General features: G+C 67.4%; 91 protein-coding genes, 1 tRNA gene and 2 riboswitches. Of the genes, 40 read left to right on the top strand and 52 right to left on the bottom strand.

Translation table 11 applies throughout. The features are described 5' to 3' along the window. On the top strand, positions 1-366 hold a 366-nt coding region (locus AC1DEY_RS11090; protein ID WP_476867980.1), incomplete at its 5' end, for an aldehyde dehydrogenase family protein. Positions 367-387: 21 nt separating this feature from the next. Here the strand turns inward: AC1DEY_RS11090 and AC1DEY_RS11085 are convergent. From AC1DEY_RS11085 to AC1DEY_RS11050, 8 genes are all read right to left on the bottom strand, one after another. Continuing rightward, positions 388-2,562: an elongation factor G-like protein EF-G2 gene (locus AC1DEY_RS11085; RefSeq protein ID WP_476867979.1), complete on the bottom strand. Its 2,175-nt coding sequence runs from the start codon at positions 2,560-2,562 to the stop codon at positions 388-390. A gap of 90 nt (positions 2,563-2,652) precedes the next feature. Beyond that, entirely contained in the window at positions 2,653-2,892 is a 240-nt protein-coding gene (locus tag AC1DEY_RS11080) for a hypothetical protein (protein WP_476867978.1), read from the bottom strand. 623 nt (positions 2,893-3,515) lie between these two features. After that, on the bottom strand, positions 3,516-3,938 hold the full coding sequence (locus AC1DEY_RS11075) for a heat shock protein transcriptional repressor HspR (RefSeq protein ID WP_441409550.1): 423 nt from the start codon (positions 3,936-3,938) through the stop codon (positions 3,516-3,518). A gap of 15 nt (positions 3,939-3,953) precedes the next feature. Beyond that, positions 3,954-4,940 carry a DnaJ C-terminal domain-containing protein gene (locus AC1DEY_RS11070; RefSeq protein ID WP_476867977.1) on the bottom strand — a complete coding sequence of 329 codons (987 nt, stop codon included), beginning with the start codon at positions 4,938-4,940 and terminating at the stop codon, positions 3,954-3,956. Positions 4,941-5,208: 268 nt separating this feature from the next. Continuing rightward, a complete protein-coding gene (locus AC1DEY_RS11065; RefSeq protein WP_476867976.1) occupies positions 5,209-5,880 on the bottom strand; it encodes a nucleotide exchange factor GrpE in 672 nt (223 codons plus the stop codon). A gap of 2 nt (positions 5,881-5,882) precedes the next feature. After that, entirely contained in the window at positions 5,883-7,745 is a 1,863-nt protein-coding gene (gene dnaK, locus AC1DEY_RS11060) for a molecular chaperone DnaK (protein ID WP_441409547.1), read from the bottom strand. 306 nt (positions 7,746-8,051) lie between these two features. After that, complete coding sequence (locus tag AC1DEY_RS11055) at positions 8,052-8,447, bottom strand: hypothetical protein (RefSeq protein ID WP_476867975.1); 396 nt, start codon at positions 8,445-8,447, stop codon at positions 8,052-8,054. A gap of 93 nt (positions 8,448-8,540) precedes the next feature. Continuing rightward, complete coding sequence (locus tag AC1DEY_RS11050; protein ID WP_476867974.1) at positions 8,541-9,341, bottom strand: TetR/AcrR family transcriptional regulator; 801 nt, start codon at positions 9,339-9,341, stop codon at positions 8,541-8,543. Positions 9,342-9,465: 124 nt separating this feature from the next. Here AC1DEY_RS11050 and AC1DEY_RS11045 point away from each other — a divergent pair, with 124 nt between their 5' ends. Further along, complete coding sequence (locus AC1DEY_RS11045) at positions 9,466-10,425, top strand: NAD-dependent epimerase/dehydratase family protein (protein ID WP_476867973.1); 960 nt, start codon at positions 9,466-9,468, stop codon at positions 10,423-10,425. A 30-nt stretch (positions 10,426-10,455) separates the two neighbouring features. Here the strand turns inward: AC1DEY_RS11045 and AC1DEY_RS11040 are convergent, their stop codons facing one another. After that, positions 10,456-12,681, bottom strand: coding sequence for an MMPL family transporter (locus AC1DEY_RS11040; protein ID WP_476867972.1), 2,226 nt, complete (start codon positions 12,679-12,681; stop codon positions 10,456-10,458). Between the two features lie 259 nt (positions 12,682-12,940). On the opposite strand from AC1DEY_RS11040, the gene AC1DEY_RS11035 reads away from it, so the two are divergent. Beyond that, entirely contained in the window at positions 12,941-13,471 is a 531-nt protein-coding gene (locus AC1DEY_RS11035) for a MarR family winged helix-turn-helix transcriptional regulator (RefSeq protein WP_476867971.1), read from the top strand. Between the two features lie 670 nt (positions 13,472-14,141). Then, a complete protein-coding gene (locus tag AC1DEY_RS11030) occupies positions 14,142-15,752 on the top strand; it encodes a hypothetical protein (RefSeq protein WP_476867970.1) in 1,611 nt (536 codons plus the stop codon). Positions 15,753-15,819: 67 nt separating this feature from the next. On the opposite strand, the gene AC1DEY_RS11025 is transcribed toward AC1DEY_RS11030, so the two are convergent. Continuing rightward, positions 15,820-15,966, bottom strand: coding sequence for a hypothetical protein (locus tag AC1DEY_RS11025; RefSeq protein ID WP_476867969.1), 147 nt, complete (start codon positions 15,964-15,966; stop codon positions 15,820-15,822). Positions 15,967-15,995: 29 nt separating this feature from the next. Between AC1DEY_RS11025 and AC1DEY_RS11020 the strand changes: the two genes are divergently transcribed. The 4 genes from AC1DEY_RS11020 to AC1DEY_RS11005 all read left to right on the top strand — a co-directional run bounded on the left by AC1DEY_RS11020 (position 15,996) and on the right by AC1DEY_RS11005 (position 18,773). Then, positions 15,996-16,811: a methyltransferase domain-containing protein gene (locus AC1DEY_RS11020; RefSeq protein ID WP_476867968.1), complete on the top strand. Its 816-nt coding sequence runs from the start codon at positions 15,996-15,998 to the stop codon at positions 16,809-16,811. Positions 16,812-16,944: 133 nt separating this feature from the next. Beyond that, positions 16,945-17,397 (top strand): hypothetical protein, encoded by a 453-nt coding sequence (locus AC1DEY_RS11015; RefSeq protein WP_476867967.1) that lies wholly within the window; start codon positions 16,945-16,947, stop codon positions 17,395-17,397. 138 nt (positions 17,398-17,535) lie between these two features. After that, positions 17,536-18,087 (top strand): dihydrofolate reductase family protein, encoded by a 552-nt coding sequence (locus tag AC1DEY_RS11010; protein WP_476867966.1) that lies wholly within the window; start codon positions 17,536-17,538, stop codon positions 18,085-18,087. A 62-nt stretch (positions 18,088-18,149) separates the two neighbouring features. After that, positions 18,150-18,773 carry a LysE family transporter gene (locus AC1DEY_RS11005; RefSeq protein WP_476867965.1) on the top strand — a complete coding sequence of 208 codons (624 nt, stop codon included), beginning with the start codon at positions 18,150-18,152 and terminating at the stop codon, positions 18,771-18,773. A 77-nt stretch (positions 18,774-18,850) separates the two neighbouring features. On the opposite strand, the gene AC1DEY_RS11000 is transcribed toward AC1DEY_RS11005, so the two are convergent. From AC1DEY_RS11000 to AC1DEY_RS10975, 6 genes are all read right to left on the bottom strand, one after another. Continuing rightward, positions 18,851-20,431: an acyl-CoA synthetase gene (locus tag AC1DEY_RS11000; protein WP_476867964.1), complete on the bottom strand. Its 1,581-nt coding sequence runs from the start codon at positions 20,429-20,431 to the stop codon at positions 18,851-18,853. A gap of 41 nt (positions 20,432-20,472) precedes the next feature. Next, a complete protein-coding gene (locus AC1DEY_RS10995) occupies positions 20,473-21,855 on the bottom strand; it encodes an MFS transporter (protein ID WP_476867963.1) in 1,383 nt (460 codons plus the stop codon). A 54-nt stretch (positions 21,856-21,909) separates the two neighbouring features. Then, a complete protein-coding gene (locus tag AC1DEY_RS10990) occupies positions 21,910-22,365 on the bottom strand; it encodes a MaoC family dehydratase (protein WP_018774069.1) in 456 nt (151 codons plus the stop codon). A gap of 63 nt (positions 22,366-22,428) precedes the next feature. Continuing rightward, positions 22,429-23,628 (bottom strand): acyl-CoA dehydrogenase family protein, encoded by a 1,200-nt coding sequence (locus AC1DEY_RS10985; protein WP_476867982.1) that lies wholly within the window; start codon positions 23,626-23,628, stop codon positions 22,429-22,431. 97 nt (positions 23,629-23,725) lie between these two features. Next, the gene (locus AC1DEY_RS10980; RefSeq protein ID WP_476867962.1) at positions 23,726-24,619 is read right to left on the bottom strand and encodes an amidohydrolase family protein; all 894 of its coding nucleotides are present in this window, start codon (positions 24,617-24,619) and stop codon (positions 23,726-23,728) included. 1 nt (position 24,620) lies between these two features. Beyond that, the gene (locus AC1DEY_RS10975) at positions 24,621-25,556 is read right to left on the bottom strand and encodes an SDR family NAD(P)-dependent oxidoreductase (protein WP_476867961.1); all 936 of its coding nucleotides are present in this window, start codon (positions 25,554-25,556) and stop codon (positions 24,621-24,623) included. 122 nt (positions 25,557-25,678) lie between these two features. Here AC1DEY_RS10975 and AC1DEY_RS10970 point away from each other — a divergent pair, with 122 nt between their 5' ends. The 4 genes from AC1DEY_RS10970 (at position 25,679) to pabB (ending at position 29,474) form a co-directional block, all read left to right on the top strand. Next, positions 25,679-26,158, top strand: a complete 480-nt coding sequence (locus AC1DEY_RS10970) for a MarR family winged helix-turn-helix transcriptional regulator (protein WP_476867960.1) — start codon at positions 25,679-25,681, stop codon at positions 26,156-26,158. 50 nt (positions 26,159-26,208) lie between these two features. Next, on the top strand, positions 26,209-26,754 hold the full coding sequence (locus AC1DEY_RS10965) for an NUDIX hydrolase (RefSeq protein ID WP_476867959.1): 546 nt from the start codon (positions 26,209-26,211) through the stop codon (positions 26,752-26,754). Positions 26,755-26,829: 75 nt separating this feature from the next. After that, positions 26,830-27,390, top strand: coding sequence for a low molecular weight protein-tyrosine-phosphatase (locus AC1DEY_RS10960; RefSeq protein WP_476867958.1), 561 nt, complete (start codon positions 26,830-26,832; stop codon positions 27,388-27,390). Continuing rightward, entirely contained in the window at positions 27,387-29,474 is a 2,088-nt protein-coding gene (gene pabB, locus AC1DEY_RS10955) for an aminodeoxychorismate synthase component I (RefSeq protein WP_476867957.1), read from the top strand. The genes AC1DEY_RS10960 and pabB overlap by 4 nt, the downstream gene beginning before the upstream one ends. A gap of 114 nt (positions 29,475-29,588) precedes the next feature. On the opposite strand, the gene AC1DEY_RS10950 is transcribed toward pabB, so the two are convergent. The 3 genes from AC1DEY_RS10950 to cls all read right to left on the bottom strand — a co-directional run bounded on the left by AC1DEY_RS10950 (position 29,589) and on the right by cls (position 32,059). Further along, complete coding sequence (locus tag AC1DEY_RS10950; protein ID WP_441409534.1) at positions 29,589-29,810, bottom strand: hypothetical protein; 222 nt, start codon at positions 29,808-29,810, stop codon at positions 29,589-29,591. 197 nt (positions 29,811-30,007) lie between these two features. Then, positions 30,008-30,430, bottom strand: coding sequence for a large conductance mechanosensitive channel protein MscL (gene mscL, locus AC1DEY_RS10945; RefSeq protein ID WP_441409533.1), 423 nt, complete (start codon positions 30,428-30,430; stop codon positions 30,008-30,010). A 153-nt stretch (positions 30,431-30,583) separates the two neighbouring features. Continuing rightward, the gene (gene cls, locus AC1DEY_RS10940) at positions 30,584-32,059 is read right to left on the bottom strand and encodes a cardiolipin synthase (protein ID WP_476867956.1); all 1,476 of its coding nucleotides are present in this window, start codon (positions 32,057-32,059) and stop codon (positions 30,584-30,586) included. Between the two features lie 94 nt (positions 32,060-32,153). On the opposite strand from cls, the gene AC1DEY_RS10935 reads away from it, so the two are divergent. Together AC1DEY_RS10935 and AC1DEY_RS10930 are read left to right on the top strand one after the other, a co-directional pair. Continuing rightward, positions 32,154-33,116, top strand: coding sequence for an aminodeoxychorismate lyase (locus AC1DEY_RS10935; RefSeq protein WP_476867955.1), 963 nt, complete (start codon positions 32,154-32,156; stop codon positions 33,114-33,116). 370 nt (positions 33,117-33,486) lie between these two features. After that, positions 33,487-33,735 (top strand): hypothetical protein, encoded by a 249-nt coding sequence (locus AC1DEY_RS10930; protein WP_476867954.1) that lies wholly within the window; start codon positions 33,487-33,489, stop codon positions 33,733-33,735. A 57-nt stretch (positions 33,736-33,792) separates the two neighbouring features. Here AC1DEY_RS10930 and AC1DEY_RS10925 read toward each other — a convergent pair whose 3' ends face one another. Next, positions 33,793-34,749 carry an ATP-grasp domain-containing protein gene (locus tag AC1DEY_RS10925; protein WP_476867953.1) on the bottom strand — a complete coding sequence of 319 codons (957 nt, stop codon included), beginning with the start codon at positions 34,747-34,749 and terminating at the stop codon, positions 33,793-33,795. 363 nt (positions 34,750-35,112) lie between these two features. Further along, a riboswitch (SAM riboswitch) is annotated at positions 35,113-35,227 on the top strand. A 35-nt stretch (positions 35,228-35,262) separates the two neighbouring features. On the opposite strand from AC1DEY_RS10925, the gene AC1DEY_RS10920 reads away from it, so the two are divergent. The 3 genes from AC1DEY_RS10920 to AC1DEY_RS10910 are packed head-to-tail and all read left to right on the top strand — an operon-like array spanning position 35,263 to position 37,199. Next, complete coding sequence (locus tag AC1DEY_RS10920; RefSeq protein ID WP_441409655.1) at positions 35,263-35,574, top strand: DUF1737 domain-containing protein; 312 nt, start codon at positions 35,263-35,265, stop codon at positions 35,572-35,574. Then, entirely contained in the window at positions 35,571-35,990 is a 420-nt protein-coding gene (locus tag AC1DEY_RS10915) for a rhodanese-like domain-containing protein (protein WP_476867952.1), read from the top strand. The genes AC1DEY_RS10920 and AC1DEY_RS10915 overlap by 4 nt, the downstream gene beginning before the upstream one ends. Next, positions 35,991-37,199, top strand: a complete 1,209-nt coding sequence (locus AC1DEY_RS10910; protein WP_476867951.1) for an O-succinylhomoserine sulfhydrylase — start codon at positions 35,991-35,993, stop codon at positions 37,197-37,199. A gap of 14 nt (positions 37,200-37,213) precedes the next feature. On the opposite strand, the gene AC1DEY_RS10905 is transcribed toward AC1DEY_RS10910, so the two are convergent. The 9 genes from AC1DEY_RS10905 to AC1DEY_RS10865 all read right to left on the bottom strand — a co-directional run bounded on the left by AC1DEY_RS10905 (position 37,214) and on the right by AC1DEY_RS10865 (position 48,075). Continuing rightward, positions 37,214-38,305, bottom strand: a complete 1,092-nt coding sequence (locus AC1DEY_RS10905) for a hypothetical protein (RefSeq protein ID WP_476867950.1) — start codon at positions 38,303-38,305, stop codon at positions 37,214-37,216. Beyond that, positions 38,302-39,597, bottom strand: coding sequence for a glycosyltransferase family 2 protein (locus AC1DEY_RS10900; protein ID WP_476867949.1), 1,296 nt, complete (start codon positions 39,595-39,597; stop codon positions 38,302-38,304). Before AC1DEY_RS10900 ends, AC1DEY_RS10905 begins: the two co-directional genes overlap by 4 nt. Further along, positions 39,584-40,528, bottom strand: coding sequence for an ATP-grasp domain-containing protein (locus AC1DEY_RS10895; protein WP_476867948.1), 945 nt, complete (start codon positions 40,526-40,528; stop codon positions 39,584-39,586). Before AC1DEY_RS10895 ends, AC1DEY_RS10900 begins: the two co-directional genes overlap by 14 nt. Then, positions 40,525-41,430, bottom strand: coding sequence for a PIG-L deacetylase family protein (locus AC1DEY_RS10890; RefSeq protein WP_476867947.1), 906 nt, complete (start codon positions 41,428-41,430; stop codon positions 40,525-40,527). Before AC1DEY_RS10890 ends, AC1DEY_RS10895 begins: the two co-directional genes overlap by 4 nt. Before the next feature lie 587 nt (positions 41,431-42,017). Further along, positions 42,018-43,211: a glutamate--cysteine ligase 2 gene (locus AC1DEY_RS10885; RefSeq protein ID WP_476867946.1), complete on the bottom strand. Its 1,194-nt coding sequence runs from the start codon at positions 43,209-43,211 to the stop codon at positions 42,018-42,020. A gap of 54 nt (positions 43,212-43,265) precedes the next feature. After that, positions 43,266-44,789 (bottom strand): UDP-N-acetylglucosamine 1-carboxyvinyltransferase, encoded by a 1,524-nt coding sequence (locus AC1DEY_RS10880; RefSeq protein ID WP_476867945.1) that lies wholly within the window; start codon positions 44,787-44,789, stop codon positions 43,266-43,268. Between the two features lie 148 nt (positions 44,790-44,937). Beyond that, positions 44,938-45,741 (bottom strand): energy-coupling factor transporter transmembrane component T family protein, encoded by an 804-nt coding sequence (locus tag AC1DEY_RS10875; RefSeq protein ID WP_476867944.1) that lies wholly within the window; start codon positions 45,739-45,741, stop codon positions 44,938-44,940. Next, positions 45,738-47,387, bottom strand: coding sequence for an ABC transporter ATP-binding protein (locus tag AC1DEY_RS10870; RefSeq protein WP_476867943.1), 1,650 nt, complete (start codon positions 47,385-47,387; stop codon positions 45,738-45,740). The genes AC1DEY_RS10875 and AC1DEY_RS10870 overlap by 4 nt, the downstream gene beginning before the upstream one ends. Before the next feature lie 40 nt (positions 47,388-47,427). Beyond that, positions 47,428-48,075, bottom strand: a complete 648-nt coding sequence (locus tag AC1DEY_RS10865; protein WP_441409522.1) for an ECF transporter S component — start codon at positions 48,073-48,075, stop codon at positions 47,428-47,430. 65 nt (positions 48,076-48,140) lie between these two features. Continuing rightward, positions 48,141-48,285: riboswitch (TPP riboswitch) on the bottom strand. Between the two features lie 187 nt (positions 48,286-48,472). Here AC1DEY_RS10865 and AC1DEY_RS10860 point away from each other — a divergent pair. Continuing rightward, on the top strand, positions 48,473-49,009 hold the full coding sequence (locus AC1DEY_RS10860; RefSeq protein WP_441409521.1) for a heme-degrading domain-containing protein: 537 nt from the start codon (positions 48,473-48,475) through the stop codon (positions 49,007-49,009). A gap of 41 nt (positions 49,010-49,050) precedes the next feature. Continuing rightward, on the top strand, positions 49,051-49,314 hold the full coding sequence (locus tag AC1DEY_RS10855; protein WP_441409520.1) for a DUF4235 domain-containing protein: 264 nt from the start codon (positions 49,051-49,053) through the stop codon (positions 49,312-49,314). Between the two features lie 109 nt (positions 49,315-49,423). Here AC1DEY_RS10855 and mnhG read toward each other — a convergent pair whose 3' ends face one another. Genes mnhG through AC1DEY_RS10825 form a run of 6 tightly spaced genes read right to left on the bottom strand, consistent with a single transcriptional unit; the run spans position 49,424 to position 55,969 of the window. Then, complete coding sequence (gene mnhG, locus AC1DEY_RS10850; RefSeq protein ID WP_476867942.1) at positions 49,424-49,807, bottom strand: monovalent cation/H(+) antiporter subunit G; 384 nt, start codon at positions 49,805-49,807, stop codon at positions 49,424-49,426. Then, positions 49,797-50,075, bottom strand: coding sequence for an MrpF/PhaF family protein (locus AC1DEY_RS10845; RefSeq protein ID WP_441409518.1), 279 nt, complete (start codon positions 50,073-50,075; stop codon positions 49,797-49,799). The genes mnhG and AC1DEY_RS10845 overlap by 11 nt, the downstream gene beginning before the upstream one ends. Continuing rightward, on the bottom strand, positions 50,072-50,617 hold the full coding sequence (locus tag AC1DEY_RS10840) for a Na+/H+ antiporter subunit E (protein ID WP_476867941.1): 546 nt from the start codon (positions 50,615-50,617) through the stop codon (positions 50,072-50,074). Before AC1DEY_RS10840 ends, AC1DEY_RS10845 begins: the two co-directional genes overlap by 4 nt. Then, positions 50,614-52,275, bottom strand: a complete 1,662-nt coding sequence (locus AC1DEY_RS10835; RefSeq protein WP_476867940.1) for a Na+/H+ antiporter subunit D — start codon at positions 52,273-52,275, stop codon at positions 50,614-50,616. Before AC1DEY_RS10835 ends, AC1DEY_RS10840 begins: the two co-directional genes overlap by 4 nt. After that, positions 52,272-52,895 carry a Na(+)/H(+) antiporter subunit C gene (locus tag AC1DEY_RS10830; protein ID WP_476867939.1) on the bottom strand — a complete coding sequence of 208 codons (624 nt, stop codon included), beginning with the start codon at positions 52,893-52,895 and terminating at the stop codon, positions 52,272-52,274. The genes AC1DEY_RS10835 and AC1DEY_RS10830 overlap by 4 nt, the downstream gene beginning before the upstream one ends. Continuing rightward, positions 52,892-55,969, bottom strand: a complete 3,078-nt coding sequence (locus tag AC1DEY_RS10825) for a Na+/H+ antiporter subunit A (protein WP_476867938.1) — start codon at positions 55,967-55,969, stop codon at positions 52,892-52,894. Before AC1DEY_RS10825 ends, AC1DEY_RS10830 begins: the two co-directional genes overlap by 4 nt. 235 nt (positions 55,970-56,204) lie before the next feature. On the opposite strand from AC1DEY_RS10825, the gene AC1DEY_RS10820 reads away from it, so the two are divergent. Genes AC1DEY_RS10820 through AC1DEY_RS10810 form a run of 3 tightly spaced genes read left to right on the top strand, consistent with a single transcriptional unit; the run spans position 56,205 to position 59,328 of the window. Continuing rightward, entirely contained in the window at positions 56,205-57,605 is a 1,401-nt protein-coding gene (locus AC1DEY_RS10820; RefSeq protein ID WP_476867937.1) for an MFS transporter, read from the top strand. 38 nt (positions 57,606-57,643) lie between these two features. Beyond that, positions 57,644-58,126, top strand: coding sequence for a cation:proton antiporter regulatory subunit (locus AC1DEY_RS10815; protein WP_441409512.1), 483 nt, complete (start codon positions 57,644-57,646; stop codon positions 58,124-58,126). A 5-nt stretch (positions 58,127-58,131) separates the two neighbouring features. Further along, positions 58,132-59,328 carry a cation:proton antiporter gene (locus AC1DEY_RS10810; protein WP_476867936.1) on the top strand — a complete coding sequence of 399 codons (1,197 nt, stop codon included), beginning with the start codon at positions 58,132-58,134 and terminating at the stop codon, positions 59,326-59,328. Between the two features lie 46 nt (positions 59,329-59,374). On the opposite strand, the gene dcd is transcribed toward AC1DEY_RS10810, so the two are convergent. From dcd to AC1DEY_RS10790, 4 genes are all read right to left on the bottom strand, one after another. Then, a complete protein-coding gene (gene dcd, locus AC1DEY_RS10805; RefSeq protein ID WP_441409510.1) occupies positions 59,375-59,950 on the bottom strand; it encodes a dCTP deaminase in 576 nt (191 codons plus the stop codon). Positions 59,951-60,065: 115 nt separating this feature from the next. Next, a complete protein-coding gene (locus tag AC1DEY_RS10800) occupies positions 60,066-60,512 on the bottom strand; it encodes an SRPBCC family protein (protein ID WP_476867935.1) in 447 nt (148 codons plus the stop codon). Positions 60,513-60,669: 157 nt separating this feature from the next. Then, complete coding sequence (locus AC1DEY_RS10795) at positions 60,670-65,982, bottom strand: PKD domain-containing protein (protein ID WP_476867934.1); 5,313 nt, start codon at positions 65,980-65,982, stop codon at positions 60,670-60,672. Continuing rightward, positions 65,979-66,656 carry a hypothetical protein gene (locus AC1DEY_RS10790; protein ID WP_476867933.1) on the bottom strand — a complete coding sequence of 226 codons (678 nt, stop codon included), beginning with the start codon at positions 66,654-66,656 and terminating at the stop codon, positions 65,979-65,981. The genes AC1DEY_RS10795 and AC1DEY_RS10790 overlap by 4 nt, the downstream gene beginning before the upstream one ends. A 714-nt stretch (positions 66,657-67,370) precedes the next feature. Here AC1DEY_RS10790 and AC1DEY_RS10785 point away from each other — a divergent pair. The 3 genes from AC1DEY_RS10785 to AC1DEY_RS10775 all read left to right on the top strand — a co-directional run bounded on the left by AC1DEY_RS10785 (position 67,371) and on the right by AC1DEY_RS10775 (position 68,863). Next, positions 67,371-67,444 (top strand) — tRNA-Gly (locus tag AC1DEY_RS10785). A gap of 112 nt (positions 67,445-67,556) precedes the next feature. Continuing rightward, positions 67,557-67,706 carry a hypothetical protein gene (locus AC1DEY_RS10780; RefSeq protein ID WP_441411222.1) on the top strand — a complete coding sequence of 50 codons (150 nt, stop codon included), beginning with the start codon at positions 67,557-67,559 and terminating at the stop codon, positions 67,704-67,706. Next, positions 67,703-68,863: a N(5)-(carboxyethyl)ornithine synthase gene (locus AC1DEY_RS10775; protein ID WP_476867932.1), complete on the top strand. Its 1,161-nt coding sequence runs from the start codon at positions 67,703-67,705 to the stop codon at positions 68,861-68,863. Before AC1DEY_RS10780 ends, AC1DEY_RS10775 begins: the two co-directional genes overlap by 4 nt. Before the next feature lie 73 nt (positions 68,864-68,936). Here the strand turns inward: AC1DEY_RS10775 and AC1DEY_RS10770 are convergent, their stop codons facing one another. Continuing rightward, on the bottom strand, positions 68,937-70,310 hold the full coding sequence (locus AC1DEY_RS10770; RefSeq protein WP_476867931.1) for an MFS transporter: 1,374 nt from the start codon (positions 70,308-70,310) through the stop codon (positions 68,937-68,939). Between the two features lie 141 nt (positions 70,311-70,451). Here AC1DEY_RS10770 and AC1DEY_RS10765 point away from each other — a divergent pair, with 141 nt between their 5' ends. Both AC1DEY_RS10765 and AC1DEY_RS10760 read left to right on the top strand, forming a co-directional pair. Then, positions 70,452-71,306 (top strand): LysR substrate-binding domain-containing protein, encoded by an 855-nt coding sequence (locus AC1DEY_RS10765; RefSeq protein WP_441411219.1) that lies wholly within the window; start codon positions 70,452-70,454, stop codon positions 71,304-71,306. Between the two features lie 431 nt (positions 71,307-71,737). Continuing rightward, positions 71,738-72,013 carry a hypothetical protein gene (locus tag AC1DEY_RS10760; protein WP_441411218.1) on the top strand — a complete coding sequence of 92 codons (276 nt, stop codon included), beginning with the start codon at positions 71,738-71,740 and terminating at the stop codon, positions 72,011-72,013. Between the two features lie 167 nt (positions 72,014-72,180). On the opposite strand, the gene AC1DEY_RS10755 is transcribed toward AC1DEY_RS10760, so the two are convergent. Continuing rightward, positions 72,181-75,747 carry a bifunctional proline dehydrogenase/L-glutamate gamma-semialdehyde dehydrogenase gene (locus tag AC1DEY_RS10755; RefSeq protein WP_476867930.1) on the bottom strand — a complete coding sequence of 1,189 codons (3,567 nt, stop codon included), beginning with the start codon at positions 75,745-75,747 and terminating at the stop codon, positions 72,181-72,183. A gap of 286 nt (positions 75,748-76,033) precedes the next feature. Beyond that, complete coding sequence (locus AC1DEY_RS10750; RefSeq protein WP_476867929.1) at positions 76,034-77,497, bottom strand: amino acid permease; 1,464 nt, start codon at positions 77,495-77,497, stop codon at positions 76,034-76,036. A 142-nt stretch (positions 77,498-77,639) separates the two neighbouring features. On the opposite strand from AC1DEY_RS10750, the gene AC1DEY_RS10745 reads away from it, so the two are divergent. The 5 genes from AC1DEY_RS10745 to AC1DEY_RS10725 all read left to right on the top strand — a co-directional run bounded on the left by AC1DEY_RS10745 (position 77,640) and on the right by AC1DEY_RS10725 (position 82,610). Next, on the top strand, positions 77,640-78,590 hold the full coding sequence (locus AC1DEY_RS10745) for a LysR family transcriptional regulator (RefSeq protein ID WP_476867928.1): 951 nt from the start codon (positions 77,640-77,642) through the stop codon (positions 78,588-78,590). A gap of 119 nt (positions 78,591-78,709) precedes the next feature. Then, positions 78,710-79,138, top strand: coding sequence for an aspartate 1-decarboxylase (gene panD, locus AC1DEY_RS10740; RefSeq protein WP_476867927.1), 429 nt, complete (start codon positions 78,710-78,712; stop codon positions 79,136-79,138). 117 nt (positions 79,139-79,255) lie between these two features. Beyond that, positions 79,256-80,182 carry an AEC family transporter gene (locus AC1DEY_RS10735; protein WP_476867926.1) on the top strand — a complete coding sequence of 309 codons (927 nt, stop codon included), beginning with the start codon at positions 79,256-79,258 and terminating at the stop codon, positions 80,180-80,182. A 55-nt stretch (positions 80,183-80,237) separates the two neighbouring features. Further along, positions 80,238-81,368: an FAD-dependent oxidoreductase gene (locus AC1DEY_RS10730; protein WP_476867925.1), complete on the top strand. Its 1,131-nt coding sequence runs from the start codon at positions 80,238-80,240 to the stop codon at positions 81,366-81,368. 201 nt (positions 81,369-81,569) lie between these two features. Continuing rightward, entirely contained in the window at positions 81,570-82,610 is a 1,041-nt protein-coding gene (locus tag AC1DEY_RS10725) for a GmrSD restriction endonuclease domain-containing protein (RefSeq protein WP_476867924.1), read from the top strand. A gap of 49 nt (positions 82,611-82,659) precedes the next feature. Here AC1DEY_RS10725 and AC1DEY_RS10720 read toward each other — a convergent pair whose 3' ends face one another. From AC1DEY_RS10720 to AC1DEY_RS10680, 9 genes are all read right to left on the bottom strand, one after another. After that, positions 82,660-85,287: a trehalase-like domain-containing protein gene (locus AC1DEY_RS10720; RefSeq protein WP_476867923.1), complete on the bottom strand. Its 2,628-nt coding sequence runs from the start codon at positions 85,285-85,287 to the stop codon at positions 82,660-82,662. Between the two features lie 182 nt (positions 85,288-85,469). Continuing rightward, complete coding sequence (locus AC1DEY_RS10715) at positions 85,470-86,534, bottom strand: glycoside hydrolase family 130 protein (protein WP_476867922.1); 1,065 nt, start codon at positions 86,532-86,534, stop codon at positions 85,470-85,472. A gap of 67 nt (positions 86,535-86,601) precedes the next feature. After that, on the bottom strand, positions 86,602-88,710 hold the full coding sequence (locus AC1DEY_RS10710) for a hypothetical protein (RefSeq protein WP_476867921.1): 2,109 nt from the start codon (positions 88,708-88,710) through the stop codon (positions 86,602-86,604). A 50-nt stretch (positions 88,711-88,760) separates the two neighbouring features. After that, entirely contained in the window at positions 88,761-89,855 is a 1,095-nt protein-coding gene (locus AC1DEY_RS10705) for a glycoside hydrolase family 130 protein (protein WP_476867920.1), read from the bottom strand. 3 nt (positions 89,856-89,858) lie between these two features. Beyond that, positions 89,859-90,830 carry a carbohydrate ABC transporter permease gene (locus AC1DEY_RS10700; RefSeq protein ID WP_476867919.1) on the bottom strand — a complete coding sequence of 324 codons (972 nt, stop codon included), beginning with the start codon at positions 90,828-90,830 and terminating at the stop codon, positions 89,859-89,861. A gap of 1 nt (position 90,831) precedes the next feature. Then, a complete protein-coding gene (locus AC1DEY_RS10695; protein WP_476867918.1) occupies positions 90,832-91,797 on the bottom strand; it encodes a carbohydrate ABC transporter permease in 966 nt (321 codons plus the stop codon). 13 nt (positions 91,798-91,810) lie between these two features. Then, positions 91,811-93,112, bottom strand: coding sequence for an extracellular solute-binding protein (locus AC1DEY_RS10690; RefSeq protein ID WP_476867917.1), 1,302 nt, complete (start codon positions 93,110-93,112; stop codon positions 91,811-91,813). A 109-nt stretch (positions 93,113-93,221) separates the two neighbouring features. Next, entirely contained in the window at positions 93,222-94,238 is a 1,017-nt protein-coding gene (locus AC1DEY_RS10685; RefSeq protein WP_476867916.1) for a LacI family DNA-binding transcriptional regulator, read from the bottom strand. 156 nt (positions 94,239-94,394) lie between these two features. Next, a complete protein-coding gene (locus tag AC1DEY_RS10680; RefSeq protein ID WP_476867915.1) occupies positions 94,395-95,720 on the bottom strand; it encodes a right-handed parallel beta-helix repeat-containing protein in 1,326 nt (441 codons plus the stop codon). Positions 95,721-95,945: 225 nt separating this feature from the next. Here AC1DEY_RS10680 and AC1DEY_RS10675 point away from each other — a divergent pair, with 225 nt between their 5' ends. From AC1DEY_RS10675 to galK, 8 genes are all read left to right on the top strand, one after another. After that, positions 95,946-97,262 carry an ABC transporter substrate-binding protein gene (locus tag AC1DEY_RS10675; RefSeq protein WP_476867914.1) on the top strand — a complete coding sequence of 439 codons (1,317 nt, stop codon included), beginning with the start codon at positions 95,946-95,948 and terminating at the stop codon, positions 97,260-97,262. Positions 97,263-97,324: 62 nt separating this feature from the next. Next, positions 97,325-98,275, top strand: coding sequence for a carbohydrate ABC transporter permease (locus AC1DEY_RS10670; protein WP_476867913.1), 951 nt, complete (start codon positions 97,325-97,327; stop codon positions 98,273-98,275). Further along, positions 98,272-99,231 carry a carbohydrate ABC transporter permease gene (locus AC1DEY_RS10665; RefSeq protein WP_476867912.1) on the top strand — a complete coding sequence of 320 codons (960 nt, stop codon included), beginning with the start codon at positions 98,272-98,274 and terminating at the stop codon, positions 99,229-99,231. Before AC1DEY_RS10670 ends, AC1DEY_RS10665 begins: the two co-directional genes overlap by 4 nt. Before the next feature lie 2 nt (positions 99,232-99,233). Then, complete coding sequence (locus AC1DEY_RS10660; RefSeq protein WP_476867911.1) at positions 99,234-101,363, top strand: beta-galactosidase; 2,130 nt, start codon at positions 99,234-99,236, stop codon at positions 101,361-101,363. Positions 101,364-101,372: 9 nt separating this feature from the next. Next, positions 101,373-102,203, top strand: coding sequence for a DeoR/GlpR family DNA-binding transcription regulator (locus AC1DEY_RS10655; RefSeq protein WP_476867910.1), 831 nt, complete (start codon positions 101,373-101,375; stop codon positions 102,201-102,203). A 119-nt stretch (positions 102,204-102,322) separates the two neighbouring features. Then, positions 102,323-104,581 (top strand): alpha-galactosidase, encoded by a 2,259-nt coding sequence (locus AC1DEY_RS10650; protein WP_476867981.1) that lies wholly within the window; start codon positions 102,323-102,325, stop codon positions 104,579-104,581. A 2-nt stretch (positions 104,582-104,583) separates the two neighbouring features. Continuing rightward, complete coding sequence (gene galT, locus AC1DEY_RS10645; RefSeq protein WP_476867909.1) at positions 104,584-105,792, top strand: galactose-1-phosphate uridylyltransferase; 1,209 nt, start codon at positions 104,584-104,586, stop codon at positions 105,790-105,792. Continuing rightward, positions 105,789-106,952, top strand: a complete 1,164-nt coding sequence (gene galK / locus AC1DEY_RS10640) for a galactokinase (protein WP_476867908.1) — start codon at positions 105,789-105,791, stop codon at positions 106,950-106,952. The genes galT and galK overlap by 4 nt, the downstream gene beginning before the upstream one ends. Before the next feature lie 76 nt (positions 106,953-107,028). On the opposite strand, the gene AC1DEY_RS10635 is transcribed toward galK, so the two are convergent. After that, complete coding sequence (locus AC1DEY_RS10635; RefSeq protein ID WP_476867907.1) at positions 107,029-108,018, bottom strand: LLM class flavin-dependent oxidoreductase; 990 nt, start codon at positions 108,016-108,018, stop codon at positions 107,029-107,031. Positions 108,019-108,224: the final 206 nt, after the last annotated feature.

Genomic DNA, 108,224 nt, shown 5'->3' with positions numbered 1-108,224 from the left:
GTACTGGACCAGCCCGGCCACTTCTACCCCACCACCCTCGTGGCCGACATTGACAACGACAACCCGCTCGTCGCCGAGGAACAGTTCGGCCCCGCCTTGCCGATCATCCGCTACACCACCGTGGACGAGGCCGTGACAATGGCCAACGCGCTCGACGTCGGACTCGGCGCCTCCGTCTGGTCCGCCGACCCCGAACAAGCCCGCAAGGTCGCGGCCCGCCTCGAAGCCGGGACCGTGTGGATCAACAAACACGGCGCCGTGGACCCCCGCATCCCCTTCGGCGGAGCCAAGCAATCCGGCTACGGCCTCGAATTCGGCACCGAAGGCCTCAAAGCCCTCGGCGTCCCGCAAATCATCAACGGCTGACCCTCCCCCCACCAGGGGTCATCAGTGCAGCGCCTGCGGCACGGGTTCGTGCCGCAGGTAGCTGCGCCGGAACCGGCCGCTGCCSGCGGTCAGGGCCCGCARCTCCACCGAGTACCGCAACAGTTCCTGGTCCGGAACCTCGGCAAGGATCTCGGTCCCCTCAGCCCCGGCGGAGGTGGTTCCGGTCAGGCGCGCCCGCCGGGAGGACAGGTCGCTCATCACGGCGCCCACGTGGTCCTCCGAGACGCTGATGGTCACGGCCGAGACGGGTTCCAGGAACTGGATGCGGGTGGCCGCCGCCGCTTCCCGGAGGGCCAGTGCGCCGGCAGCCTGAAACGCAGCGTCGGAGGAATCCACGCTGTGGGTCTTGCCGCCGATCAGCGTGACCTTGATGTCCACCACCGGGAAACCCGCGGAAACGCCCTTCTGCATCTGGGCCCGCACGCCCTTCTCGACCGAGGTGATGAACGGCCCGGGAATCACTCCGCCCACTGTCTTGTCGACGAACTCGAACCCGGTGCCGCGRTCCAGRGGTTCCACCTCGATGTCGCACACGGCGTACTGGCCATGGCCGCCGGATTGTTTGACATACCGTCCATGTCCGGCCGCCGGCGCGGCAAACGTTTCGCGCAACGGTGTGACCACCGGAACGGTCTGCAGGTTCACGCCCTGGTCGCGCAGCCTGCCCAGGACGACGTCGGCATGGGCCTCGCCCATGCACCACAGGATCAGCTGGTGGGTTTCGCCGTTGCGCTCCACCCGCAACGTCGGGTCTCCGGCGGTAACCTTCCCSAGGTTCCTGGCCAGSGCGTCCTCATCRCCGTGCGTRGCCGCTTCGATGGCAACCGGCATGAGCGGATCCGGCATATCCCAGGGGGCCACCAGCAGCGGGAACTCCTTGGCAGAAATCGTGTCGCCGGTCTCGGCGGWGCCCAGTTTGGTCAGTGCGCAGATATCCCCGGCCACGCAGAACGGCACCGGCCGCAACCCCGATCCYAGCGGCGAGTACAGGTGGGTGACCCGCTCGTCRCTGTCGTGGTCCTCGTGGCCGCGGTCCGCCATTCCGCGGCCRCCCACATGGATCGCGGCGTCCTCACGCACTGCGCCGGAGAAGACGCGGACCAGGCAGACCCTGCCGAGGAACGGGTCGATTGTCGTGCGGACCACCTCGCCGAGCAGCGGGCCSTCGGGGTCGCACTCCAGCGGGCCGGCGGGCACGCCGTCGAGATCCGTCGCCGCCGGGACGTCATGCTCCGCGGGCGTGGGAAAGGCGCGCACCAGGACMTCCAGCAGTTCCGCGAGGCCGAGCCCGGACTCGGCTGAGGTKGGCAGCACCGGGTGGAAKGAGCCGCGCGCCACGGCCGTCTCCAGATCGGCGATMAGGACCTCGGRAGCGATGTCGTCACCCTCGAGGTAGCGGTCCATCAGGCTCTCGTCCTCGCTCTCGGCGATGATCCCYTCGATCAGCGCGCCCCGCGCGGACTCCGCCGCGGCAAGTTCGCCGTCGGTCGCGGCGCGCGTGGACGGCGCCGGTTCGGCCGGGCCGTACTCGGACACCGTCCCGGTCAGCAGCCCCAGCAACCCGGTGATGGCACCGCCAGTGCGGACCGGCAGGTAGAGCGGCAGGATGGCGTCACCGAAAGCCAGATGGCAACGGGCGACGGCGGAGTCGAAATCCGCGCGCGGGTGGTCCAGCCGGCTGATCGCCACGGCCCGCGGCATGCCGAGCCGTTGGCACTCGCTCCAGAGAGCTGTGGTCGCGGCGTCGATGTCGTCGGTGGCCGAGACGACAAACAGCACGGCATCCGCGGCACGCAGCCCGGCACGCAGTTCGCCGATGAAATCCGTGTAGCCCGGAGTGTCCAGCAGGTTGATCTTGATSTCCCCGRCCGTCACCGGCACCACCGCCAGCGCCACGGAACGCTGCTGCGCGATGGCCGAGGGATCCGAGTCGCCCACCGTGGTGCCCTCCGCGATAGAACCTTTGCGCGTGATGGCTCCGGTGGCGGCCAGCAGGGCCTCGGTGAGCATCGTTTTTCCGGAACCGGAATGCCCCACCAGCGCCACGTTGCGGATTTTGTCCGGCTGCTTCGGCGGTGGCGCGCCGTTGGCATCTGGCCTCCGGAGGTCAGAGGTGCCCCGGGCCGGGCCCCTGGACTGGCCCCTTGACGGAGTCTTGGCGTCTTTCGACGGCATGGAAACCTCCTGGCGTCGCATCCACTCGAGCCTTGCAGGGCCCTTTGTAAGGATTGGACACCCTGGGACGCCCGGACAGCAAGGGCTTTTTCACGCCGYKGCCGGAGCARCCATGGACCCGGATGCCGCCCGGTCCCGGAGCCATCGGCCAAGGGCCTTGCCTTTGCCCTTCCACCAGTTGTCTTCGTCGGCCCCATGGTGCCAGCGGAAGATGACGGCAACCAGGATGAAGACCCCGGCGCCGACGTCCTGCCASGAACCGGCAGCGGCATCCATGAGCACACTGAACGCCATGATCAGGATCGACGGCAGCGCCAGTGTGCGGAACATGGTGTTGGCCACGTACCGCCGGTGGGAYCGCGGRACGGACACCGCCCGGAGGAAGTCRAAGCACAGGCAGACGACCACSARKGCCTGCCCCAGGGACATCAGGATGTGCCCCGGCAGGGAGCCGGCAAACAGGACGGCCGCCTGGAKTCCCGGGCTCACAGCGTGCCCGCCAACGTTGCGAGCCGCGAAGAATCGGCAGTGGACGGATCAAACTTGGCTGGATCATGCATGCGATGCCCCCCGGCGTCTACGCTGCTTCGCTGGCTCCGCGCCCGGGCTTCCAAGGGGAGCTGTGAGCGTGTCCTGCCAGCCTTTTCTGACATTCCAATTCAACGCGCGGCACSGGCCTGAAGTCACGCAAATCAGGTACCCGACTATCGGATGGCCGGTTACCTGCCGGSGTTCCGGTGTACTCAGTTTGTTCCGGCGGCTACTTGCCGGGCGATCGGGCTCATCGCGGCCCTCGTCACGCGGGAAACCTGGGGCCGGCGCGAACGCGCCGCCGTCGACAAGGTCATCGCCGCCGGCAAGTAGACACAAAGGCAGCACGCAACCCGCACGCAACAACAACAGTGCCCGGGACCAATTGGTCCCGGGCACAGCCATTTGTCAGGCCGATTGTCCTAGTCGATGCCCCGCGGCCGCCATATGACCAGCGCCTGCGACCTCGCCTGGGGGCGCTTGCCGCGGGCCAGGCTGACGACGTCGCCGGCCGTTCCGGCGGCGAAGATCCGCGAGTCGGCGCCCTGGCGGCGCCGTCCCAGCTCCTCAGTCAGTTCGCCGACCCGGCGCTGCAGCGCGGCCACCTGGTTCTCCAGCTGCAGGATCCGCTTGATGCCCTCCAGCGAGACCCCCTCCTGGGAGAGCCGCTGGACCTCGCGGAGCATGTTCACATCCCGCTGCGAATAGCGCCTCGACTTGCCCGGGGCACGGCTGGGCGAGACGATGCCCATCCGGTCGTACTGGCGCAGGGTCTGCGGGTGCATGTCCGCGAGTTCCGCGGCAACGGAGATGACGAAGATCGGCTGATCGAAGTCGATGGCCATGGCTGGATTCCGTTCCTAGAGCCGGGCCTTGGCTGCCAGGCCCGCGCGGACGTCCTCATCCGCAGTTGCGGTGGCGAAGGCCTTCACGGCCTCCTCCGCTTCCTTGCTCAGCCTCCGGGGAACGGCGACGTCGATTGTCACCAGCAGATCGCCGGTGGCCTTCGTGTGCTTGACGCCGCGGCCCTTGACGCGCAGCGTCCGGCCCGAGGGCGTGCCGGCGGGAACCCTGACTTTGACCTTGTCGCCGTCGATGGTGGGGACCTCGATATCCGCTCCCAGTGCCGCCTCCGGGAAGGAGACCGGAACGTGGATCCGGAGGTTGTCGCCGTCGCGGACGTAGAAATCGTGGGGCTTCACGGAGACGGTGACCATGAGGTCACCGTTGCCGGCGGGGCCGTACTGGCCTTTGCCGCGGACGCGGACCTTTTGCCCGTCCTTGATTCCGGCCGGGATGCGGACGTCGATCACCTCGCCGTCCGGTTCGCGCAGGCCGATCGTGGTGCCGCGGATTGACCCGGCAAAGGAGATCGAGGTGGACGCGGTGCGGTCCGTGCCCTTCTGCGGAGTCCGCTGGAAGGTCTGGCCCCCGCCACCGAATCCGCCGCCGCCGCCGAAGAGATCTGCGAACTCGGGCGGAATGCCGCCGGATGTGCTGTAACCACCGGAGTGGCGACCTCCGCCGCCGGTAAAGAGCCCGCCGAAGAGGTCCTCGAATCCTGCGCCGCCGGCAGTCCCGCCGGCACCGCCGGGGGCAAAGCGTGCGCCGCCGCCCATGGCACGGATGGCGTCGTACTGCTGGCGCTCGTCCGGATCGGAGAGCACCGAATAGGCCTCGGAGATGTCCTTGAACTTCTTCTCCGCCGCCGCGTCACCGGCATTCGTATCCGGGTGGTGCTGCCGAGCAAGCTTCCGGTAAGCCTTCTTGATATCGGCGTCGGAAGCGTCCTTGGCGACACCAAGGATCTTATAGAAGTCCTTGTCCACCCAGTCCTGGCTAGCCAATGGCGTTTCCTTTCTAATTCTGTGTTGCGGGGCTCGAAGCGATACATGGGCCCCCGCCCCTTCGCGTGGTGGCTAGGTCCTGACGGACCAAGCCACCACGCTCCGGCAGGCCCGATGCCACTCCCGGGGCCCATGTATCGCTCCGAGCCTGTAGTCAACTCACCTTAGGCGAGATTCGCAGTCGGCGCGGAGGCCGGATAGGGGGCGGCGGTGTGGAGGGCACCGCGAAGCGGGCACCGCCCCCTATCCGGCGGAGCGCCAACGCAACCTACGCCGGAACAGCCACAATCACCTGGGCCGCGCGGAGGACGCGGTCGCCGGTCTTGTAGCCCGAGCGCAGGACCTGGCTGACCGTGTCGAGCTCGACTTCGCCGGGCTGCTGGATGAGGGCCTCGTGGATGGTCGGATCGAACTCCACGCCGGTCTCATCGATGCGGACCAGTCCATACGTCTTCAGCGCGGCCTCCAGCTTGGCGGCGATCGCGGCGAAGGGGCCGTCCGCGAGGTCGCCGTGCTGGCGGGCGGCGTCGACGTCGTCCAGCACCGGGAGCAGGGAGTTCAGGACGCCGATGACGGCCATCTCCCCTGCCACGGCGCGGTCGCGTTCGACCCGCTTGCGGTAGTTGACGTACTCGGCCTGCAGCCGGCGGAGGTCATTCCTGAGCTCCTCCGCCGCGGCCGCGTCAACGCCCTGCGCCACTGATTCCTCGGCCGGCACCTCGACGCTGTTGAGGATGTCCTCTGCCTGGGACAGGGCGTCCCCGGAACCGGAGTCCCGGGAGCCGGTGTGCTCCTGGTCCGGGTGGCGGGCCTGGCCGGTCTTCGGGTCAACCTTGCGGTTGTCGTGGATGACCGGCTTCTGCGGATCGTTCTCCTGCCCGTCGCCCTGGCTCCGGTCCGCGGAAGAACCGTGCTCTTCTTCGTTACCGTGGTGCGGCATGATTACTTCTTCTCGTCTTCGTCAACGATTTCGGCGTCGACGATGTCCTCGTCGGAGCCGGCTGCCTGCTCGCCTTCGGGGGCACCGTGCGCGCCGGTGGCGCCGTCGGGCGATCCGGCGTGGGCGTAGATGGCCTCGCCGAGCTTGGACTGGGACGCCTGCAGCTTCTCGAACGCGGTCTTCACGGCCGCGTCATCGGTGCCTTCGAGCGCCTTCTTGAGGGCGTCGACGTCGGCCTTGACCTCGGTCTTGACCTCTTCGGGCAGCTTGTCGGCGTTGTCGGCGATCAGCTTGTCCACGGAGTACGCGAGCTGCTCGGCCGTGTTGCGGGTGTCGGCAGCCTCGCGGCGGGCCTTGTCCTCGGCTGCGTGCTCCTCGGCGTCGTGGACCATGCGGTCGATGTCTTCCTTGGACAGCGCGGTGCCGCCGGTGATGGTCATGGACTGTTCCTTGCCGGTGCCCTTGTCCTTCGCCGAGACGTGCACGATGCCGTTGGCGTCGATGTCGAAGGTGACCTCGACCTGCGGGACGCCGCGCGGTGCCGGAGCGATGCCGGTCAGTTCGAACGTGCCCAGCGGCTTGTTGTCGCGGGTGAACTCACGCTCGCCCTGGAAGACCTGGATCGCCACGGACGGCTGGTTGTCATCCGCGGTGGTGAAGGTCTCGCTGCGCTTGGTGGGGATGGCGGTGTTGCGTTCGATCAGGTGCGTCATGATGCCGCCCTTGGTTTCGATGCCAAGGGACAACGGGGTGACGTCGATCAGCAGCACGTCCTTGCGTTCGCCCTTGAGGACGCCGGCCTGCAGGGCGGCGCCGACGGCGACGACCTCATCGGGGTTGACGCCCTTGTTGGGCTCCTTGCCGCCGGCCAGTTCCTTGACGAGGTCGTAGACGGCCGGCATGCGGGTGGAACCGCCGACGAGCACGATGTGGTCGATCTCGGAGAGCTTGATGCCGGCTTCCTTGATGACGTCCTGGAACGGCTTCTTGGTGCGGTCCAGCAGGTCCTTGGTGAGGTCCTGGAACTTGGCGCGGGTCAGCTGCTCGTCCAGGTGGACCGGGCCGTCGGGGGTGACGGAGAGGTACTGGAGGGAGACGTTGGTGCTGGAGGAGGAGGAGAGTTCCTTCTTGGCCTGCTCCGCGGCTTCGCGGAGACGCTGCAGGGCGATCTTGTCCTTGGTCAGGTCGATGCCCTTGACCTTGAGCTGGTTCAGCAGGTACTCCACGACGCGCTGGTCCCAGTCGTCGCCGCCGAGGTGGTTGTCACCGGCGGTGGCGCGGACCTGGATGGTGGAGAAGTTGTCCTCGTCCTTGCCGACTTCCAGGAGCGAGACGTCGAAGGTTCCGCCGCCGAGGTCGAAGACCAGGATGAGTTCGTCTTCCTTGCCCTTGTCCAGGCCGTAGGCCAGGGCGGCCGCGGTGGGCTCGTTGACGATGCGCAGGACGTTCAGGCCGGCGATTTCGCCGGCTTCCTTGGTGGCCTGGCGCTGGGCGTCGTTGAAGTAGGCCGGGACGGTGACGACGGCGTCGGTGACCTTTTCGCCCAAGTAGGACTCGGCGTCGTTCTTGAGCTTCATGAGGATACGGGCGGAAATTTCCTGCGCCGTGTACTTCTTGTCGTCGATCGCGACGGACCAGTCAGTGCCCATGTGGCGCTTGACGGAAGCGATGGTGCGGTCAATGTTGTTGACGGCCTGGCGCTTGGCGATCTCGCCGACGAGGACCTCGCCGGACTTGGAGAAGGCAACAACCGACGGCGTGGTGCGGCCACCCTCGGCGTTGGCAATGACGGTGGGCTCGCCACCTTCGAGAACGGAGACGACGGAGTTGGTGGTTCCGAGGTCAATACCTACTGCACGTGACATGGATTGTTTCCTTACTTTCCTTGGAATCTTGCGGAGATGGCCGCGGACCACAGCGGCTCTAGCCGCCGGGCCGACCGTTATTGAGCGATCTACACTCAACTTTACCTAGACCCGGAAATTAGTCAATCCAAGTTGAGCGCACTCGACTCAACTTTGGCCTCAAGTTCAATCCTCGGTCGGCCCAGTCCACGGAAATTCCCCGGATTTCAGCCCCTCCAGCGACTCCCGGGCAGCGTTTCGCCCTGCGCGAACCTGCCACCAGGCCCGTGCAGTTGGGTCCGCGCCGCCATGTCGGCGCCGCGGGGGTTATTCGGGACGGGACGTCCCGGCGGTCCCGTAGTCGCCCTCGGGATACTCGGCCTCCTCGACGACGGCGGCCGGCTCGGCGGCAACTCCCCCCTCGCCGTAGTCACCTTCGGGATAGTCGCCTTCAACCTCTCCGACGGCGGCCGCTCCGGCGAGGCCGGCCTCGCCGTAGTCCCCGGTCGCGTACTCCCCCTCGACGGCCGTGGGCGGGACCTCGCCCGTCTCGCCGGCGGAGCCGTAGTCGCCCTCGACGTACTGCCCCTCAGCCTCACCGGCTTCCGGCTCGCTTTCCGCGGGGACGGCGTCAACGTTCTCGGGCGCCGCGCTTCCGGGCCGGTCCCGGTCGGCCCTGTTTTCCGCAGGGACATTCGCTTCAGGCCTGTTTTCTTCGGACATTGGATGGATCCTTCCTTGGACGCATCGGGTACGCCCGTGCGGGCGCAGGGGCAGTCTATCGAGCGCCACGGCGGGGCGACAGAGGGGCCTGGATCAGGAGGCAGCGCCCGCCGCCGGAAGCCCGGCGACGTCGGCGAGCACCGCGAGGTGGTGGGCAAAGAGCTCCTCGCGCGCAGTGAACGTTTCGGCGCCGTACTGGCCGAACACTTCGAAACTGATGGCTCCGAACAGCGAGGTCCAGGCCAGCGTGCCGCGGGCCAACAGGTCATCCGGTACCGCCAGGCCGAACTCCGCCCGGATTTTCGCCAGGTCCCCGGCCAGGCCGGCGGCGACGGTGGGACCCGGCCGTCCGGCCGCGGAAAGCTTGCCTGCCCGGAAGGCGCCGTCGAGGATTCCTATCAGCTTGGTGATCACCCTGGTCCCGGGGCCGGTGGTCCGCTCGGCCGGGGCCTGGTAGCCGGGCACCGGGCTGCCGAACAGCAGGGCGTAGCGGGCGGGTTCGCGCAGCGCCCAGTCCCGCACGGCGCGGCCCAGCGCCGCGAAGCGGCCAGCGAAGTCGGCTTCCGGCAGCGCCCCGACGGTGGCATCCACCTCGTCGCCTAGCTCGTTGTAGGCGTCGATCAGCAGAAGGGTCAGCAGCTCCTCGCGGCTCTCCACGTAGCGGTAGACCGCGGAGGAGACGACGCCGAGATCGCGTGCCACGGCACGGAGCGACAGGGCGGCGGCCCCGTGGACCGCCAGGTGTTGCCGGCCCAGCCGGAGGATGTCAGCAACGGTCTGGGCCCGGGCACGCTCGCGCGGGGTGCGGGGCCGGTGGGCACCGCGGCTGGCTCCCGCCGTCGCCCCGCCTGCACCGCCGGCGTCTACGTCGGGTTCGATCCTGTCCTCTGGCATGGGTCCAGCATTTCACAATCAAGAGCACTGTCAACAAATGTGAGCACTGCTCTTGACAATCTCCGGCCTCGGTTGCATCCTGAATTGGAGAGCACTGCTCTCGCAATCTGACAAGGAGATCGAAATGTCCGAACCTGTGGCCCCTGGGCCCGAATCATCCCGGCTCTACGTCGTCACGGGTGCCGGCCCGGTGGGCTGGACCGTCGCGGAACAGCTTGCAGCGGCGGGCCACCGCGTGCGTATCCTCACGAGGTCCGGGAGCGGACCGGACCACCCGCTGGTCGAGAAAATATCCATCGACGTTTCGGACCCCACCCGGCTGGGCAATGCCTTCCGCGGCGCCACCGCGGTCTTCCACTGCATCCACGGCTCGCGGTACAACGCCGACGTCTGGGCAAGGGAACTTCCCGCCGCCGAGCAGAATGTGCTGGCCGCGGCGGGCACTGCCGGCGCCGTCGTTATCTTTCCCGAAAGCTTGTATTCCTACAGCGCGCCGGAACGGCCAATGACCGAGGAGGGGCCGCGGGAGGCGCACGGCGGCAAACGTGGCGTCCGGACAGCACTGCTCGCAGCCCGCGCGGCCTCCGCTACGGCCACAGTCAGCGTGGTGGCCGGCGATTTCTTCGGGCCCCGGGTCCGGACTTCGCACGCCGGCGAGCGCATGCTCCGCCCCGTCACGGCGGGCAGGCCAATGCAGGTAGTCGGACGGGCCGACCAGCCGCATTCCTTTACCTACGTTCCGGACCTCGCGGCCGCCATGATCGCGGCCGCAGACAGGCCGCAGCTGTGGAACAGGGTGTGGCACGCACCCACCGGGCCGGCCCCGACCCAGCGCGAGCTCGCCGGGGCTTTCGCCACGGCAGCCGGCGCCCGGGCCCCGCGTGTCACGGCTGTACCCGGCTGGGCGCTGAAGGCGATGGGGGTGTTTTCCCCCGACATGCGCGAAATCGCCGAAACGCTGTACCAGTTCCAGCGCCCGTTCGTGATGGAGTCCGCAGCAAGTCAGGCCGCCCTGGGGCTGACGCCGACCCCGCTGCACGAAGCAGCCGCCGCCACCGTCGCCTGGTGGGGGGACCAGGGATGAGGTGACGGCGGCTGCCGCCTTTGGTTCCGCCTAGCGGACGCCGGCATCCTCATTTTCCGCCGGCCGGGAGGACGGCAAGCGGGCCGCGGCGTCGTTCTCTGGACGGCCGGCCTTGCCGGGCCACCAGAGCCGCGGGCCAAGGTCGTAGGCCAGCGCGGGCACCAGCAACGAGCGGACCAGCACGGTGTCCAGCAGGACACCGAAGGCGACGATGAAGGCCAGCTGCACCAGGAACATAATCGGAATGACTCCCAGGGCCGCGAAAGTGGCGGCGAGGACCACCCCGGCGGAGGTAATGACCCCGCCCGTCACGCTCAGGCCGCGCAGGATGCCGGGCCGCGTGCCGTGCTTGAGGGATTCCTCCCGGACCCGGCTCATGAGGAAGATGTTGTAGTCAACGCCCAGGGCAACAAGGAAGACGAAGCCGAACAGCGGCACGGTTGCGTCCGCTCCGGGGAAGCCGAAAATGTTGTTGAACACGACGGCGGAGACACCCATCGCCGCCCCGTAGGACAGGACCACCGAGGCGACCAGCAGGACCGGCGCGAGGACCGAGCGCAGCAGCAGCATGAGGATCACCAGGATCACCCCCAGGACCACCGGGATGATGGTGACCAGGTCGCGCTGGGCGGTGGTGTTGGTATCCAGCGCCGTTGCCGTGACGCCGCCGACGAGTGCGCCGTCGTCAATCTTCTTCAGTTCCTGCCGGAGGGCAACCACGACGTTTTCGGCTTCACCGGAGTCCGCGGCGTAGTCCAGCGTCGCGTTGATCAGGACTTTCCCGTCCCGGACGGCGGGGCCGGCCGCCGGAGCGGCAGGGGCGCCAGGGTTGGCCGCGGCGCCGGCCCTGATTGGGACGCCGCCGTCGGCCAGCAGGTAGGCGTCCCCGACGCCGCTGCCCGCCTTGACCCGCTCCAGCACCTCTTCGGCCTTTGCCGCGCTGGCCACGATCACTGCCGGGCTGCCGGAGCCGGCATCGAAGTGCCGGCCCAGGGCATCCTGGCCGTCGACGGCGTTGGAGGCGGTGAGGATGACATCCGTCTGGGCAACACCGTTGGCCCTGAGCTGCAGGATGCCGGAACCGGCCACTAGGAGCAGCAGGACCGAGGCGACCCAGACGGTCCGCGGCCGGCGGGCAACGAGGGAACCGGTGGCCCGCCACAGTCCCTTCTGGCCTTCCAGCCCGGTCATCAGCTCCGGTTCCCGCTGGGATTCCGGGAGCAGCCTGGGCCGGAACGGCCAGAACGCCGCCCGGCCCAGCAGCGCCATCAGGGCAGGCAGCAGGGTCAGTGCCGCGAAGAGCGCGCAGAGGATGCCCGCTGCCGCAACGGGGCCGAGGGCCTTGTTGGAGTTCAGATCGGAGAAGAGCAGGCAAAGCAGCGCGATGATCACGGTGGCGCCGGAGGCCAGGATCGGTTCCCAGGCCGCCTTCCACGCAGTGAGCGCGGCGGCCGTCCGGTCGGTGGTGTGGGTCAGGGCTTCGCGGAAACGGGCCACGTAAAGCAGGGCGTAGTCGGTGGCGGCGCCGATCACCAGGATGGACAGGATGCCCTGGCTTTGGCCGTTCAGCTGGATCCAGCCGGCCTTGGCCATGCCGAAGACCAGCAGGATCGCGGCGCACAGCGCGAACACGGAGGTGAACAGGACCATGACGGGCAGCAGCAGGGAACGGTAGACGATCAGCAGGATCAGGAACACGGCGCCGAGGGCCACAAGCAGCAGGATGCCATCAATTCCCGCAAAGGCACCTGCCAGGTCCGCTGCCAGCCCGGCCGGTCCGGTCACGAAGGTCCGCATCCCCGCCGGCGCAGACGCCTGGACCTCGCTGCGCAGTTCCTTGACTACCTCTTTCACCTCCGCCGAGGAAGGAATGGGCACCACGAACTGGACTGCCTTCGCGTCCTGGGAGGGGGTGGGGCCAATCACGGTGACCCCGGCCTGCAGGGCCTCCAGCTTGGCCTTGAGGGCCGCGGCCTCGCCGAGCTGGACCGGCGTGAAGGCGGAGTCGCTCTCCACCACGATCACGGCGGGGATCTCCCTGGAGTCCCGGAACTTGGCCTGCCAGTCCTGGACCTTGGTGGCCTCCGCCCCGGCGGGAAGGAACGATGCCTGGTCGTTGGATGACACCTCACCCAAGCGGCCGAATGTCGGACCGCCGACGCCGGCGATCGCCAGCCAGGCCACGACAAGTACCGCGGGAATCAGCCAACGCAGCCAGAACGGTACGCGCGTCGTCGGGGGCGAAGTCGTTTTCATGTGTCCTTCTAGGGTGCGATTCGGAGGGGGCGAGGAATCAACTCCATAGTAGACTATCTCTATGATGGAGATAAATCCACAACGCCCAGTGCCGGTGGAGAATGGAAGGGCAGCCGTCGCCGTGCCGCTGCGGTAAGCACTGCAGTATGCTCCGGAAGGCGCCGTCGACGACGCCGACCGGCCGAGGTCAGACCGCCGCGGCCGCATTCAGGGACGCCACGCCAATGGACGCCACATCAAGAGACAGAGGAGGTCCGCCGTGCCAGTCGAATCCCGGGGCCCATCCGAAGACGCAGGGCCGCCCGAAACAGCCGGGCCGCCGCCGCTCGTCCGGCTCCTGCAGGAATTCAACCTCGAAGCCAACCGCTACGTGGACTCCGCCAGCGACCGCAACGACATGCACAGGACTGATCTGAACGCCCTGGCCGTCATCATGCAGCACACGGCACGGGACCAGATCGTTACCCCGGGCGTGCTCCGGAAGGAGCTGAACCTCAGCTCGCCCGCCACCACCGCACTGATCGACCGGCTCCACAGCTCCGGCCATGTGGTCCGCGAACGCGAGGGCGCGGACCGTCGGCAGGTGCAGCTGCGCATGACGCCCAAGGCCTACCGGGACGGCGGCGCCATGTTCCTTCCGCTGGCCCGCCACATGGGCGCGGCGATCGAAAACTTCACGCCGGAGGAACTGGAGATTGTCACCCGGTTCATGAACTCCATGATCGAGGCCACCGTCCGGGCCGGCGAAGAAGCGGCGCGTGGCCCCGCGCCGGACGGCAGCCCGGGCTGACTTACAGCCCCTGCTCATCCGCAGCCCGCGCCGCCCTACCCCCAGTGCCAGGAGCTCATCCGACGCAAGGGTGAGATCGAGTGGGCAGAGCCTTCTTGAAGTGGGCTTCGGCAGCATCCACCTGAGCTGCGGGTGCACTGGGCGAGAAGACTCGCAGGATGCTGAATTGGAAGTGATGTCGATGATTGAAATCGATGCTATCCAATTCGCGGAGGGCGGAGTTGCCGCCACGCCATTCTCTGCGCAGGCGCTCCATCGTGCGAGAAAGCACTCGGGTCTCGACGGGAAATCCAAGAAAAGGTACAGGTTAAAAACCTACCGTTGCGTCGTGGCAAGCAGCGCATCCAACGGCATGCCACGACGTCATTTCTCCCCAAGAATAGCGATGCCCGACCCCAGAAGAGCTAGGTCCCCGCACACACCTAGCCAACAAGCCGTGCCTCAAGCGCCTTGACAAATTCCGTTTCGACTCGACGAGGCCGGTCAGTTAGAACAATTCTGCTTGACACTTCGGGGGCTTTCATTATCTTGGGCCAACATTTTTCACGTACTTTGTCGACTGCACCAGAGCGAACAAACAATTCAGGGGGACTAATTGGCATCAAATAGGGTCGGCGCCATACGTTGGATTTTCAGTCCGGCACGCACAGCACTCATAGCACTCTTTGCGGTGCTTCTATCACTTCTAACCGCTGCGCCCTCCCTGGCTGCGACGGCGGAGGCTGAGCCCAACGGCACCATGGCGACGGCGACGGTGGTGCCGCTGGGGTCCACGGTTTCGGGTTCGGCGTTGAGTGCAGGCTCGGAGGATTACGACTACTACGCTGTCGATCTGCCCAAGGCGGGCCGGGTCGGCCTGAATTTCAAGTTTCCCGTCGGGCTTGGAGCGGGATTCACCTACAGGGTCAACATTTATGGTGCCAATGGCACCAACCTCTACAGCTTCGACCTGGATGGCTCTCATGCTGACGGCAGCTGGCTGGCCGGCCAGGGCACGTTTCTGCCCGCAGGACGGGCTTACATCCGGATCTACGGCTATGACGGCGCAGCAAGCTGGGGCAAGACTTACACCCTGAACACCACGCTGAGCGCGGGGACCGTGGAGCTCGAGCCCAATGACAGCACCGCGACGGCGACGGTGGTGCCGCTGGGGTCCACGGTTTCGGGTTCGGCGTTGAGTGCAGGCTCGGAGGATTACGACTACTACGCTGTCGATCTGCCCAAGGCGGGCCGGGTCGGCCTGAATTTCAAGTTTCCCGTCGGGCTTGGAGCGGGATTCACCTACAGGGTCAACATTTATGGTGCCAATGGCACCAACCTCTACAGCTTCGACCTGGATGGCTCTCATGCTGACGGCAGCTGGCTGGCCGGCCAACAAATCAACCTCCCCGCAGGCCGCGCCTACATCCGGATCTACGGCTATGACGGCGCAGCAAGCTGGGGCAAGACCTACACCCTCAACATTGGCTGGATTTGGGCCGCAACTCCTGTGCCAGGCATCTCCGGGACTCCCCAGGTGGGTCGGACCCTGACGGCTGTGACGGGAACCTGGTCGCCCACGCCGGACGTGCTCGGATACCAGTGGTTCCGCTCCGGAACCGCCATTACCGGGGCAACGGGCAAAACCTACACGCTGGTTGCCGCCGACCTTGGCAAGACCATCACCCTGAAAGTAACCGGCAGCAAGGCGGGGTACCCCAGCGCGACAAGGACCTCCGCCGCCACGACAGCGGTCACCCCAGGTACCCTGGCCGCTCCGGTACCGACCATCTCAGGCACCGCGAAAGTTGGATCGACCCTGACCGCGGTCCCGGGCACCTGGGGACCGTCACCCGTCACCCTGGCATATCAGTGGAAAGCCGGCGGCGTCGCCATCACCGGCGCGACCGCCGCGACCTACAAGGTCGCCGCGGCCGATACCGGCAAGACCATCACCATCACCGTCACCGGAACCAAGACCGGCTACACCACAACCGCGAAGACCTCCGCCGCCACAGCAGTAGTCGCGAAAGGCTCCCTGACGGCGCCGCTGCCGACCATCACCGGCACGGCTAAGGTCGGCTCGACCCTGACCGCCGTACCGGGCACCTGGGGACCGTCACCGGTGGCCCTGTCGTATCAGTGGAAGGCCAACGGCGTCGCCATCGTCGGCGCGACCGCCGCGACCTACAAAGTAGCCGCGGCCCAAGCTGGCAAGACCCTCACCGTCACCGTCACCGGAACCAAGACCGGCTACACCACCACCGCGAAGACCTCCGCCGCCACAGCAGTAGTCGTTTGACTGTCGAAGATCGATCCGTCCGGCCTATATGAACGGTCAGTTCCTCCCTGATACCCACAGGCGCAGACTAAGGCGAAGTAGCCAACACGATTTGCGGCTCCTTCGTCTTGACCACAGCGGCAGCCGGCGGCGGATCGTCCACGGTGACCGGATCCCGAAAGGGACCGGTCACCGTGAGGTCCCAGGTGCTGAGCAGTTCGGCGGGTCCGCCCATTTCTCATCCCGGGAGGGTAGCGTTCCATTATGAGTGCGCAGCAGCCTGACGATGTGTACACGCACGGCCACCACGAGTCGGTGGTCCGTGCCCATGCCTCCCGCACGGCGGAGAACTCGGCAGCGTTCGTGATCCCCCATCTCAAGCCCGGGGCGTCCGTCCTCGACGTCGGCTGCGGACCCGGCAGCATCACGTGCGATTTCGCAGAGATGGTGGCGCCGGGCAGGGTCACGGGCCTGGACCGCTCCCCCGACATCATCGCCCAGGCAACGGCCCTCGCCGCCGAGCGCGGCGTGGACAACGTCGACTTCGCCACCGGAATCGTCTATGACCTCGACTTTCCGGACGAGTCGTTCGACGTCGTCCACGCCCATCAGGTCCTCCAGCACCTCACGGATCCCGTCGCAGCCCTCCGGGAGATGCGGCGCGTGTCCAGGGCCGGCGGGATCGTGGCGGTGCGCGACGCCGATTTCCACGGCATGAGCTGGTACCCGGCCATCCCCGAGCTCGACGACTGGATGGAGCTGTACCAGCGGATCGCCCGCCGCAACGGTGCCGAGCCGGATGCCGGACGCCGGCTGGTGTCCTGGGCGCAGGCAGCCGGGTTCACGGACGTGGCGCCGTCCAGCAGCAACTGGCTCTACGCCACCGGACAGCAGCGGCGGTGGCAGGCGCGGGTGTGGGGCGAGCGGGTGGTGCATTCATCCTTCGCCGACCAGGCGCTCGAGTACGGCTTTGCCAACGAGGCGGACCTGGCCCGGATCTCCGCCGGCTGGCACCGGTGGGGCTCGACCGAAGACGGCTGGTTCCTGATTCCCAACGGCGAGGTCATCGCCCGGGCGTGAGGCCCTCCGCCTGGGCCGCGGTCACAGCGCCGGCACAGCCGCCCGAAAGTGCAGCCATAACTCCGCGTCAGAGGCTGGTTCCAGGCCGAACCTTCGGCCGGCCCAATCCGGGCCCCAGCAAAGGAGTTTCACAATGGCAAAGATCAACAAGGCTACGGCGGGCATCATGCTCGCCGCGGTGATCGGCGGCGGCGCCATCGGCGCGACGGCCATCCCCGCGATGGCTGCCGATTCCAGCGGCACTTCATCCTCGACCCAGTCCACCGACGGCTACGTCATGGGCGGCCAGCGCGGCCCGCACCAAGCCAACGGGAAGACCGAGGAGATCCTCACCGGCGACACCGCCACAAAGGTCGAGGCGGCGGTGAAGGCCGCCCAGCCGGATGCGACGATCGAACGGATGGAGACCGACGCCGACGGCGCCACCTACGAAGCCCACATCACCAAGGCGGACGGAACGCGCGCCACCGTCCTGCTGGATGCGAACTTCACGGTGACCGGAACCCAGGACGGCCAGGGCGGATCGGGCGGCGGTCGCGGCGGCCCGGGCGACGCGGCCGCGGACGGCTACACCTCCAACGGCTAACCCCGAGCGGGCCTTGGGCATGCCCGGCGCGCCCAAGGCCCGCGAACCAGGGTCGCTCCCGAATTTTCATCAGGCATTCCCTGCCTCCCGATCTCCCGATAGGGTGCACGCAGGACACCCTTGAGTAAGGAGAACCCCATGCGCAAAGTGACGGCCGGCCTGTTCTGCTCCGTGGACGGCGTAGTTGAAGATCCGTTCCTGTGGCAGTTCGACAGCTTCGACGACGAGCTGGGCGCCGGGATGGGCGAGATGATGGGCCGGATCGACACCGGGCTCCTGGGCCGCGTCGGATACCAGCAGTGGGCGGAATACTGGCCCAACGCCGATGCCGACGCTGACTTCGGCGGGTTCATCAACCCGCTGCCCAAGTTCGTGGCGTCCCGGACGCTGGCCGGAACCCTCGAGTGGCAGAATTCGACCCTGATCGAGGGGCCGCTGGAAGACTTCGTSGCGGACCTGAAGAACGGCGACGGCGGCGAAATCGGCGTCTTCAGCAGCATCTCGCTGGTCCGCCAACTGCTGTTCGCGGGCCTGCTCGACTCGCTGATGCTGATTGTCCACCCGGTCATTGCCGGCAGTGGCCGGCGGCTCTTCAACGACGGCGATCCCCAGACGCGGCTGGAGCTGCAGTCCTCCCAGCAGACCAGCAAGGGCAACATGATTCTCAGCTACGGCCTCCGCGGCAGCTGACTCCCGTCAGCTGTTCCGGCGTCCCGCCAGGTTGGCCGCCGCCCTGACAGTAAACTTGGTTCGTGCAACCCTCCCTTTGGCTGGCCCTGGCCGGCGCCGGCGTCCTGATCAGCTTCACTCCCGGCGCGGGCGCCATCAACACCATGAGCAACTCCCTGAACTCGGGATTCCGACGTTCCCTGTGGGGCATCCTGGGCCAGCAGGCCGCCCTGGTGGTGCACATCCTGATCGTGGCCCTGGGCGTCGGGGTGCTGGTGGCAAGCTCGCCGGTAGCTTTTAACGTGATCCGCTACGCAGGGGCCGCCTATCTGGTGTACCTGGGCATCCGGCAGTTCCTGAGCAAACCGGACCTGGACCAGGAGAAGGCCGCCGCCCTGCGCAACGAGCCGGCCCTGTCCATGTTCCGCCGCGGACTCTGGGTCAATCTGCTCAATCCCAAGGCCGTAGTCTTTTTCCTGGCCTTCGTGCCCCAGTTCATTCGGCCGGAGCAGCCGCTGCTCCCGCAGTACGCGGTCCTGTCCGCCACCGTGATCGTGATCGACATCCTGGTCATGTGGTTCTTCTTCGCGGCAGCGGCCCGCTCGTTCCAGCGCTTCACGCGCGACGCCGCCGGGCAGAAGGCCCTGAACCGGACGTTCGGCGGGCTCTTCGTCGGCGTCGGCGTCCTGCTGGCCTCAATCCACTAAGCGCGGCGGCCGGTCGGCCCCCCGGACCGGAGCAGGGACCGGCTCACAGTCCGGGTCCGGCAGCGTCCCGGCTCCGGTCAGACGTGGCCGGGCGTGAGCTTCCTTAGGTCCGCTTTCCGGATCTTGCCGCTGGCTGTCCGGGGCATCTCGTCCACGAAGACCACGGATTTGGGGATCTTGTACCGCGCGAGCCTGCCTTCCAGGTGGGAGCGCAGCTGCTCTTCCGTGAGCCTGACACCTTCCCGCAGCAGCACCACGGCCCGCGGCACCTCGCCCCACTTCTCGTCCGGTACGCCGATCACCGCGACACTGCCGACGGCGTCGAGCTCGGCGATCGCCTGCTCCACCTCGGCCGGGTAGATGTTCTCCCCGCCGGAGATGATCATGTCCTTGAGTCGGTCGGAGATGAACACGAAACCGTCAGAGTCCTTGTAGCCCATGTCACCGGACTTGAACCAGCCGTCAGCGGTGTAGGACTCCGCGGAGGCCTCGGGCCGGTTCCAGTACTGGGGGATGACATTCGGGCCCTTGATCTGGATCTCCCCCACGGTTCCGGGCGCGGCGGGACCGGCCTCCGGGTCCATGGGGTCGGCCACCCTGACATCAGTGAAGAAATGCGGCAGCCCCGAGGATCCTGCTTTGTCCCGGGACCTGGCGGCCGGCAAGGTGGTGGCGCCCGGGGCCGTCTCGGTCATGCCGTAGCCGTTGGAGAAGCGCAACCCCCGCCGTTCGTAGGCTTCCAGGACCCGCATGGGCACGGCGGACCCGCCGCACGTCAGCTTGTTCAGCGAACTGAGGTCAGTGGCGTCCCAGTCGGGATGCTCGCACAGCATCTGGTAGGTGGTGGGCACCCCGCTGATGGTCGTTGCGCGGTGCCGCTCGATCAGCTCCAGCGTCCGACGGGGATCAAATTTGGCTTCCAGGACTACGGTGCCGCCCTTCAGGAGTGTGGGCAGGACGCCCATGTCGAGGGAGGCGACGTGGAACATCGGGGAGATCATGAGGGCAACATCGGCAGAGGAAAAGTCGAAGTCGACCAGCACGTTGACGCAGTTCCACGTGATGTTGCCGTGGGTCAGGAGCGCCCCTTTGGGGTTTCCGGTGGTGCCGGAGGTGTAGAGGATCATGGCGGCGTCGTCCAGGCCCACAGGCTCATCCGGCGGCAGCGCCGCACTGGAGGCGATCACCGCCTCAAACGCCTCCACGGCGGTTCGGCCGGCCCCAACGCCGCCGTCGAGCACCGTTGGCTCGGGCCCCGTTGACTCCTCGACGACGATCCGCCGACCGACCGAGGTCCCCGCTGAGCCGCTTTCCGCGAGCCCGTCGAGCGCCGCCGAGTGGACCAGCAGGACCGCGCCGCTGTCCCGGAGCTGGAACTGGATCTCCGGCGGCGCGAGCCGGGTGTTCAGCGGGACAAAGACGGCGCCGGCCAGGCCTGCGGCGAAGAGGGTCTCCAGGAAGGAGGGATGGTTTTCGCCCAGGTAGGCCACCCTGTCGCCCTTGGCCACGCCGCGGTCCCGGAAAGCGTTAGCGAGCCGGGTGGAACGTTCCGCGAGCTGGACGTAGCTGAGCTCCCGGGCCCCGGCGATGACGGCGGTCTTGGTGCCCGACTTCGGGCGGCGCCGTTGCAGCCACGAGCCGATGCCAAAATTCTCCACGGCAAATCCTTTCTAGTTAGACGGTAGCGCCTGTGGGCCGGTCAGGACCCGACAGTCTGCAGATCGTTGTTCTTGGGCTCGCGCGTCAGCAGGATGAAGACGATCGACACGACGGACATGATGGCCAGGTACCAGACAACGGCGGCGGTGTTCTGTCCGGAGTCCTTGAAGATCTGCGCCACGATGCCCGGGGTGAAGCCCGCGCCGAGGAGCGTGGCGAGCTGGTAGCCCAGCGAGGCGCCGGTGTAGCGCGAGGTGGTGCCGAACTGCTCGGACACAAAAGCCGCGAGCGGGCCGAACAGGGTGGAGTGGATCATGAGGCCGACAGCGAAAGCCACAAAGATCAGCCCGATGTTGTTGGAGGACAGAAGCTGGAACATCGGCGTGAGGTAAAGGATGAAGAGCACCAGGCCGCCGATCATCACGGGCCGCCGTCCCCACTTGTCGGAGAGTCGGCCGCCCATGATCACGAAGGCGATGGACACGAAGGAGGCTGCCGCGAAGGCGTAGAGCACGCCCTGCCTGTCAGCGCCCTTGGACACGGCATAGGTCACGGAGAACGTTGCCAGCACCACTTGGAGCGCAAACCCCGCTGCGCCGGCCAGCATGGTGAAGATGAGGGTCTTGGGCCTGCGCAAGACCTGCAGGAGGGGAATCTCGCGGCGCACCGGCGCGCCGCCTGGCGCTGCCTGCCGCCGGACGTTGTCCTGCTCGGCTTTCTCCTGTTCGGCCTTCTCCTGTTCCAGCGCCGCCTTGAAGATCGGGCTTTCGGAGACCTTGAGCCGGACAAACATGCCGACGACCAGCAGGACGAAGGACAGCAGGAACGGCACGCGCCAGCCCCAGGCCAGGAATTGCTCGTTGGGCAGGGCCGCGAAGGCGCCCATGACCAGAGTGCCCAGCACCGCGCCGGTGGGGGCGCCGGCGTTGACGAACGAGGCCGCGAAACCGCGCTTGCCCGATTCCGAGTGCTCAAGCGCCATGAGGGCGGCGCCGCCCCACTCCCCACCGACGGCAATGCCCTGGCAGACGCGGAGGACCACGAGCATCACAGCACCCCATGCTCCGGCCACCGCGGCGCCGGGTACGAGCCCGATCAGGGTGGAGGCGATGCCCATGACCAGCATCGAGACAATCAGCATGTTCTTGCGACCGAGCCTGTCGCCGAAGTGGCCGAAAATGATTCCGCCGAGGGGCCGCGCCACGTAGCCGGCGGCAAACGTCCCGTAGGCGGCCACCACCCCCACCCATTCGTCCATGCCGGAGAAGAACACTTTGGGAAAGACCACGGCGGCGGCCGTGGCATAGAGCAGGAAATCGTAGTACTCGATGGTGCTGCCGAGATAGCTGGAGGCAATGACGGTCCGTGCTTCACGGCGACGCGTACCCGCGTCCATGGCCTGCAACTGCGAAATTTGGGACATCGTTGTTCCTTATGGCAGAGGGGTGTGGGCTAAGGGATGGGTGGCCGGCGCGGCTTACTTGTAGAAGCGGGCGAGGAACTCGGCGACGACGGCGGGGCGCTCCTGTCCTTCGATCTCGATCGTGTTGGCCACCTTGATCTGGGCGCCGCCCTTGACCTCGGTGACCTCGGCGATGGTGGCCCGCATGCGGATGCGTGAACCCACCTTGACCGGGGAGGTGAAGCGGACCTTGTCGAGGCCGTAGTTGACCTTGGTGGTGACGCCGTCGACGTCGAACAGCTCGCCCCAGAACGGGATGATGAGCGAGAGGGTGAGGAAGCCGTGGGCGATCGGGGCGCCGAACGGGCCGTCCTTGGCGCGTTCCGGGTCAACGTGGATCCACTGGTCATCGCCCGTGGCGTCGGCGAATTTGTTGATTTGTTCCTGGGTGATTTCGCGGTAGTCGGTGACACCGAGGTCGGTACCGGCGAGGGTGAGCAGTTTGTCGAAGTCGACGACGAGGTTGGGCATCTTTGGCTCCTGTGATGGTTTGGATGGGTTGGAGGACGACGGCGGGACGCGCCGGCGGCGGAGTCAGCGGGTGAAGGCGCTTTCGCCGGTCAGGGCGCGGCCGACGATCAGGGCATTGATCTCGTGGGTTCCCTCGTAGGAATAGACGGCCTCGGCATCGGCATGGAAACGCGCCACGTCGGTCGCGAGCGTGATGCCGTTGCCGCCCACCACTTCGCGGGCCAGCGCCACGGTCTCGCGCATCAGCAGGGACGTCTGCATCTTGGCCAGGGCGGAGTCCTGGTCCCGGTAGATGCCCTTGGCCTGCTGCTCGGTCAGCCGGACCACGAGGGACAGCGACGAGGTCACATTGCCGAGCATTCGGGCGAGCTTTTCTTGGACCAGCTGGAAGGACGCGAGCGGGCGGCCGAACTGCTGCCGCTCCGTCACATACTTCAGCGCGGCTTCGAAGGCCCCGGCCTGGATGCCCGTCGCGATCCACGCGACGTCCGAGCGCATTGCCCGGAGCATCGCGGCCACATCCCGGAAGGAGTTCACGTTGTGTAGCCGCCTGGCCTCGGGAACCCGGACGCCGTCGAGGGTGATGTTGGCGTTCTGCATCATCCGCAGCGATGTCTTGCCGCGGATCTTCTCCAGGGTCACGCCCGCGGCCTCGCGGTCCACGAGGAAGGCCTTGACCTGCCCGTCGGCCACGTCGCGGGCGAAGACGGCCAGGACGTCGGCCGTGGCGGCGCCGCCGATCCAGCGCTTGGCGCCGTCGAGGATCCAGGTGTCGCCGTCTGGACCCGACTCACTCCCCCTTTCCTTGCGGGCTGTGGTCGCCAGGCCGCCGGCGATGTCCGAGCCGGACTCCGGTTCGGTCAGCGAGAAGACGCCCTTGAGCGAGAAGTCAATGACCTTGGGCATCCACTCTGCCTGCTGTTCCGCGGAGGCACCGACCCGGATGGCGGTCCGGAACAGCCCGGCCTGGGCCGTGTAGAAGGTGGCCAGCGAGGCATCAGTGCGGGCGAGTTCGAAGATCCTGAAACCTTGGTAGATTCCCCGGGCGGGAACTCGCTCGGCACCGGCGGCGCCGGTCAGTTCCGCCGGTTCCATGAGGTCCAGGTCGATCAGCGGCTGGGCCAGCTGGTCCGGGAACTCGCCGCGCTCCCAGTAGTCGGCCAGGAGTGGGCGGGCCTGCGTGTCCAGGAACTCCCGCAGCCGGCCCAGCACCCTCCGCTCCTCCTCCGTGAGGAGCGACTCGGCATCGTAGTAATCGCACACGCTGTAGAGGCGCTCCTGCTCGGCAGTGTCCGCTGTGTCAGAGGCGGTGTCAGTGGCGGGGGATGTTCCCGCGGCCGGGGCTGCGCTAACTCTCACCTCAACCACCCAGCCCGAGCAGGCGGACGGCGTTGTCCTTGAGGATCTTGGGCCGGACCTCGGCCTTGAGCGGCAGGTCCGCGAAGGCGCCCAGCCATTTCTGCGGGGTGATCAGGGGGAAGTCGGTGCCGAACAGGACCTTGTCCTGCAGGACCGAGTTGGCCATGCGGACCAAGGACTCCGGGAAGTACTTCGGGGACCAGCCGGAGAGGTCGATGAACACGTTGGATTTGTGCGTGGCGATCGAGTTGGCCTCGTCCTGCCACGGCACCGAGGGATGGGCCATGATGATCTGCAGTTCCGGGAAGTCGGCGGCCACGGCGTCGAGCAGGAGCGGGTTGGAATAGGCTAGCTTGATGCCGTACCCGCCGGGGAGACCGGCGCCCATGCCGTTCTGGCCCGTGTGGAAGATGGCCGGCAGTCCCAGCTCCTGGAGGGTTTCCCAGAGCGGGTAGAACTGCTCACTCGAGGGGTCGAAGCCCTGCAGGCTCGGATGGAACTTGAACCCGCGCGCGCCGAGGTCAATGGCCTGGTGCTTGGCGCCCTGGATGGCTTCGGTGCCGGTGCGCGGGTCCACGCTGCCGAAGGGGATCAAGACGTCGTTGTTGCGGGCGGCGCCGGCGATGAGTTCGGGGATGCTGTTGGGCTCGTGCTTGAGCTGGGTCCGGGCGTCGACGGTGAAGACGACGGCGGCCATGTTCAGTTCGCGGTAGACCTCGGCGATCCGGTCGAGCGACGGTGTCCGGTCCTCGGCCTTGAAGTACTTGGCCGAGGCTTCAGTGAGGGCCGCGGGCAAGGACCCATGGCCGTGACCGTCCACTTCGAGGTGGACGTGCATGTCGATAGCATCCAGTGCGGCGGCGTCGATGCCGAGTTCATAGCGCTGGGAGACCATGTCAGCGGACCTCCGCCGGTTCGGGCTTCAGTTCTTCCGGGAGGGGCAGGAAGTCCTCGCCGACGCTCTGCAGCTTGTCGCCGAACAACCGGCCGAAGTTCTCCGCCAGGTCCTGGTAGCCCCAGCCGCCCTCGCGGTATTCGGTGGCGGCTGCCTCGGGGTGGGTCCAGAGCTGCAGCCGGTCGCCGCCGGCGCCGATCGCCTGGCCTGTGATCCCGGCGGCCGCGTCGGAGGCGAGGAAGGCGACCAGCCCGGCGACGTCGTCGGCGGTGCCGAAGCCCAGCTCGTGGCGGAAGAAGGCCGGCATGGCCTCGCCGCGCGCGTCCGCTTCAACGGCCTTCTGGAAGTAGGGGACGGTCTTGGTCATGGCGGTGGCGGCCACCGGGATGACGGCGTTGGCGGTGACGCCGGCCTTCTTCATTTCCAGTGCCCATGTGCGGACCATGCCCACGATTCCGGCCTTGGCGGCGGCGTAGTTGGTCTGGCCGAAGTTGCCGCGCTGGCCGGTCGGGGAGCCGATGGTGATGATGCGCCCGGCGATGCCGTTCTCCTTGAAGTAGGCAAACGCTTCGCGGACACAGGTGAAGGTGCCCTTCAGGTGGACGTTGATGACCAGGTCGAAGTCCTCATCCGTCATCTTCAGCAGGGACTTGTCCCGCAGGATGCCGGCGTTGGTGACCAGGATGTCCAGCTGGCCGAACTCCGTGACGGCCGCCTGCACCAGCTGCCGGGCGACCTCGGAGCTGCCCACCGGGGCAACGACGGCGGCGGCCCGGCCACCGTCGGACTCGATGATCCGGACCGCTTCGGCGGCGACGCCGGCGTCCACGTCGTTGACGACCACGGCGGCGCCCTGGCGGGCCAGTTCCCGGGCGTAGGCCAGGCCGAGGCCCCGGCCGCTTCCGGTGACGATCGCTACTTTTCCTGACAGGCTCATTGCCGCTCCTTTGCTAGCTGCCGTGCATCCGGCCCTGCGGCATGGGATGCTGTTCTGCATCCATGAAAATATGGATAGTTGAAAAAGTCAATGATTTATTTTTTGGACTATTGGAGTTGGGCATGGCGACCGAAGCAGACGAACAGCTGGACACCGAGCCGGCAGAAAAGCTAAAGGCGGCGACCATCAGCCAGGACGCGGGCTTCCTGCTCGCTAAACTCCATGCCGCCGGCTCGGTCCTGAACAACCGCGCCTTGGCCGGATTCGGCCTTAAGGAGCGCTCCTATTCGGTGCTGGCCCTGGCCAACAGCGAGCTGGAACCCACCCAGCGGGAGATGGCCGAATTCCTTAGCCTGGATCCCAGCCAGATCGTCGCCTTGATTGACGAGCTCGAAAAGCGCGGGCTGGTGATCCGGGCGCCCGGGAAGCAGGACCGGCGCGCCAAGATCGTCTCAGCCACCGCGGAAGGGGAAGCCATCTTCCGGCAGGCCGAGGCCGCGGCGCGAGAGGCGGAATCCGTGGCCCTGGCAGGTCTCAGCGGCGCCGAGATCGCGGCGCTCAAGGGGCTGCTCCGCAAAGCACTGTGGCGGCAGGCGGCCTGACCACGGGGCCGGTTCCGGGCCGGAGGAATACCCTAAGGTCAGGAGGAGCCATGACCGTTCGGAGCGCCGGCATCCTGCTGTACCGGCTAAGGAATGCATCCCCGCCCAGCGGCGCGCCGCCCCAATCCGGCAGCGCACCCCAACTGGAAGTCTGGATAGCCCACATGGGCGGACCCTTCTGGGCCCGCAAGGAAAATCAGTCCTGGTCCATCCCCAAGGGTGAATACGTGTCCGACGAAGACCCGCTGGTTGCCGCGCATCGCGAGTTTGCGGAGGAAATCGGCACGCCGGCACCTGAGGGCGACTACCACCGGCTTGGCGACTTCAGGCAGCCCTCCGGCAAGGTCATCACGGTCTTCACCGCGGAATCGGACTTCCAGCCCGACCAGGTAGTGAGCAACACCTTCACGATGGAGTGGCCGAGGGGATCCGGCACCGTCAGCAGCTTCCCGGAGATCGACCGTGCCGAATGGACCACGGAGCAAGATGCCCGGTCCAGGCTGGTCAAGGGCCAACTGCCGGTCCTCGACGCGCTGGTCCGGCACCTTGGTCCCGGCCCGGCCGCACAGGACGAAACCGGCCATGACAATGAGTAAATATCGGTTGACAGGTTTTGTAACACTTGGCGGACGTCCGCTAGCCAAGACGTCCAGGATCGTTCATGCTTAGCTATGACCTCAATGTCGAGCCAGTACCGGATCATCGCGGTCTGCACCGGAAACATCTGCCGGTCTCCGATGGCCGAACTCATGCTGGCGGAGGCATTCCGGGCCGAGCACCTTGCCGAGGTCGTCATCGATTCCGCCGGCACCACCGCGTATGAGGCCGGCCGGCCCATCGACCCCCGGGCCGCACGCAAACTCACAGCCCAGAACATCGCTTCGGACCGCCACATGGCACGCGAATGGCGCCACGAATGGTTCGCCAGCCGGGACCTGATCCTGGCCCTCGACGTCGACCACTACGGCTGGCTCCGTCAGGCGGCACCGGACCGGGACGCCCTGGCCAAAATCCGCATGCTCCGCAGCTTCGACCCCGCCGTGGCGGACAAGGACCCGCTGGAGCAGGGCATAGAGGACCCCTGGTATGGCGGCCACGCCGACTTCGAGGCCACCTGGGACCTCATCCGGGCCTCCGTTCCGGGGATTGTGCAGCACGTCCGCACCCAACTTGAACGGCGGGACGGGCGACATCACGGCAATGAAGGGCAGCGGGTACGCTCTATTTCATGAGCCCAGCACCCGTCATCATCGCAATCGACGGGCGGTCCGGCTCCGGCAAGACCACGCTGGCCATCGAACTGGCGGCGCGGCTCAGGGAACACCACAAGGTCTCCCTCTTCCACCTGGAGGACATCTATCCCGGCTGGAACGGGCTTGCGGCCGGAATCGAACGCTACGTCACCACCGTGCTCGCGCCCCTGCGGCGCGGGGAGAACGCGGAATGGGTCAGCTGGGACTGGGAGCGGCACTACGACGGCGAGGCCCACACCACGCGACCGGCAGAAATTGTCCTCGTGGAGGGCGTCGGCGCYGCCGCGGCGGCGGCGCACCCGATGCTGGACGCCGTGATCTGGGCGGATTCCTCCGACTCCGAACGCCGGGCCCGGGCACTGGCCAGGGACGGCGACACCTATGAACCGTACTGGGACCAATGGGCCGCCCAGGAAGCCGAGTGGCTGGCCGGCGACGACGTCCCGGCCCGCGCGGATGTGCACGTGCTCAACCTTGCTGACGGCACCGCCCCGGACGACGTCCTGCAGGCCCTGCAGTACCTTCCCGCCGTCGCCCCCGCCCTGCTGCCCGAGCTCGCCGCCCGGCGCGGCCTGCAGTTGCGCGCAGAACGGATCGACGCCGAACCGGAGGCCGCGCAGCTGTTTGCGGCGCTCTTCGGCGGATCGCCCAACGCCGTGTGGCTCGACTCCTCGCTGGACCCGGCAGGCCTCGCCCCGGAGGCCGCGGAGCGCAGCCGCTTCAGCATCCTGGCCGACGACGGCGGCCGCTTCGGCCAGGCCGTCCGGCACAGTACCGGACAGACCCGCATCAGTACGGGCCAGGCCACCGTGACCACCGACGGCCCGTTCTTCCGCTGGTTGGACGGCGCGTGGGGGCGCCGTGCGCTCCGTGCGCCGGAGGCGTACCCGTGCGAATTCGCCCTGGGCTGGCTCGGGTACCTAGGCTATGAGCTCAAGCGCGAAACCGGCGGCACTGACGTGGCTGCCGCCACTCCGGACGCGTGCCTGATCTTCGCCGGCCGCGCCGTGGTCCTTGACCATGCCGAGTGCACGGCCTGGCTGCTGACCCTGGACGCTCCCGACGCCGACGGCTGGCTCGAGAGCGCCCGCGCGGCCGTCGCCGCGGCCGCCCCGGCGTCCCGGGCGCAGGCCTCCCCCGCACCGGACTCCTTGGCGCCGGACGCCACCGGCTGCCACGCCGCACCGCCGGCCTCCCCTCTCTTCACCGCCCGGGACACGGAAACCGGCTACAAGGCCAAAGTCACCGAGGCCCAGCGTGAGATTGCCGAAGGCAACACGTATGAGGTCTGCCTGACCACGGCGCTCACCGCGGCCTCACCCGAAGGCTCACAGGGTACGGAGCCGTGGCAGACCTACCTGGACCTGCGGCGCCGCAACCCGGCCCCTTTCGCCAGCTACCTGCGGTTCGGCGGGCTCGCCGTGGCGAGCACATCACCGGAGCGCTTCCTGCAGATTGCCGCGGACGGCAGGATGCGTGCCGAACCAATCAAAGGCACCCGCCGCCGGGATCCGGACCAGAACACAGATGCTGCCCTGCGCCGGGAACTGGAGTCTTCGGCCAAGGACCGCGCGGAAAACATCATGATCGTGGACCTGCTGCGCAACGACCTCAGCCACTTCGCCGTCCCGGGTTCGGTGTCCGTCAGCCGGCTGTGTGCGATCGAGAGCTACGCCACCGTGCACCAGATGGTGAGCACCATCGATGCCCAGTTGCGGCCCGGAATGCCGCGGGCCGAGGCCGTCGCCGCCTGCTTCCCCGCCGGTTCCATGACCGGCGCCCCGAAGGTCAGCACCATGGCCATCCTGGACCGGCTGGAGGCCGCGCCGCGGGGCGTGTACTCCGGCGCGATCGGCTACTTCTCCCTCAGCGGCGCCGCGGACCTTTCCGTGGCGATCCGGACCCTGGTGATCACCGCGCGCGGCGACGGCACGGCGGAGCTGAGTCTCGGCGTCGGCGGCGCCGTCACCGCCGACTCCTCCCCGCAGGAGGAGTATGAGGAAGTCCGGACCAAGGCCTTCGGCGTGCTCTCGGCGCTGGGCGCTGAGTTCCCCCGAGGCTGAGTGCCGCGTTTGCTGTGTAGAGCCCGACCGGATCGGCGCGGGCAAGGAAAAGGTCCCACCGGTTCGGACCGGTGGGACCTTTTTGCGGCGCGCAGGCCGCCTRCCGCGGACGGACTATCCGACCTTGCCGGCCAGGGCCACCAGCACACCGGCGGTTGCGAAATGTTTGTTGCTGCCCAGGTCGCGAACGGTCTTGATTCCCATGCTCGCGAGCATTTCGTCGTGCTTTTCGGTGAGTCCGGCAAGCGCTGAGGGCGGTGCGTCGAGAACTTCATCGAGGGTTGCGTTCTCGTAGGCCTTATCGAGTGCCTTGCCCAATTCTATGGAAACAGCCATGTTGATTTCCTTTCATCGATGCGGAACAACAGCACACCCGAGACGGCCCCCGCATATGCAGGAATGGGCATGCACGGACGCCGAATCCTGCCCGCGCCCTGCCAGATACGCTATCGCAGAGCCACCAACAAAACATCTAAATTCACCATCAGATTTACCGCAAAAAACGGCCAGAATGGGGCTTCGCGTCCCGGGGGCTAGTGGCGCCGCTCCTGTTGCAGGGAGTCGCGCTGCAGGGAGTCGCGGATTTCGGTGAGCAAAGCGATCTGCGGATCTTCCGCCGCCTCTTCCTTGACCTCCGGGTTGATTCCCAGGCGCCTGTTGCGTCGTTCCACCATGTGGTTCATCGGCACAACAATGACGAAGTAGATGGCCGCGGCCACCAGGACGAAGTTGACGATCGCGGTGAGCAGCACACCGAATTTGATGTCGTTTCCGTTCAGGGTCACGACGGCGAAACTGTCGAAGTTGGGCGAGCCGACCAAGGCGGCAATGAACGGCATGAGAACACTCTGGACTAGGGCCGTTACGACGGTGCCGAATGCCGCACCAATCACGACGGCGACGGCAAGGTCTACGACGTTGCCCTTCATTATGAAATTCTTGAATCCGGTCAACATAAGGCTCAAGCTACCCCATGCTGACGCGGCATTGATGGCCTGGAGCTAAATATCCGGTGACGCCGTTATGGCGGGAAATCCTGCACCCCGGATTTTCCCGGGAATCGGTTGCCCGACGGAATCTCGATTACCGGACTCACGTGAACGCCTTGGCTACTGCAGGGTTGCGCTCAGCCGCGCCACATTGTCCACATATTTGACCTTCATGGGCCGTTTCATCCAGTCCTCCAGCAAAAGTTCGTGCGAGATGCTGCGGTAGGTGTCCTCCACGGCGCGGATCCGCTGCACAATGTCCTCGCCGAGGAGCATCACGGAGACCTCGAGGTTCAGCGAGAAGGAACGCATGTCCATGTTGCTGGAGCCGAGCACGGCCACCTCGTTGTCGATGGTGAAGTGCTTGGCGTGCAGAACGAAGGGTGCCTTGTACAGGTAGATCCGCACGCCTGCCTCGAGCAGGGCCTGGTAGTACGACTGCTGCGCGTGGTGGACAAGGAACTGGTCGCCCTTTTCCGAGACGAAAAGCTCCACCTCGACGCCGCGCTGCGCCGCCGTCGTCACTGCATACAGCAGCGAGTCGTCCGGGACGAAGTACGGGCTGCAGAGCGAGACCTTATGCTGAGCCGAGTAGATCAGGGTGTTGAAGAGCCGCAGGTTGTTCTCGGTGATGAAGCCGGGGCCGCTGGGGACCACCTGGGCCGTGATGTTTCCGGGGTGGGACTCCGGCTCGTGCTCGAGCTGCTCCTCAAGGGATTCGTCGGTTTCGCTGAGCCAGTCGGTCGCGAAGACCACGTTCAGGGTGGTGACAATGGGCCCGCGCAGGCACGCCATGAGCTCCACCCATTCGCGACCCACCTTGCGGTGCTTGGGATTGTTGTAGGACGGCTCGATCAGGTTCTGCGATCCGGTGAAGGCAATCTCGCCGTCGATCACCATGATCTTGCGGTGATTGCGCAGATCCGGGCGGCGCCACTGGCCGTGCACCGGGCGCAGCGGCAGCATGGGCCGCCAGCGGATCTTGCTGGCGTTGAGCCGGGCCTTCAGCTGGCGGTAGCCCTTGATCCGGAGCGTGCCGAGGTGGTCGAAGAGGACGCGGACCTCGACGCCGCGCTCCGCCGCCTCCTCCAGTGCGGTGAGCAGGTCGTCGGTGACGTGGTCCGTGCTCATGATGTAGAACTCGGCGTTGACGAAGGACTCGGCGCCGCGGACCGCCTCGGCCATGGCCTTGATCGAGTCGGGGTAGCCGGGCAGCAGCTCCACGCTGTTGCCGTCCACCATGGGCAGGGATCCCAGCGTCTTGTTCAGTTCGGCGGCCGATGCCACCCATTCCGGTCCGCTGTAACGGCTTTCGACAGCCTGCAGTTCCGATGTTCCGGCCCGGATCCGGGTGTTGACCGCATCCTGCTGGGCGCGGCGGCGGCGGGAGAGCCGGAAATTGCCGAACAGCAGGAACAGGATCAGGCCCAGCGTGGGCCAAATGAAGATGCCCAGCAGCCAGGCCATCGCAGTGGTGGGCCGCCGGTTTCCGGGGATGATGCCCAGGGCAAGCACACGGATGGCGACGTCGATCAGGGTCAGGATCACAACCGCCCACGACGGTAAAGTTTCCGCCAGCGGAAATGGCCACAGCACAGGCGAACCCCTCAAAGTACAAAGCCCGCGGAACAGTTCCGGAACGGGCAACGAGCAAATCCTATCCCGGGACCACCGAGACTAAGCTGGAGCCATGACCATTCCCGCCTCTGTTCCCGCGCCCGCGACCGTGCTGGTGTTCCTCGACCCGGCGTTCGACGGCGGCCGTATTGCCGACGCGTCGAAGCCGCAACTGATGGCCACGGACCTGGGCGCCACCCGCGGCGACGGCGTTTTCGAATCGCTGCTGGCCGTGGGCGGCAGGCCCCGCAAGATCCAGGCGCACCTGACCCGGCTGGCGAGCTCGGCCCGGCTGCTTGAGCTGGATATCCCTGCCGGGGACCGCTGGCGGCGGGCGGTGGAAACGGCCATCGGTGAGTTCCGGCGGCAGGATCCCGCCGTGGCTGCCGGAGGTGAAAAGGACGAGGTAGTGGTGAAGCTGATCGTCACCCGCGGCCCGGAGGGCGCTTCGGCCCCCACCTGCTGGGTCCAGGCCTCCGCGCCCGCGGCTGCGGGCCGCCGGCAGCGCGAGACCGGAGTTGACGTCATCCTGCTGGATCGGGGCTACGACAGCGAAGTCGGCGAGCGCGCCCCCTGGCTCCTGCTTGGCGCCAAGACCCTCTCCTACGCCGTAAACATGGCAGCGCTGCGCTACGCCCACCAGCAGGGCGCCGACGACGTCATCTTCACGTCCGCGGACGGCCGGGTCCTGGAGGGGCCGACGTCGACCGTTCTGCTGGCCCACCTCGAAACCGAGGACGACGGCGCTGGTGGCGTCCGCACGATCCGGCGGCTCATCACCCCGCAGCTGGACAGCGGCATCCTGCCGGGCACCTCACAAGGTGCCCTGTTCACCGCCGCCAAGGCCGCCGGCTGGGAGCTGGGCTACGGCCCGCTGGAGCCCAAGGACCTGCTGGACGCCGACGCCGTCTGGCTGATCTCCAGCATCCGGCTGCTGGCGCCGGTGAACCACATCGACGGCCAGGAAATCGGCACCCCGGAACTGCGGCGCCAGCTCACGGCCGAACTCAGCGAGCTGTTCTCCACGATCGAATAGCAACGCGGGGTCAGATACGGGCGCCCCAGCAAGGCCTGAAGACCCTGTCCGGCGCAGGGGGGCAAGTGGGACGATCCATCCATGAGCGTGAGCCAGGAACAGTCCGCGCAGGAGCAACGCCTGCAGGAGACCCGGCTTAGACGCGAACCGTACATTGGGGCGCGCGAGCCGTCACGGTCCTGTCCGTAGGGCACTTGGTAGACGGTCATTAACCCGGCTGAGCTGGTCACATAAAGCGCTTCGGCGCGGGGTTCGGCCTGGCCCAGAGGTGTATGTACTGCGGAAGTGGCCCCGGACCACGTGCCGCACAGCTGCAGAAAGTCATCGGCAGCATTCAGGGAATCGCCCTCTCGCAACGAACGGCAGTCCAATGGATCAGGCAACCCTCGTTGGCTTAGCATTCGGCTATCTGGCAACCTTCATCGTCATTTTCATCTTGTGTTTGCCCTTCACCATCGGATTGGTGCTGCTCATGCTCCTGGCCGGTGCCGTGCGGCTCATCCTCTTCCTGGCGACTGCCCTGACCGTCGGGCTGATCGGGCTGTTCAAGAGCGCCCGCAGCAGCCTGCGCAGGAGCACCCACGGGGCCCGGCACGGTTCCGACCTCATCACGCACTGACCGGAGAATCGGCGACGTGGCGCGCACACTGCCTCCGGGCCGGCGGGCGCGGGCGCCTCAGCCCAGTGCGTCCGCGGGAACAGCCGGGCACCGCCGGAAAGAGGCCGGATTGAACGCCGGGAGCATGAAGGTTGCCAACACGGCGTCGAGCATTTCCGGGGCCCAGGTGCTGTTCTCCCCGAGGGTCGCGCACACGCCCAGGACCACGGGGGTGCCGTCCGCGCGGCGCCGGATCTGGACCTGCACGGGCCCGGTCAGCCCGAGGGTTCGGACGGCGGCCAGCCCCAGCTTCCGCACGTCCCCGGCCTGGCCCGCCGGCACCCTGCGGCTGACCTCGTCGCTGCCGGCTCGTCCATACGGGGTTTTCGTCTTCTCGAGAACCACGGCCACCGGCGCCATCGCGTTGCGCGCCGGAGTACCGAACACCAGGCACACGTAGTCGGCGCCCGGGATGAACTCCTGGACAATTTGCCCGGCCGGCATGTTCCGCCAGCTCACGGTGGCGGTTCCCGCCAGCACATGGACGCCGCGGGAGCCCTTGAAGACCCTCGGCTTGATGACCACGGGGCCGCTGAGGCCGGCGAGCGATGCCGGCGCGGCGGCGAGGTCGCCGGGGACCCCGAACCGGGGCACCGGAATGCCTGCTGCCTGCAGTGCCCAGGTGGTGAACAGCTGATCGTTGGCGAGGGCCACCGCCGCAGGGTCACCCACGATGATCCGCACGTCCTGCGCGAATCCGCCACGGGCCGCGGCCAGGACCGGAAGCTCCACGGTGAGCGTCGGAATGATGAGGTTAATGGCTTCCCGGTCAACCAGCCGGCGCAGGTCCAGGATCATGTCCGGGTCCGTCGCCGGGAGGAGCCTGACCGCCGCGGTGGCGGGAACGTCCCCGTCCTGGCGGGTGTCGGCACGGGCGTCTGAGCCCAGATACGGGAGGCCGCGGGCTTCGAGCTGGGCCGCGACGGTCCGGCCGGCAGCGCTTGCTATCCCGGTAACCAGTATTCGCGGGCCCACGATCGCTCCATTCCGGCGTCCCCGGCAGGGCCGCGACTGCGGCTCCGGCGGTTCCAGCCAACGATTTGCTGACAACTTATAAGTAGAAAGACGGTTCGATTGGGGGACGGCTTGATTCACGGACTGGGCGAATCAGCTGCTCCGGCCGACGCGTCAGACCTGTCCTCCTAGTAGACGGCGAATGGTCCCGGCCAGCACGAGTGGGCAGTACCCGAAACTGGAGCCCGCTACTACTTGTCCGGGTGGTCCGGAGTGCCCCATCTGGTCCACCAGCCGGAGCCGGCCGCCGTGGGCAGGGTCCGGTTACGGAACATGACGACGGCGGCGGTGCGGGCCGGCGTCGTAGGTGTTACGTTTTTGGGGAGTAATGAGAACCGGTGCCAAGCCCTGACTGGCCGGTCGGCAACCCTCCCTTTCGCGGCGGGGTGCCTCAGGTGAATACTCGGCATATCGACCATTCGAGCTGCAAGCGTGAAGAGGAGATCCGTCGTGCCCGACACGTCCACCCCTGCCATACCCAGTACTACCGCTGCCCCCAATGCAGCCCCCAGCGCCCCCAGCGCCGGCGAGGAAAAGCTCGCCTACCGCCTCTTCACAGGGGCCGATGACCGCGCCTTCTGCGAGCGGGTGTCGGCAGCCCTGGCCGAGGGCTATGTCCTGCACGGAAGCCCGGCCGCCAGCTTCAACGGCAGCACCGTGATCGTGGCGCAGGCGGTGGTCCTGCCGGCCGCGATTGCGAGCGCGGACGCCGCCGTGGCCAATGCAGTCGATGAGCTCGACGCCGACGAGTTTGGCGCCGATGAAGCATTCGAGGGCCACGCGTGAGCTACGCCGGAGACCTCAGCCCGCAGGAGGCGTGGGCCAAGCTGGAGGCCGSAGCCATTCTGGTGGATGTCCGGACCGAGGGCGAATGGGCCCACATCGGCATCCCGGACACTGCGTCCGCAGGCGAAAAGCCGAACGATCCGCTCTTCATCCAGTGGAACGTCGCCGGCGGCGCCCCGAACCCGCTCTTCGTGGAGCAGCTAAGGCGGCAGGCACCGGAGGACACCGGCGTCGAACTGGTGTTCCTGTGCCGCTCCGGCGCCCGGTCGATCGCCGCCGCGACGGCCGCGACGGCCGCCGGCTACACCGCGTACAACGTTCTTGAGGGCTTCGAAGGCGAGACCGACCGCTTTGGCGAACGCACCGTCAACGGCTGGAAGAACCGCGGCCTGCCCACCAACCTTGGAAAGATTTAAGTGACTTTCAACCCCGACGCCGCCAGCTGGGCCGCCGACACGCAGGCTGTTCGCGGCGGCCTTGACCGCACCGGATTCCAGGAAACCACCGAGCCGATCTTCCTCAACTCGGGGTTCGTCTACGARTCYGCCGCCGCCGCMGAGCGCGCCTTYACCGGYGARGACGARCGRTTCGTCTACTCCCGCTACGGCAACCCGTCCGTCGCCACCTTCCAGGAGCGGCTCCGGCTGCTCGAGGGAACGGAGGCATGTTTTGCGACGGCATCCGGCATGTCCGCCGTCTTCACCGCACTCGGTGCGCTGTTGGCGGCCGGCGACCGCGTGGTCGCCGCCCGCTCGCTGTTCGGCTCGTGCTTTGTGATCCTCAACGAGATCCTGCCGCGCTGGGGTGTCGAGACGGTCTTCGTGGACGGCCCGGACCTGGAGCAGTGGGAAGCTGCTCTGTCAGAGCCGACGACGGCGGTGTTCTTCGAGTCGCCGTCGAACCCCATGCAGGAACTCGTGGACATCGCCGCCGTGAGCCAGCTGGCGCACGCGGCGGGCGCCACGGTGGTGGTCGACAACGTCTTCGCCACACCGCTGCTGCAGCGTTGCGGGGACCTCGGCGCTGACGTGGTCGTCTACTCGGGCACCAAACACATCGACGGCCAGGGACGCGTGCTCGGCGGGGCGATCCTGGGGACCAAGGAATTCATTGACGGTCCCGTCAAGCAGCTCATGCGGCACACCGGCCCTGCGCTCTCCGCGTTCAACGCCTGGGTGCTCACCAAGGGCCTGGAGACCATGGCCCTGCGCGTCAACCATTCCTCGGCCTCGGCACTGCGGCTGGCCGAATGGCTCGAGGGGCAGCCCGCGGTCAGTTGGGTGAAGTACCCGCTGCTGCGCTCCCACCCGCAGCACGAGCTCGCCGTGAAGCAGATGAAGGCCGGCGGCACAGTGCTCACGCTGGAGCTCTCGCCTTCCCCGGGACGCACCGCGAAAGAGGCAGCCTTTGCGCTGCTGGACGCGCTGCGGATCATCGACATCTCCAACAACCTMGGCGACGCGAAGTCCCTGATCACACACCCGGCCACCACAACGCACCGCGCTATGGGCCCCGAAGGCCGCGCGGCAATCGGGCTCAGCGACGGCGTGGTCAGGCTATCCGTGGGCCTGGAGGACGTGGAGGACCTGATCGGGGACCTCGGACAGGCGCTCAAGCAGGTCTAGTCCAACGCGGGCGCTTACGTCCAGGCCATCTTGAGGGCCCGCCAGGCGTCGTCGTCGAGCATGCTGGACGGTGTGACGGCGACGGCGGCCGCCCCGCCGGAGACGGCGGCCTCCAGCCCGGCCGCCAGGTCCGCGGCCGGGATACGCCCATCTTTGGCCCACATCCCGACCGAGATGGCGAACTTGCCGGGCCGCTTCGCCATGGCTCTGGCCAGCTCGGCGGAGTAGGAGGGTGCGGCGCCGCTGAGCCCGAAGTAGTCCCACAGGACCAGCCGGTCCGCGGCCGCGGCGAGCAGACCGTAGTCATGGCCGCTTTCGGGCCGGTCGCCGGCAGGATCGTGCCAGGGCGCCCGGACATCCATGTCGAGGGTGGCGCCGTTGGCTTGCGCGGCCGCCGCCGCCCTGGCCACGAGGGCTGCCACGGCCTTCGACCGCCAGGCGCCGAGACTGGGGTGTCCGACGTCGATGTCCCCGTTCGCGAGCCGCGGCCAGTCCGTCCCGCCGGTGGCCAGCAGGTAGGAATCCCGGTCGTCGCCGCCATAGGTGTTGTTGTCGAACATCAGCTCCGTCAAGGCCACGGCGTCCGGCTGGTACCGCCTGGTCACCTCGGCCACGAAATCCACCAGCCGTTCCCCCACGGGCCCCGTTGTGAGGGCGGTGACACTGGCGAAGTCCTTGGAGCGGGTGCCGTCGAAGTTGATGCCCGCCAGGCCCGGATTCGTGCTGATCCAGCCCGGAATCAGCAGGTCGATGGTCAGTGTGATCCTGCGCTTCTTCCCATCGCTGCCGGTCCCCAGGGCATTGACCGCGTCAGCCACGTGGTCACGGCCGGGGACGGCTTCAATCCCGGGGTGGGCGTCCCAGGGGAAAGCCGTCCAGTCCAGCCGCCCGACGCTGATGGTGACGCTGTTGGCGTTCACCTCGTCGAGCCGCCTGGCCAGTTCCGGCAGCGTCGAGCCTGCCTCGACCACGGTCTCGTAGCCGACGCCGACTGTGCGCTCCGCGGCGGATGCCGTCGGTTCCCGCGGCCCGCCGCATCCCGTGGCAGCGAGCGCCAGTACCGACAGGAGCGCCAGGGCAGGGACGCCGGCAGGCCTGCGCCTCAAACGCTGACCTCCGCGCGCCCCGCCGAGGCTTTGACGCTGACCACTCCGGTCCGCGCCAGCTTGTTCCAGCGCGCCTCCGTGCCGAGCAGTTCCTGCACCAGCGCGGCCACCATGGTCAGGCTCGTGAATACCGAATAGAGCGGGATGAGCGGAAGTGCCCAGACATGCCGCAGGTCCTTCCACGCCCTGTTCATGGCGAGGGCAAACACCGTGAGCAGCACGGTGATGAACAGCCCCACCCAGCCAAGGACTGCCCAGACGTCGGCGCCGACCGGGCTGCGGCCCAGCGCCATGAGGAAGACCAGATCCAGGAGCACCAGGATCTGGAGCACCGGCAGGACCACCATGGTGATGGTGTTGAAGAGCAGGTACGCGCCGAACGGGCCGTGCCGGGGGTTGCCGATCATGCCCTTGTGGACGCCCATGGTCTGCAGCAGCCCGCGGGCCCAGCGGACCCGCTGGCGCCAGAGCGCACGGACGGTTGACGGTGACTCGGCATAGACCAGCGCGCGGGGAGCGAAGACCACCCGGTAGCCGGCCTTGTGCACCCGCCAGGTGAGTTCCAGGTCCTCGCCCACGGTGTCTTCGCGGAACGGCCCGATTTCCTCCAGCACCCGACGGGGAAACGCCCCGATATTGCCGGAGACGATCGGAAGACAGCGGATCATGGTCAGTGCCCGGCGGACCATCCCGGTGCCGACATGGCTGATGAACGCCAGCATCCGGGTCTGGACCCGGTTCAGGTTCACCGGCCGGTCATCGCCGCACACGGCCCCGGTGCGCGCATCAGCGAAGCCCTGGAGCATCCGCTGGACCGTGCGCTGGGAAAAGATCCCGTCGGCGTCGACAAACATGAGGATGTCGCCGGTGGCCTTCCGGATGCCCAGGTTCAGGGCGGCCCCCTTACCGGCGTTGGCCTGCGTCAGGACCGTGATCCGCGGATCCGCAGCGGCGAGACGGTGCATCAGCTCGGCCGTATTGTCAGTGGAGCCGTCATCGACGAGCACCACCTCGTACCGGTCGTACCGGGTGAGCTGGATCGAGCGGACGCAGTTTTCGATCACGGTCGCCTCGTTGAACGCCGGGACAATGATCGAAACGCTGGGCCACTCATCGAGAAGGGTGGGCGTTTCGCGCCGGCGGCGCCGCGCTGCCCGGAGTTCGAATCCGACGGACAGCGGCAGCACGAGCAGTTTCACGAGCCCGAACACCAGGATTGGCAGGCCGAGAAGGAGCAAGAGGAACTCGGCCCCGGGGACGGCTGATGTGGAGGCTGATTCAAACCAGGACATCGGCGTACGCTCCTGCGCTTTGCCGGAAGGACGCCGGGTTAAAGGCTGGCAGGGCAAACGAGGCCAGGACGGCGTCGAGCAGTTCCGGGGCCCGCTCGCTGTTCGCGCCGAACCGTGCGTTCACTTCAAGAACCACGGGGGTCCCGTCGGCACGCCGGCGGACGTCGACGTCGACGGGGCCGGTGAGGCCCAGCGAGCTGACGGCGGCCATCGCCACGTTGCCGACGTCCACGGACTCGCCGGCTTCGACGCGGCGGGTGGTCACGGCGTTGCCCACGTTGCCCTGAGCCAGTTCGGTTTTCTCGACGACGACGACGAAAGGCGTGGTCCCGTTGCGCGCCGGCGTGCCGAACACCATGGGGCCGTATTCGGCACCAGGGATGAACTCCTGGACAATCTGGCCTTCCGGCAGGTGGTTCCAGTCCACGTCCTTGCTGCCGTCGATGACCATTACGCCGCGCCCGCCGCGGGAGACCCGCGGCTTGACCACCACGGGGCCCCCGAGCGCAGCCATGGCCGCGGCGGCGTTGGCAAAGTCCCCGGGCACGCCGAATCTCGGCACAGGCACACCGGCAGCGTGCAGCTGCCAGGCCGTGAAGAGCTTGTCGTTGGCCAGGGCCACCGGACCGGGGTCGCCGATGATGACGCGCACCTCGGCCCCGAAGGCGGCACGGAACGCCGCAAGCTGCGGGAGTTCCTCACTCACTGTGGGGATGAGAAGGTTGATGCGCTCCTGGACCACCAGTCTGCGCAGGGTTGAGACCATGTCCGGGTCCGAGGCCGGCGGCACCGGGACGACGGTGACTCCTGCCCCGGCGGGCAGCTCGCGGATATCGGTGCCCAGGACGGGAATGCCGCGGGACTTCAGCTGGGCTGCAAGGGCGCGGCCGGCGGGGCCTCCGGCGCCGGTGACCAGCACACGGGGCTTCACAGCTTTTCCATTTCCGTGCTGAGCAGGCGGACCGGTTCGTAGGCTTCGGCGACCCGGCGCCTCGCCTGTCCTCCGCGGAACGAGGCGATGCCGCGGACCCGTTCGGGCGTCATGTACGGCTTGGCGAGCTGGTCGCTGTGCATCTTGACGGCCTGGACTTTGGCGTCGACGTAGTCGTCGATGTCGACGAAGACACTTGGGCTGAAGTCCCGGGTTGCCGACGGGCTTTCGTAGCAGAGGATCGAGTGGTGCTGGCGGGCCGCGCGGAGCGTGGCCATGTGGACGGCCTGATGGTCCTGGTGCTGGTCATGGTTGGAGTGGGTGAGGATGATGTCCGGGTTGTACCGGGCAATGGCCGATTCGATCACGCCCACCATTTCCTGGCTGTGCCGGCCCAGGTCAGTGTCGGTGAAGTTGTGGTGGGTCATGCCGGTCAGGCCCATGAATGCGGCACCGCGTTGCGCGTCGAGCGAGCGTTCCAGGGCATCGCCGCCGCGGTTGCCATCGCTCATGACGAGCCCCTGCACCTCATGTCCGGAGTCGACGAACTTCGCCAGGGTCCCGCCACAGGCAAGTTCAAGATCGTCGGGGTGGGCACCGATGGCCAGCACCCTGCGGGGCTGGCGGGCCGGGACTCCGCCGGTGCGCAGGGCCGCCAGGGTAACGCCCAGGGACGCGAGCCCGCCAAGCGTGGCCGTGAGGCTGGCAGTCCGCCACAGCTCTGGCGCGTCGAAGATAAGGCAGGCTGCATTTGCCGCCAACAGCGTCGAGCCGGCCAGGAGGCATATCCTGCGGAGCAGTTCGGGGCTGCGCAGACGGCGGTGGAACCATGATCTGCCTAGGCCGACGGCGACCACAAAAGTGATCAGTAAAACAATGAGCAAAACATAAATCGAGACCATGTAAATTCAATTCCTATGTAGAAGTTCGGCACCCCAGTGCCGGGCCGGATAATGCGGTTTTGATCTTCACGCCGGACCGCAGAATCGGATCCGGCTTTGGGAAATGAGGTGGGCTGTTTCCCGTGGACGTCGGCCGCACCCTTGGCGGGGCATCTGCCGGCGAAGGGTGCAGCTTAGGCGGGCTGTGCGGACACTACGGGGCATTGACCAGCGCTTATGTGGCTCAGCGCAACCGCCCCCCGGCGAATTACGTGACATTGAGAGACCTTCTGGAAACCTCTTGGAAACCTTGGACTTGCTCCTCCAGTAAAGGCGAGAGGCTTATCGGTGCACCCGAGTAGGCCCTACCTGAAACCTCAGCGAATGGTTTAATGGCCGGCGCAGGTAGTACTCGCATTTCGTGTTCCGACTACCCGGTCTGGGCGTTTCGAAGTCCGGGCGCCGACGTAGAGAGTCGCGCGGCACATTTAGCTGGGAATCAGCTCAGGGGAAATTGATAAACAGCCGCGAGTTGTTCGAATCATCCAGGAAAAATACGGCACCGATTCGGCCATACTTTCTTCACGGGTGTGGGGTTGCCGGCGCCGTCAGCCCCGGCGTGCCGGGCCCAGGGACGAACCCTCGTCTACCCGGGGCTCGGGAGTGGCGCCCTGCGCGGTCATTTCGACGGCCCGTTCGACGACGGCGGGCAGCCCGCCTACCCGGAACGGCCCGCGCTGCAGTTGCGAGCCGGTGCCCTCCGCCAGGATCCGGGCGACCCCGTCCCGGACCAGGTCCAGCTCGCCCTGCTCCTGGAGCACGGGGGCCACAAAGTCCACGAGGGCCCAGACCACGTCCGTTGCCGGGGCCGGGGTGAAGGTGCCGAAGTCCAGCAGCTCCCCGCGGAGCCCGCAGTTGCTGGCCTGCCAGGCGGCCATCCGCAACAGCAGCGTGGGCACCGGGGCGGGATCGACGCCGTCGTTCCATTCCCGCGACGCCGACTCCACGAGGGCGCGCACCAGCACGGCGATCAGCGCCGCGTCCTCGGCCCGCAAGCAGACATCGGCGACCCGGACCTCCACGGTGGGATGCTGGCGGGCCAGCCGCGCGTCGAAATAGACCATCCCCTCGTCCATCAGGACGCCGCTTTCCACCAGCCGGGTCACCACCCGCCGGTAGACCGGCAGGCTCCCGAAAATCATCGTGGGACCGGACCCGGGCCAGCGGTTCCACGCCTGGGTGCGGTAGCTTTCGAATCCTGTCTCGGCGCCGTTCCAGTACGGGGAATTGGCGCTGAGGGCTATCAGCACGGCCAGCTTGTCCCGGATCCGGTCCATCACGGCCACGCCCTCCTCCGGGGATTCCACGAAGGTGTGGACGTGCAGGCCGCAGGTCAGCTGGTTCCGGACTGTGAGCCCGAAGCGTTCCTGCATGGTCATGTAGCGCGGCTTGGGCGTCAGGTGGGTCGCGGCGCCCTGGGGCGAGGTGGCCAGGGCTGCGACGCGGCCGCCGTGGACCCGCGCGGCGCGGTCCGCAAGCGCACGGCCGCGCCTGAGCTGCCGGAGCAGTTCGGTGTAGTCCAGGCACGGATGCGTCTGGGTCTCGATCTGTTCGAGCTTGAGCTCGTAGCTGAAGTCGGCGCCGCCCTCGTATACCGGTCTGTGTGGCGGGAGAACCTTGGCGACCTCCTCATGCGGCAGCTGCGGAAGCAGCGTGGGCAGCATGAGATCGGCCAGTGCGAGCAGCATCCCCGACTCGGGATCCACTATCAGCAGTTCTTCCTCCACGCCGAACGTGCGCATGAATCTATTGTGCGTCAGGATCGGCCGAAACGCCCCTCAACCAACGCGGGGTCACTAGTCCTGGAAGTAGTCGATCTTCGCGCCGATGGTGTTGAGCCGCTCGGCCAGGTCCTCGTAGCCGCGCTCAATGACATAGATGTTCCGCAGCTCCGAGACGCCGCGGGCCGCCAGCATGGCCAGCAGCAGGCAGGCGGCGGGACGGAGGGCCGGTGGGCAGCCCACCTCGGCGGCACGCCACTTGGTGGGCCCGTTGACGTAGATACGGTGGGGATCGAGCAGCTGCACCTGGGCGCCCAGCTTGTTCAGCTCGGTCAGGTAGATGGCCCGGTTCTCGTAGACCCAGTCGTGGATCATGGTCTGGCCGTGGGCGTTGGCGGCGATGACCGCGAAGAAGGGCAGGTTGTCGATGTTCAGGCCGGGGAACGGCATGGGGTGGATCTTGTCCTCCGGTGCCCGCAGCTCCGAGGGCTTGGTGGTGACGTCCACCAGGCGGGTGCGGCCGTTGCGGGCAACGTATTCCCCGGAGACCTCGAGCCGCTGGCCCATCTGTTCGAGCGTCGCGAGTTCGATTTCCATGAACTCGATCGGCACACGGCGGATGGTGACTTCCGAGTTCGTCACGATGCCGGCGGTGATGAGGCTCATCGCCTCGATCGGGTCCTCGGACGGGAAGTATTCGATGTCGGCGTCGATCGACGGCCGGCCGGTGATCTCCAGGGTGGTGGTGCCAACCCCCGCGATTTCCACACCGAGCATCTGCAGGTAGAAGCAGAGATCCTGCACCATGTAGTTGGGGCTGGCGTTGCGGATGACGGTGGTGCCGCGGCGGTGGGCTGCGGCCATGATGGCGTTCTCGGTGACGGTGTCGCCGCGTTCGCTCAGCACGAAGGAGCGGTCATGGCCGTCCGACGGCGGGGCCTGGACCGCGTAGAACCCGGACTTCGCCTCCACGCTCAGGCCGAACTGGCGCAGCGCCTGCATGTGCGGCTGCACGGTGCGGGTGCCAAGGTCGCAGCCGCCGGCGTAGGGCAGCTGGTAGGTTTCGGCCTCGTCCAGCAGCGGGCCCAGGAGCATGATGACGCTGCGGGTCCGGCGGGCCGCCTCCACGTCCATGGATGCCAGGTCCAGGACCGCGGGGCGGCGGATCTGGAGGTCGTTGGCGTTGAGCCAGGTGCATTCGACGCCGATGCTGGTCAGCACCTCCACGATCCGGTTGACTTCCTCAATCCGGGCGAGCCGCCGCAGCGTAGTGGTGCCGCGGTTAATGAGGCTGGCGCACAAAAGCGCGACGCCGGCATTCTTGCTGCTGTTGACGTCCACCGCGCCGGAGAGGGTGCGGCCGCCCTCGACACGCAGGTGCGTCATCTGGGGCCGGCCCACCTTGACGATGCTGTGCCCGACGATCGCCTCCAGGCGCTGGATCATCTTCAGGCTCAGGTTCTGCTTGCCCTGTTCCATCCGGGCAATGGCGCTCTGGCTCGTGCCGAGCTCGGCGGCAAGTTGTCCCTGGGTCCAGCCCTTGGCCCCGCGCGCTTCGCGGAGCAGGAGGCCTACGTGTTCGGCAGTCGGTTGAGTCATTTCCCGAAAATATCACGCATGAGCTACGCCTTGCCGCAATTGCGGCCGGAATGGCGCCAATCTCACACAAATACCCGAACCATGCGATAACCGCCGACCTGCACAGCAAAAACCGCCGGCCTGCGGCGGGCCGTGCCGGCTGGGCCGGCTACTGGCGGGCGAGGAAAACCAGGTTCCAGGTGCCCGCGCCGAGGGCCGCTGCGACGGCGGCTGCCGCGATACCGAGCCCGCCCAGGAGCACCCAGGCGTCGAGCCCGCTGAACGTGGACGGCCTGGCCCAGGTGCGGGCGGCGCCGCCGAACCCGCGCGCCTCCATGGTCACCGCGAGCCGGGACGCGCTCCGGATCGCCTGCACCAGCAGGCCGAAGCTCTGGCCCAGGGCGGCGCGGAACCGCTGGTAGGGGTTCCCGCTCGAGCCCACGCCCCGGGCCCGCCGGGCCATGCCGATAGTCTGCCACTGCTCGGCCATGATCCCGACCAGCCGCATGGCGGCCAGGGTGCCCAGGACGAACCGGTGCGGCAGTTTTGCGTTCTGGGCCAGGGGGTCGGCGAGGTCGGTGGGGTCGGTGCAGCTCATCAGCAGCACCGCCGGCAGTGCGATCGCGAGCCCGCGGAGCATGAAGCCGATCCCCAGCTGCAGGGAGCCGGCGCTGATGGACCAGATCCCGACGTCGACGAGGATGGCCCCTGCGTCGGGCGCCAGGATGGCGGTGCTCCAGCCGCCCAGCGCCGCCGCGAGGATCAGCGGCCAGCCGCGCTGCCACAGCAGGGCCAGGGTGAGGCCGGCCAACGGCAGGAGCAGCAGTTCGAAGGCCAGGGCCACCGACGCCGAGACCCAGTCGATGGACAGCGCCAGGACCAGGGTGATCAGGAAGACCGCTGCGAACTTGGCGAGCGGGTTGGCGCGGGTCAGCATCGCGTGGTTGCCGCGAAGGCTCAGTGTGTCCCTCATGGTGAGGCCCTCTCCGGGAGTTCAAGGTCCGGGCCGGGAGCGTCTGCGGCGGCAGTTTCCCGCGGCCGGAGGCGGAGTTCCGTGCCGCCAAGTACGGCGCTGAATTCGGCGTCGTGCGTCACGGACACGACGGCGGTGCCGGCGTCGAGGAGTTCGGACAGGAATGAGGCGAGTTCGGCCCAGGTGTTGGCGTCCTGGCCGAAGGTGGGCTCGTCCAGGACCAGCACCCGCGGATGCGCCGCGAGCACGGTGGCGACCGACAGGCGCCGCTTCTCGCCGCCGGAGAGCGTGTAGGGGTTGGCGTCGACGAGTTCCGTCAGCCGCAGCCGTTCCAGCAGCTCAGCGACGCGGTCTTCGCCGTAGCCGAGGTGGCGGGGGCCGAACATGAGCTCATCGAGGACCTTGCCGGTGACGAACTGGTGCTCGGGTTCCTGGAACACGGTTCCGATCCTGGCGATCAGCTGCTGGGCCTTCCACCGGTACGGGTCGGTTCCGGCGCCGCCCGCGGCACCCGCGCCGGGGCCGCCGCTGAGGCCCGCGCTGAGACCGCCGCTGAGACCAGGCGCGGCCGTGACCGTCCCCGCAACGGGCCGCAGGAGACCGGCGAGCGTCAGCGCCAGGGTGGACTTCCCCGAGCCGTTCGGCCCCGTGATGGTCAGGGCCTCCCCGGCACGGACCTGGGCAGATACCCCGGACTGGACCGGACGCGGCGCGATCGTGCGGAACCGCTCGCGCAGCCCGGCCCGCCGCGGCCGCTCGCGGGACACCGCGAGGCCTTCCGCCTCCAGCAGGAGCTGACCTGCGCCGGGCGCCTGCCGCCGCGCCCGCGTTGCCGGCACGTGGCCCGGGACCCACACGCCGGCACCGATGAGCATGTCCCGCGCCTGGGCCAGGACCCGGTCCGGCGGCCCGTCGATCAGGACCCCGGAGTCCGTGGCGGAGCCGGGCTGGAGCACCACGATCCGGTCAACCAGGTCCTTCCAGACCGCCACCCGGTGCTCCACGACCACCAGGGTGGCGCCGGTCTTGTCCAGGCAGCGGCCCACGGCGTCGCGGACCTCCAGAACGCCCGCGGGGTCCAGGTTGGCCGTCGGCTCATCAAGCAGCAGCAGCCCTGGCCGCATCGCGAGGATCCCGGCGAGCGCCAACCGCTGCTTTTGTCCCCCGGAGAGCGCCGACGTCGGATGGTCCAGCGGCAGCCTGCCCAGGCCGACGTCCTCGAGCGCCTCGCCCACCCGAGGCCAGATCTCCTCCGCCGGGACGGCGAGGTTCTCAGCCCCGAAGGCGACGTCGTCGCCGAGGCGGGACAGCACCACCTGCGTTTCCGGGTCCTGCTGCACCAGCCCGGCGCGGCCGCGCTGCGCCCGCGGCGGGACCCCGTCGATCAGCAGGCTTCCGGTCTCGTCGGAATCTTCGGAGTCGCCGGAGTCGCCGGAAGGCCCGGCCGGGCCGTCCCCCAGCACGCCGGCCAGGGCGTGGAGCAGCGTCGATTTGCCGGCGCCGGAGGGGCCGAGCAGGAGCACGCGCTCCCCCGGCCGGATGTCCAGGTCAAGGCCGCTGACCGCGGGCCGGGGCCTTCCGGCGTGCCGCCAGCCCCAGCCGCGGGCCGTGACGGCGGCCGGCCTGACTTCCGGTGAAGGTCTCATGAGTCGTCTGCAGGTTTCAGATGTAGGTTCAGCAGTCGACTCAGGAGAAGACGGGCTCCGTGGCGGCCTTGCGGGAGGCAAAGGAGCCCAGCACGCCTGTCTTGGCCAGGCCTCGGGTGGCGAGCCAGGACAGTCCGCCGGCAATCACTGCACCGGAGATGGTGGTGAAGACGATGTAGGCGAGCTTGTCGCCGGCTTCGTAGGCGATGTTCCAGCCCCACGGGAGGAAGGAATCGTTCAGGCCGCAGAAGAGGCCCGCACCCGCCCCGGCCAGCAGAGATACCGGCAGGTTGAACTTCGTGTAGAGGAAGGCCGCGAAGACCAGCTCCGCGCCAAGGCCCTGCAGCACACCGGAGATCAGCACCGTGGTGCCGTACTGGGAACCCATGATGAGCTCGCCCGTGGCCGCCACGCTCTCGCAGAAGAGCGCCGCACCCGGCTTGCGGATGATGAGCATGCCCAATACGGCCGGAATCATCCAGCCGCCGGCGTAGAGTCCGCTGAGCGGCGGGTAGATGGCGTTGACCGGGGTTGAAATCAGGTTCGCGCCCTGGGACCAGGCCCAGAAGATGACGCCGCCGGCAACGGCGATCAAGGCGGCCACCACAATGTCCACCACACGCCAGGTGTAGTTGCGGCGGGCGGCTGGGCGGCTGGTGGAACCATGCTGTGCTGAAATATCTGTCATGTCGTCCTCCTGAGGAACAGGAGGGGAGGATGCTCCGGCCGGTTCGGCTTCCGCCGCCCTCCGCGCACCCTGAGATCTCGACTCCCTTGCGCCGGTACTAACCGGATCAGGTTCGAGGGTCTGCGGCTGTCCGCACTCTCAGCGCCCACCAGCGGTTTTCCCCGGATTTTTCCGGCGATGCCCGACGGCGGCGCTCCCCTGTCGTAAATTATTCTGCCCTTGTGGGCTGGCTCAGTTTACACCCGGACGGCCGGGTTTTCAGTGGCGTGCCGTCACAATCCGCGGCCGGGCAAAGCCGGTCGCCGCGGCCGGGAATTGCCGCTTGGTAGAGTCGACGTGTCGGACACCCGGACCCGCCTGCGGGCGGCCCAGTCACGCACCGGAAAGCTGGACTATTTTGACGCTCACACCAGATCCCTCCGGGGAATACGACCCCGATTCGAGCGAGCCGCAGCCGCAGGGATCCCTCGCGGCGCTCATCGGCCGCGTGCTGGCCGAGATGGAGGCCCTCCAGTTCGCCTCGTTCAGCAAGGACGATGCCCTGGACCTCGGACTCCTCCTCGTAGAGCTGGGCAGGCAACGCTCGCTGCCCATCGCCGTCGACATCACCAAGGGCGAGCAGGTGCTCTTCCACGCCGCGCTGGACGGCGCCACGCCGGACAACGAACGCTGGATCAACGCCAAGAAGCGCACGGCCATGCGTTACGAGGTCCCGTCCCTGCTGGTGGGCCTGCGCGCCCGCGCTGCCGGCGGCAGGATCGAGGACAACGCCTGGTTCGACCAGATGGAGTTCGCCGCCCACGGCGGAGCGTTTCCCATTTACGTCCGCGGCACGGGCGCCGTCGCGGTCGTCACCGTCTCCGGCCTGCCCCAGAAGGCGGACCACGATCTTGTTGTCGAGGCCCTGCGGAACGTCCTCACACCGGAACGCTAGGCTGGGGGTAGCCCCTGTTCCCGCCCCAAGGAGACCGAAGAATGACCATCCTCATCAAGCTGCTCGGCACTGGCGTCAGCCTCGCGGCCGGCTTTGCCGGCACCAAGCTGGTGGACACCATCTGGGAAAAGTCCACGGGCAACAAGCCGCCCAAGGGCCACGACGACGACGTCCCCACCACGCTGCGCACGGCATTGACGTTCGCCCTGATCTCGGCATCGGTCAGCGCCATCATCCAGGTGCTCGCCAACCGCGGCACGCAGCGGGCGATCACCCGCTTCTCCAAAACCCAGGACATCGTCTAAACAGGCATCGTATGGCCGGACATCGTCAGGGCGGCTCGGGCTGCGCGGACCTGGCTGGACGGACCTGGCTGGCCCCCTCCGGATTAGACGCTGCGGTCAGCCGTTTCGGTCAGCCGGCGTCGCCGTCGTCCGCTCCGTGCTTGGCGGCCGCCTGCTGGACCACTGCCTCGAGCTCGTCGGAGGTCAGCAGCTCCGGGTGCAGGTGCTTGGTCCGGTAACCGGCCCGGCCCACCATGTGGGCCGATACGGGGACGGTCAGCAGCTGGAAGAGCCACGCCACCACCAGCACGGGCCACACCCACCAGGTGCGCATCTGCAGGCCAAGGGCCGCCAGCAGCAGGAACAGTCCCAGGACCTGCGGTTTGGTGGCGGCATGCATCCGGCTCATGAGGTCCGGGAAGCGCAACAGCCCGACAGCGGCGCCGAGGGACATGAGGGCGCCGGTCACCATGAACACGGCCGAGACGGAGTCGATCACTGTGTCAGGATTCACGGACGCTCTCCCTCCGGTCGGCCACGAACCGGGCGAAGGTGACCGAGCCGACGAAGCCGATCAGGGAGATCGCCACCAGCAGCATCAGGTTGTTCAGGTGCCGGTTGGCAGCCATGTCGATGCACAGGGCCGCGCCGAAGATGGCCAGCAGCACGTCGGCGGCGAGGACACGGTCCAGCAGTGAGGGGCCCCGCGCGATCCGGATGATCGCCCCCAGCGCGGCAAGGGAAAGTACGACGGCGGTCACCGTCAGGACGATCTGCATCATGCGGTGACCTCCTGGGTAAGGGCGGAGAGTTCGTCTTTGGAGCCCATGATCCTGATCAGCCCCGCCTCGGTGTCCCGGACCTCCTTGCGCAGCTTGGCCGCGTCCTGGGCGTTGCGGACGTTGATGCCGTGGATGTAGAGCGTGGACGTGGACCTGTCCACCTCCACCACAAGGGATCCCGGAATCAGGGAGATCACGTGCCCGGTGGCCGTGACCAGGAGGTCGGAATGGCTCCGCAGCGGCACGGCGACGATTGCGCTGACGACTTTGGGGCCGCGGGCCACGGCGAGGTACAGGACCTGGAAGCTGGCCGCGACGACTTTTCCTAGGAAGATGAGGACGAAGGGGACGGCGCGGAGCACGTTGAAGCGGCCGCCGAGCTCCACCGGGGGCAGGTAGAAAATGCGTGCCACGAGCACGGCGATGAGGGCCCCGAAGAGGAGATTGCCGGGGCTGAAGTTCTGCCACAATGCGCCCCAGACGAAAACCAGCCACACCAGCAGCGGCAGTTCTTGGCGCAGCGAGATCCTTTTCCGGCTCATTTCCCGCCGCCCTGCTCCTGGACCTGGCCGGGCGGGGCCTGCCCTGGCTGGACCTGGCCTAACTGGACCTGACCTGGCACCGGCGGCACAGGTGCGTCCTGGCCCAGCACGGCATGGATGTAGGGGGACCTGTCCAGCATTTCTGCGGCGGACTGGTCTGCCACCCTGAACAGCGGTCCGGCAAAGACCGTCAGGGCCACGCCAAAGACCACCAGGCCCAGGGTGGAGCCCACCATGGTGCGCGGCAGCAGGGTTACGTTCGCCCGGCCGGCCCGGTCCCCGGTGGCGGAGTCCGCCGGGGCCGCCAGGAGCACCGGATCGGGGTGTTCGGCGTCCTCGGGCTTGCGCCAGAACGCCCGGTTCCAGACCCTCGCGATCGCCAGCAGGGTCAGCAGGCTGGTCAGCACGCCGCCGATCACCAGGGCGTAGGCCAGCGGCGTGCCCAGCTCGACGCCCGCCTGAAGGAGCCCCAGCTTGCCCAGGAAGCCCGAGAACGGCGGGATGCCGGCCAGGTTCATGGCGGGGATGAAGAACAGGACTCCCAAAACCGGGGAGAGTTTGGCCAGTCCGGCCACGCGGTCCATGGACGAGCTGCCGCCGCGGCGTTCAATCAGGCCGGTCACCAGGAACAGGCTGGTCTGGATGGTGATGTGGTGGGCCACGTAGAAGACCGCGGCGCCCAGGCCGGCCACCGTGGACATGGCCAGGCCAAAGACCATGTAGCCAATGTGGCTGACCAGGGTGAAGGACAGGAGCCTCTTGATGTCACTTTGGGCCAGGGCGCCGAGGATGCCCACCACCATGGTCAGCAGCGCCGCGACCATGAGCGGGGCGTTGAGCGCGTCGCCCGGGAAGAGCAGCGTCTCCGTACGGACCATCGCGTAGACGCCCACCTTGGTCAGCAGCCCGGCAAACACGGCGGTGACCGGGGCCGGGGCCGTGGGGTAGGAGTCAGGGAGCCAGAAGGACAGCGGGAACACGGCGGCCTTGATGCCGAAGGCCACCAGCAGCATGACGTGCAGCAGCGTCCGGGTGCCCTGGTCCAGGTCCCCGAGCTTGATGGCGAGGTCCGCCATGTTGATGGTTCCGGTGGCGCCGTAGACCATGGCGATCGCGATCAGGAACAAGACCGAGGACACGACCGAGACCACCACGTAGGTCACGCCGGCCCGGATGCGCGGGCCCGTTCCGCCGAGGGTGATGAGCACGTAGCTGGCCGTCAGCAGGATCTCAAAGCCGACGTAGAGGTTGAAGAGGTCTCCGGAGAGGAAGGCGTTGGACACCCCGGCCACCAGGATCAGGTACGTCGGGTGGAAGATCGAGACGGGCGCGTCACGGTCGCCGTCGGCCATGCCCTGTCCCGTGGCGTAGATCAGCACCGCAAGGCTCACGGCCGAGGACACCACGAGCATGAGCGAGGAGAACTGGTCCACCACCAGCACGATGCCCCAGGGCGGCAGCCATCCGCCGATGTTGACGGCGGTTGTCCCGCCGTCCCAGACGGACGCCAGCAGCAGGCATTCCAGCAGCAGGGTCAAAGACAGGAGGGCGATGCTGACCGCACGCTGGGCACGGGGGTAGCGGATCAGCAGGAACGTCAGGGCGGCGCCCAGGATGGGGAGTACGACGGCGAGCGGGGCAAAGCTKGCGATGTTCACTCTCCGCCTCCTTCCTGTCTGGGGTCCGGTCTGGTGCCCGGTCTGGGGTCAACGTTGAGGGAGCCGGGCTGTTCTTCGGAGGCGGCCTTGTCGGCCCGCACGGGGCGGTCGCCGGACATGACCGCGGCGCTGCTCCCTGCCCCGGCACCGGCAGGTGGACCGGCGGCCGTGGCCGCGGAGCCTGCGCCGTCGGAGCCGACCATGGCCAGCGGGAACTCCGAGGTCTCGACCGGGATCACGGAGTCGTCCTCGGCATCGAAGCTCGGCGTCTCCGCGACGCGGCGGTCCTCGGCGTCGTCCTGGATTTCGTCCTGGCGGGCCAGGACCCAGGTCCGGTAGATGATGCCCAGCATGAACGAGGTAACGGCGAAGGAGATCACGATCGAGGTAAGGATCAGGGCCTGCGGCAGGGGATCGTTGTAATCCCCGGCCGGGATACCCTTCTCGAACATCGGTGCCAGCCCGGAGTAGCCGCCGGTGGCGAGGATCAGCAGGTTGGTGGCGTTGGCCAGCAGCATCAGGCCCAGGAGCACCCTTGTGAGGCTGCGTTCAAGGATCAGGTAGATGCCGCAGGCGTAGAGCGCCCCCATGACCGTCAGCAAGGTCAGATTGACGCTCATGATCTCCCCTTGGCAGCAGTTTCGGCGTCGGTATTTTCGGCGACAGCATTTCCCGCATCAGCGTTTTCCGCTTCGGCGGGTTCCGCATCCGCGAGGCCGCCGGCGGCCTCCCGGTCTTCGGACGGTTCGGGCTGTTCCTCGAAGTGTTCATCGATCTCAGCGCCCAGGCTGCGCAGCACGTCCAGGGCAAGTCCCACCACCACGATGTACACGCCGATGTCGAAGATCGTGGAGGTGACGAACTTGATGTCACCAAAGACGGGCAGCCACAGCTCCACGATCGCGCTCTGGAACACCTGGCCGCCCAGCAGCAGCGGCGTCATCCCGGCGGCCGCCGCCGTGGCCAGGCCGATCCCCAGCAGCGTGCCGGCGCCGACGGGGGTGGCTTCGCGGAGTTCGAAGCGGCCGCCGGCGAGGTAGCGGATGGTCAGGGCGAGGCCGGCGGTGAGGCCGCCGGCGAAGCCGCCACCGGGCAAGTTGTGGCCGGCGAGGAGCAGATAGATGGAGAACACGATCATCGAGTGGAAAATGAGGCGGGTGACCACCTCGAAGATGATCGAGCGGCGTTCGGGCGCGAGGGTCCGGCCGGCCACCAGCCAGGCGTCCCGGGTGGCGGCAGCGAACCGCCGGTTCATCGCCAGGGCGGCGTCATCGCGGGTGCTGCCCCTGGCCCCGGCACGCCGGCCAACAGTGCCTTCCGCGACGGACGCGGACGCCCGGATGCGGTCGCCGCGGCCGCGGACGAAGATGAGGCTGGCCACGCCGGTGGCGGCCAGGGCCAGGACCGAGATCTCGCCAAACGTGTCCCAGGCCCGGATGTCCACCAGGGTCACGTTGACGACGTTGAGGCCGCCGCCGCCCTCGTAGGCCAGTTGCGGGAACTGCAGGGAAACCGGCGGCACCACCCGGGCGCCGAGGGCGTGGATGGCCACGAAAATCATGGTGACGCCGAAGGCCAGGCCGATCACCACCCGGATGACCCGGTATTTCCCTCCGGTGCGGTCGCGCAAGCCCGCGGGAAGGCTCCGCATGGCCAGCACGAACGCCACCAGGATGATGGTTTCGACCAGCATCTGGGTCAGCGCGAGGTCCGGTGCGCCCTGCAGCGCGAACATCAGGGCAATGCCGTAGCCGGTGACAGAGACCATCAGGACGGCCAGGAAGCGTTTGTTGGCGCGGACGGCGGCGAGCGCCCCGATCACGATCCCGGCGCCGGCCACCAGCTGCAGCGGCGAGCCGGGATCAATGAAGTACATATTCGGCGGCAGCGGCTTGTTGGCCAGCAGCAGCGCAGTCAGCGGCAGGGCGAACGCCACGGTCAGGATCACGGAGAGGTAGAAGAACAGCGAACCACGCTGGGTCCGTCCGGTGATCCAGACGGCGGTGTCGTCGAGGGCGCCGATCGTTTGCTGGTAAGCACGGTCGGCGTCGATCCAGCCCGGCACCCTCGACTGCACCCTGGACGCGGCGTTGCGTCCGTAGAACATGGCCAGGCCCAGGGCGAACGTCAGCGCGGTCAGGCCCAGGGCCGGGGTGATGCCGTGCCACAGCGCCAGGTGCCCGGGCGAGGACGTGGCGCCGCCGGCAGCGGAGCCGTCCACAAAGAGCGCCGCATAAGGCTGGACCCAGCCATCAACCGGGACGGGCCATAGTCCGTAGAGGACCGTCAGGAAGCTCAGGATGGCCGGCGCGGCCAGGAAGGCCGGTGTGATCGGCTTGAAGGCTGTGGGCTCCACGCCGGGCTTGAGGGCGAAGGCGCCCCACATGAACCGGGCGCTGTAGGCGAAGGTCAGGACGGAACCCACCACCAGGCCTGCCAGCAGCCAGGGCCCGGTTCCGGACTCGGAGCGGTAGTGCACAAAGGCCTCGAACACGGATTCCTTGGCAACGAAGCCGGCCAGCGGGGGGATGCCCGCCATCGAGGCCGTGCCGATCGCCGCCACGATCGCCAGCGCCCGGGCCGAGCCGTAAACGCCGGACAGCTCGCGGATATCCCGGGTCCCGGACTGGTGGTCGATGATGCCCACCACCAGGAAGAGGGTGGCCTTGAACAGCGCGTGCGCCACGAGCAGGGCGAGTCCGGCCAGCGCGGCCTCGGGGGTGCCGAGGCCCATCACCATGGTCAGGAAGCCCAGCTGGCTCACTGTGCCGTAGGCGAGGATGAGCTTGATGTCGGTTTGCCGGAGGGCCCGGTAGCCGCCCACCAGCATGGTGGTCAGGCCCAGGCCGAGCACGATCGGCAGCCACGGCGGGGCGTCGGCGAATCCGGGTGCCAGGCGGGCCACCAGGTAGATCCCGGCCTTCACCATGGCGGCGGCGTGCAGGTAGGCGCTTACGGGTGTGGGCGCGGCCATCGCGCCGGGGAGCCAGAAGTGGAAGGGCACCAGGGCGGATTTGGTGATCGCACCGATCAGAATAAGGATGACGGCGGCGCTCACGGCTCCCCCGGCCGGGCCGGCGAGCAGGGCGGGGGCCTCGTCCAGGATGGCCTGGATCCGGTAGGTGCCGGCGGATGAACCGAGGATGATCAGCCCCACGAGCATGGCCAGCCCGCCGGCGGTGGTCACCACGAGGGCCTGCAGCGCGGAGCGCCGGGCGGAGAGCCGGGTGCGGGCATAGCCGATCAGCAGATAGGACAGCACCGTGGTGAGTTCCCAGAAGATGAACATGAGCAGGAGGTCATCGGCGGTGACCAGGCCGAACATCGCCCCGGCGAAGGCCAGGAGCTGGGCGCCAAACCCGCCGAGGGAGTCGTCCTTGTCACTGAAATACCGGGCGCAGTACACCAGCACCAGCGCGCCCACACCCAGGATCAGCAGGGACATGACCCAGGCCAGGGCATCCATCCTGAACGCGAGATCCAGCTGCAGCCCGGGAATCCAGGGCACCACTTCGGTGATCGCCCCGGTGGGATCGCCTGCGTCTGAATAAATTGCGTCGTGCTGCAGAACCAGCCACACAAAGGAGCCCGCGGGGACCGCGGCGAGGGCGAAGAACGCGTTCCTGCCAAATTTCCGGAACAGCAGCGGGGCCACAGCAGCCACCGCAAACAGCACGGCAAGGACTGTGATCACTGGTGTCTCCGCAACGTCAGAATTTCGATTGTCAGCAAGTTGGAGCAGGCGGTTCATTTGTTAGGTTCGGTGCCGACAGTTTACCAAGCGTGTACAAATTCTTTTGGYCCGGRCGCCGTTCACCGGACAATTCGTAGCAAAAACGAGACCGCAGCCAAACAMTGCGTCGYAAGTCCCGCCGTTGGCCCGCCCTGCCGCCCCTCGGAGGACACCCCGGGCGGCTACCATTCAGGCTATGAACACTGCCGCCGCCCCAGAGGCCACGCGAGAGTCGGAACTGGAATCGGGAAGTCCYGTCTCGCGCAAGGGMCGGATCCTGGCGTGGGCGGCCTGGGACTGGGGTTCTGCCGCCTTCAACGCCGTCATGACGACGTTCGTTTTCACCGTCTACCTGACGTCCAAAGCCTTCGGCGGGGAAGAYCAGGCCTCGGCGGTCCTGGGCGCCGCGCTGGCCGTCGCCGGCGCAGCCGTCGCCCTGCTGGCCCCGGTCACCGGGCAGCGCTCGGACACCGGCGGCCGGCGCAAGCTGTGGCTGGGAGTCAACACGGCCGCCGTCGCGCTCCTGACCGGGCTGTGCTTCTTCGTCTTCCCGCGGCCGGACTTCCTGATCCTCGGCGTCACCCTGATAGCGCTGGGCAACGTCTTCTTCGAATTCGCCGGCGTCAACTACAACGCCATGCTCGCCCAGATCTCCACACCGCGGAACATCGGAAAGGTGAGCGGCTTCGGCTGGGGYATGGGATATCTCGGCGGCATCGTGGCACTGCTGATCGTGCTCCAGCTCTTTGTSCAGCCCAGCTTCGACTGGTTTGGCGCCTCGACCGCTGACAGCCTGAACATCAGGCTCGTRGCMGTGTTCTCGGCCCTGTGGTTCTTYATCTTTGCCTTGCCCGTGCTGTTCGCGGTGCCGGAAGTGCCACGCGCCGAACGGGGCGCCGGYCTGGGGTTCCTCGCCTCCTATGGCCTGCTTKTCCGGCGGATCAAGGCCATCTACCGGACCAGCCCGCACACCATYTACTTCCTTCTCGCCAGCGCGATCTTCCGGGACGGGCTGGCCGCCGTCTTCACCTTTGGCGGGGTGATCGCGGCCGGCAYCTTCGGCTTCGAGCTCAAGGACGTCATCTTCTTCGCSATCTTCGGMAACGTGGTKGCCGCCGTCGGCGCCATCTTCGGCGGCTTCCTGGACGACAGRGTCGGGCCCAAGGCCGTGATCATCGCGTCCCTCGCCGGCCTGCTRGTCGCGGGCACCGCAATCCTGGTSCTCGGCAACGACACCCACGAGKTCCTGGGCATGACCTGGACCGGGACCACCACGTTCTGGATTTTCGGCCTGTTGCTGTGCCTCTTYGTGGGGCCGGCCCAGTCCTCCTCCCGCGCCTACCTCGCCCGGCTCGCCCCGCACGGAGAATCCGGCGAACTCTTCGGCCTCTACGCCACCACGGGCCGGGCCGTGAGCTTCCTGGCCCCGGCCCTGTTCACCCTGTGCATCGCCGTSGCCACGCCGTTCGTGGCCACCGGGGAGGCCCAGCGCTGGGGCATCCTGGGCATCATGGTGGTGCTGCTCRCGGGCCTGCTGGTGCTCCTGCCGGTCAAGGCCCCGGACAAGACCGAAATCGCCGTCGTCCCSGCGGCCTGAGGCGGCCGAAAATCCCGTTCGCACACTAGGCTGATGWTATGAACGTGGATGAGACGGACCTCCCCGGCCTCGGCCGGCGCAAGGACTTCATGACTGCCTCCGGACGCCGGATCGGCGTGGTCGAGTACCGGGAGGGCCAGAGCGAACTCATCGTCTCGACCTGGGACGATCCGGACACATGCCARGCCTCCATCCCGCTGACSGCGGACGAGGCCGCCACCCTGGGCAACCTCCTGGGCGGCCAGCGCATTGCCATGCARCTTTCAGAGGCCCACCGGGAAATCCCGGGCATCGTGACCCGGCAGTTTTCGATCAGCGCCGAGTCACCCTTCCAGAACCAGCCGATGGGCAAGGCGTGYATCCGGACCCGCAGCGGGGTCTCKATCGTGGCCATCATGCGCGAAGGGGAGGTCCTGCCCTCGCCGGGACCCGACGTCGTCCTTCACCCCGGTGACCTCCTCGTTGCGGTGGGAACGCAAGAAGGCCTGGACACGGCGGCCGGCATCCTTCGTAACGGATAAACGGCATGGATCCGCTCGCCCTGACCCTGATCGAGCTGGGGGCTGTCGTCTTCTGTCTCGGYCTGCTGGCCAGACTGGCCGGGCGGATCGGGATGTCCCCCATCCCGCTTTATCTGGTGGGTGGCCTCTTCTTCGGAGCAGGCGGCCTGGTCAAACTTGAAGGCATGCACGAGTTCGCCCATCTKTCTGGCGAGATCGGCGTGATCCTCCTCCTGCTTATGCTTGGCCTGGAATATACGGCAGCCGAGCTTGTCACCGGCCTSCGGAGGTCCTGGCAGGCCGGGGTCCTGGACCTGCTGCTCAATTTCCTGCCCGGCGCRGGGCTCGCGGTGATGCTGGGCTGGGGCGTCGTGGGGGCCATGGTGATGGGCGGCGTSACCTACATTTCATCCTCCGGGATCGCGGCCAAGGTGATYACCGATCTCGGCCGGATCGGCAACCGGGAAACCCCGGTGGTCCTGGCCATCCTSGTSTTCGAGGACCTGGCCATGGCCGTGTACCTGCCGGTTCTGACCGCCACGCTGGCCGGCGTCAGCTTCCTGATGGGCCTGCAGACCGTYGGCATCTCCCTGGCCGTCGTCACCCTGGTCCTGCTGGTGGCCCTGCGGCACGGCCACCACGTGTCCAAGGCCGTGCACAGCGAGAAYTCCGAGGTCTTCCTGCTCAACCTGCTGGGCGCGGCGCTGCTCGTGGCAGGGCTCGCCGCCGCCATGCAGGTCTCCGCCGCAGTSGGYGCGTTCATGCTCGGCATCGCGATTTCCGGCGCCACGGCCCACAGCGCCACCCGCGTCCTGGAGCCGCTCCGGGACCTCTTCGCCGCGATCTTCTTTGTTGTCTTTGGCCTCAACACKGACCCCCGGTCCATCCCGCCGGTCCTGGGCTGGGCGCTGCTGCTGGCCGTGGTGACGGCGGCCACCAAGGTGCTYACCGGGTTCTGGGCGGCGAAAAAGGCAGGGATTGGCATTCCGGGCCGYTTCCGCGCGGGGGCCGCCCTGATCGCCCGCGGCGAGTTCTCGATTGTGATCGCSGGCCTGGCCGTKGCCTCCGGCGTGGTGGCCTCGGAGCTGGCGGCCCTCGCCACCGCCTAYGTCCTGATCATGGCGATYGTGGGGCCGCTGGCCGCCCGCTTCGTGGAGCCGYTCGTCCGGCTCGTGCGCCGTCCCGTGAGACGGCCGGAAGTCCGGACCACCGGGCAGGCATAGGGCTGATTCRGAGGGYCCGAGCCCGCCGRATCAGCGGCCCCGCGCCCTAGATTTTCGTGAGGTGGAAATTCTGGTGGCTGCGGCTCGCAGTGGGGCCGCGCTGGCCCTGGTAGCGGTTGCCGTACTCMCCCGAACCGTAGGGGAACTCCGCCGCAGAGGAAAGCCGGAAGAAGCACAGCTGSCCGATYTTCATGCCSGGCCACAGCTTGATGGGCAGSGTSGCCATGTTGGACAGYTCCAGCGTCACRTGGCCGGAAAATCCGGGGTCGATGAAGCCCGCCGTGGAGTGGGTCAGGAGGCCGAGCCGGCCGAGCGAGGACTTGCCCTCGAGGCGGGCCGCAATGTCGTCCGGMAGCGTCACGGTCTCGTATGTGGAGCCAAGAACGAACTCCCCCGGGTGCAGGATGAACGGCTCGCCGGACTCCACTTCCACCAGGCGGGTCAGCTCGGGCTGCTCCTCGGCGGGGTCRATGTGGGCGTATTTGTGGTTGTCGAACAGCCGGAAGAATTTGTCGATCCTGACGTCCACCGAGGACGGCTGGACCATGGCGGGCTCGAACGGTTCGAGGACAATCCGCTGGGAGTCAATTTCGGTTCGAATGTCGCGGTCGGAGATCAGCACAAGTTCAAAAATACCGCACGGCGCCCGGCAGAGCTTCACGGACGCTGCACGGACGCGCGCGGCCGCCCAGTGTTACTTTCCCGGCGCCRGCGCCTGCCACCCGGCGCCGGCMCTTTTATTCCGCAACGGGCATATCTTCGAGGACGGTTTTGAGCCGCTCGAGCTGGCCCACCTCGGCCTTCATCCGCCGGCGGAACGGGTTGGTCACCCGGACCATRAATCCCTTGGGYTCGTAGTTCAGGGCGAACCGGACCCGGGTGTTGGGACCCTCGGTGCTCAGGTAGTAGCCGCCGTGCGGCCGGGCCGGCCCGACGATGACCTGGTACTGGATCTCGGCCCCCRTCCGGGCCTCGATGATTTCGAAGTCCGCCGCCACGGGGCGCCCGCCGGGCCCGGCAATCGTCTGCCGGTACACGGCACCTTTRGCACCGGCGGCGCCGGACATCAGCTGCACGCTCCGCACGCCTTCGCGCCACAGGGGCAGATGGCCCGGGTCCAGGAGGAAGTTGTACACACTCAGGGCGTCACGGTGGATGATGACGTCGTACTCTGCGAATGCCACGAAAATCCTTGCTCGGCGGAGGGCAAAATGGGCGTAGCCCGCTTCCCCGAACTGCGGCTAACCATTTCAGGATAGACAGCACGGCCGGCCAGTTCCGCAGCGACCCAGGGCCTTTACCGAAGAGTTACGGGGCCGAAGAATCCCCCTCAGATGCCGGCTAACCGAGTTTRGTGACGGCGTACTCGTCAAAKCGCACGATGACGGGWGTGTTCAAGGCTGTGCTCGAAACGTACGTGACGAGGCCCGTGGTGCCAGCTGCCTGCAGCGCCAGTTCCGCATCGGTGGTCGAAATCTGCCATGCGGCTGGCTCGGTTGCGCCCACTTTCCAGACTTTGGCCCTGATCTGCGTCGGAGTGGTTCCCGTGACCTGCACTCTCACCTGCAACTGATCGGCCACCGTATAGGTAAGGCCCGCTATTGCCTTCGATACCAGTGACGAGGTGGCCCCGTTGATCAGTTTGGTGGCCTCGAGGGTCACACCACCGGTTGCCGAGACCTTGACCTTGGCGGCATATTCACCAACAGTTCCTACGTGCCGCCCGACGACGCTGATTGACGTTCCTCCGCCATTCGCCACCTTAGTGAGGGATAGCTTGACGGAAGTCTCGGCGGAGCTTGACGACACACCATTCAGGTAGGCAGCCGGACCAGCGGCTGGCTTTGTCAGCGTCACGCTGCCGAGCCCATTGCCCACCGAGAAGTAGGAGGCCGAACCGTTCAAGGTCCATAGGCCGCCCCGATCGGCGCTGCCCCAACCTGCGGCAACGGACCGCCCAAAACCATCCTGGGCCAGAATTTGGTTTCCGGCAGCGGTGACTGTGACGGGATGGGTTGCCGAGGCACTTGCGCCTCTGTTGTCCGTGACGGTCAGTTTCACCTGRTAGGTCCCGGCCGCCGCGTAGTTGTGCGCCGGCTTAACGCCGGTGCCCGCCGTCGACCCGTCACCGAAATCCCAGCCGTACGAAGCGACCGTGCCATCCGGATCCGAGGACCCMGAGCCGTCGAAGGWCGCCGCCAGGTTCACCGCCGAGGAGGTAAAAGCCGGTGCGGGCGGCTGATTCAAGGATGCCCAGATGCTGGTTATGGGAGTGGCAGACACAGTGTTTCCGTTCGACCCCAGCCCGTAMGCTTCCTGCAGGGTACGCAAGACGTTGTAGTGGTCGGTCCGGTCCGGATACTGTCCCTGCCGGACGCGCTGTCCGCTAAAGATSGTCGCRATTTGRTTCGTGGCATCGCCCTCRTCCCACGTCAGGATCAACAGRCTRTTGTGCTGCCCAGCCCACGTTGCGTAGGCACCCAAATTGCCCTGCAGCCAGGTGTCCGCCTGGGCGATSGTTCCGTCATGCATATCGTTCTGCAGGTTGGGAATGACAAACGACACGGTGGGCAGAGTTGTGTAGTCGGTCGGGATGGCCGTCAGYGGCTGATTGACWGCCGCTGGCAGCGACGGGAAGTTCGTCCAAGGGCTGTGCTTGCGGGCATACGCACCGCTGGTACAACCCATGAAACCGACGCTCGGCAGGGACTCGGAATACCCGACAAAGCTCAGCTGCTTGGCACTTAGCTGGCCGGCCAGGTTGGTCGCCGAATATGTATTAGGGCAACTGTCGTCGGTCAGACCTTGAGTGGCACCCGAGAAAAGCGCGAGATAGTTCGGCTCACTCGGATGCGTCACGCCGAACGACTGTGTCATCAAGGCTCCGTTCGAAGCCAGCGAATTGATGTACGGGGCGTCGGGGTTTCCGATTATTGCCGCCGCGGACTCATTCTCCATGACCACAACCACCACATGGTCGGGGCGGGGAACAGTTCCCGCCGCCGCTATCGCCGCGGGGTTCGTCACCGAGGCCGTGGCGCCTTTGTTATCCGTGACCGTCAGTTTCACCTGGTAGGTCCCGGCCGCGGCATAGGTATGGGACGGCTTCCCCCCGGCACCCGCCGCTGACCCGTCGCCGAAGTCCCAGCTGTACGAAGCAACCGTGCCATCCGGATCCGACGCACCCGAGCCGTCGAACGACGCCACCAGATCGGCAGACGACGTCATGAACGCCGCTGCCGGCGGCTGATTTTGTACGACGATTACCGGATTCGTCACCGARGCCGTGGCGCCCTTGTCGTCCGTSACCGTCAGYTTCACCTGGTAGGTCCCGGCCGCCGCGTAGTTRTGGGCCGGTTTCGTCCCGGCACCCGCCGCTGACCCGTCGCCGAAGTCCCAACTGTACGAAGCAACCGTGCCGTCCGGATCCGAGGACCCCGAGCCGTCGAACGACGCCACCAGGTCAGCGGACGCCGTCGTGAACGCAGCCGCCGGCGGCTGGTTGGGAGCAATCCCGCCGCCGCCGATCGCGTGGTGGTTTGCCACAACGTCTGCGGACAATTCAGTCGGGTAAATGGCGACTTCGTCGATCAGGCCGGAGAAGTACGGCTGGGGACCCCACGTATTGTCGCTTCCGACCCTCCAGTAGCCGTCATAGGCCTGCGCCTGGGTCTGGGGGTTGGTGCCGACGAGGGCACCATCAACGTACAGCTTCATGCCGTCCGTGGCYTGTGTCGCCACCAAGTGGTGCCACCGGCCATCGTTGTAGCCGKTCGGCGAAGTGACCGTGTTTGGGTTTCCGGTCCAGACTCCGAAAGTGAGCCGGCCGTCGTTCTCCATGTAGACGTGCCGGTCGTAGCCGCTGGACAGGCCSGTCGCCGCGTTCCCGAATCCGATCAGCTTGCCGCCRTTGGTCGTCGTGGTGTTGAACCAGAGCTCCTCCGAATATGTTGTGGGATTGCTGAACTGCGCATTGCTGGAGAGAAGGCCGGAGTTCCCGTCGAAGCTGGCCGCGGTATTGGCGGTTCCTGCTACAGCCCCGGGGGCGCCGAGCATTACTCCGCTGACGTAGGTTCCCGAGTTTCCGTTGACGCCGCTGTCGGCCGCGATTGAGCCGCTGGTTTCCCCGAGCCTCCAGTAGAGATCGGGACCTGCGTCGAAGACCGCTTTGCCGTAGGCGTCCGCGGGTGCCACCGGGATGTCCAGAGTCCGTCCCGAGGCCGTGAAGTGGCCCTGGACTTGCTGAAGGGTGAGGACCGAGGGGTAAAGCGACACATCGTCGATGCTTCCCTGGAAGTAATTGCTGGCCGGCCCATTGGGCCAACCGCCCAGGTTGTCCCCTCCAACACGCCAGTACCCCGAGTAGGCCTGTCCCGATGTGACATCGGACCGGTGGCCGACCCGCTTCCCGTCTACGTAGAGAGCCATACCCGTCGTTCCGAGGCTTGCCACGATTTGGTGCCACTGGCCGTCGTTGTAGGTGCCGCTGCTGTTGAGCGTCTGCACGCCTCCGGGGTAGACGCCAAACCAGATATGCCCTGAATTGTCCATGTAGATGTGGCGGTCATAGCTGCCCGAATCCCCCGTGGCGCTTGCCCCGAACCCAACGATCTTGCCGCCGCTGGTGGAAGTTGTATTGATCCACGACTCGACCGTGAAGGTGTCCGGCCCGGGGACAGGAGTCTGSGTYGAGGCGAAGCCGGCGCTGGTTCCATCGAAGGTGGAGGCCTTGTCCGAATCACCAAGGATTGCCCCGCCGGCCCCGCCGCTGATGCCGGTTCCCGGGGCGAGGTCGTTCCAGCCTGCCCAGTCGACCACGCYGCTGCCGCTGGCCTGGTCCAGCCGCCAAAAGTCCAGYGMGCCGTCGTTGAGAACCTTGGTGGCGTAGTTGCTGACGGCACCCGATGCGGCCACCGTGATGCTCACGCTGTCGGACTTGGCGATGTTTCCGAACGGGTCGCYGGCGAATACGCGGTACGTGTGGGTGGATCCGGGCACCAGTCCGGAGTCTATGTATCCCATGCCTGGACGGCTCCAGAAGGTTGACTCCTGCGTTGTCGTATAGATCGGGGCCGCGGTCTTGTTGTCGCGGATCACCTGATAGGTCAGGTGCTCATTGTCCCGGTCCCAGTCGGCCTGCCAGGAGAGCCGGGCGGTCCCWGMTGCTGTCGAGATCACCGAAGGGTTGAGCTTGGCYCCCGTGACCCGMGGCCCCTCCTTGTTCGGGGCTATTTCCTTCACGGCGAACCGCACCAGCCCCTGYTGCGCCGAACTGTTGACGTTCTTGAACTCGCCTCCCATCACCACGTACTGGGAGTTTCCGGTCACGGCCCASGGACCCTGGTTCTGGCCCGTTACCGTTCCCGTGTCGAGGTCGGGAAACCAATTGAGGAGCGACGGCGACGGGTTCCCGGCGAAGTTGTAGTACCCATAGGGATCATCCGTGATGGTCCCTGTCGCGTCCTTGCCAAATGCCAGTCCGCGATGGAACCCCCAGGGGGTTGTCTGGGGGAAGCCGCCGATGTTGCCGCAGTAGTGCGAGTGGCCGACGGCRTARACYGCCGAGGCGGCCGCGTAGACCCCATAAGTGTCCCCRTGGCAGTCATCCACCCATTTGATGGCGCCGTCGCTCCAGTTCGCGGAAAACACGCCTTCCAGGTTTCCTCCGGTGCCGAAGACATAGCCGGAGCCGTAGACGTTGGTGCTGTCCGAGGAAAGGCTAAGGATTGCCGCCTGCGRGCCTCCGTCGCGGATGAGGTTGTTCGCTCCAAACGGGAGCAGTGCGCCGATTGTTGAATCAACCGATCCGAGCCCGTACCCAGGATTGGATGATCCGTTCAGGGTTGTGAACGCGCCCCCGATGACCACCTGCGTCTTGTCCGGAGACAGGACCAGGGCGTTGACTTTTCCGCCGGCGACCGGATGCCACGGGAGCAGCGCGCCGTCAGTGGGGCTGGCCGCCGCCAGGTTCTGCCGCGACGCCTGCCCCACCGCCCCGAACAACCCGCCCATGTACACCGCACTTGAGGTGGCGACGATGGCTCGAACAGAGGAAGCAACCTTCGGCAGGAAGCTGGTAATGAGCTGGCCAGTGACCGCATTGAGGGCGGCCACACGCCACACGGTGGTGCCGTTGACCGCGGTGAAGTCCCCGCCCACATAGATGCGGGACCCATCTGGGGACGCAGCGACGGACAGGGCCTGGGCATTCAGGCTGGGAGCGAAGGAAGTGATCAGTGCGCCGGTGCGGATGTCGTAGGCAAGAATGTTGTTTCGTGGCACGGTGTTGGTGCCTGGGGCGGAACCGGCGGGTCGCGCGGTGCTGAACTTTCCGACCACATAGACCGTGTTGCCCACCACGAGCTGCTGCCACGCCACGCCATCAATCTGGGCGGTGGGCAGCGCATCAGCTGACACGGTCACCGGGGTTGCCGGGCTGGCGGGATCCACGGGAGCCGTATCCGCGGTGGCCGCGGGAACTGGCAGTATTGCGATCGCCACCATCATTGCGGACGACACGATCATCACAAACAATCCCTTGGCGGCCCGCAGCAAGGACGGCCTTGGCCGAGCCTGTGCCCGCTTGGTGGGTTGCCAGTTTCCTTCCTGCCGCGGCTGCTCGGGAAAACTGTGGGACCTCTGCTCGATGCTCATGACTTCCCCTCCGACGTTGTGGCGGCACCGACGAAGGCCAAGATGGGTGACGTCGCCTGGTAGTTCAGATAGATGTGAACCTGGTCGCGCTGATCCGGCGGCACCAGGAAGACGTAAACGGCCGAGACGGTGGCCCCGGCCGCTGCGGACGCGGGAAACTTTGTTGCGCCAGGTCCGCTCAGTTGAAGGGCCGGGAGTTTGTCCGCTCCGGCCTCGACGTTGACAAATGCGTCCGCGAGCGACACGGTCTGGCCGGACTGGTTGCGGACTGAAACTGTAAAGCGAATTGCGGGGCCGGCAATCTCGCCGGGTCCTGTGGCCTCCCCGGTCACCGCTTCAATGCCGGCGACTGTGGCGGTCACGCCCGGCTGCAGTGCTGCTGCGCCGCCAAGGGCAACGGGTGCGGAAACGAGCTGCGGGCTGGCGGCAAGCTCTGCCTCGGACCTGCCCGCCAGGGCTGATGTGGCCGGCCCGGGAGCCGCAGGTTCTCCGGGTGCCGGCCCTGCAATGGCTGGCGCCGGGTCTGTGGCCGGGGGTGTCGCATCCGCCGGCGGACGCGCAGTCGACGGCGGGGGCGCCGGGACGCCGCCGCGCGTCGTGTCCACCACGCTTGCTGGAGCTCCGGAGACGGCCAGGCCGGACCCCCAGACACCTCCGCCGATCAGAATCGCCACCAGGACAAGTCCGATGGCAAACAGCTTCTTCCGTGTTTGCTGCCCGCCCCCGCCGCTCACGAGGTTGATCGACTTTCGTCCGGGATCTGGCCGCGTGCGCCCGCCAAGGCAATGCGCACCGCTGCACACCCAGGAGCTGCCTTCTTCACTTTTACCCCCACGAGCTACCTGCTTCGATGATCGAGACCGTGCTGAGACCATGCTGTTGATCGAGACCGCGAGACCACGCTGAGACCGAGACCGCGAGACCGTGCGGAGACCTTGCTGAGACCTTCCACCGGCTGAGCCGGCTGTGATCTCCCAAGTAAAATCGATGACTGCAGGCCGCACACGAGTGTGCGCTACCCCTCCTTGATTTCCTGACCACTATCACCGGCGGCACGAAGTACGCGGATCTGAGACGTGACTACCTGTTGGACCGCGGATTTGGTCGCGGAACCGTCTATCGGCAAAAGTCCGCGCGGCCGGAGGCGGACACGGCACACAGCGCCCGCGGCCCGGTGTTTAACGAGCGCGCCAGACTGGGGTAATGTAAATCTCGTTGTTTCACCGGGTTGTTTCACCGGGTTGTTTCACCGGGTTGTTTCACCGGGTTGTTTCACCGGGTTGTTTCACCGGGTTGTTTCAGCGGGTTGTTTCACCGGGTTGTTTCACCGGGTTGTTTCACCGGGTTGTTTCACCGGGGCAGAGTCCGGCATTTTGACTGTCCCCACTGCGGCTGTAGCTCAATGGTAGAGCGCTAGCTTCCCAAGCTTGATACGCGGGTTCGATTCCCGTCAGCCGCTCCACATCATCTTCCGCGATCCCCTCGGCCCCTGCACCGCTCCCCGGGCTCCCATTAGGTTGCTACCTGTATGGTCAGAAGTCAGGAACCTCTTCGGTTCCGCTACAGGAGCAAACATGGCTGACAAGTCCCCCCGTCAAGCAGCATCCAAAAAAGCCGGCAAATCCATTAAGGAAAAGCGCGCTGACAAGAGGGCCGCTGCTGCGCCGGCCAGCTCCCTGGACAAGGTGACCGCGGCGAAGACGGCGAGCCCCAAAAAGAAGTGACCGGTTCCTCGAACCACCTCACCCTCGGCATCCTCGCCAGCACACGCAAACCGGACGAGCGACGCCTCCCCATCCATCCCCTGCACCTGGACCGCATCGCGCCGGAAATCCGGGAACAGCTGATCCTCGAGGAAGGCTACGGCGAACGCTTCGGCCTTTCCGATGCCGAGCTTGCGCCGCTCGTGGGGCGCATCGCACCGCGAAAGCAGCTGCTGGCGGCGGCCGATGTCGTCCTCCTGCCCAAACCGCAGCCCGAGGATCTGGCCGAACTCCGGGACGGGCAGGTCCTCTGGGGCTGGCCGCACTGCGTCCAGGACCGGGCCATCACCCAGCTGGCGATCGACAAGAAGCTCACGCTCATCGCCTTCGAGGCCATGAACCACTGGGCCAGCGACGGCGGTTTCGGCCTGCATGTTTTCCACAAGAACAACGAGCTCGCCGGCTACTGCTCCGTGCTGCATGCCCTGGCGCTGACCGGTTCCACCGGAGACTACGGCCGCCGGTTGAGCGCCGTCGTGATCGGCTTCGGGGCCACCGCCCGCGGCGCTGTCACGGCGCTGAATGCCCACGGCGTCCACGACGTGCAGGTGCTCACCAACCGTGGCGTTGCCGCGGTTGGCTCACCGATCCATTCGGTCCGGATCGCGCAGTTCGACCACGACAGCGAGGCGCCGTTCCTGAGCGAGGTCATCACGGAGCGCGGTCGAGTGCCGCTGGCACCGTTCCTCGCCGCGAGCGACATCGTGGTCAACTGCACGCTGCAGGACCCCAACGCACCGCTGACGTATCTGCGCACCGAGGACCTGGCCGCCTTCCGGCCGGGCAGCCTGATCGTGGACGTATCCTGCGACGAGGGCATGGGCTTCAGCTGGGCGAAAACCACCACGTTCGCCGAGCCGATGTTCCAGGTGGGTCACCATATCGACTACTACGCCGTGGACCACAGCCCGTCCTACCTCTGGAATTCCGCCAGCTGGGAAATCAGCGAAGCGTTGCTGCCGTTCCTCGAGACCGTGGTCTCGGGCCCTGAAGCGTGGGACGCAAACGAGACCATCCGCCGCGCCATCGAAATCCGCGACGGCGTGGTCCTGAACCCGGATGTGCTGCAGTTCCAGCAGCGAGGCCCGGAGTTCCCGCACCTCCCCCTGGCGGTCTAGGGGTTTCTGCGCTGGAATAGGACAGCCGCTGCGTGGATCCACGCGGCGGCTGTCCTATTCCGGCGCGAAAAGGCTACGGTGCTGCGGTTGCCTGCCGTCCGTCCGAAGTCCGGACGATCCGCAGCAACCGGCGCCGGTCCTTCAAATCCACCTTGAGCATGAGCTGCCCGCGCCGCGCGAGGACGACGGCGATGGTCGCGGCGGCCAGCAACGGCACGCCCCCGGAGATCAGGACGGCGGTGTGCGGGTTCGTGTGCTCGGCGAGCCAGCCGATCATCGGGCCGCCGATAGCCTGCCCGCCGATCAGCACCATGATGTACAGGCTCATGACGCGCCCGCGGATGGCCAGGTTGGCGCTGACCTGGACCAGCTGATTCGCGGCGGTCAGGAACATAAGGCACCAGAAACCGGCGAGCACCATGACAACGCCGAACCAGGGCATCGACGGCGCCGCGGATGCCAGGCACAGCATGAGCCCGTACATCCCCGCACCCAGCACCACCGAGCGCAGCCGCAGGGCACGCCGCCGGGCCGAGGTGACGGCGCCGGCCAGCGCCCCCAGGGCCACGAGGGTGTTGAGCAGGCCGTAGCCGCCGGCACCGGCGTCGTACACGTGGTCGGCGAACGCCGCCAACAGCACCGGCAGGCTCATCGCGAACACGGCAATGAAACCGGCCATCAGCCACGGCCAGTAAATGGTCGGCTTGCTGAGCGCGTAATCCAGCCCTTCCTTCAGCATGCCCCGGCGCTTGGGGGCCGGGACGCTGACATGCAGCTGGTCCTTGCGCAGGCTCAGGAGCATGGCCACCGTGAAGCAGCAGGCCACGGCGTTGGCGGCAAAGGCCCAGCCGGCACCCACGGCGGTCAGCAGGATACCGGCGATCGCGGGACCGATCAGCCCGCCGAGCTGGAAGATCGTGGAGTTCACGCTGATCGCGTTCCGCAGGTAGCGGGGGCCCACGAGTTCGTTGACGAACACCTGGCGGGCGGGCTGGTCCAGCACGGTGACCAGGCCCAGCAGCAGGGCGATCGCGTAGACGTGCCCCACCTCGATCCGCTGGCTAAGCGCCAGGACGGCGAGGGCCGCGGCCAGGGCGGCGGCCACCGACTGGCACAGCATGAGGATTTTCCGCTTCGCGAACCGGTCCGCCATCATGCCGGCCCACGGGCCCAGGAACAGGGACGGCAGGAACTGCAGGGCCACGGTGATGCCGACGGCGGTGACGGAACCGGAGAGCTGGAGCACCAGCCAGTCCTGGGCGATCCGCTGCATCCAGAGCGCGATCACGGCGATGAAGTGTCCGATCGCGAAAATCCGGAAGTTGCGGACCTTCAGCGAAATAAAGGTGTGGCGCCACGGAAGGCGCTCGTTGACGACGGCGATGGGTTGGGTGATGGTGTCCGGCAGGGAAGCTGCGTTTGCCTCTAGCGGCGGAGGGGGTGCCACGGAAAAGTCCTCTAAAAGAGCGGGTGAGTGGGATGGACTTAACGCTAGGCTGGCCCCAGGAGATTATGGAAGCGTATTCCCCGCATAACTAGCATTACGAAACGCAATGCCGCGTTGGCGGCACCCGATCCGGGAGACCCCATGTTCGAACCCGCCCAGCTGCGCTCCTTCCTGGCCGTGGCCGAAACCCTGAGTTTCACCAAGGCCGCCGAACGCCTCGGCCTGGCCCAGCCCACTGTCAGCCAGCATGTCCGCAAACTCGAGTCCGCCGCCAAGCGGGTGCTGATCGCCCGGGATACCCGGGATGTGCGGCTGACGGACAACGGCGACGCGATGGCCGGATTTGCCCGCAGCATCCTCGCCGCGCACGATGCCGCCAGCCGCTACTTCTCCGGATCCGCCATGCGCGGCCGCCTGCGCTTCGGCACGGCCGACGACCTCGCCATCACCGGGCTGCCCCGCATTCTCCGGGAGTTCCGGCAGATTTATCCGCAGATCAACCTCGAGCTGACGGTGGGCCAGAGCGATCAGCTCTACAAGCGCCTCAACGCGGGGCAACTGGACCTCGTATTTGTGAAATGGGTGGCGGGGGCCAAGGACGGGACCGTGGTCCAGCAGGACGCCTTCGCCTGGGTCGGCCTGGAGCAGACCGTACTGGATCCGGGCGATCATGTCCCGCTGATCGCCTATCCCTCCCCCAGCCTGAGCCGGAAACTGGCCATCGATGCCCTCGAGGCCACCGGCCGCACGTGGCGGATCACCTGCACCACGCGGCAGATCAGCGGCGTCCTGGCCGCTGTCCGGGCCGGGATTGGGGTGGCCGTCATGCCCTCCTCCCTGGTGCCGGAAGACCTGAAAATCATCACCCGCCGCTTCGACCTGCCGCCGGTGGGTGACGTGGACTTCACTCTCATCCGCAACCCGCTGGCCAATACCGAGGTGATCGATGCCCTCACCCAGGCGATCGTGGGCCGGACCCTGAAACGCCCGGCCTGACGCCATGCCTGATCCCGGCCTGACGCCGTGCCTGACGCCAGCCTGGAGTGGGGTTTGCCGAGCGGATTTGCCGCTGGGCGGCCGTGGGGGCGGGGCGCGAATCCGTCCACGGTACCTACGCGGGGGGCTACCCGGGCGGCGGCTGTACTTACTTGACCATTGAACGGTACAGGTACTTCATCTATCCTGACATTACTCAAGATCAACCGTTCGAGGTCAAGCAGAGGCCCACGACAACGATTTCGATTAACGAACGCTGTCCGTCGCTGCCGCATGGCTGGCGCCGCGGCGTTCGGGATAGGCCGACAATGATGCCAGCCATAAACCGCTCACGCCCCGCCGCACCAGTTGCCGCCCGCCCGACACGGACCGGCCACCCGGTAACTGTGCCGGCGCATCCGGCGGCGCCAGTTCACCACCCGGGCACCCCGGTGCAGCATTCCAGCACCGCCCAGCACACGGCCGCGGGCCACCGGGGAATTCGCCCGGCCACCCTGGCGGAATCCGAATATGTGGCCAGCCCGTACTGCGAACGCTGCGGCACGGACGAGTTCATTTACCTGGAGACCTTCGTCCCGGCCACGCACCGCAGGGACGGCTCCGTCAGCAAGCTCGGCGAAGTCACGTACTTCTGCTCGGGCTGCGATGACTTCTCCGCCCACGCGGTCCCGGCCTCGTGGGTTCCGCCGGGCTGGTACTTCGGCTAATACTTCAGCGAGGCCACCCGGCGCTTCAAGCCTGCCCCTAACGCCGCCGCCAACGCCTGCCGCCTATACGCCTTCGCCGCTTAACGACGTCGCCGCCGTGCCGCACCTTACAGTGCCTGCACGGCGGCGATGGCGTTTTAGCACGCCCGGGCTAGGGCAACAGCTCCCTAGATCAGCGCATCCGAGATGTGGTTGGGCGTGCCGAAGCGGTGCGCGGTGATGCTGATGGCCTGCTCGTGCAGGAACGGCAGCAGTTCCACCCGTCCGGATTCGGTGACGGGGTGGACGTACACCGCCAGGTCCGGGCGGCCGCCCGTGGCCTCGGCCAGGGCCTTGGCGTCCCCGCCGATCAGCCGGATCCGGGCGCCGGAGAGCTTGCCGGCCGCGGCGAGCGTGCCGGCGGACGCCAGCCAGTCGGCGTCGTTCTCCACGGTGGCCGCGATGCCCAGGCCGGACAGGATGGCGCTCAGCTGGGCGGGCAGTTCGACGGCGGTGGAAACCGTCAGGACGGACCCGGCCAGGACGCCGGCGGCGAGGGTCCGCACGAGCGCGGCGAGCGGCTCGCCTTCGGAGAGGCGTACCGTGACGGGCAGTGCACGGTAGCGGAAGACGTTGCGCTCGGCGCTCAGGCCGGAGACGTCCTTCGCGGTGCCGAACTCCTCGGCCCAGGCGCGGGCGTCGGAGGCCAGGGCGCGCTGCAGCGGCGCGAGTTCATCCGCGGTCAGGAAGCCCTTGGCGGCGTCCTCGATCCGGCGGACTCCGGCGTGGAGGGGAGCGGCGCCCGGGGTGCCGGCGGCGGTGCTGGGCTTGGACGTCCATTCGCCGAGGCCGACGAGGTAGTTCGGCCCGCCGGCTTTGGTGCCGGCGCCGACGGCGGATTTCTTCCAGCCGCCGAAGGGCTGGCGCTGGACGATCGCACCGGTGATGCCGCGGTTGACGTAGAGGTTGCCGGCCTGGATGGTGTCCAGCCAGATCCCCAGCTCTTCGGTGTTCAGCGAGTGCAGGCCCGCGGTGAGGCCATAGTCGATCTGGTTCTGGATCGCGATGGCCTCCTCGAGGGTCTCCGCGGTCATGACGCCGAGGACCGGGCCGAAGAACTCGGTGAGGTGGAAGTAGGATCCTCGGCGGACGCCCGAGCGGACGCCGGGGCTCCAGAGCTTGCCGGTTTCATCGAGCTTCCGCGGCTCGACGGCCCAGGTCTCGCCCTCGCCGAGCGTGGTGAGGGCGTTGAGGAGCTTGCCGTTGGCGGGCTCGATGATCGGGCCCATCTGGCTTGCCGGGTCCTCCGGGTAGCCGACCTTCAAGGAGGTGACGGCGTCGACCAGCTGGTTGTGGAAACGCTTGGACTTGGCCACGGAGCCCACGAGGATCACCAGCGACGCGGCGGAGCACTTCTGGCCGGCATGGCCGAAGGCGGAGTACGCGACGTCCTTGGCCGCGAGGTCCAGGTCCGCGCTCGGGGTGACGATGATGGCGTTCTTGCCGCTGGTTTCGGCCAGCAGGGGCAGGTCCTTGCGGAAGGAGCGGAACAGCTCGGCGGTCTCGTAGCCGCCGGTCAGGATGATCCGGTCCACGGCCGGGTGGGAGATCAGCTGCTGGCCCAGTTCGCGCTCGCCCAGCTGGACCATGGTGAGGACGTCGCGGGGAACGCCGGCCTCCCAGAGGGCCTCGATCATCACGGCACCGCTGCGGCGGGCCTGCTTGGCGGGCTTGATCACGACGGCGGACCCGGCGGCGAGGGCCGCGAGGGTGGAGCCGGCCGGGATGGCGACCGGGAAGTTCCACGGCGGGGTCACGACGGTGAGCTTGGCCGGGACGAACGTGGCCCCGTCGACGTCGTCGAGCTTGCGGGCAGACTCGGCGTAGTAGTGCGCGAAGTCGACAGCCTCGCTGATCTCGGGATCGCCCTGGTCGATCGTCTTGCCGGTCTCGCTGGCCATGACCTCAAGGAGGTCCGCGCGGCGGGCCTCGAGGACGTCGCCGGCGCGGTGCAGGATCTCGGCGCGCTCGGCGCCGGAGAGTGCGCCCCAGGCCTTGCCCTTCTCGACGGCGGTCTCGATGACCGTGTTCAGGGTCGCGGCATCGTTGATGGTGGCGGCTTCGACGGCGGCATTGCCCAGGGTTGAGGTCGKGACGCGGCCCAGGATGGCGCGGCCCCAGGCGCGGTTCGCGGGCAGCGACGGATCGGTGTCCGGGGTGTTCTCGAAGGAGTCGCGCGGCAGCGGCGCGGCCGGGAGGGCGCGGTTCTGCAGGCGGTTCGGGCCCGGGACCTCGTCGTCGAGCTTGGCAAGGGAGGAGAGGAAGCGCTGCTTCTCACGCTCGAAGAGGGCTTCGTTCTCGCTGAGTTCGAAGACGGCGGACATGAAGTTGTCCTGGCTGGCGCCCTCTTCGAGGCGGCGGATCAGGTAGGCGATCGCGACATCGAACTCGGCCGGGTGGACCACGGGCGTGTAGAGCAGGAGCGAGCCGACGTCCTTCTTGACGGCYTCRGCCTGGCCCTGGGCCATGCCGAGCAGCATCTCGAATTCGATGTTCTGCTCTGCGGTATCCGCGATGCCGCGCTGCTTGGCCAGGAGCCAGGCGAAGGCGATATCGAAGAGGTTGTGCCCGGCGACGCCGATCCGGATGTTGCCAATCCGGTCCGGGTGCAGCGAGTAGTTGATGACGCGCTTGTAGTTGGTGTCCGAGTCCTGCTTGGTGTTCCAGGTGGCCAGCGGCCAGTCGTGCAGGGAGGCTTCGACCTGTTCCATGGGCAGGTTGGCGCCCTTGACGACGCGGACCTTGATGGCGGCGCCGCCCTCGGCGCGGCGGGCGGCGGCCCAGTCCTGCAGGCGGATCATGGCGGAGAGCGCATCCGGGAGGTAGGCCTGGAGCACGATGCCGGCCTCGAGGTTCTTGAACTCGGGCTTGTCCAGGATCCGGGTGAAGACCGCGATGGTCATGTCCAGGTCCTTGTATTCCTCCATGTCCAGGTTGATGAACTTGGCCTTCTGCCCGCCGGTGGCGAAGGAGGCGGCGCGGGTGAAGAGCGGAGTGAGCTTCTCCACGACGTGCTCCACAGCTTCATCGAAGGCCCAGGCGGAGTGCGGGGCCACGGTGGAGGAGACCTTGATCGAGACGTAGTCGACGTCGGGCCGGGACAGCAGGGTGTGGGTGCCTTCGAGCCGGCGGGAGGCCTCGTGCTCGCCGAGTACGGCCTCGCCGAGGAGGTTGACGTTGAGCTTGATGCCGTCCTTGCGGATCTTGGCGATGGCCGGGCCCAGCTTGGCGTCGGTGGCGTCGACAATGAGGTGGCCGACCATCTCGCGGAGCACGCGGCGGGCAACCGGGATGACCACCTGCGGCAGGACCGGGGCCATGGTGCCGCCGAGCTGGACCGCACGGCGCATGTACCAGGGCAGGAACGCGGGGACCTTGGGGGCCAGGGCGGCGAGGTTGCGTGCGGCGACCTGCAGGTCTTCGGGACGGACGACGCCATCGACGAACCCGACCGTGAAGTCCAGGCCGTTGGGGTCCTTCAGCACACCGGCGAGCTGCTCGGCCGAGGCGTCGACGGGCACCTTGGCGGCTTCGGTGAGCCAGTGGCGCACCAGCGCAATGGTGTCCTCGGCCAGGGCTGCGGCCTCAAGGACCGTCGAGCCTTCCGAAACGGCGGCGTGCGTGGCTTCGATGCCTGCGGCGCCGGCTGCTGCGTTTCCGGTGGCTGCGCCGGACTCCGTGGAGATGTTGGTCATGGCTGGAACTCGTTCTTTCTCAAAATGTGGACCTCTTATGAATCAGTATGCGACCGGATTTTCATAAGATAAAGCGATGTTTTCTGAGCAATACCGGTTAGAAATACCGAAGCTTCGAAATCCTGTCCGAACGTTCGGAAACCACCGCGCCGAACGCACCAAGAACCCCCGTTGCCCTGTCACTTATGGTCCCCAAAACCGGCGGATGGGAGCCATAAGTGATAGCGCAACGACGGGCGGGTCGGAAGCGCCGGGGCGGGGCGGGGCGGGGGCAGTGGTGGGCGGGTTACGTCAGGGGGCGGTGCATCTCCACGATCTCCTCGTGCCGCGGGCTGTCCGGGTTCATCAGCGAGTTCTTGCGGCCGTAGGTGAAGTAGATGATCAGGCCGACCACAAGCCAGACGACGAACCGCAGCCAGGTTTCCCAGTGCAGCTGGAACATCAGGAACAGCGAGGCAAACACACCGAACGCCGGAACCAGCGGCATCAGCGGCAGGCGGAAGGTCCGCGGGGCGTCGGGCTTCTTGTAGCGGAACACGATCACCGACACGCACACGACGACGAACGCGGCGAGGATGCCGATGTTGGTCAGGTCTGCCACGGCCTTGATCGGAAGGATGCCGGCCAGCACTGCGGCCCCGGCGCCGGCAATCCAGGTCACGCGCTGCGGTGTGCCGTTCCGGTCCGTCTTCGAGAACCAGCCGGGCAGCAGCCCGTCGCGGCTCATCGAGAACCAGACGCGGGTGACGCCGAGAAGGAAGGTCAGCATCACGGTGAGGATGGACAGGACGGCGAACACGGAGATGATCGTGGCGATCACCGGCAGCCCGACGCTGTTGAAGGCGGAGGCGAAGCCGGCCTTGGGGTCGATCTCCGTGAAGTTCTGCATGCCGGTGAGCACCAGGGTTGCTGCGACATAGAGCAGCATGGCGATGATCAGCGAGAGGATGATCGCCTTCGGCATGTGCTTTTTGCCGTCCGTCGCTTCCTCCGCAGCGGTACTCATGGCGTCGTAGCCGAACACCGCGAAGAACACGGTAGCCGAGCCGGCCACCACGGGGCCGAAGCCACTGGGGAAGAACGGGTTGTAGTTGTTGGTGTTGATGTAGAAGATGCCCAGGCCGATGATGAACAGGATCAGGAACACTTTGATGCCGACGGCAATCACCTCGAAGCGCCCAAAGGTCTTGGTGCCGCGGGAGAGGATCCAGGTCACCAGCAGGCAGACCAGGATCGCGGGAAGGTTGATGATGCCGCCGGTGCCCTCATCCGGCGTCGCCGTCATCCAGACGGGCATGTGGATGCCTATGCCGGAAAGGGCTGCGTCGAAGTAGCCCGAAATGCCGATGGCCACCACGGCCACGATGGCGATGTATTCCAGCAACAGGTCCCAACCGATGAACCAGCCGATAATCTCGCCGAGCGCAACGTAGCCGTAGGTGTAGGCCGAGCCAGCCCGCGGGATCATGCCGGCGAACTCGGCATAGGACAGCGCCGCGGCGGCGGATGCGAGGCCTGCGATCAGGAACGAGACGAGCACAGCCGGGCCGACGCCAGGCTCGCTCGCGCTGCCGTGGGCCACAAGGCCCGCCAAAGAGAAGATGCCGACACCGATAATGCCGCCAACGCCGATGGCCGTCAGCTGCCAGAGCCCCAGGCTCCTGTGCAATCCGCTGTGCTTGTTTTCTTCTTCGATGTCGTCGATGGGCTTGCGCCGCATGATCGACTGAGACGAATCCTGTGTAGCCATCAGGGCCTCCTGCTTAGGTGTGATGCCCACCAATACACGCCGTGATGGGCGTTACCGAGTGGCAACAGTATGCAAGCCCGATTGCATTAGATAAAGTGAATTCTCTTAATCAATAACCATTAGAATTCGTAAGGGAAAAGCGATGTTGGACGTCCGGCGCTTGCGACTGCTGCGCGAACTGAAGATCCGGGGCACTTTGGCCGAAGTAGCCGAAGCGCTCCAGTACAGCCCATCGTCAGTCTCTCAGCAGCTGGCCCTCCTTGAGAAGGAGGCCGGGGTGGAGCTGCTGAGAAAGACCGGGCGGCGGGTGCAGCTGACCCCCCAGGCCGAAGTCCTCGTGGCCCACACGTCCCAGCTCCTTGAGACCCTGGAGCAGGCGGAAGCGGACCTCGCGGCCTCGCTGACCACGGTCACAGGCACTGTGCGGATTGCGGTGTTCCAGTCCGCAGCCCTGGCACTCATGCCAGGCACGCTGACCAGGATGTCCGCCAGCTACCCGGAAGTCCGGGTGGAAATGACCCAGCGGGAGCCGGAAACCGCCCTTCACGAAACGTGGGCCCGCGACTTCGACCTCGTGATCGCCGAGCAATACCCGGGCCATGCCGCCCCGCACTACGCCGAACTGGACCGTGTGGCCCTGACCCGCGACGCCATCCGGCTGGCCGTGCCGCCGCCGTCGCCCGAACGCGGTGACATCAGGACGCTGGCGGATACCGCCGGGCTGGCCTGGGTGATGGAACCCCGCGGGGCCGCCTCCCGGCACTGGGCCGAGCAGGCCTGCCGGAGCGCCGGCTTTGAGCCCGATGTCCGCTTTGAAACCGCCGACCTGCAGGCCCAGATCCGGCTGATTGAATCCGGAAATGCGGTGGCCCTGATGCCCGACCTCGTGTGGACCGGCCGCGGCACCAGCGCGCAGCTCCTGGACCTGCCCGGGGATCCGCACCGGACGGTCTTCACCTCGGTGCGGCGGTCGAGTGCCAAGCGGCCCGCCCTGCTGGCGGCCCGCGAAATCCTGGCCGCGACGGCGGCATCGATCGTTCCGTCGGCGGCCGCCGGCGCGCTTGGTCAGGCTTCCGCGGACAGGCCCGTGTGACGGACTGCTGGACTGGCTGCCGGACTGGCTGCGCCTGTGGGGGACCGGCTGGGTACCGGCCCCGGCGTGTGCAGTACGCCACAGCGCCGGGGTTGGCCCCGCGCTAGAMTGGTGACGTTATGAATCGMACAATRTTCAARTCCAARATCCACCGCGCCACGGTCACCCACGCGGACCTTCACTACGTCGGYTCSGTCACCGTGGACCTGGAYCTGCTGGAGGCGGCCGACATCCTTCCCGGGGAGCTCGTGGCGATCGTCGACGTCACGAACGGCGCCCGGCTTGAGACGTACACAATCGCCGGTGAACGCGGTTCGGGCGTGATCGGCATCAACGGTGCCGCCGCGCACCTGATGCACGAGAACGACATCGTCATCCTCATTACCTACGCCCAGATGACCACGGACGAGGCGAAGGCGTACAACCCCAAGGTGGTCCACGTCGACCAGGACAACAGGATTGTCCAGATCGGCAACGACCCCGCGGAAGGCATGACGCCCGGCCTCATGCGCCCGCCGCACTCCCTGAACAACGCCGCGCTCAACTAGCGCATCCGGCGCGGCAGCACGCCGTCGGGCGTAATAGGGCGGCCTGCGGAATAAAGCTGATTACTCTGGAACGGTGACCCCTGCCCCCTGCCCTTCCGACCCGCCGCGGAGAACCGCATGCTAGGGGTCCTGGCAGGCTTCTTCGTCGTCTGGGCCATCATCTTGGTCGGCATGTTCGTGGGCCGGCGCAACATACTGGGCGAGAACGCCCGCTCCGTCCTCAGCGCCCTGACGTTTTTCGTCGCCAGCCCGGCCCTGCTGTTCGAGACACTCAGCAAGGCCAATCTGCACAACGTCTTTGCCGCGCCGCTGCTCGTGACGGCCGTCGGGGCCGTGACGACGGCGGTCCTGTTCTTCGGCATCGTGCGTTTCGCGCTCAAGCGGCCCGTACCCGAGGCCCTCATCTCCTCCATGAGCGCGTCCCTGGCCAACTCGGCCAACCTCGGTATTCCCATCGCCGTCTTCGTGCTCGGCGACGCCAGCTACGTGGCGCCCCTGCTGATCTTCCAGCTGGCCTTCTTCACGCCCATGTTCCTCATGGCCCTGGACGCCACCACCAGTTCGCACCGCACCACGCCCCTGAGGTTCGTGCTGATGATCCTGCGGAACCCGATGATCGTCGGTACCGGGCTGGGTCTCGTGGTGGCCGGTACCGGCTGGCAGGTACCGCCGCTGATCATGGAGCCCATCCACCTGATCGGCGGGGCCGCCATCCCGGCCATGCTGATCGCCTTCGGCATGAGCCTCAACGGATCCAAGCCGTTGCAGGCCTCCACCGGCCGCCGGCTCGACACCCTGCTGGCCAGCGGCTTCAAACTGATCGTCCACCCGCTGGTGGCGTACCTGTTTGCCCGCTTTGTCCTCGGCATGCAGGAGCAGGCGCTGTTCGCTGCCGTCGTCACGGCAGCCCTGCCCACTGCCCAAAACGTGTTTGTCGCGGCCAGCCGTTACCGCACCGGCGTCACAGTCGCCAAGGACACCGTGCTGATCACTACCGTGGTAGCAGTGCCGGCCATGATTGGCGTGGCCCTGCTGCTGGCCTGACCCCGGCTGGTCTTGCCCGGCTGGGCGGGCCGGCACCCATCCCCGAGGAGGACCCTTGAAAACAACCCTGGACACAGTGGTCATTGGCGGCGGCGCGATGGGCTCCGCCGCCGCGTGGGCGCTGGCGCGGCGCGGTGCGGACGTGACCCTGCTGGAGCAGTTCGGGCCCGGCCACCGCAATGGCGCCTCCCACGGCACCACCCGGAACTTCAACCCCGGCTACGCCGATCCGGACTACGTCGCCCTGCTGGCCGAGGCGGCGAGGCTGTGGAACGAGCTCGAAACGGACAGCGGCGAGCGCCTGCTGGCGCGCACCGGCGTCGTGAACCACGGCGCGGATCCGCGGCTGCCCGAGGTCCGGAACGCCCTGCTTGCCGCGGGACTCCGGGCGGAGTTCCTCTCCCCCGAGGAAGCTTCCGAGCGCTGGCGCGGCATCCGGTTCGAGTCGCGCGTGCTGCACATGGCCGACGGCGGCCAGCTGAACCCGGACTCCGCGCTGCCGGCGATGCAGCGCCTCGCCGCGGGCCTCGGCGCCGAGATCCGCCATCATGTGAAGGTCCTCGAGCTGAAGATCCTCGACGACGGCGTCCGGCTTACGCTCGAGTCCGGCGGCCGGACCGAGACGCTCTCCGCGCGGCAGGCCGTGGTCACCGCCGGGGGCTGGACCACGAAGCTGCTCGCCGGTGTGGCGCCCGTGCCCCGGCTGACCGTCACCCAGGAGCAGCCAGCGCACTTCGCGATCACGGACGACGCCGCCCAGTGGCCGGGGTTCAACCACACGCCCGGTCCCGGGGAGGAGTACGCGTACTGGCGGTCGCCCGTGTACGGCATGCAAACGCCCGGCGAGGGAATCAAGGCCGGATGGCACGGGGTGGGCCCGGTGGTGGACCCGGACCGGCGGACCTTCGCCCCGGAGCCGGAGCAGCGGGCGGCCCTGCAGCGCTACGCCCGGGACTGGCTGCCCGGGGTCGACGCCGATTCCCTCACCGACATCAGCTGCACCTACACCACCACCCTGGATGAGAACTTCGTCCTGGACAGGATCGGCCCGGTTGTCATCGGCGCCGGCTTCTCCGGCCACGGATTCAAGTTCACGCCTGCAGTGGGCCGGATCCTCGCCGACCTTGCCACCGGCGACGGCGGAGCACCGGCCATCTTCTCTGCCTCCCGGCCCGGGATCGGCTGACACGCTCTCGGTCCGATCCACAGCCGATAGGCTGGGACCGGTCTCAAGCCGCCCCGAATGCCAGGGGCAACAGCACGAAGCGGGGAAGAATTGCACAGGGTCACATCAGGCAGCGCCCAAACAGCCAGCGCCCAAACAGGCAGCGTCAATCTAGGAACTCTCTCAGGCGACAACCCGGGGAAGGGCGCCCGCGGCCGGAGGATGGGCGCGGTCGACTGGATCGCTGCCGGCCTGGCGGGGTTGCTGCTGATTTCCGGCACGGCCTGTGCCAGTCCCGGGACGGCCCCGGCCGCCGCCCCGGCCGCCGTCGCGAGCTCCCCCGCCTCCCCGTCAGCCGGCCCGGACAGCGCTCCGCTGGATCCCGAGACCACCCCCGGTGTCGAGGGTCCCGGCGTCGGCGCCCCGCATCAGCAGCCGGCCTTTGCGAGCAAGGCCCTCGCGGTGCTGGCGACGCTGCCCGTCAAGGGCCGCGCRCCGAAGACCGGCTATTCGCGCGACCAGTTCGGCCCGGCCTGGTCCGACGTCGACCACAACGGCTGCGATACCCGCAACGACGTGCTCCGCCGCGACCTCACGGCCCTCGCCCTCAGGCCCGGAACGCGGGACTGCGTGGTGCTCTCCGGCGTCCTGGCCGACCCCTACACCGCCGCCGCCATCAACTTCCGGCGCGGCAACGCCACCAGCACCGCGGTCCAGATCGACCACGTCGTGGCGCTCAGCGACGCCTGGCAGAAGGGCGCGCAGCAGCTCACTCCGGCCCAGCGGCTGTCCTTCGCCAACGATCCCCTGAACCTGCTGGCGGTGGACGGCCCGGCCAACCAAAGCAAGAGCGACGGAGACGCCGCCACCTGGCTGCCGCCGAACAAGTCCTACCGCTGCGACTATGTCGCCCGCCAGATTTCGGTGAAATCCAGCTACGGCCTCTGGGTGACCCAGGCCGAGCACGATGCCATGGCACGGGTCCTGTCGGACTGCCCGAACGCCGTGGCTCCCACGAACCAGCCGGCAGCCTCGCCCGCGCAGGCCGCGCCGGCACCGGCCCCGGCCGTGCAAGCACCGGCGCCAGCCCCTGCGCAGGTTCAGATGGCTCCGGCGCCCGCCCCCGCGCAGGCACCGGCTGCCACGGTGTCCTACGCGAACTGCGCCGCGGTCCGTGCCGCCGGCGCGGCCCCCATCCGCGCCGGCCAGCCCGGCTACAGCCTCAAGCTGGACCGCGACGGGGACGGCGTCGGCTGCGAATAGCTCCGCTTGCGGTGAAGCACTGACTGCCGTGACGCACTGACTGCGGCGCTCAGTTCCTCTGGTGCTCGTGCAGGAGCCGGGCGCAGCGGATGAAGCCCAGGTGCGAATACGCCTGGGGATGGTTGCCCAAGTGCGTTTCCGTACCGGGATCGTACTCCTCCGGCAGCAACCCCGTGGGGCCGAACAGGTTGACCAGCTGGTCGAAGAGGTCCCAGGCCTCCTCGATCCGGCCCACGGCGATGTAGGCCTCGATCAGCCACGTGGTGCAGATGTGGAAGCCGCCCTCCAGCCCCGGCAGACCGTCGTCGTACCGGTAGCGGAAAACGGTGGGCCCCACCCGCAGTTCCCGCTCCACCGCCGTGACGGTGGCCAAGAAGCGGGGGTCGTTGACGTCCAGCAGGCCGGAGAGTCCGACGTGCAGCACGGCTGCGTCCAGGTCCGGGCTGTCGTACGCCACGGTGTAGGAGTACGCCGTCTCGTCCCAACCTTCGTGCAGGACTTCCTCCCGGATCCTTGCCGCAGTGGGCTCCCAGGCCGGCACTGGTTCCCGGCCATGCCGGGCGGCCGTGCGCAGCGCCCGGTCCAGCGCCACCCAACACATCACCTTGGTGTAGATATGGTGCCGCGGCGCCCGCCGGGCCTCCCAGATGCCGTGGTCCGCCTCATGCCAGCGGGCCAGCACGGCCGCCGCCACCTGGACCATCAGTTCCCAGTGGGCATCGGAGAGCACGCCCTGGCGGGCGCTGAGGGCGTCGATCAGCTCGGCGATCGGGCCAAACACGTCCAGCTGCACCTGGTGGTCGGCGGCATTGCCGATCCGGACCGGGCGCGATCCCGCGTAGCCGGGCAGGCTCTCGATGATCGCTTCGGTGGACAGCGGCGCCCCGGTCACCGAGTACAGCGGATGCAGCCATTCCGGGCCCGGGGCGTGGGCCAGGATCCGGCCCAGCCAGGCCAGGAAGCCCTCGGCCTCGACGGTGGAGCCAAGGTCCACCAGGGCGTTGACGGTCATGGACCCGTCCCGCAGCCAGCAGTAACGGTAGTCCCAGTTCCGGGTTCCGCCGATTCCCTCCGGCAGCGAGGTGGTGGGGGCGGCCAGCACGGCGCCGGTGGGTTCGTGGACCAGGGCCCGCAGCACCAGCGCGGACCGGCGCACCAGCGACGGTTTGACGCCGGGCATCTGCAGCTCATGGACCCAGCGGCGGGAATGATGCGCGACGGCGGCGCGGCGCCCCGTCTCGTCGTCGGGCACCGCGGGCTGCGGTTCCGTGTCGCCGCAGCGCAGGTTGAGGACCACGGGCCCGTCCCGCAGGTCGACCTCGCCCGTGGCGGTGGCGTGCCGGCCGTCCGAGGTGATGGTGAACTCCACCCCGGGCGCCCGGAGAATGATCGGGTCCGCGGTGCCCACGACGTGCAGTTCCGTGCCGCGCGCTTCCATGCTGAACGGGGCATTCGCGTAGTCCGGCCGCGGCGCGAAGACGACCCTTGCCACGCCGGTGCCGGAGAGCACCCGGACCAGGCTGGTGATGCCATCCGGGGCCGGCTCCAGGTAGTCGGTCACGGTGACGTCGGCCCAGCGGGTTTCCACGATCATGGTGCTGTCCACGTAGCGCTGGCCCAGGACCTGTGAGGACTTCACCGGCTCCACGGAGAAGTGGCCGGCCGCATCGCCGCCGAGGAGATGGGCGAACAGCGACCCCGAGTCCGGCAGCGGGTGACTCATCCAGCAGATCTTCGCGTCCGGGGTGATCAGGGCGGTGGACGAGCCGTTGCCGATCATGGAATGCCGTTCCAGCCCGACGGCGTCCTCACCGAAAAGCCACGCCCGCCGCAGTTCGAACAGGATCGCCAGGACGCGGGCGAACGACTCCGGGTCCCGGAGCCTGTGGTTCGCCACGGTGGGACCCTCCCCCACCCGCAGCGCCATGTCCGGCCCGCGCAGTGTCGCCATGGCCAGCTCGTCGCTGGACGCGTCGCCGGCGTAGAGGGCCGCACTGACGCCCAGCATGGAGCGCAGGTGCTCCATGGCCGAGGCCTTGGACGGCTCGACGACCGAAAGGTCCAGCACCGAACCGTCCACGATGAAGTTCAGCCCGTTGTCCTGGGCAATCCGTGCCGCCTTGCGGGCCGCCAGCTCAACCGTGTCCGGCGCCGCGGAGCGCGTGTGGACGGAAACCGCGACGGGCTTGCGTTCGATGCTGATGCCCCGGTAGGCCCCGATCGTTTCGGCAAGCGCCTGATGCGTCTGCTGGAGCACGGACTCGGTGGCCAGCGAGAGGCTGTGGGCATAGCCCATGTCGAACTCGGTGCCGTGTGAGCCCACCAGATGCACTTCGGCGGGCAGGCGTGAGACGGCCGCGAGGTCGCGCAGGGACCGGCCGGAGATGATGGCGGCGTGCGTATTGGGCAGCGCCGCGAGCGCGCGGAGAGCGATCGCCGCACTGGCCAGCGGCAGGGTCTCGGTCGAGATGCCTTCCGCCGTGCACAGGGTTCCCCCATAGTTGCACGCCACCAGCAGCCCGGGGGTGCGGGCCAGGATCTTGAGGTCAGCCAGCAGCTGCGGCGTCAGCCCGTCATCAGCGGCGTCAGTCTGCACAAAGGCCCGGAGCAGGCCAAGCGGCAGGGATTTGGTCAAAAGGGCAGAGGCAGCCAAGGACTGGTTGAGCGGAGTGGGCATGCGCGGAGTCCTTCAAGTAGTCCCCAATGCCAGCATGAGAATCGTCCCCGGGAGGGCGTAGTTCCAGTATCCTCCGCCACCGATTTCGCAGCTGTGTCCCGGCCGTTGCAACTATGTAACTTCTGCCCGCCGCCAGGGGCACCCCGCCGACAGGGGCACCCCGGCGGCGGGCGTCCGGTGGGCTAGCCCTGCTCGGCGCGGTAGAAGTACATCTCCCGGGATCCCTTGGGAGCGTCCCAGCCCTGGGCAAACACCCAGCTTCCGCCGAATTTGAGCAGCCCTCCCCATGCCAGCGACCCGCCCTTGTGGACCGCTTTCTGGGTGAAGGGCTGGCTGATGTCATACAGTGCCTGCGCCGCGGAGAACTGGCCGTCGGCGTCGCCGTAGAAGAAGTCCAGGACCAGCTCGGTCCGTTCGCCTTCATTGACGATTGCGCAGGCCACCTCGTGCAGTGAGCCGCCCAGCGGTTCAAGGTCCAGGTAGTCCTGCGGCTCAAACGTCCAGTTGACCATGTCGGCGGACCGGCCCACGTGGGTGGTCCCGCCGCAGCCCTCGGACAGGTACATCAGGTAGTCCCCGCCAATCTTGACGGCCTCGCCGCGGGCGTTTCGCGGGATGACGGCCCCTTTGGCCCAGTACCGGGAAATCTTGTGGGGGACCGCCAGCCCGAGCTTTTCCCAATGGATCAGGTCATCGGACACGGCGACATTGATGTCGCAACCAACCTCGCCCAGGGGATAGGCATCGGAATTCCCGGCGGCCCGCTGATCGGCGCCGTCGATCGTCCAGATGCCGTTGTAGAACATGTAGTACCGGCCGTTGGCCTGGTACACCTTGGGATCCTCGCAGCCAAGGATCTCGTTGTCCAGGGTGGGGTAGATCACCGGATTGGACGCATTGTCCTGCCAGCCGGTTTCGGGATCGAGGACGGCGACGCCGATGCGGCTGGAGACTGATTCCTTGCGTGGGGATGCACGGTAGAACAGGTAGAGCTTGCCGTCCCGCTCCATGATGGACGGGTTGAAGATTGAATCCGCCGTCCAGCCGATCCCCGTGGGGTCCTCCCAGTCCTGGACTTGCCGGAAGGAAAGGGAATCATCCTTGCCGAACGGGCCCACCGCCCATTCCGGGCGCTCCGGGTACTCGGCGGAGAACTGCTCGGTGGAGATGGTGTCGGTCAGCGGATTGCTGAACGCGAGCGCTCCCTCGTAACTCTCGAGCAGTGCCTGGGTGGTGATTTTCTGCATCTGGGTTCTTCCTGTTCTTGATGTTGCGTGCCATGCCGCCGGGACCGGTCGCCGGCGGGGTGAGGGATTAGTTGCGGACGAACGTCACCCAGGTGAATCCGCCCGGGGCCACCGCCACACGGCCGGACCGGTCGGCCGCGTTCTGCTGCGGACCGGGGGTGACGGGCCGGCCGGAGGCATCAAACGCCTCCTGGTTCAGGCGGAAGCCTGCGGGCAGGTTCACCTGCCGTTCGGTGCGGTTGGGGGCTGCACTGACATACAGCGTGGACGCACCGGCGTCGCCGGAAACGGAGACCGTGGAGAGCTGCGGCTGGACCAGCAGGGCGTCGAGGGCAACGTCACCGTCCGTCGTACCGACGACGGCGGCCGCCCCGGCGGGCAGCGCGCGCCTCAGCGCGAACGGGAAGAGGATGCCCGGGGCATCGGTGATGCCCTGGGCGCCGGCGCCTCCGTTGCGGGTGCTGCCCAGCGGGCCCTTGTCCGTGGTCCAGCTGGTAGTGCCGGAGGGGGCTGTCCCCTGGTTGACGATCGGGTAGATATTGCGCGGTTCCTCGGCTGCGGGCAGCGGCAGGCTCAGGGATCCCCCTGCCTTCAGGGCGACGTAGGCCCCGCCGGAGATGTTGGCTTCCCCGGTCCAGGCCGAGGCGGGCTTCACCACGGTGCCGTTGCCGGCGATGGTGCCGGATTCGGCCTCGATGACGCTCAGTCCGTGGGTCGAGACGGTGCGGTTGATGCCCCGGGCCTTGGTTTTCAGCCCGGGGTTGGCGTCCAGCGCCAGCATGGTCAGCAGCGCGTGGATGGTGGATTCGGCGCCGGAGTTCGGGTTCACGCGGCCGTCCGGTTCGATCCCGTCGATCGCGGTGCCGGTGGCTCGGTTGTAGGCGGGGGCTCCGCTGGGGTTGGCGCCGAAGAACCAGCCGGCCGCAATGGCGGCGACGTCCAGCAGGCCGGGGGCGTTGGCGGCTTTCGCCGTCGCCACGAGGCTCTGGACGCGGGAGTCCACGCCGTAGGCGATCTGGGCCTCCCCGGGGGTGGGGCTCCAGGCGTTGTCCGGACCGCCCGCGGCGAGGAGCTGCGGGGTGAACTGGGCGGAATCCTTCACCGCGGCGTCGAGCAGCCGGGGCTGCTGCAGCACCGTTGAGGCGGTCGCGACGGCGGCCGGGGCCATTCCGCCCCAGGCGTGCCAGAGGGTCCGGGACTTGTTCCACGGCAGGATGGCACCGAACGGCCATTCCGTGCCGGAACCCGAGGACATCGCGGCGACGCCCTCGCTCAGGTGGGCCAGCGCCGTCGTGGCAACGCGGTCGCCGGGGGCGGCCTTGACGTAGGCGGCCAGCCCGAGCACGGCTTCCCCGGAGGCGTCGGCGCCGCCGGAAATCAGCCAGGCCGGGACCTTGGCGCCGTCGGCCGTGTCGTATGTGCCGTATTTGCCGAGGGACTGTTTGTTGAGCGAGCCAAGGGCCAGTTGCAGGCGCTCCTGCAGGAAGGATGCGAACGCCGGGTCGGCGCTGGCGAAGGCTGCGTAGCCTTCGCCGAGTGCCCAGACGGTGCGTGCCAGCCAGTAGGACTCRGCAGAGTCGGAGGGGTCCGGCAGTTCCACCGGCTTGGCGCTCGGGGTGAGGGTACCGTCGGGCTGCTGCCAGAGGACCACGTTGCCGGCGTTCGGCCCGGACGTGGTCTGCAGGTAGGTCAGGGCGCGCAGGGTCTGGAAGGCGCGTTCCTTGCTGGCGGGGTCGCCGGTCTGCTGCCAGTGGCGCAGGTAGACGACGGCGGTCCGGGCGATGTCGTCGGCGTTGAAGGCGCCCTGGCTCCAGTGCCCGGTGGCGGGATCGAGGTCGCCGCCGCCGATCCTGGTGTAACTGCCGTCGGCCTTCTTGTCCGCGTAGGTCCAGGGGGCCTGGGCGGAGGGATTACGGTCCAGCTCATAGGTGGTGTGGCCCTCCACCGGGGAGAGCGGCACGGTGTCCATCAGGAAGTTCAGGTGGCCGAGGTTGGTCAGGGGTGCTGCGGCGGGAGCGGGAGCGGCCGGAACGGCCGACTGGCCAGTGCCGGCCGGTGCGGGTGCCGCGCTGGCTGCACCCGCACCGAGCGGGACCAGGAGCAGGACCATCGATGCGGACACGGCGGTGGCCGTGAATCGACTTGTCAGTTTTGAGCGGACATCGTTGTTCGTCATCGGTGGCTCCTGGTGGCTGGCTGGCTGGTCGTCGGGCGGGGACGGCGGTGCTAGTTGGCGGCGGGAATCCGGTCCAGCTTGGCGACGCCGATCTTCGAATCAGCCATGCCGTAGAACACAAACAGCTGCTCGCCGATCTTCTCGATCGCGGTCGGGAACACGACGTTGGGCACGATTCCGGACATCTCGTCCTCGGTTTCGGGTGCCAGGAGCGGCTTGTCGCTGCGGGCGATCACCTTGGAGGGGTCCTCGCCGTCCAGGATCATGGCGGCCGCGGTGTAGTTGACGTTCTGCTGGTGGTCGAACGCCGACTTCGCCAGCTCACCGGAGACGCCGTGGTGGATCAGCAGCCAGCCTTCGTCCACCCGGATCGGGGCGGGGCCGCCGCCGATCTTCAGTTCCTCGAACGGGAACTCGCTCAAAGCCACGAGCCGGTGCTTGGCCATGTGGACGAGGTTGTTGATGTCCTTTTCGACGTCCGCGACCGGGACGTAGGAGATCCAGATGCCGGGGCGGTTGTCGGTGATTCCGGCTGGCAGGTGCTCGCCTTCGCCCTCGCGGATCCAGCCGAGGTCCCACATCGGGCGGTGCAGCATCGCGTAGGACGGCACGCCGTCGGGGTCGTTGACCGGCTCCGGGAAGAATACGGCGTCCTTGTTCGGGAAGAGGTTGAGGTCCATGGACAGGTCGGCCTGGTAGCCAAAGAGGCACGGGCCCAGCCGCTCCCAGTTGCGCAGGTCCTCGGAGTAGGCGAAGGCCAGGCGCGGACCCAGCGGGCCGTACGCGACGTAGGTCATCAGGTGCTTGCCGAGGCTGGGCACCCAGGTGGTGCGGGGGTCCTCGGTGCCGGCGTTGTTCAGGCCCCGTTCCCAGCCCTCGTCGGGGGCCAGGACGATGCCCTGGCGTTCGACGCCGGTGGGGACGCCGTCTTCGATGACTACCTTGGCCAGTCCCACGCGGGAGACGTTGCCCTTGGCGACCAGGCGTGGCAGCAGATAGAGCTCGCCGTCAAGGCCGCGGCCGCTGGCTGGGTTGAGCACACCCTCGGCCTCGTATTCGTTGCCCGGTTCCGGGGTCATGATGACACCGGCGCGGGTGAGGGTGAAGGGGACGGTGGGAAGTGCTGAAGTCTGGGGGGAGGTCATAGATTAACCCTTTACGCTGGAGCCGATATTGGTGGAAATGAACTGACGCTGGAAGAAGATGAAGAGCGCGACGGCGGGTGCGGCGAGGACGCAGGCGCCCGCCAGGATGGCGCCGAACGGGTTGGACGCCGTCGCGGAGATGTTGGAGATGTAGTTCGCCAGGGAGACGGCGAGCGGCTGGATGGACTGGTCCTTGGTGACCAGGAAGGGCCACAGGAACTCGTTCCACGGACCGATGAAGGTCAGCAGGATCGCCGTGACTATCGCGGGCTTCACCAGCGGGATCGCTATCTGCCAGAGGATCCGCAGTTCGGAGGCTCCGTCGATCCTGGCCGCCTCGAAGAGGGTGGAGGGCAGCTGCATGAAGTACTGGCGGAAGACGAACACGGCCGTGGAGTTGATCGCGAACGGCAGGATCATGCCCAGGTACGTGTCGGCCAGCCCGTAGTCCCGCACAATCATCACGTAGAGCGGGATGAGCAGCAGCTGGAACGGGATCATCTGCACCAGCAGCATCATGCCGAACACCAGCCCCTTGCCGCGGAAGTGCATCTGCGCCAGGGCGTATCCCACCAGCAGCCCGAAGATGACGGTGAAGAAGATGACACCGCCGGTGAAGATGCCCGAATTGATCAGGCCCTGGAGCAGGTTGATGGAGTTGTTGATGTTCGCGTAGTTCTCGCCGGTGAGGTTCGCCGGGTTGGGGAACGCCCCGGCCACCGAGGTGTCCGGTGAGGTCTGCAGCGAGCCGATGAACATGTAGTAGAACGGGAAGAGGAAGACGAACGCTCCCACGGCCAGCAGCACGAAACTGCCCAGGCCGAGGCTTCGGCGCTTCTCCACGCCTGAGGCGCCTGCCGCCGGCTTGCCGAGGCGGCTGAAGGCGCCGGGCCGGCGGGGGCGACTGTCGTCGTCGTTGTTGTTGCTGCCGCTGTTCTCATCGTTGGGCGCAGCTGCCTTGTTGAGGATCGACATGTCAGTCCTCCTTTCCGCCCACGAGGCGTTTCTGGATCAGGGCGATCAGCAGCACGCCGATCACCAGCACCACACCCAGTGCGGCGGCCAGATCGGGATTCCCCTGCAGGATGCCCATCTGGTACATCAGGAACACCGGTGAGGTGGAGGCGCCGTCCGGTCCGCCGCCGCCGGTGAGCAGGTACGGTTCCGTGAACAGGTTGGCGCCGGTGATGGTGGCCAGCAGGGTCACCAGCACGCTGGCCGAGCGGACGCCGGGAACGGTGATGTTCCAGAACTGCACCCATTTGTTGCCGCCGTCCACCGAGGCGGACTCGTAGAGCTCCTCCGGGATGTTCTGCAGCGCGGCCAGGTACAGCAGGATGAAGAACCCGAGCTGCTTCCAGGTCACGAAGAGCGCCACGGTGGGCATCGCAAGCCAGGAGTTCACGAGCCACGAAGGGTTCGGGGCCAGCGGCCCCAGCAGCGAGTTGACCAGGCCGTTCTGCTGGAACAGGAACAGCCAGACGCCGACGACGGCGACGCTCGCCGTGACGTACGGGACGTAGTAGCTGACACGGAAGAAGGTCTTGAGCTTCGTCACCCGGTTCAGGGCGTTGGCCAGGACCAGGGAAAGGCCCACGGTCAGCGGGACGTTGATGATCAGGAAGATGCCGATGTTGGCGAAGGAACGCTGCACCGCCGGGTCCGTCAGGACGGTGATGTAGTTCTCCAGGCCCACGAACGGGCGGTCAACCTTGACCTTTGGCGCGGTGAAGAAGTAGTCGTGGAAGGAAATGTAGACGGCGTAGCAGAGCGGAAACGCCAGCACGCCCAGGACGTAGATGATGTACGGGGCGCTGAACAGCAGCCCGAGGGGCTGGCGGCCCAGGAAGTTCTTGCGCTTCCTGGCCGCTGGCCGCCGGCCCCCTGCTTGCGGGGTGCTGTCCCCCGCGGCGGGCGCCCCTTCAGCTGAGCGAAGTGACATGGTGGTTCACCCGCTACTTCTGGGCTGCCAGTTGGTTGATCTTCTCGGCAGAGCCCTTGAACGCGGCGTCGATGCTTTCGTTGCCGAAGATCACGGACTTGGCGTAGGCGGTGCGGAAGGTCTGCCAGACCTCAACCGAGTTGGACACGTTGGGCACCTCGACGGTGTGGCTGGCCTGCTCCGCGAACTGCTTGTAGAGGGGGTTCTTGGCGAAGTAGTCCGAGTACGTGGCCGGGAGGTCCTTGCGCATCGGCATCTGGCCGGTGTCGGCGAGGAGCTTGCCGTCCTGTTCCTTGCTGGTGGCGAACTTCATGACTTCCCAGGCGGTGCCCTGGTTCTGGCAGGCGGAGTACATCGCGACGTTCTTCGCGTCCGAGAACGTGGAGCCTTCGGTCTGGGCCTGAGCGGCGGGCACGGGCACGGCGCCCCAGTTGACCTTGTCCTTGTAGGCGGCGATGGCCCACGGACCGGCCAGCGACATGGCGGCCTTGCCCTCGGCGAAGGAGTCACCCTGGTAGACCTCCTTGGAGGCCAGGTTTTCCTTGTACAGGGTTTCGAACATGTTCGCTACCTGCTTGCCCTGCTCGCTGTCGAAGGTGGCCTTGCCGTCCTTGATCAGCGGCGCGCCCCCGGAGTTGGCGGCGTAGAACGGGTAGAAGTCGAACCAGGACTGGAAGAAGTCACTGGCCGGGGACGGCCAGATTGCGTTGGCCGCGGCGCCGGACTTCACCAGTGTGCGGGCGGTGTCCAGGAATTCGGCCTGCGTGCCGAGCTTGGGGTGCTCGGCGTCCAGGCCCGCCTTGGTGAAGAGGTCCTTGTTGTAGAACAGGACCACGGGGTTGGACTTCCAGGGCAGCTGGTACATTTTGCCGTCGCCGGACTTGTACTGGTCCGCGAGGTCGCCGGTGCGGTCCTTGATGTACTGGGCGCCGTCCGGGAAGGAATCCAGCGCGACGAGTCCGCCCTGCTTCTGGAACTGGGGAACGGCGACGGGAGCGGTGTTGAAGACCAGGCAGGGGGCGTTGCCGGCGGTGATGGCGGCGCCGATGACTTCCTCGGAGCTCTTGCCGGCCGGGATCTGCTGGGCATCGATCTTCTGGTCCGGGTGGGCGGAGTTCCACGACTCCACCATGGCCTTGCCCCACTTGACCTCGAATTCGTTGTTCGAGTACCAGATCTTGATGGGGCCCTTGGCCGTGGTGGCCGAGTCGGCGGTGCCGCCGCTGGCGCCGCCGCCGCAGCCGGCCAGGCCCGCTCCCATGATGGTCAGTGCGGCCACGGACAAAACTCGCGTGGCAATTGAAAAGCGCTTCATTGCGTCTCCTTGGGAGGGGTTTACTGACGGATGCGTGCCAGGTTGGGTGGTCGTGCGGGAAGAGAAATGACGGTCTGGAGTGGGCTTTCGGTTCGGTCGACGGACCAGGTCAGGCCGGGGCCGGTCCCGTCGAAGCCCTGACCAGAAGACGGGGCGCCGGGAGGACGGTGTCCTCGCCGGGGTGGGCCCCTGCCAGCTGGCTGAGGAGGACCTGGGCCGCAACCCGCCCCCACAGCATGGGGTCGGTGGCCAGGGTGGTGAGCGGCGGGTTCAGGTACTGGGTGAATTCCGCGTTGTCATAGCCGGTGACGGATAGGTCGCCGGGGATGCTGAGCCCCAGGGACTGCGCGTACGACTGCCCGGCGGTGGCCATGAGATCGTTGGCGTAGACGATGGCGGTGGGCCGGTCCGCCCGGCGGAGCAGTTCGGCTGTGGCGGCCGCTCCCCCCGCGGCGGTGAAGTCGGCTGCGGCGAAGAGGTCGGAAGGAAGACCGGCAGCGGCCAGCGCCCCTTCCCAGGCTTCGCGGCGGCTTCGTCCGTGGATGTACTCCTGCCCTCCGCCCACGTGGGCGATCCGGCGGTGCCCGAGGGCCACCAGGTGCTTCACGGCCGCGACGATGCCGGCCGATTCGTCCACCGACACGGCCGGGAACGGGGAATTGGCGTCGGGCCGGTTCAGCGTGACTGCGGGCAACTTCAGCTCGAGCAGCAGCGGGATGCGGGAGTCGTTGCGGCGGACATCGGTGAGGATTACGCCGTCGACCCTGCCGTTGTCCACCAGCTTGCGGTAGCAGCGTTCCTCGGCGCCGGGCGCCGTGGCGACGCTCAGCACCAGGGTGTAGTCGTGCTCGGCGAGCGCGGTCTCGATCCCGGCGATGACGGCCGGGAAGAACGGGTCCGTACCCAGCAGGGAAGGGTCCCGGGCCACCACGAGGCCCAGTGCGTAAGCCTTGGCCGAGGACAGCCCCTTCGCCCGGAGGTTCGGCTTCCAGCCGAGGTCCTTGGCGACCTTGAGGATACGCTCCCGGGTGTCCGGGCTGACCCCGGGCTGACCGTTGAGGGCATAGGACACGGCACCCTTGCTGACGCCGGCCGCCTGGGCGACGTCGCTGATGGTGACTGCCATGGGCCGTTCCTTTCGGACGTGGTCCTGAGGCAGCTTCCTGCACTGAACCGGTTAAGTGATTTCTACTACTAAACCGGTTCAGTTGTTGTTTGTCAAGGATGGGCCCGCGGCCGCACCCGCCTCACGCCACCGGAGCCGTCGGCCGGCGCATGCGGTTCAGCAGCCGGGCGGCCTGTACTCGTAGGTGCCCGCATCGGCCGCGCCGCCGCCCTGGCAGTCGCCCTTCTGGTTGGCCGGCAGGCCGTCCAGATCCGCGGGGAAGGGGCTGTTCCCGGCACGGTCGATGGCCGGACTCGTGCTGGAAAGGTGGAGGTCGGCGGGGGCATTCACAAACTCGGCCGGATCAGTGGTGGAGGTAGCGCTGGGGACGATGTTGGTGGGGCCGTTGAGGACATTCTGCCCCTCGGTCCAGCCGGTGCCGTCCATCCACAGGGCATTGCGGACCGCGACGAGGATGTTTCCCCGGATGACGGTCGAGGACGGGCATGAGGCGTGGCAGACGACGGCCTGGGTGTCCGGCCCGTCCAGCCAGACGGTGTTGTATTCGAAGGTGGTGCCGTTGGTCGGACCGAAAGACGATGTCCTGCCGCGCGCGATCAGGCCCATGGCCTGGGAGCAGTTGGGGCCGCAGGTGGACCGGACCAGGTTGTAGCTGTAGGTGTTGCCGTCCGCGGTTCCGCCGGGTCCGCGCCCCAGCTCGGAGAAGACGTTGTTGTCCACCGCCACGTTGTGGTGGATCCTGTTCCGGTTGCCGTTGAAAATCTCGAACGCGCTGCCGTCGTGGCCGAAGTCGTAGGACAAGGCGGTGGAGCCGGTGATGGTGTTGCCGGAGAACTCGTTGTCACTGCCGTTGATCAGGAAGCCGAAGGCGCCCGAATCATCGTTGCACTGCACGGCGGTCGCGGTGCCGCACCCCGCCCCCGGGGTGTTGACGTTCATGATGTTGTTATCCGCCAGGGTGTTGTTGGCATAGGTGCCGAAGTCGGAACCCTCGCTCACCTTGATCCCCGCGGCATTGTTCTTCGCTGCGGAGTTCCGCACGGATCCGTGGTCGCCGTAGATACTGAACCCCGCATAGCCGCACGAATCGGCCCGCAGGCCATCCACGGTGATGTAGTCGCCGTCGAGCCTGACGCAGGTGCCCGCAAGCCCTCCGGTTACGGCGGGCGGATCGCCGCTTCCGTAGGCATTCAGGGTGATCCTGAGCCGGCCGGCGCCGCTGTTTCCGACCACCAGCCCCCCGGAGAAGACGTCGCCGCGGCGGAAGCTGACCGAGTCCCCGGGCCGCAGTATGGTCGCATTGACCTTGTCGATGGTTTCCCAGGCGGTCTGCGGCGATGTCCCGTCGTTGGCGTCATTGCCGTCCGCGCTCACGTAATAGGTGGCCCCCTCGGCCGACGCCGGCGCGGAGGCGCCGCCGAGCAGTCCCCCCAGGAACAGCAGGATGAGCAGCGTGGCGGCGGCTGTGGCCTTGATCTTCATGGGTGCACCTGGGTTTTCGCCATGTTTCCGCGGATCCGGGCACCACCGCCGGCCGGCGGACCACGTCGGCACCCTGAGGGGCTTAACGCTAAGAGCGGGTCAACACTAAGTCAACGGATAAGCCGCAATGTTCTTTTTTGCTACTTGACGTTCTTTATTGTGCGATTATGATTGCTAATCATGTGAGCTGCTTCACGCCACCCGCGTTATTTCAAAGGAGAAATTATGACCATGCATGAAGACGCACTGCTTCGGGCCTCCAGCCAAGGCGGGTGGGACCGGAGGACGCTGCTGAAGACATTCGGCGCCGGAGCAGTCGCGATGGCCGGCATTCCGCTGCTCACAGCCTGCACGGGCGGCAGCGCCCCTGCCAGCAGCGGATCCAACACGGCTACCTTCGGCTCAGGATCCTCGGACGAGGTCCCCAAGGCCGCCTACAAGGCGGTGACCGATGCTTTCCAGAAGAAGTCCGGCGTCGCCATCACCACCAACGTGGTGGCGCACAACGACTTCCAGAACAAGATCAACACCTACCTCCAGGGCAGCCCGGACGATTCGTTCACGTGGTTCGCCGGCTACCGCATGCAGTACTACGCCGGCAAGGGACTGCTGGCCCCGATCGACGATGTCTGGGAAAAGGTCGGCGGAAACTACTCGGACGCCCTGAAGAAGGCGTCCACGGGCGCCGACGGGAAGATGTACCTGATCCCGAACTACAACTACCCCTGGGGCTTCTTCTACCGGAAGAGCCTCTGGGCGGAGAAGGGCTACACCGTCCCCACGACGTTCGATGAGCTGAAGGCCCTCGCCACCAAGATGAAGGCCGACGGCCTGATCCCGATTGAGTTCGCGGACAAGGACGGCTGGCCCGCCATGGGCACCTTCGACTACCTGAACATGCGCCTGAACGGCTACCAGTTCCACATGGACCTGACCGCGCACCGGGAAAGCTGGGACCAGAAGAAGGTCAGCGATGTCTTTGACACCTGGAAAGCCCTGCTGCCCTACCAGAACCCGAACGCCCTCGGCATGACCTGGCAGGACTCGGCGAAGTCCCTGGCGGACAAGAAGTCCGGCATGTACCTGCTCGGATCCTTCCTCACCCAGCAGTACACGGACAAGGCAATCGCCGACGACATCGATTTCTTCCCGTTCCCCGAGGTCGCGGTGGAAGGCCAGGACGCCATCGAGGCACCGATCGACGGCCTCCTGCTCTCCAAGAAGGGCGGCCAGAACCAGGCCGCCCGGGACTTCCTGGCCTACGTCGGCACTCCGGAGGGGCAGGACGTGTACGCCTCCGTGGACTCGTCCAACATCGCCACCGCCAAGGGCGCGGACACCTCCAAGTTCACTCCCCTGAACAAGAAACTGGCCGAGGCCATCAGCGGCGCCAAGAACATCAGCCAGTTCTTCGACCGCGATGCCCTGCCCGCCATGGCCAACAACGTGATGATCCCGGCCCTGCAGTCCTTCATCAAGGACGGCAACGTGGATGTGAAGAACCTGGAAGCCCAGGCCAAGTCCCTGTACGCCGCGCAGTAGCGGCGTATCTGCCCGCATTTCAACCGCATTTCACCCTGCATGTCCCAAGGCAAGGAATCTCCATGAGTGTCTCTACCAGTCCGTCCGCGCGGGGGCGCAAAGCAGTCGCCGCCCCCGCGCGGCGGGTTCGGCGGCTGTCCCGCCGCGACAAAGTGGTGCTCGGCATGATGGTGGGCGTCCCCACGCTGATCCAGCTCGTGTTGGTCTGGATCCCCACGCTCATGTCGGTCGGGCTGTCCTTCACCCGCTGGAACGGGCTGGAGCTGACCGACATCAAACCCGCCGGCGTCGAGAACTACCAGTTCGTCGCCCAGGACTACCCCCCGTTTTGGCCGGCCGTGCAGCACAACGTGCTGTGGCTGGCATTCCTGGCACTTGTGGCCACTCCGCTGGGGCTGCTGTTGGCCGTGCTCCTGGACCAGAACATCCGCGGCACCAGGATCTACCAGAGCATCTTCTTCGCCCCGGTGATGCTGTCCCTGGCCCTGATCGGGATCATCTGGCAGCTGTTCTACAACCGTGACAGCGGCCTGTTGAACTTCGTCCTCGGCACGGCGGGTACACCGCAGGCCGTCGACTGGTTCGGGGACTCCAGCGTCAATATCTGGGCCGCCCTCTTCGCCGCCACCTGGCGGCACGCCGGCTACGTCATGATCCTGTACTTGGCCGGGCTCAAGGGAGTGGACCCGACCCTGCGCGAGGCGGCCCAGATTGACGGTGCCAATGCGGTGCAGACCTTCTTCCGGGTGATCTTCCCGGCCATGCGCCCGGTCAACGTCATCATCATCGTCATCACCGTCATCGAATCCCTCCGGGCCTTCGACATCGTCTACGTGATCAACCGCGGCACCAACGGCCTGGAACTCATCAGCGCCCTGGTCATCCAGAATCTTGTGGGCGAGGGCCAGGTGATCGGCATCGGCTCCGCGCTGGCCGTCATCCTGCTGGTCATCTCGCTGATCCCCATCACGTTCTACCTCTCCCGCGCGTTCGGAAAGGACAAAGAGGCATGAGCATCGCCCATCCCACCGACGCCGCAGCCGGCACCCCGGCGGACGCCCGGCAGCGCAGCTCGGGCGCGGGCAGGACCGGCCCCGGCCGTCCGGCCAAGAACAAGCAGGGCAAGCGGCACTACGGCACCCACATCTTCCTCACCGTCATGGCGGCGATCTGGCTGGTCCCCCTGGGCTGGGCCATTTTCACCGCCCTGCGGCCCAAGGCGGACACGGACAAGTACGGCTACTTCAGCACCGGCGGGGCCTTCAACTTCGACAACTTCACCCAGGCCTGGACGCRGGGCGGGTTTGCCAAGCTGTTCTGGAACTCCGTGCTGATCACCGTCCCGTCCGTGTTCCTGATCCTGTTCTTCGCCTCCATGATGGCGTTCGCCGTGAGTAGGGTGAGCTGGAAGTTCAACATCACCCTGCTGATCATGTTCACGGCCGGAAACCTGCTTCCCCCGCAGGTGCTCGCGGCGCCGCTCTTTGAAATGTTCAAGCACTTCGAGCTGCCGTACGCCTTCAGCGACTCCGGGAACCTGCTCAACACCTACATCAGCGTGATCGCCGTGGACACGGCCTTCCAGATCGGCTTCGTGACCTTCGTGCTCTCGAACTACATGAAGGCCCTGTCCCCCGAACTGACCGAGGCGGCCCTGGTGGACGGTGCCGGCGTCTGGCGCCAGTACTGGGACATCATCCTGCCGCTGTGCCGCCCGGCGCTGGCCGCCATGGGCACGCTCGAAGTGATCTTCATTTACAACGACTTCTTCTGGCCCCTGCTGTTCATCCAGAGCGGTGACCGTCTTCCGGTGACCACCGCCATCAACAACCTCCAGGGCCAGTTCCTCTCCAACTACAACCTGATCGCCGCCGGCGCCATGATCACGGCCGTTCCGGCCCTGATCATCTACCTGCTCCTGCAGCGCCATTTCGTGGCGGGCCTGACCCTCGGCTCCAGCAAAGGATAAACGTGGACAACAGCTCCAACCCCAACAACGCCATGGACTACATCACCGCCCGACTCGGCGCCGACGGCGCCCCAATGCTGGCCTTCGGCGGGGACTACAACCCGGAACAATGGCCCGAGGAGACCTGGGAGGAGGACGTCGCGCTGATGCGCGAGGCCGGCGTCAACCTGGTCAGCGTGGGCATCTTCAGCTGGTCGCTGCTGGAGCCCTCCGAGGGCGTGTACGAGTTCGGCTGGCTGGACCGGGTCCTGGACCTGCTGCACGCGAACGGCATCCGGGTGGACCTGGCGAACGCCACGGCATCGCCGCCGCCGTGGTTCAGCCACAAGTACCCGCAGTCCCTGCCTGTCACGGCCGACGGCGTGCGGCACAGCTACGGTTCGCGACAGGCCTTCGCGGCCTCGAGCGCCGAATACCGCCGGGCCGCCGCGGCGCTGACCGAGCAGATCGCCGTCCGGTACAAAGACCATCCCGCCGTCGTGATGTGGCACGTCCACAACGAGTACGGCTGCCACAACCAGCCGGACTTCTCCGACGGCGCCGCCGCCGGCTTCCGGCGCTGGCTCGAACGCCGGTACGGCAGCCTCGAGGCGCTCAACGCCGCCTGGGGCACGGCCTTCTGGTCCCAGCGCTACTCGGCCTGGGAGCAGATCCTGCCGCCGCGCACCTCCGGGACCTGGGTCAACCCGACCCAGCAGCTGGACTTTGCCCGCTACTCCTCCGACGAGCTGCTCGAATGCTACAAGGCCGAGGCCGCGATCATCCGCTCGCACTCGGGTCACCCCGTGACCACCAACTTCATGGGGTTCAACATGGGCCTGCACCAGCCCGTGGACTACTGGCGCTGGTCCGAGGAGATGGACGTGGTCTCCAACGACCACTACCTCATCGCCGAGGACCCCCGGAACTTCCAGGAACTGGCGGCGACCGCGGACCTCACCCGCGGCTGGGCCAAGGGCAAGCCGTGGCTGCTCATGGAGCACTCCACCTCCGCCGTGAACTGGCAGCCCCGCAACATCGCCAAGGCGCCCGGCGAGATGCTGCGTAATTCCCTGCAGCATGTTGCCCGCGGTGCCGACGGCGCGCTCTTCTTCCAGTGGAGGGCCTCCCGCGCAGGCGCCGAGAAATTCCATTCCGGGCTGCTCCCGCATGCCGGCACGGACACCAAGGTGTGGCGCGAAGTGGTCCAGCTGGGGCAGGCGCTGCGCAGCCTGGCGGAAGTCAGCGGCTCGGTGGTCACAGGCGCGTCCGGCCGGGTGGACGTCGCCATCCTCCACGACACTGATGCCCGCTGGGCCTCGGAGCTGGACTCGCACCCGAGCGTGGATGCCTCCAACATCGCCGAAACCCGGCGCTGGCATGATGCCTTCTACCGCGCCGGGATCCCCACCGACTTCCGCCAGAGCACCGAGGACCTCTCCGGCTACCGGCTYGTCGTCGCCCCGATGCAGTACCTCATCAGCGAYGCCGGYGCCGCGAATCTGGACGCGTAYGTGCGCTCCGGCGGCCACCTCGTGGTGACCTACTTCTCCGGTATCGTGGACGAAAATGACCACATCAGGCTTGGCAGCTACCCCGGCGCGTTCAGCGGACTGCTCGGCGTCCGGATGGAAGAGTTCTTTCCGTTGCGCGGCGGCGAAAGCGTCCGGCTCAGCGGCTTCGGGGCGGGCACGTGCTGGAACGAGCTGGGRCGGGCTACCACCGCYGAGGTCCTTGCGGCCGTGGACGAGGGGCCGGCCGCCGGTTCTCCGGCCGTGACCCGCAACCGCGCCGGMAGCGGCCGCGCCTACTACGTCGCCACGACGCTCGCRCCGGAGGGCMTGGGCGARCTGCTGACCCTTATTTGCGCCGACGCCGCGGTGCAGCCGCTCGTGCCGGAATTGCCGGACAATGTCGAAGTCGCCCGGCGCAGCAAGGACGGGACCGACTGGACGTTCTGCATCAACCACGGGRCGCACGAGGTCCGGCTGCCGCTGGRCGGSGTCGACCTGCTCACAGGCGCCGAGCTCGACGGCGGGCTCGGCCTCCCGGCCGGAGGTGTCGCCGTCGTCCGTTCACGGGCCGCCCAACTGGTCGCCACGTCCGCCGGCAAATCAAACCAGTCAAGCCTTCCAAACCACTCAAGCCAGTAAGGACTCCACATGCTAGCCGCAGCCCGTCATTCAGCCATCCTCGCRGAGGTCCAGCGTGAGCGGATCGTCCGCGTCGCGGACCTCGCCAAGATGCTCGGTGTCTCGCTGATGACCGTGCGGCGGGACATCGAGTCCCTCGACGCGGCGGGCTCCGTGGAGAAGATCCATGGCGGGGCAAAGCTGCCAGGCGGGGCCGGAACCCACGAGCCAGGCTTCGAGCTGAAGGTGACCCAGCTCAAGGACGAGAAAATGGCGATTGCGCAGGAGGCGGCCGCCCAGGTGCGCGAGGGCATGGCGGTGGGACTCAGCGCCGGCACCACCACGTGGGCGCTGGCGCAGCTGCTGTCCGCCGGGCCGCGGATCACGGTGGTCACCAACTCGGTCCGGATCGCGGATGTCTTCCATCAGAGCTCGTCCGCGTCCACGGTGATCCTCACRGGCGGCGAGCGTACCCCCTCCGATGCCCTCGTGGGGCCGCTGGCCACCTCCTCGCTCAAGCAGCTGCACCTGGACGTGCTGTTCCTCGGCGTCCACGGTGTTGACGCCGAYGCCGGGTTCACCACMCCMAACGTGCTCGAAGCCGAAACGGACCGGGCTTTCGTCACCGCGGCCCGCCGCGTTGTGGTGCTGGCCGACCACACGAAGTGGGGRACCCTGGGCATCAGCACCATCGCCAGCCTGGAGGACGCTGACGAACTCATCAGCGATGACCTCCTCGGCAGCGAGGCCCGGCGCATCCTCGGCGAGCGCGTCGGACGGCTCCGCCTGGCCCGCACCGGCGAYGACCCGCACGGCGCGGTTGAYCGMGSCGCWGCCACCCCCGCAGCAGCCGCAGGCTGACCCCGCACGGCCCCCGCCCGCCCCCAACCACTACGCCTGGAGCTGCCGTGAACAACCCGGACCTCACTCTTGCCGCCGAGACCCTCGCCCTGGGTGTCCCGGCCCTGACGTCGTCGGATCTGGAGCCGTTGCACCTGCGCCGCTCCGGAACATCCCTGCTCATTGACTTCAGCACCGGMGAGGCCGCCATGCTGCACTTCGGCKCCGACCTCGGCCCGGCCCTGCCGGACCTTTCACTGCTGGGCGACGCCGTGCCGCGCTCCGCSCACGACGTCCCTGTCACRCTSGGACTGATCCCGCAGGCATCCTCCGGCTGGCGCGGGCGGCCCGGCCTCCGCGGGCACCGGAACGGCCAGGCATTCTCGGCCCGCCTGCGCGTTGTTGCTGTGGAACGCACCGAAGGGGAACAGTGCTCTGCSGTCATCACCCAGGCCGACCCCGACGCCGGTGTCACCGTCCGCACGGAGATCAGGATCAACGACGGCGGMCTGCTCCAGCTCAGGCACCGGCTCGAGAACGACGGCGCTGAMCGGTACAGCCTGGAYGARCTCGCGGCCGTGCTGCCGCTGGGCCGCGCCGCCACGGAGATCCTGGACCTGACCGGCCGCTGGTGCCGGGAGTCCCACCCGCAGCGCCTGCCGCTGCGCCAAGGCACGTGGGTCCGTTCGGGCCGGCACGGSCGCACCGGCCATGACGCCTCGCTCCTGCTGGCGGCCGGCACCCCCGGATTCGGCAACCGCCACGGGCAGGTCTGGGCCGTGCACCTGGGCTGGAGTGGCAACCACGAGAGCTTCGTTGACGCYRCTGCGGACGGCCGGACCGTGCTGGGCGCCTCGGAACTGCTCGGTTCCGGCGAGATCAGCCTGGCCCCGAACGCCAGCTACGAGACGCCGTGGTTGTTCGCGGCGTACTCCGCCGCGGGGCTGGACGGCATCAGCGACGCGTTCTACTCCTGGTTCCGCGGGCGCCCGCACCACCCCGGCGTGCGGACCGGCAAGGCACGTCCGGTGGTGCTCAACGTCTGGGAGGCGGTGTATTTCGACCACCGGATGCCGGTGCTGCTCGAACTYGCAGYATCGGCAGCCCGGCTSGGCGTGGAACGCTATGTCCTGGACGACGGCTGGTTCCGCGGCCGGCGCAACGACCGGGCGGGCCTCGGCGACTGGTACGTCGACGAGGAACTGTGGCCCGGGGGCCTGACCCCGCTGATCGATGCGGTCACCGGCCACGGCATGGAATTCGGCCTCTGGGTCGAACCCGAAATGGTCAACGAAGACTCGGACCTGGCCCGCGCCCACCCGGACTGGATCGCCGGACCGGCACCCCGGACGGCCGGGGACAGCCTGTCCGGCGGGGACAGCCCGTCCGGCGGGGACAGCCCGTCCGGCGGGGACAGACCGTCCGCCGGGGGCAGGCTGCCCATGCAGTGGCGGCACCAGCAGGTCCTTGACCTGGTCAACCCGGAGGCCTGGCAGTACATCTTCGACAGGCTGGATGCCTTGTTGAGCGAAAACCGGATCAGCTACCTCAAATGGGACCAGAACCGGGACTTGACCGAGATGGGCCACGACGGACGCTCTTCCGTGCATGCCCAGACGCAGGCCGTCTACCGGCTCCTCGACGAGCTCCGCCTGGCCCACCCGGATGTCGAGATTGAAAGCTGCTCCTCCGGGGGCGCCCGGGTGGATCTCGGTATCCTCGAACGCACYGACCGGGTCTGGGGCTCGGACTGCAACGACGCCCTGGAACGGCAGACCATCCAGCGCTGGACCGGCGTGGTGGTGCCGCCRGAGCTCGTCGGATCGCACATCGGCCCCACCACGAGCCACACCACCGCGCGAACGCACGATCTCTCCTTCCGGGCRATYACRGCGATGTTCGGCCACTTCGGGYTGGAATGGGATGTCCGGCACCTCACGGACTCCGAGCGCACCGAACTTGCCGGGGCGATCGCACTGTACAAGCAGCATCGTCCGCTGTTGCACAGCGGRCGGATGGTCCGCGCCGACGAGCCCGACCCGGCSCTWCGGCTTCACGGCGTTGTGTCCCACGAYGGCGGCGAGGCCCTCTACGCGCTGGTGTCCGTGGCGACGTCGTTCGCCGAAGTTCCGGGACGGATCTGCATGCCTGGRCTGCTYCCGGAARCCACGTACCGGGTGGACGCGGTGTACCCCGCGGCCGGGGACAAGCGGGCGTTCCTGCAGGCGGTGCCCCCGGCATGGCTTRCCGGCGGCATCGAGGCGACCGGACGTTTCCTGGCGGAGTCCGGCCTCCCCATGCCKGTCCTCAACCCGGAACACGGGYTGCTCCTGTCCGTCCGCCGTGCCAATGCCGCCGATCCAACCGCATCCGGCGGCGACCCCGTGAGGAGCTCCTGACAATGGGCCAGATTACGAAACGCTCCTACAAGCTCTCCGACGGCCGGGACATCATCTACTTCGATGATGCCGATACCGTCCTGCCCCCGGAACGCGGGGACGATCTCCGCGAGCCRGCGGTCCGTCCGCCCACGGCGACCATGCGCCAGGACGTCCTGACCGGGGAGTGGATTTCGATCGCGGCCGCCCGGCAGAACCGGGTGGTCCTGCCCCCCTCGCACCTGGACCCGCTGGCCCCSGCCTCGCCGGAGAATCCCTCGGAAATTCCGAGCCCCTATGACGTCGCCGTCTTCGAAAACAAGTCCCCGTCCTTCGGMCCGGMTCTGGCGGGCGACGCCGCCGCGCCGGCCGGCCTGGACGACCTCGCCCTGGTGGGGCTGGGGCGCAGCCGGCAGTCTGTAGGCCGGTGCGAGGTGGTGTGCTTCTCGCCGGAACACACCGGATCCCTGGCGGCGCTGCCGCTGTCCCGGATGCGCACGGTGGTGGAGGCGTGGGCGGACCGGACCGCCGCGCTGTCCGCGCTGCCCGGCGTCGAACAGGTTTTTCCGTTTGAGAACCGCGGGGAAGCGATCGGYGTGACTCTGCACCACCCGCACGGTCAGATCTACGCCTATCCSTACATCACRCCYCGCACGGCCCAGCTGGTCCGCACGATCGAAAGCTACGGCGGCCCGCTGTTCGAGGACATCCTCAGCTTCGAGCAGAAATCCGAGCGGGTGCTGCTTCAGGGCGAGCACTGGACGGCGTTTGTCCCGTTTGCCGCCCGCTGGCCKCTGGAAGTGCACATCCTCCCGCACCGGCACGTYCCGGACCTTGCCGCCACGACGGAGCAGGAACGCGACGAGTTCTCCCTGCTGTACAGCCGGCTCCTGCGCGGCGTCGATGCCCTCTACGACACTCCCACCCCGTATATTTCGGCGTGGCACCAGGCCCCCGTCCATGCYCACCGGGAAGACATCCGGCTCATGCTGCAGCTGACCTCGCCCCGCCGGGAGGAGGACAAACTCAAGTATCTGGCCGGTTCCGAGGCGGCGATGGGTGCGTTCATYGCGGACATCCCGCCGGAAGCGGCCGCCGCCCGGCTSCGCGAGGCGATGGAAACGGCAGGTCTCGAGCCGTTCCGMCCGGACCTCCCCGAACTCGAACTCCCAGCAACAGAACTCCCAGCAACAGAACTCCCAGCAACAGAACAGGAAGCCGCCCAGCCATGAACAAGGTCCTTCRGCTGGGAAGCGAGTACTTTGCCAGCCAGTTCGGCGGCGCGCCGGACGGGTTGTGGTCGGCGCCCGGGCGGGTCAACCTGATCGGCGAGCACACGGATTACAACGACGGCTTCGCGTTTCCGATCGCCATCGACAAGCGCACCACGGTGGCGGCCCGCGYCCGGGAAGACCGCCTGCTGCGGGTCACGAGCAGCTCSTTCCCCGGCRTGGTSGAGGTGARCCTCGATGACGTGGRCCCGGATGCCCTCACCGGCTGGGCGGCCTACCCGCTGGGCGTGGCCTGGGCGATGTCCCTGGCGGCGGCGGGCGGCGCCTCCGGGCTCKCCGGCATGGACCTGGCGCTGACCTCGGATGTCCCGGCCGGCGCCGGGCTGTCMTCCTCTGCCGCCGTCGAATGCGCGGTGGCCCTGGCCTTGAGCGATCTCTGGGGGCTGGGGCTGGACCGGCCGGAGCTGGCCCGGATCGGCCAGCTGGCCGAGAACAGGGTGGTCGGCGCGCCCACCGGGATCATGGACCAGTCAGCCTCGCTCCTGGGCGAGCCGGATCATGGCATCCTGCTCGACTGCCAGAGCCTGAAGRCCGAGAGCGTAGCCCTCGGGTTCGCCGRCGCCGGGGTGGGGCTCCTCGTGATCGACACCAGGACCAGCCACTYCCATGCCGACGGCGGCTACGCCAGCCGCCGTCGTTCCTGCGAGGACGGCGCCCGCCGCCTGGGCGTCGGSAGCCTCCGGGCTCTGGGCCCGGASGACCTCCCGCGGGCAGCGGCACAGCTCGACGGACAGACKTACCGCCGGGTCCGCCACATCATCACGGAAAACCAGCGGGTACTRGACACCGTCGCRGCGCTGCGGACTTCCGGCGCCGCCGCGATCGGCCCGTTCCTCAACGAATCGCACGTGTCGATGCGCGACGACTTCGAGATTTCCACCGCCGAGCTSGACCTCGCAGTGTCCAGCGCCCAGRAGCTGGGTGCGATCGGCGCGCGCATGACCGGCGGCGGTTTCGGCGGCGCGGCCCTGGCACTGGTCCGGAACGGCGACGCCGGGACAGTGGCCGAGGGCATTGCCCGCGACTTCGCCCGGGCGGGGTACACCGCCCCGCACRTCTTCCCCGTCACCGCGTCGGAGGGAGCCCGCCGGGAACTGTAGCCAGRGACGGCGCCGCGCGGGCGCCGGTCCTGGACTGACGCTCCGCGGCGCCGTCAGGCGTTCGGCTCTTAGGCCGCTACGCCCGGACGAGCCGGGCGGCGTCTGCCAGWAGCTCCACGGAACGGAGCCKGGTCTCGGTGCCGGTGCTCTGATGGGCCACGATCAGCTCGTCGGCGTCGGCGTGCTCCGTGAACTCCTCGAGGTACGCCAGCACGGCATCGGGAGTGCCCACGGCGGAGTACTTCATCATCTGCGCCATGTGCTGGCCCTGGGGCGAGTCCAGGATCATGTCCGCCTCGTCGTCGCTGAACACGCGTCCATTGCCGAAGAACAGTGAGACCCTGGCCCGTTTGGTGGCCTGGAACATGGCCTGGGCTTCAGCGGCGGAGTCCGCGGCGATGACGTTGACGCCGGCGATCACGTGCGGGACGTCGAGCTGCGCCGAGGGCCGGAATTCGCGGCGGTACGTGGCAACCGCGTCCTGCAGCGCATTGGGCGCGAAATGGGAGGCGAAGGCGTAGGGCAGGCCCAGCTGGGCTGCCAGCCTGGCGCCGAACAGGGACGAACCCAGGATGTACAGCGGGACGTTGGTGCCCTTGCCCGGGGTCGCCTCGACGCCCTGGATGCGGGTGGGTCCGGTCAGGTAGCCCTGGAGCTCCAGGACGTCCTGCGGGAAGCTCTCGGCCGACATCGGGTCACGGCGCAGGGCCCGCATGGTGTTCTGGTCGCTGCCCGGGGCCCGGCCCAGCCCGAGGTCGATCCTGCCCGGGTGCAGGGTTTCGAGGGTACCGAACTGTTCCGCGATGGTCAGCGGCGAGTGGTTGGGCAGCATCACGCCGCCGGCGCCGAGCCGAATGCTGGAGGTGTGCGCCGCGACGTGCGCGATCAGCACACTCGTGGCGGAGGAGGCGATCGCGGACATGTTGTGGTGCTCGGCGTACCAGATCCGMCGGTAGCCCCGGTCCTCGGCGAGCTGCGCCATGGCCACGCTGCCGGCGAAGCTCTCCGCCGCYGTCTGGCCCGGGCCGATGGTTGCGAGRTCAAGGATGGAAAGCGGAACAGTCACGGAAAAGCCGGCCTTTCGTAGCGGAGCAGTGTGCGGGCCGGAGTTGGGAACTGCGGTCCTGGCGGCACCGGGTTTCCGGCGCGGGCACACTGGCATCAACGACGGCGGCCCCCGGGATATTTCTGCACATTTTCCTGCGCATGTTTCTTGCCCGGTACGGCCAGCCTGCGGCCGGCCGCACGCCTCCTGCTACGTGCCTGCCTGCC

Source organism: Arthrobacter sp. 05T47, from assembly GCF_056395825.1.
This window is presented reverse-complemented; position numbering and strand designations above follow the sequence as displayed.

Bases quoted from the DNA above. Each gene is read 5' to 3' on its own strand.
- AC1DEY_RS10840 (WP_476867941.1), bottom strand. From the start codon at position 50,617: ATGAGCCGGAAAAGGATCTCGCTGCGCCAAGAACTGCCGCTGCTGGTG.
- AC1DEY_RS10970 (WP_476867960.1), top strand. From the start codon at position 25,679: ATGGCGACCGAAGCAGACGAACAGCTGGACACCGAGCCGGCAGAAAAG.
- AC1DEY_RS10685 (WP_476867916.1), bottom strand. From the start codon at position 94,238: ATGGCAGTCACCATCAGCGACGTCGCCCAGGCGGCCGGCGTCAGCAAG.
- AC1DEY_RS11040 (WP_476867972.1), bottom strand. From the start codon at position 12,681: ATGAAAACGACTTCGCCCCCGACGACGCGCGTACCGTTCTGGCTGCGT.
- AC1DEY_RS10865 (WP_441409522.1), bottom strand. From the start codon at position 48,075: ATGACAGATATTTCAGCACAGCATGGTTCCACCAGCCGCCCAGCCGCC.
- AC1DEY_RS10830 (WP_476867939.1), bottom strand. From the start codon at position 52,895: ATGAGCGTCAATCTGACCTTGCTGACGGTCATGGGGGCGCTCTACGCC.
- AC1DEY_RS10745 (WP_476867928.1), top strand. From the start codon at position 77,640: ATGTTGGACGTCCGGCGCTTGCGACTGCTGCGCGAACTGAAGATCCGG.
- AC1DEY_RS10890 (WP_476867947.1), bottom strand. From the start codon at position 41,430: ATGGTCTCGATTTATGTTTTGCTCATTGTTTTACTGATCACTTTTGTG.
- AC1DEY_RS10670 (WP_476867913.1), top strand. From the start codon at position 97,325: ATGAGTGTCTCTACCAGTCCGTCCGCGCGGGGGCGCAAAGCAGTCGCC.
- AC1DEY_RS10845 (WP_441409518.1), bottom strand. From the start codon at position 50,075: ATGATGCAGATCGTCCTGACGGTGACCGCCGTCGTACTTTCCCTTGCC.
- AC1DEY_RS10980 (WP_476867962.1), bottom strand. From the start codon at position 24,619: ATGGTCTCCCAGCGCTATGAACTCGGCATCGACGCCGCCGCACTGGAT.
- AC1DEY_RS10995 (WP_476867963.1), bottom strand. From the start codon at position 21,855: ATGTCCCAAATTTCGCAGTTGCAGGCCATGGACGCGGGTACGCGTCGC.
- AC1DEY_RS10960 (WP_476867958.1), top strand. From the start codon at position 26,830: ATGACCTCAATGTCGAGCCAGTACCGGATCATCGCGGTCTGCACCGGA.
- AC1DEY_RS11065 (WP_476867976.1), bottom strand. From the start codon at position 5,880: ATGCCGCACCACGGTAACGAAGAAGAGCACGGTTCTTCCGCGGACCGG.
- AC1DEY_RS10900 (WP_476867949.1), bottom strand. From the start codon at position 39,597: ATGTCCTGGTTTGAATCAGCCTCCACATCAGCCGTCCCCGGGGCCGAG.
- AC1DEY_RS10750 (WP_476867929.1), bottom strand. From the start codon at position 77,497: ATGGCTACACAGGATTCGTCTCAGTCGATCATGCGGCGCAAGCCCATC.
- AC1DEY_RS10855 (WP_441409520.1), top strand. From the start codon at position 49,051: ATGACCATCCTCATCAAGCTGCTCGGCACTGGCGTCAGCCTCGCGGCC.
- AC1DEY_RS10975 (WP_476867961.1), bottom strand. From the start codon at position 25,556: ATGAGCCTGTCAGGAAAAGTAGCGATCGTCACCGGAAGCGGCCGGGGC.
- AC1DEY_RS10765 (WP_441411219.1), top strand. From the start codon at position 70,452: ATGTTCGAACCCGCCCAGCTGCGCTCCTTCCTGGCCGTGGCCGAAACC.
- AC1DEY_RS10870 (WP_476867943.1), bottom strand. From the start codon at position 47,387: ATGAGACCTTCACCGGAAGTCAGGCCGGCCGCCGTCACGGCCCGCGGC.
- AC1DEY_RS10720 (WP_476867923.1), bottom strand. From the start codon at position 85,287: ATGCCCACTCCGCTCAACCAGTCCTTGGCTGCCTCTGCCCTTTTGACC.
- dnaK (WP_441409547.1), bottom strand. From the start codon at position 7,745: ATGTCACGTGCAGTAGGTATTGACCTCGGAACCACCAACTCCGTCGTC.
- AC1DEY_RS10695 (WP_476867918.1), bottom strand. From the start codon at position 91,797: ATGTCACTTCGCTCAGCTGAAGGGGCGCCCGCCGCGGGGGACAGCACC.
- AC1DEY_RS10950 (WP_441409534.1), bottom strand. From the start codon at position 29,810: ATGGCTGTTTCCATAGAATTGGGCAAGGCACTCGATAAGGCCTACGAG.
- AC1DEY_RS11025 (WP_476867969.1), bottom strand. From the start codon at position 15,966: ATGGGCGGACCCGCCGAACTGCTCAGCACCTGGGACCTCACGGTGACC.
- mscL (WP_441409533.1), bottom strand. From the start codon at position 30,430: ATGTTGACCGGATTCAAGAATTTCATAATGAAGGGCAACGTCGTAGAC.
- AC1DEY_RS10735 (WP_476867926.1), top strand. From the start codon at position 79,256: ATGCTAGGGGTCCTGGCAGGCTTCTTCGTCGTCTGGGCCATCATCTTG.
- AC1DEY_RS10935 (WP_476867955.1), top strand. From the start codon at position 32,154: ATGACCATTCCCGCCTCTGTTCCCGCGCCCGCGACCGTGCTGGTGTTC.
- AC1DEY_RS10700 (WP_476867919.1), bottom strand. From the start codon at position 90,830: ATGTCGATCCTCAACAAGGCAGCTGCGCCCAACGATGAGAACAGCGGC.
- AC1DEY_RS10990 (WP_018774069.1), bottom strand. From the start codon at position 22,365: ATGCCCAACCTCGTCGTCGACTTCGACAAACTGCTCACCCTCGCCGGT.
- AC1DEY_RS10965 (WP_476867959.1), top strand. From the start codon at position 26,209: ATGACCGTTCGGAGCGCCGGCATCCTGCTGTACCGGCTAAGGAATGCA.
- AC1DEY_RS10880 (WP_476867945.1), bottom strand. From the start codon at position 44,789: ATGACTCAACCGACTGCCGAACACGTAGGCCTCCTGCTCCGCGAAGCG.
- AC1DEY_RS10885 (WP_476867946.1), bottom strand. From the start codon at position 43,211: ATGCGCACGTTCGGCGTGGAGGAAGAACTGCTGATAGTGGATCCCGAG.
- AC1DEY_RS11055 (WP_476867975.1), bottom strand. From the start codon at position 8,447: ATGTCCGAAGAAAACAGGCCTGAAGCGAATGTCCCTGCGGAAAACAGG.
- AC1DEY_RS10930 (WP_476867954.1), top strand. From the start codon at position 33,487: ATGGATCAGGCAACCCTCGTTGGCTTAGCATTCGGCTATCTGGCAACC.
- AC1DEY_RS10715 (WP_476867922.1), bottom strand. From the start codon at position 86,534: ATGCAGAAAATCACCACCCAGGCACTGCTCGAGAGTTACGAGGGAGCG.
- AC1DEY_RS11020 (WP_476867968.1), top strand. From the start codon at position 15,996: ATGAGTGCGCAGCAGCCTGACGATGTGTACACGCACGGCCACCACGAG.
- AC1DEY_RS11075 (WP_441409550.1), bottom strand. From the start codon at position 3,938: ATGGCCATCGACTTCGATCAGCCGATCTTCGTCATCTCCGTTGCCGCG.
- AC1DEY_RS11015 (WP_476867967.1), top strand. From the start codon at position 16,945: ATGGCAAAGATCAACAAGGCTACGGCGGGCATCATGCTCGCCGCGGTG.
- AC1DEY_RS10875 (WP_476867944.1), bottom strand. From the start codon at position 45,741: ATGAGGGACACACTGAGCCTTCGCGGCAACCACGCGATGCTGACCCGC.
- AC1DEY_RS10680 (WP_476867915.1), bottom strand. From the start codon at position 95,720: ATGAAGATCAAGGCCACAGCCGCCGCCACGCTGCTCATCCTGCTGTTC.
- AC1DEY_RS10780 (WP_441411222.1), top strand. From the start codon at position 67,557: ATGGCTGACAAGTCCCCCCGTCAAGCAGCATCCAAAAAAGCCGGCAAA.
- AC1DEY_RS11045 (WP_476867973.1), top strand. From the start codon at position 9,466: ATGTCCGAACCTGTGGCCCCTGGGCCCGAATCATCCCGGCTCTACGTC.
- AC1DEY_RS10705 (WP_476867920.1), bottom strand. From the start codon at position 89,855: ATGACCTCCCCCCAGACTTCAGCACTTCCCACCGTCCCCTTCACCCTC.
- AC1DEY_RS10675 (WP_476867914.1), top strand. From the start codon at position 95,946: ATGACCATGCATGAAGACGCACTGCTTCGGGCCTCCAGCCAAGGCGGG.
- AC1DEY_RS11050 (WP_476867974.1), bottom strand. From the start codon at position 9,341: ATGCCAGAGGACAGGATCGAACCCGACGTAGACGCCGGCGGTGCAGGC.
- AC1DEY_RS10690 (WP_476867917.1), bottom strand. From the start codon at position 93,112: ATGAAGCGCTTTTCAATTGCCACGCGAGTTTTGTCCGTGGCCGCACTG.